Origin of the sequence: Caulobacter radicis, assembly GCF_003094615.1 — a bacterium.
Classification (GTDB): Bacteria; Pseudomonadota; Alphaproteobacteria; order Caulobacterales; family Caulobacteraceae; genus Caulobacter; species Caulobacter radicis.
In genome coordinates this window covers 1-112,235 of the sequence record NZ_QDKO01000043.1, presented here as the reverse complement: position 1 = coordinate 112,235, position 112,235 = coordinate 1, and the positions used below count along the sequence as shown (strand labels likewise).

The 112,235-nt window shown below is 69.3% G+C and carries 97 protein-coding genes and 2 pseudogenes; 49 read left to right on the top strand and 50 right to left on the bottom strand.

The window, feature by feature from the left end; all coding sequences use genetic code 11:
- Positions 1–20: 20 nt before the first annotated feature.
- The 3 genes from DDF62_RS23200 to DDF62_RS23190 all read right to left on the bottom strand — a co-directional run bounded on the left by DDF62_RS23200 (position 21) and on the right by DDF62_RS23190 (position 4,313).
- Complete coding sequence (locus DDF62_RS23200; RefSeq protein ID WP_116491310.1) at positions 21–518, bottom strand: protein activator of alkane oxidation PraB; 498 nt, start codon at positions 516–518, stop codon at positions 21–23.
- A 151-nt stretch (positions 519–669) separates the two neighbouring features.
- Entirely contained in the window at positions 670–1,143 is a 474-nt protein-coding gene (locus tag DDF62_RS23195; RefSeq protein ID WP_116491309.1) for a protein activator of alkane oxidation PraB, read from the bottom strand.
- Between the two features lie 209 nt (positions 1,144–1,352).
- Positions 1,353–4,313, bottom strand: coding sequence for a TonB-dependent receptor (locus tag DDF62_RS23190; RefSeq protein WP_116491308.1), 2,961 nt, complete (start codon positions 4,311–4,313; stop codon positions 1,353–1,355).
- Positions 4,314–4,585: 272 nt separating this feature from the next.
- On the opposite strand from DDF62_RS23190, the gene DDF62_RS23185 reads away from it, so the two are divergent.
- Positions 4,586–6,262 (top strand): FAD-binding dehydrogenase, encoded by a 1,677-nt coding sequence (locus tag DDF62_RS23185; protein ID WP_116491307.1) that lies wholly within the window; start codon positions 4,586–4,588, stop codon positions 6,260–6,262.
- A gap of 3 nt (positions 6,263–6,265) precedes the next feature.
- Positions 6,266–7,165 carry a bile acid:sodium symporter family protein gene (locus tag DDF62_RS23180; protein ID WP_244286927.1) on the top strand — a complete coding sequence of 300 codons (900 nt, stop codon included), beginning with the start codon at positions 6,266–6,268 and terminating at the stop codon, positions 7,163–7,165.
- A 49-nt stretch (positions 7,166–7,214) separates the two neighbouring features.
- Here DDF62_RS23180 and DDF62_RS26820 read toward each other — a convergent pair.
- The 8 genes and pseudogenes from DDF62_RS26820 to DDF62_RS23145 all read right to left on the bottom strand — a co-directional run.
- Positions 7,215–7,301, bottom strand: a pseudogene (locus DDF62_RS26820) (hypothetical protein); the annotation flags it as partial.
- A gap of 7 nt (positions 7,302–7,308) precedes the next feature.
- Positions 7,309–9,033 (bottom strand): AMP-binding protein, encoded by a 1,725-nt coding sequence (locus DDF62_RS23175; RefSeq protein ID WP_116491306.1) that lies wholly within the window; start codon positions 9,031–9,033, stop codon positions 7,309–7,311.
- A complete protein-coding gene (locus DDF62_RS23170; RefSeq protein ID WP_116491305.1) occupies positions 9,030–10,316 on the bottom strand; it encodes an acetyl-CoA C-acetyltransferase in 1,287 nt (428 codons plus the stop codon). The genes DDF62_RS23175 and DDF62_RS23170 overlap by 4 nt, the downstream gene beginning before the upstream one ends.
- Positions 10,310–11,170, bottom strand: a complete 861-nt coding sequence (locus DDF62_RS23165) for a MaoC/PaaZ C-terminal domain-containing protein (RefSeq protein ID WP_208866925.1) — start codon at positions 11,168–11,170, stop codon at positions 10,310–10,312. The genes DDF62_RS23170 and DDF62_RS23165 overlap by 7 nt, the downstream gene beginning before the upstream one ends.
- A 2-nt stretch (positions 11,171–11,172) precedes the next feature.
- The gene (locus DDF62_RS23160; protein ID WP_116491304.1) at positions 11,173–12,501 is read right to left on the bottom strand and encodes a 3-oxoacyl-ACP reductase; all 1,329 of its coding nucleotides are present in this window, start codon (positions 12,499–12,501) and stop codon (positions 11,173–11,175) included.
- Positions 12,498–14,984, bottom strand: a complete 2,487-nt coding sequence (locus DDF62_RS23155) for an acyl-CoA dehydrogenase (protein WP_116491303.1) — start codon at positions 14,982–14,984, stop codon at positions 12,498–12,500. The genes DDF62_RS23160 and DDF62_RS23155 overlap by 4 nt, the downstream gene beginning before the upstream one ends.
- Positions 14,985–15,110: 126 nt before the next feature.
- Positions 15,111–15,539, bottom strand: a complete 429-nt coding sequence (locus DDF62_RS23150) for a DUF2147 domain-containing protein (RefSeq protein ID WP_116491302.1) — start codon at positions 15,537–15,539, stop codon at positions 15,111–15,113.
- Positions 15,536–16,207, bottom strand: coding sequence for a Coq4 family protein (locus tag DDF62_RS23145; RefSeq protein ID WP_244286926.1), 672 nt, complete (start codon positions 16,205–16,207; stop codon positions 15,536–15,538). Before DDF62_RS23145 ends, DDF62_RS23150 begins: the two co-directional genes overlap by 4 nt.
- A 168-nt stretch (positions 16,208–16,375) precedes the next feature.
- Between DDF62_RS23145 and DDF62_RS23140 the strand changes: the two genes are divergently transcribed.
- From DDF62_RS23140 to DDF62_RS23115, 6 genes are all read left to right on the top strand, one after another.
- Positions 16,376–17,026, top strand: coding sequence for a TetR/AcrR family transcriptional regulator (locus DDF62_RS23140; RefSeq protein ID WP_425267072.1), 651 nt, complete (start codon positions 16,376–16,378; stop codon positions 17,024–17,026).
- A gap of 73 nt (positions 17,027–17,099) precedes the next feature.
- Entirely contained in the window at positions 17,100–17,528 is a 429-nt protein-coding gene (locus tag DDF62_RS23135) for a hypothetical protein (protein WP_133244980.1), read from the top strand.
- A gap of 49 nt (positions 17,529–17,577) precedes the next feature.
- Positions 17,578–18,843, top strand: coding sequence for a TolC family protein (locus tag DDF62_RS23130; protein ID WP_116491299.1), 1,266 nt, complete (start codon positions 17,578–17,580; stop codon positions 18,841–18,843).
- Complete coding sequence (locus tag DDF62_RS23125; RefSeq protein WP_116491298.1) at positions 18,840–20,090, top strand: efflux RND transporter periplasmic adaptor subunit; 1,251 nt, start codon at positions 18,840–18,842, stop codon at positions 20,088–20,090. Before DDF62_RS23130 ends, DDF62_RS23125 begins: the two co-directional genes overlap by 4 nt.
- A 14-nt stretch (positions 20,091–20,104) precedes the next feature.
- Positions 20,105–23,233 (top strand): efflux RND transporter permease subunit, encoded by a 3,129-nt coding sequence (locus tag DDF62_RS23120; RefSeq protein ID WP_133244979.1) that lies wholly within the window; start codon positions 20,105–20,107, stop codon positions 23,231–23,233.
- Between the two features lie 125 nt (positions 23,234–23,358).
- On the top strand, positions 23,359–23,595 hold the full coding sequence (locus DDF62_RS23115) for a hypothetical protein (RefSeq protein WP_116491296.1): 237 nt from the start codon (positions 23,359–23,361) through the stop codon (positions 23,593–23,595).
- 85 nt (positions 23,596–23,680) lie between these two features.
- Here the strand turns inward: DDF62_RS23115 and DDF62_RS23110 are convergent, their stop codons facing one another.
- The 3 genes from DDF62_RS23110 to DDF62_RS23100 all read right to left on the bottom strand — a co-directional run bounded on the left by DDF62_RS23110 (position 23,681) and on the right by DDF62_RS23100 (position 27,793).
- Positions 23,681–23,875, bottom strand: coding sequence for a hypothetical protein (locus tag DDF62_RS23110; RefSeq protein WP_116491295.1), 195 nt, complete (start codon positions 23,873–23,875; stop codon positions 23,681–23,683).
- Between the two features lie 74 nt (positions 23,876–23,949).
- Entirely contained in the window at positions 23,950–26,397 is a 2,448-nt protein-coding gene (locus tag DDF62_RS23105; RefSeq protein WP_116491294.1) for a TonB-dependent receptor, read from the bottom strand.
- Positions 26,398–26,620: 223 nt separating this feature from the next.
- Complete coding sequence (locus DDF62_RS23100; RefSeq protein WP_116491293.1) at positions 26,621–27,793, bottom strand: acyl-CoA dehydrogenase family protein; 1,173 nt, start codon at positions 27,791–27,793, stop codon at positions 26,621–26,623.
- Positions 27,794–27,881: 88 nt separating this feature from the next.
- On the opposite strand from DDF62_RS23100, the gene DDF62_RS23095 reads away from it, so the two are divergent.
- The 8 genes from DDF62_RS23095 to DDF62_RS23060 all read left to right on the top strand — a co-directional run bounded on the left by DDF62_RS23095 (position 27,882) and on the right by DDF62_RS23060 (position 35,857).
- Complete coding sequence (locus DDF62_RS23095; RefSeq protein WP_116491292.1) at positions 27,882–28,634, top strand: helix-turn-helix transcriptional regulator; 753 nt, start codon at positions 27,882–27,884, stop codon at positions 28,632–28,634.
- 139 nt (positions 28,635–28,773) lie between these two features.
- Positions 28,774–29,421, top strand: coding sequence for a hypothetical protein (locus DDF62_RS23090; protein WP_116491291.1), 648 nt, complete (start codon positions 28,774–28,776; stop codon positions 29,419–29,421).
- Between the two features lie 36 nt (positions 29,422–29,457).
- A complete protein-coding gene (locus tag DDF62_RS23085; RefSeq protein WP_116491290.1) occupies positions 29,458–29,769 on the top strand; it encodes a hypothetical protein in 312 nt (103 codons plus the stop codon).
- A gap of 191 nt (positions 29,770–29,960) precedes the next feature.
- Positions 29,961–30,731: a response regulator transcription factor gene (locus DDF62_RS23080; protein WP_101717305.1), complete on the top strand. Its 771-nt coding sequence runs from the start codon at positions 29,961–29,963 to the stop codon at positions 30,729–30,731.
- On the top strand, positions 30,728–32,050 hold the full coding sequence (locus DDF62_RS23075) for an ATP-binding protein (RefSeq protein ID WP_116491289.1): 1,323 nt from the start codon (positions 30,728–30,730) through the stop codon (positions 32,048–32,050). The genes DDF62_RS23080 and DDF62_RS23075 overlap by 4 nt, the downstream gene beginning before the upstream one ends.
- Positions 32,051–33,144: 1,094 nt before the next feature.
- Positions 33,145–33,840, top strand: coding sequence for a carbonic anhydrase (locus DDF62_RS23070; protein WP_116491288.1), 696 nt, complete (start codon positions 33,145–33,147; stop codon positions 33,838–33,840).
- A complete protein-coding gene (locus DDF62_RS23065) occupies positions 33,837–35,387 on the top strand; it encodes a SulP family inorganic anion transporter (protein ID WP_116491287.1) in 1,551 nt (516 codons plus the stop codon). The genes DDF62_RS23070 and DDF62_RS23065 overlap by 4 nt, the downstream gene beginning before the upstream one ends.
- A gap of 77 nt (positions 35,388–35,464) precedes the next feature.
- The gene (locus DDF62_RS23060) at positions 35,465–35,857 is read left to right on the top strand and encodes a Ros/MucR family transcriptional regulator (RefSeq protein ID WP_207780678.1); all 393 of its coding nucleotides are present in this window, start codon (positions 35,465–35,467) and stop codon (positions 35,855–35,857) included.
- A gap of 43 nt (positions 35,858–35,900) precedes the next feature.
- Here the strand turns inward: DDF62_RS23060 and DDF62_RS23055 are convergent, their stop codons facing one another.
- Genes DDF62_RS23055 through DDF62_RS23045 form a run of 3 tightly spaced genes read right to left on the bottom strand, consistent with a single transcriptional unit; the run spans position 35,901 to position 39,052 of the window.
- Positions 35,901–36,338, bottom strand: coding sequence for a VOC family protein (locus DDF62_RS23055; protein ID WP_116491286.1), 438 nt, complete (start codon positions 36,336–36,338; stop codon positions 35,901–35,903).
- Positions 36,339–36,383: 45 nt separating this feature from the next.
- Positions 36,384–38,306 carry an ABCB family ABC transporter ATP-binding protein/permease gene (locus tag DDF62_RS23050; RefSeq protein WP_116491285.1) on the bottom strand — a complete coding sequence of 641 codons (1,923 nt, stop codon included), beginning with the start codon at positions 38,304–38,306 and terminating at the stop codon, positions 36,384–36,386.
- Positions 38,231–39,052 (bottom strand): hypothetical protein, encoded by an 822-nt coding sequence (locus DDF62_RS23045; RefSeq protein WP_116491284.1) that lies wholly within the window; start codon positions 39,050–39,052, stop codon positions 38,231–38,233. Before DDF62_RS23045 ends, DDF62_RS23050 begins: the two co-directional genes overlap by 76 nt.
- Before the next feature lie 105 nt (positions 39,053–39,157).
- On the opposite strand from DDF62_RS23045, the gene DDF62_RS23040 reads away from it, so the two are divergent.
- Together DDF62_RS23040 and DDF62_RS23035 are read left to right on the top strand one after the other, a co-directional pair.
- Positions 39,158–39,763: an LOG family protein gene (locus DDF62_RS23040; RefSeq protein WP_116491283.1), complete on the top strand. Its 606-nt coding sequence runs from the start codon at positions 39,158–39,160 to the stop codon at positions 39,761–39,763.
- 68 nt (positions 39,764–39,831) lie between these two features.
- The gene (locus tag DDF62_RS23035) at positions 39,832–40,137 is read left to right on the top strand and encodes a CC_3452 family protein (RefSeq protein WP_116491282.1); all 306 of its coding nucleotides are present in this window, start codon (positions 39,832–39,834) and stop codon (positions 40,135–40,137) included.
- Between the two features lie 66 nt (positions 40,138–40,203).
- Here DDF62_RS23035 and DDF62_RS26380 read toward each other — a convergent pair whose 3' ends face one another.
- The 7 genes from DDF62_RS26380 to DDF62_RS23005 form a co-directional block, all read right to left on the bottom strand.
- A complete protein-coding gene (locus tag DDF62_RS26380; protein ID WP_244286925.1) occupies positions 40,204–40,335 on the bottom strand; it encodes a hypothetical protein in 132 nt (43 codons plus the stop codon).
- A 270-nt stretch (positions 40,336–40,605) separates the two neighbouring features.
- On the bottom strand, positions 40,606–41,004 hold the full coding sequence (locus DDF62_RS23030) for a hypothetical protein (protein WP_244286936.1): 399 nt from the start codon (positions 41,002–41,004) through the stop codon (positions 40,606–40,608).
- Between the two features lie 156 nt (positions 41,005–41,160).
- A complete protein-coding gene (locus DDF62_RS23025) occupies positions 41,161–42,306 on the bottom strand; it encodes an acyl-CoA dehydrogenase family protein (protein ID WP_116491281.1) in 1,146 nt (381 codons plus the stop codon).
- A gap of 14 nt (positions 42,307–42,320) precedes the next feature.
- Positions 42,321–42,740 (bottom strand): endonuclease domain-containing protein, encoded by a 420-nt coding sequence (locus DDF62_RS23020; protein ID WP_279629675.1) that lies wholly within the window; start codon positions 42,738–42,740, stop codon positions 42,321–42,323.
- Between the two features lie 59 nt (positions 42,741–42,799).
- A complete protein-coding gene (locus tag DDF62_RS23015) occupies positions 42,800–44,014 on the bottom strand; it encodes an acyl-CoA dehydrogenase family protein (protein ID WP_116491279.1) in 1,215 nt (404 codons plus the stop codon).
- Positions 44,015–44,136: 122 nt separating this feature from the next.
- Positions 44,137–45,033 carry a nicotinate-nucleotide--dimethylbenzimidazole phosphoribosyltransferase gene (locus DDF62_RS23010; protein ID WP_116491278.1) on the bottom strand — a complete coding sequence of 299 codons (897 nt, stop codon included), beginning with the start codon at positions 45,031–45,033 and terminating at the stop codon, positions 44,137–44,139.
- A gap of 73 nt (positions 45,034–45,106) precedes the next feature.
- Entirely contained in the window at positions 45,107–45,436 is a 330-nt protein-coding gene (locus DDF62_RS23005; RefSeq protein ID WP_116491277.1) for a hypothetical protein, read from the bottom strand.
- Between the two features lie 89 nt (positions 45,437–45,525).
- Between DDF62_RS23005 and DDF62_RS23000 the strand changes: the two genes are divergently transcribed.
- From DDF62_RS23000 to DDF62_RS22990, 3 genes are all read left to right on the top strand, one after another.
- The gene (locus DDF62_RS23000; protein ID WP_116491276.1) at positions 45,526–45,753 is read left to right on the top strand and encodes a DUF1289 domain-containing protein; all 228 of its coding nucleotides are present in this window, start codon (positions 45,526–45,528) and stop codon (positions 45,751–45,753) included.
- Positions 45,754–46,043: 290 nt separating this feature from the next.
- Positions 46,044–46,562: a TIGR02281 family clan AA aspartic protease gene (locus DDF62_RS22995; protein WP_116491275.1), complete on the top strand. Its 519-nt coding sequence runs from the start codon at positions 46,044–46,046 to the stop codon at positions 46,560–46,562.
- Between the two features lie 99 nt (positions 46,563–46,661).
- Positions 46,662–47,594 (top strand): AraC family transcriptional regulator, encoded by a 933-nt coding sequence (locus DDF62_RS22990; RefSeq protein WP_116491274.1) that lies wholly within the window; start codon positions 46,662–46,664, stop codon positions 47,592–47,594.
- On the opposite strand, the gene DDF62_RS22985 is transcribed toward DDF62_RS22990, so the two are convergent.
- Positions 47,581–48,924, bottom strand: a complete 1,344-nt coding sequence (locus DDF62_RS22985) for a dicarboxylate/amino acid:cation symporter (protein WP_116491273.1) — start codon at positions 48,922–48,924, stop codon at positions 47,581–47,583. The genes DDF62_RS22990 and DDF62_RS22985 overlap by 14 nt on opposite strands.
- A gap of 531 nt (positions 48,925–49,455) precedes the next feature.
- Here DDF62_RS22985 and DDF62_RS22980 point away from each other — a divergent pair.
- Positions 49,456–49,713 carry a GlsB/YeaQ/YmgE family stress response membrane protein gene (locus tag DDF62_RS22980; protein WP_101713103.1) on the top strand — a complete coding sequence of 86 codons (258 nt, stop codon included), beginning with the start codon at positions 49,456–49,458 and terminating at the stop codon, positions 49,711–49,713.
- 127 nt (positions 49,714–49,840) lie between these two features.
- Positions 49,841–50,827, top strand: coding sequence for a pectinesterase family protein (locus DDF62_RS22975; protein WP_116491272.1), 987 nt, complete (start codon positions 49,841–49,843; stop codon positions 50,825–50,827).
- A gap of 6 nt (positions 50,828–50,833) precedes the next feature.
- Here the strand turns inward: DDF62_RS22975 and DDF62_RS22970 are convergent, their stop codons facing one another.
- The 4 genes from DDF62_RS22970 to DDF62_RS22955 form a co-directional block, all read right to left on the bottom strand.
- Positions 50,834–52,081 (bottom strand): sugar MFS transporter, encoded by a 1,248-nt coding sequence (locus tag DDF62_RS22970; protein ID WP_244286922.1) that lies wholly within the window; start codon positions 52,079–52,081, stop codon positions 50,834–50,836.
- 1,274 nt (positions 52,082–53,355) lie between these two features.
- Positions 53,356–54,594: an FAD-dependent oxidoreductase gene (locus tag DDF62_RS22965; RefSeq protein WP_116491270.1), complete on the bottom strand. Its 1,239-nt coding sequence runs from the start codon at positions 54,592–54,594 to the stop codon at positions 53,356–53,358.
- 326 nt (positions 54,595–54,920) lie between these two features.
- Complete coding sequence (locus DDF62_RS22960) at positions 54,921–57,086, bottom strand: xanthine dehydrogenase family protein molybdopterin-binding subunit (protein WP_116491269.1); 2,166 nt, start codon at positions 57,084–57,086, stop codon at positions 54,921–54,923.
- A 5-nt stretch (positions 57,087–57,091) separates the two neighbouring features.
- Positions 57,092–57,556: a (2Fe-2S)-binding protein gene (locus DDF62_RS22955; protein WP_116491268.1), complete on the bottom strand. Its 465-nt coding sequence runs from the start codon at positions 57,554–57,556 to the stop codon at positions 57,092–57,094.
- A 222-nt stretch (positions 57,557–57,778) separates the two neighbouring features.
- On the opposite strand from DDF62_RS22955, the gene DDF62_RS22950 reads away from it, so the two are divergent.
- The 4 genes from DDF62_RS22950 (at position 57,779) to DDF62_RS22935 (ending at position 60,801) form a co-directional block, all read left to right on the top strand.
- A complete protein-coding gene (locus DDF62_RS22950; protein WP_116491267.1) occupies positions 57,779–58,423 on the top strand; it encodes a DUF47 domain-containing protein in 645 nt (214 codons plus the stop codon).
- 12 nt (positions 58,424–58,435) lie between these two features.
- Complete coding sequence (locus tag DDF62_RS22945; RefSeq protein WP_116491266.1) at positions 58,436–59,437, top strand: inorganic phosphate transporter; 1,002 nt, start codon at positions 58,436–58,438, stop codon at positions 59,435–59,437.
- Positions 59,434–60,003, top strand: a complete 570-nt coding sequence (locus DDF62_RS22940) for an NUDIX hydrolase (RefSeq protein WP_116491265.1) — start codon at positions 59,434–59,436, stop codon at positions 60,001–60,003. The genes DDF62_RS22945 and DDF62_RS22940 overlap by 4 nt, the downstream gene beginning before the upstream one ends.
- 63 nt (positions 60,004–60,066) lie before the next feature.
- Positions 60,067–60,801, top strand: a complete 735-nt coding sequence (locus tag DDF62_RS22935) for an endonuclease III domain-containing protein (RefSeq protein WP_116491264.1) — start codon at positions 60,067–60,069, stop codon at positions 60,799–60,801.
- Positions 60,802–60,808: 7 nt separating this feature from the next.
- Here DDF62_RS22935 and DDF62_RS22930 read toward each other — a convergent pair whose 3' ends face one another.
- Complete coding sequence (locus tag DDF62_RS22930; protein ID WP_133244978.1) at positions 60,809–62,335, bottom strand: hypothetical protein; 1,527 nt, start codon at positions 62,333–62,335, stop codon at positions 60,809–60,811.
- A 142-nt stretch (positions 62,336–62,477) separates the two neighbouring features.
- Between DDF62_RS22930 and DDF62_RS22925 the strand changes: the two genes are divergently transcribed.
- Both DDF62_RS22925 and DDF62_RS22920 read left to right on the top strand, forming a co-directional pair.
- Positions 62,478–62,909, top strand: a complete 432-nt coding sequence (locus DDF62_RS22925; RefSeq protein WP_116491262.1) for a hypothetical protein — start codon at positions 62,478–62,480, stop codon at positions 62,907–62,909.
- Between the two features lie 111 nt (positions 62,910–63,020).
- Positions 63,021–63,605 (top strand): SDR family NAD(P)-dependent oxidoreductase, encoded by a 585-nt coding sequence (locus tag DDF62_RS22920; protein WP_116491261.1) that lies wholly within the window; start codon positions 63,021–63,023, stop codon positions 63,603–63,605.
- A gap of 9 nt (positions 63,606–63,614) precedes the next feature.
- On the opposite strand, the gene DDF62_RS22915 is transcribed toward DDF62_RS22920, so the two are convergent.
- The 10 genes from DDF62_RS22915 to DDF62_RS22870 all read right to left on the bottom strand — a co-directional run bounded on the left by DDF62_RS22915 (position 63,615) and on the right by DDF62_RS22870 (position 77,062).
- Complete coding sequence (locus tag DDF62_RS22915; protein WP_116491260.1) at positions 63,615–64,577, bottom strand: M15 family metallopeptidase; 963 nt, start codon at positions 64,575–64,577, stop codon at positions 63,615–63,617.
- A gap of 16 nt (positions 64,578–64,593) precedes the next feature.
- On the bottom strand, positions 64,594–66,102 hold the full coding sequence (locus tag DDF62_RS22910) for a CoA-acylating methylmalonate-semialdehyde dehydrogenase (protein WP_116491259.1): 1,509 nt from the start codon (positions 66,100–66,102) through the stop codon (positions 64,594–64,596).
- A 189-nt stretch (positions 66,103–66,291) separates the two neighbouring features.
- The gene (locus DDF62_RS22905) at positions 66,292–66,816 is read right to left on the bottom strand and encodes a flavin reductase family protein (protein WP_116491258.1); all 525 of its coding nucleotides are present in this window, start codon (positions 66,814–66,816) and stop codon (positions 66,292–66,294) included.
- 89 nt (positions 66,817–66,905) lie between these two features.
- Positions 66,906–67,832, bottom strand: coding sequence for a hypothetical protein (locus DDF62_RS22900; RefSeq protein ID WP_116491257.1), 927 nt, complete (start codon positions 67,830–67,832; stop codon positions 66,906–66,908).
- 10 nt (positions 67,833–67,842) lie between these two features.
- A complete protein-coding gene (locus DDF62_RS26375) occupies positions 67,843–68,763 on the bottom strand; it encodes a glycosyltransferase family 2 protein (protein WP_116491256.1) in 921 nt (306 codons plus the stop codon).
- Positions 68,763–69,902, bottom strand: a complete 1,140-nt coding sequence (locus DDF62_RS22890) for a GNAT family N-acetyltransferase (protein WP_116491255.1) — start codon at positions 69,900–69,902, stop codon at positions 68,763–68,765. The genes DDF62_RS26375 and DDF62_RS22890 overlap by 1 nt, the downstream gene beginning before the upstream one ends.
- Before the next feature lie 69 nt (positions 69,903–69,971).
- Positions 69,972–70,469, bottom strand: a complete 498-nt coding sequence (locus tag DDF62_RS22885; protein WP_116491254.1) for a GAF domain-containing protein — start codon at positions 70,467–70,469, stop codon at positions 69,972–69,974.
- Positions 70,470–70,644: 175 nt separating this feature from the next.
- On the bottom strand, positions 70,645–72,972 hold the full coding sequence (locus DDF62_RS22880; protein WP_116491253.1) for a methyl-accepting chemotaxis protein: 2,328 nt from the start codon (positions 72,970–72,972) through the stop codon (positions 70,645–70,647).
- Positions 72,973–73,137: 165 nt separating this feature from the next.
- On the bottom strand, positions 73,138–76,602 hold the full coding sequence (mfd, locus tag DDF62_RS22875; protein ID WP_116491252.1) for a transcription-repair coupling factor: 3,465 nt from the start codon (positions 76,600–76,602) through the stop codon (positions 73,138–73,140).
- A 166-nt stretch (positions 76,603–76,768) separates the two neighbouring features.
- Positions 76,769–77,062 (bottom strand): FAD assembly factor SdhE, encoded by a 294-nt coding sequence (locus DDF62_RS22870; protein ID WP_116491251.1) that lies wholly within the window; start codon positions 77,060–77,062, stop codon positions 76,769–76,771.
- Between the two features lie 89 nt (positions 77,063–77,151).
- Here DDF62_RS22870 and DDF62_RS22865 point away from each other — a divergent pair, with 89 nt between their 5' ends.
- From DDF62_RS22865 to mazG, 5 genes are all read left to right on the top strand, one after another.
- Positions 77,152–78,612, top strand: a complete 1,461-nt coding sequence (locus DDF62_RS22865) for a cobyric acid synthase (protein ID WP_116491250.1) — start codon at positions 77,152–77,154, stop codon at positions 78,610–78,612.
- 71 nt (positions 78,613–78,683) lie between these two features.
- Positions 78,684–79,862 carry a Na+/H+ antiporter NhaA gene (nhaA, locus tag DDF62_RS22860; protein ID WP_116491249.1) on the top strand — a complete coding sequence of 393 codons (1,179 nt, stop codon included), beginning with the start codon at positions 78,684–78,686 and terminating at the stop codon, positions 79,860–79,862.
- Positions 79,863–79,891: 29 nt separating this feature from the next.
- A complete protein-coding gene (locus tag DDF62_RS22855; RefSeq protein WP_244286921.1) occupies positions 79,892–80,395 on the top strand; it encodes a hypothetical protein in 504 nt (167 codons plus the stop codon).
- Between the two features lie 271 nt (positions 80,396–80,666).
- Entirely contained in the window at positions 80,667–82,061 is a 1,395-nt protein-coding gene (locus DDF62_RS22850) for an MFS transporter (RefSeq protein ID WP_116491248.1), read from the top strand.
- Entirely contained in the window at positions 82,018–82,845 is an 828-nt protein-coding gene (gene mazG / locus DDF62_RS22845) for a nucleoside triphosphate pyrophosphohydrolase (protein ID WP_116491247.1), read from the top strand. Before DDF62_RS22850 ends, mazG begins: the two co-directional genes overlap by 44 nt.
- 15 nt (positions 82,846–82,860) lie before the next feature.
- Here mazG and DDF62_RS22840 read toward each other — a convergent pair whose 3' ends face one another.
- Complete coding sequence (locus tag DDF62_RS22840; protein ID WP_165832361.1) at positions 82,861–83,967, bottom strand: anhydro-N-acetylmuramic acid kinase; 1,107 nt, start codon at positions 83,965–83,967, stop codon at positions 82,861–82,863.
- A 195-nt stretch (positions 83,968–84,162) separates the two neighbouring features.
- Between DDF62_RS22840 and tyrS the strand changes: the two genes are divergently transcribed.
- From tyrS to DDF62_RS22820, 4 genes are all read left to right on the top strand, one after another.
- A complete protein-coding gene (gene tyrS, locus DDF62_RS22835) occupies positions 84,163–85,491 on the top strand; it encodes a tyrosine--tRNA ligase (protein WP_208866924.1) in 1,329 nt (442 codons plus the stop codon).
- 107 nt (positions 85,492–85,598) lie between these two features.
- Positions 85,599–86,063 carry a peroxiredoxin gene (locus DDF62_RS22830; protein ID WP_116491244.1) on the top strand — a complete coding sequence of 155 codons (465 nt, stop codon included), beginning with the start codon at positions 85,599–85,601 and terminating at the stop codon, positions 86,061–86,063.
- A 216-nt stretch (positions 86,064–86,279) separates the two neighbouring features.
- Complete coding sequence (locus tag DDF62_RS22825; RefSeq protein WP_116491243.1) at positions 86,280–87,431, top strand: peptidoglycan DD-metalloendopeptidase family protein; 1,152 nt, start codon at positions 86,280–86,282, stop codon at positions 87,429–87,431.
- A complete protein-coding gene (locus DDF62_RS22820; RefSeq protein ID WP_116491242.1) occupies positions 87,412–87,906 on the top strand; it encodes a bactofilin family protein in 495 nt (164 codons plus the stop codon). The genes DDF62_RS22825 and DDF62_RS22820 overlap by 20 nt, the downstream gene beginning before the upstream one ends.
- Before the next feature lie 234 nt (positions 87,907–88,140).
- Here DDF62_RS22820 and prfB read toward each other — a convergent pair.
- Positions 88,141–89,263, bottom strand: a protein-coding gene (gene prfB / locus DDF62_RS22815) for a peptide chain release factor 2 (protein WP_101717355.1) whose coding sequence is annotated in 2 segments (ribosomal slippage) — positions 88,141–89,193 and positions 89,195–89,263 — 1,122 coding nt in all. Because the reading frame shifts where the segments join, the coding sequence is not laid out codon by codon here.
- 71 nt (positions 89,264–89,334) lie between these two features.
- Here prfB and DDF62_RS26815 point away from each other — a divergent pair.
- Positions 89,335–89,455, top strand: a pseudogene (locus DDF62_RS26815) (hypothetical protein); the annotation flags it as partial.
- A 12-nt stretch (positions 89,456–89,467) separates the two neighbouring features.
- Here DDF62_RS26815 and DDF62_RS22810 read toward each other — a convergent pair.
- Together DDF62_RS22810 and DDF62_RS22805 are read right to left on the bottom strand one after the other, a co-directional pair.
- Positions 89,468–91,849 carry a penicillin-binding protein 1A gene (locus tag DDF62_RS22810; protein ID WP_116491241.1) on the bottom strand — a complete coding sequence of 794 codons (2,382 nt, stop codon included), beginning with the start codon at positions 91,847–91,849 and terminating at the stop codon, positions 89,468–89,470.
- Positions 91,850–92,085: 236 nt separating this feature from the next.
- Positions 92,086–93,282 carry an N-acetylmuramoyl-L-alanine amidase family protein gene (locus tag DDF62_RS22805; protein ID WP_116491240.1) on the bottom strand — a complete coding sequence of 399 codons (1,197 nt, stop codon included), beginning with the start codon at positions 93,280–93,282 and terminating at the stop codon, positions 92,086–92,088.
- A gap of 539 nt (positions 93,283–93,821) precedes the next feature.
- On the opposite strand from DDF62_RS22805, the gene DDF62_RS22795 reads away from it, so the two are divergent.
- The 4 genes from DDF62_RS22795 (at position 93,822) to DDF62_RS22780 (ending at position 99,404) form a co-directional block, all read left to right on the top strand.
- Positions 93,822–96,539: an Rne/Rng family ribonuclease gene (locus DDF62_RS22795; protein WP_116491239.1), complete on the top strand. Its 2,718-nt coding sequence runs from the start codon at positions 93,822–93,824 to the stop codon at positions 96,537–96,539.
- A gap of 151 nt (positions 96,540–96,690) precedes the next feature.
- Entirely contained in the window at positions 96,691–98,097 is a 1,407-nt protein-coding gene (locus DDF62_RS22790; RefSeq protein ID WP_116491238.1) for a M48 family metalloprotease, read from the top strand.
- Between the two features lie 41 nt (positions 98,098–98,138).
- Complete coding sequence (locus DDF62_RS22785) at positions 98,139–98,888, top strand: DsbA family protein (RefSeq protein ID WP_116491237.1); 750 nt, start codon at positions 98,139–98,141, stop codon at positions 98,886–98,888.
- Between the two features lie 186 nt (positions 98,889–99,074).
- Complete coding sequence (locus DDF62_RS22780) at positions 99,075–99,404, top strand: hypothetical protein (RefSeq protein ID WP_243410458.1); 330 nt, start codon at positions 99,075–99,077, stop codon at positions 99,402–99,404.
- Positions 99,405–99,554: 150 nt separating this feature from the next.
- Here DDF62_RS22780 and DDF62_RS22775 read toward each other — a convergent pair whose 3' ends face one another.
- Together DDF62_RS22775 and thiS are read right to left on the bottom strand one after the other, a co-directional pair.
- The gene (locus DDF62_RS22775) at positions 99,555–100,370 is read right to left on the bottom strand and encodes a thiazole synthase (RefSeq protein WP_116491235.1); all 816 of its coding nucleotides are present in this window, start codon (positions 100,368–100,370) and stop codon (positions 99,555–99,557) included.
- 892 nt (positions 100,371–101,262) lie between these two features.
- Positions 101,263–101,463, bottom strand: a complete 201-nt coding sequence (thiS, locus tag DDF62_RS22770; RefSeq protein WP_058346516.1) for a sulfur carrier protein ThiS — start codon at positions 101,461–101,463, stop codon at positions 101,263–101,265.
- A 78-nt stretch (positions 101,464–101,541) separates the two neighbouring features.
- On the opposite strand from thiS, the gene DDF62_RS22765 reads away from it, so the two are divergent.
- The 4 genes from DDF62_RS22765 to aat all read left to right on the top strand — a co-directional run bounded on the left by DDF62_RS22765 (position 101,542) and on the right by aat (position 104,600).
- A complete protein-coding gene (locus DDF62_RS22765; protein ID WP_058346515.1) occupies positions 101,542–101,985 on the top strand; it encodes a type II 3-dehydroquinate dehydratase in 444 nt (147 codons plus the stop codon).
- 38 nt (positions 101,986–102,023) lie between these two features.
- A complete protein-coding gene (gene accB, locus DDF62_RS22760; protein ID WP_116491234.1) occupies positions 102,024–102,530 on the top strand; it encodes an acetyl-CoA carboxylase biotin carboxyl carrier protein in 507 nt (168 codons plus the stop codon).
- A 5-nt stretch (positions 102,531–102,535) separates the two neighbouring features.
- The gene (gene accC, locus DDF62_RS22755; RefSeq protein ID WP_058346513.1) at positions 102,536–103,879 is read left to right on the top strand and encodes an acetyl-CoA carboxylase biotin carboxylase subunit; all 1,344 of its coding nucleotides are present in this window, start codon (positions 102,536–102,538) and stop codon (positions 103,877–103,879) included.
- 67 nt (positions 103,880–103,946) lie between these two features.
- On the top strand, positions 103,947–104,600 hold the full coding sequence (gene aat, locus DDF62_RS22750) for a leucyl/phenylalanyl-tRNA--protein transferase (protein ID WP_116491233.1): 654 nt from the start codon (positions 103,947–103,949) through the stop codon (positions 104,598–104,600).
- On the opposite strand, the gene DDF62_RS22745 is transcribed toward aat, so the two are convergent.
- Positions 104,537–105,196, bottom strand: coding sequence for a DUF2155 domain-containing protein (locus tag DDF62_RS22745; RefSeq protein WP_116491232.1), 660 nt, complete (start codon positions 105,194–105,196; stop codon positions 104,537–104,539). The genes aat and DDF62_RS22745 overlap by 64 nt on opposite strands.
- Before the next feature lies 1 nt (position 105,197).
- On the bottom strand, positions 105,198–105,593 hold the full coding sequence (locus DDF62_RS22740; protein ID WP_101717433.1) for an NADH:ubiquinone oxidoreductase subunit NDUFA12: 396 nt from the start codon (positions 105,591–105,593) through the stop codon (positions 105,198–105,200).
- A 223-nt stretch (positions 105,594–105,816) separates the two neighbouring features.
- Here DDF62_RS22740 and DDF62_RS22735 point away from each other — a divergent pair, with 223 nt between their 5' ends.
- Together DDF62_RS22735 and DDF62_RS22730 are read left to right on the top strand one after the other, a co-directional pair.
- The gene (locus DDF62_RS22735) at positions 105,817–108,537 is read left to right on the top strand and encodes a TSCPD domain-containing protein (protein WP_116491231.1); all 2,721 of its coding nucleotides are present in this window, start codon (positions 105,817–105,819) and stop codon (positions 108,535–108,537) included.
- Positions 108,538–108,614: 77 nt separating this feature from the next.
- Complete coding sequence (locus tag DDF62_RS22730; protein WP_116491230.1) at positions 108,615–109,112, top strand: pentapeptide repeat-containing protein; 498 nt, start codon at positions 108,615–108,617, stop codon at positions 109,110–109,112.
- Positions 109,113–109,121: 9 nt separating this feature from the next.
- On the opposite strand, the gene DDF62_RS22725 is transcribed toward DDF62_RS22730, so the two are convergent.
- Together DDF62_RS22725 and aspS are read right to left on the bottom strand one after the other, a co-directional pair.
- On the bottom strand, positions 109,122–109,670 hold the full coding sequence (locus DDF62_RS22725; protein WP_116491229.1) for a hypothetical protein: 549 nt from the start codon (positions 109,668–109,670) through the stop codon (positions 109,122–109,124).
- Positions 109,671–109,779: 109 nt separating this feature from the next.
- The gene (aspS, locus tag DDF62_RS22720) at positions 109,780–111,618 is read right to left on the bottom strand and encodes an aspartate--tRNA ligase (protein ID WP_165832360.1); all 1,839 of its coding nucleotides are present in this window, start codon (positions 111,616–111,618) and stop codon (positions 109,780–109,782) included.
- Positions 111,619–112,235 lie beyond the last annotated feature (617 nt).

Genomic DNA, 112,235 nt, shown 5'->3' with positions numbered 1-112,235 from the left:
GCGGCGGGCCCGGCCGATCGTCAGGGAGGGGTGATCGTCAGCGAGGGGCTGGTCGCGAGCGCGCCGTGCACCAGGCAGCCGCCATAGGCGCCCGAGATCATCACGGGCGTGATGGTCGCCGCGCCCGCGCCAGGCGGGCCGTTCGTCCACGACGCGCCGAAGATCGAACCCGAGCAGTGGCCCAGGAAATATCCCATGCCGATGCCAAGCAGGTTCACCGTCGAGGAGGATGCGGGCTGCAGCGTCCATGGGAAATCGTTGGGGTGGAAGATCACGCCGCATTTGCCGCTGGTCGGGCCGCTGCCGGGCGCGAAAAAGCCGCCGGTGATCGTGGCCGAGGTTCCGTCCGCCGACACCACCCCGTAGAGCGTGGTCGCGCAGTTGACGGTCTCGACGTCGCTGGCCGACAGATAGCCGCTCATCGTGAAGCTGGCGCCCGCCGGCGAGAAGGTCTGGGCGAAGGCGGGCGTGGCCATGGCCAGGGCCGCGGCGGCCGCGATGGATGCACGCTTCAACATGGAAGGCCTCCCAGGAGGCGATCGCCTTGGGACCGCCCGGGCGGCGGCCGTCGGCGCGGCCTCGAAGAGCGCTGAAAAAAGGAAAGCCGGGAGCCCCGAGGGGCCCCCGGCCAAGACGAGGGGAAAGGATATGGATCCAGCCCCGGCCCTTTTACGAGACCGTCAGCGAGGGGCTGCTGGTCAGGGTGCCGGTGATCGAGCAGGTGCTCGGCGAGCCCGGGATAGTGGCGCCGGCGAAGGTCACGCCGCCGCTCCAGTTGGTGGTGATCGAGCCCGCGCAGTTGCCCAGGATCGAGTTGGCGCCGATGCCGCTGATGGTGATCGACGAGCCGCCGTTGAGCGAGACGCTCCACGGGAAGCTGCTCGGCGTCACCAGCCAGCCGCACTGCCAGTCGCCGGCGGCGAAAGAACCGCCCGTGATCGAGGCGCTGCCACCGTCGGAAGCGGTCGTGCCGGTCAGGGTCACGGCGCATTCGACCTCGGTCGACTGGCTCATGGTCAGGTCGCCGCTGAGGGTGAAGCCCGTGCCGGCCGGGGTGATCGTGGCGGCCGAGGCGGAGCCAGCGGCGGCGAAGCCGGCGGCGGCCAGAACGGCGGCGGCGAGAACAGAAGCGCTCTTCAACATGACGTCTCCTCCTACGTTTATTTTCTTCAACCTCTCATTGGAGGTCGAGCCACATGCAACTATCAATCGTGTAAGGAGTCAAACCAAAAAATACATAAAATTCAAACACTTATATCATAGAGACAACGTCTCGCGACGCATCCCGCGGGGAGGCGCCGAAAAGGTCGCCGCCCCGGTTTCCCGAGGCGGCGAGTCACCGAGATCGCGCGCTAGAAGCGCTTGGAGACACTGACCGCGACGAGGCGCGGGTCCAGCGTGAAGACGTTGGTGGTCAGGCCCGTGTCGTCGCTGTTGGTGAAAGCGTCGGTGATCGGCGTCTTGTCGAACAGGTTCTTGACATAGGCCTGGATGACGAGGCCGTCGGCCGGACGCTCCAGCGTCGCCGAAATATTGACGTTGTCCCACGACTTCAGGCGGTCGTAGGTGGTGTTGTAGACCCGGGCGTAGCTTTCGCCCTGATAGTAGTAATCGCCGCGCAGAGTCAGGGCCCAGTCGTCGCGATGGAAGGTGTATTGGGCGCCGATATTGGCGGTCCAGTTCGGCGCGTTGGGCAGTTCGTTGCCGCTCAGGTCGGCATCGAAGCCGCGGCCGCCATTGGGCGCTTCGGTTAGCGGGTCATAGGTGAAGCCAAAGAGCGCCGGGCTCCAAAGCGGCACGCTCGAGGGAAACTGCGGATTGAACGAACCCGTGCGCAGCGAGCCGCCGCACAGGCCCTGCAGGCCCAGCGTCATCTGCTCGGGCGTCCGCCCGCTGGACAGGATCCTCTGCACATGCCGGGTCGGGGCGATGCAGTTGGACGGCACCTGCAGCCAGGGTCGCAGGACGGTCCAGTCGGCGTTGCCCTGGGTGCGGTCCATCACGTCGATGGACTTCTCGCCCTTGCCGATCTTGGTGTTCAGGTAGCCCAGATTGGCGTCGATCCGGAAATCGCGGGTGGGCTTGAACACCGCCTCGAACTCCAGGCCCCAGGTGCGGGAGTCGAAGTTCTCGTTCAGCGAGATCCGGTCGACGATCTGCGAGACCTGATAGTCCTTGTAGTCGTAATAGAAGCCCGTCGCGTTCAGGCGCAGCTTGCCGCCGGCCAGGGTGTTCTTGGCCCCGATCTCGAAGGCGTTGACGTATTCCGGCTCGAAGGTCTCGGCCAGGGGCTGGTACTGGATGACAGCCGGGTTGATGTCGACCCGCGGCGGGTTGGCGCCGCCGCCCTTGTAGCCGCGCGAGAACGAGCCATAGACCATGGTCTCGTCGGTGAAGCTGACGGTCGGCTTCCAGTCGACCACCAGGCGGCCGGTCAGGGCGTCCCACTGCTGGTCGATGTCCGGCAGGGCCGGATAGCCGCGGCTGACATAGCCGCCGGAAAGCGGGCCCGGATTGCCCCGGTCGGCGCCCAGCAGCAACTGGCTCGGATAGGGCGTGCTGACCTTGCGGTCATCGGTGTAGCGCAGGCCCGCCGTCACGCGCCAGGTAGGCGTCAGGTCGTAATAGACCTCGCCGAACACGCCCCAGGAGCGGGTGTGGATCTGGTTCTTGCTGCGGAAGTAGTTGTGGCCGTCGCCCGCCAGCTGGTTCAGCGGCGTGGGATCCACATAGATGCATTCCTTCGTCGTCTGCGGCGTACAGGCCTGCGTCGGGCGAAGGATGTTGATCGGCTGAAGGGGTACGAAGTTGTAATAGTACTCGGCCAGGAACGTGAACAGGTTGTTGAAGACGAAGTAATCGTCATTCGACTTGAAATCGATGTAGTTGGCGCCGAGACTGAAGTTGAACCGGCCTTCGTAGCTCGACTGCAGGCGCAGTTCCTGGGTCCATTGCCGGTTATCGGAACGCGACAGGTCGGCCGAAACCATGCGGTTGGAACGCCCCAGTTGTGGGTCGGTGTAATAGCCGCCCGGCGTAGGGGTGTTCGTGTTCACGTAGGGTTGGTTCAACAGGTTGAACAGGCCGTCCGAGTTACTGAAGATCGGGTTCGAGACGAAGCGATTGTAGTCCTGCGACGAGTAGTAGTCGTCCTTGGCGTAGGCCGTCTGCGAGATGAGCTTCAGATTGTCGCTAAGGTCGAATTCCATGTTGAACTGGAAGACGTCGTTCTTCACCCGGAAGATCGGATCGTAGCTGGTGGCGATCTCGCGCAGGTCGCGCGACTGGGTCAGGCCCGCATAGGGATCGGTGCCCAGCGGCACGGCGCTCACGCTTTGACCCAGAGCATTGCGCCCATAGCTGATCGAGGCGAGGAAGACGTGGGCGAAGGCCCCGCCGTTGGGCACGCCATAGGCGGCGTCGTCATAGAGCGATCCGGGCAGGCAGCCCTGGCTCAGACGATTGCGGACGATCTGCGAGGTGACGTTCACGTTGCCGACCTGGGTGGGGCCCGGGTCGTTGGTGCACAACTGCTTGCCCGTGCGCGAGCGCTGGTCGTCTTCCTCGAAGTGCTCCCAGATGAAGTTGGTGCGGAAGCGGCTGGTCGGCTCCCAGGCCGCCGACAGGCGGGTCGACCACAGATCGCGGTTGTTGACCTTGGTGTCGTTGAAGCTGTTGTAGTCGAAGCCGTCGCGCTGGGTGGCCGAGCCGGCCAGGCGCAGGGCGAAGGTCTCGCCCACGGGCACGTTGACCACGGCCTGCATGCGGCGGCTGTCGTAGTTGCCGACCTCGCCCTTGATGAAGCCTTCGAAATCCCGGCCCGGCAGGTTCGGGATCATGTTGACGACGCCGCCGGTGGCGTTGCGGCCGTAGAGGGTGCCCTGCGGCCCGCGCAGCACTTCCACGCGCTGCACGTCCAGGTACTCCTGCTCGAACAGGCGGTTGCGGATCAGCGGCGTGGAGTTGAAGCTGACGGCGACGGCGGGGTCGCTGCTGGCCGAGATCGCCTTGGTCCCGACCCCGCGGATCGAGAAGTTGTACATGCTGAAGTTGGCCTTCGAGAACGACACGTTGGGCACGGCCCGCATCAGTTCCGAACCGCCCTCGATCTTCAGCTCGTTCAGGCTCTCCGACGACAGCGCCGACACGGCGATCGGCACGTCCTGGATCGATTCCGAACGCTTCTGGGCCGTGACGATGATGTCCTCGACTTGCGTCACTTCCTGCGCGAAGGCCTGGCCCGCCCCGGCGGCGAGCGCGAAAATCGACGCAGTGACAGCCAGACGCGCGCGAGCGCGGGCTGATGAAGCCATGCCCTATCCTCCCCTACCTCGACCCAGCTCTCCGTCCAGGCCGATGAACGTTTCCCCCGCCCCAAATCAATCTCCGACGGCATTGGCGGCTCGGCCGACGGTTGGGTTGTACGATCTACCTATTCACTCGCATGTCAATACATTACTTACACCGATGTTCAGTTCCCTGACGTAAGCTCCGTACGGCTACCTAGGGACGCTCCGTGACGCCGAATTAATATTTACATCGCTGTAAAAACGGCCAATGTCCGCGCAGCACGGGAGGGCAAGGAATGGACGCTGACGTCATCGTCGTCGGGGGCGGGCTGGCCGGCCTGGTGGCCGCCAACGAACTCACTCAGGCGGGCAAGCGCGTGGCGCTGGTCGACCAGGAGAACGCCGCCAACCTGGGCGGCCAGGCGTTCTGGTCGTTCGGCGGGCTATTCCTGGTGAACTCGCCCGAACAGCGACGCCTGGGCATCCGCGACAGCCTCGACCTGGCCTGGCGCGACTGGCTCGGCAGCGCCGACTGGGACCGGCTGGACGGCGCTCTCCCCGAAGACGAATGGGCGATCCGCTGGGGGCGCGCCTATGTCGAGTTCGCCGCCGGCGGCAAGCGCGACTGGCTACGGCGGCACGGGATCACGCTGACCCCCATGGTCGGCTGGGCCGAGCGCGGCGCCGGCCAGGCCCTGGGGCACGGCAATTCGGTTCCCCGCTTCCATGTGGCCTGGGGCACCGGCACCGGGGTTTCCGAGCCGTTCGCCGATCGCGCCCGCCAGGCCGCCGGACGAGGGCTGCTGACCTTCCATCACCGTCGTCGCGTGGACGCCCTGGTCGTCGAAGGCGGCCGGGTGACCGGCGTCTCGGGCAGTGTTCTGGCGGCCGACGACGCGCCGCGCGGGGCGCCGTCCAGTCGCCAGGTCGTCGGCGACTTCACGCTGAAGGCCGGCGCGGTCGTCCTGGCCACCGGCGGCATCGGCGGCAACCACGACCTGGTCCGCCGCTACTGGCCCGAACGCCTGGGCGCGCCGCCCACGAGCATGATCACGGGCGTGCCCGCCTACGTGGACGGACGCATGCTCGACATCGCCGCCGGCGCCGGCGCGCGCCTCGTGAACCGCGACCGCATGTGGCACTACGTCGAGGGCGTCCAGAACTGGAAACCGATCTGGCCCAGGCATGCGATCCGGATCCTGCCGGGCCCTTCGTCGATGTGGTTCGACGCGCTGGGGCGGCGCCTGCCCTTCCCCGCCCTGCCCGGCTACGACACCATCGCCACCCTGCGCTATCTGCGCACGACGCCGGACCTGGTCGAGCACGATCACTCCTGGTTCATCGTCAGCCAGAAGATCCTGGAGAAGGAGTTCGCCCTCTCCGGCTCCGAGCAGAACGGCGACATCACCAATCGCCGCCGCCTGTCGCTGCTGAAGTCGCGCCTGGGCAAGGGCGCGCCGCCGGAGGTCGACGCCTTCAAGCGCAACGGCGCCGACTTCGTGGTCTCGGCCAACCTCGAGGACCTGGTCGGCAAGATGAACGCCCTGACCGCCGCGCCCCTGCTCGATCCGGCCCTGATCCGCCGCCAGATCGAGGATCGCGACGCCCAGATGAGCAACCCCTTCGCCAAGGACCTGCAGGTGATGGGCATCCATAACAGCCGCCGGTCCCTCGGCGACCGGCTGGCCCGCACGGCGACGCCGCACCGGATCCTCGATCCGGCCGCCGGACCGCTGATCGGGGTCAAGCTGCACGTGCTGACTCGCAAGTCGCTGGGCGGACTACAGACCGATCTCGCGGGCCGGGTGCTGACGCCCGACGGCCAGGTGCTGGAGGGGCTCTACGCGGCCGGCGAAGCCTCGGGCTTCGGCGGCGGCGGGCTGCACGGCTACAACGCCCTGGAGGGCACCTTCCTGGGCGGCTGCATCTTCTCTGGCCTGGCCGCCGGCCGCGCCCTGGCCGGGGCGGTCTGAGCCATGGGCGCCGACGCGCTGGCCTCGCCGCTGACCACGGTGGCCCTGCCGGCCGCCCTGGGCCTGATCATGTTCGGCCTGGGCCTGAGCCTCACCCCCGCCGACTTCGCCCGCGTAGGTCGCCGGCCGCGCGCCGCGGTCGTCGCCCTGGCCTGCCAGCTGCTGGTGCTGCCGGTGATGGGCTTTGGCCTGGCCCTGCTGTTTCGCCTGCCGCCCGAGACGGCGGTCGGGCTGATGCTGCTGGCGGCGTCGCCGGGCGGCACGGCGGCCAATCTCTACAGCCACCTTTTCCGCGGCGACGTGGCGCTGAACATAAGCCTGACGGCGATCAACTCGGTCCTGGCCGTCCTCACCCTGCCGATCGTCGTCAACCTGTCGGTCGCCTGGTTCCAGCCCGGCGAGCTCAGCGTCGGCCTGCGGTTCTCCAAGACCGTCGAGGTGTTCATGGTGGTGCTGGGGCCGGTGGCCCTGGGCATGCTGGTGCGCCATCTGCGCCCGGGCTTCGCCGACGCCATGGACCGGCCCGTGCGGGTGGTGTCGGTGGCCTTCCTCACCTTGCTGATCGGCGCGGCCGTCGCGGCGAACCTGGCGACCCTGAAGGACGAGGTGGTGGGGCTGGCCGGCGTCACCGTCGTCTTCTGCCTGCTCAGCCTGACGGTGGGCTTCGTGGTTCCACGCCTGCTGAACGTAGCCCGCGAGCAGGCGATCGCCAGCGCCTTCGAGGTGGGGCTGCACAACGCCGCCCTCGCCATTGTCGTCGCCCAGTCGGTATTGCAGCGCCCTGAAATGAGCCTGCCGGCCGCCGTCTACGGCGTGCTGATGTTCCCGCTGGCGGCGGTGTTCGGGGTGGTGCTGACGCGGACGGCCGGCATGGCGCGTGATCCTCGTCCTTCGACAAGCTAGAAATCCACGTCATCCCGGGTGGAGGACCGCGAAGCGGGCCGTAGACCCGGGACCCAGGGGCCACAGGCAATGCGTCGGCTCCTGGGTCCCGGCTCTCCGCTTCGCTGCGGCCAGGATGACGAACTGAATGGGCGATGGAACGCCTACTTCAACTCCCGCCGCAGCACCTTGCCGACCGGCGTCTTGGGCAGCGGCTCGGCACGGAACTCGACGATCCGCGGCACCTTGTAGGCCGTCAGCCGCTCACGGCAGTGGGCGACCAGGGCCTCGGAGGTCAGCTCGGCCGAGCGGCGCACCACCACGATCTTGATCCGCTCGCCCTGCACCGGATCGGGCACGCCGATGGCGGCGACCTCCTCGACCAGCGGATGGGCGGCGACCACGTCCTCGACCTCGCTGGGATAGACGTTGAAGCCCGAGACCAGGATCATCTCCTTCAGGCGATCCAGAAGCTTCACACGGCCGTCGGTCTGCATGACGCCGATGTCGCCGGTGGCCAGCCAGCCGTCGGCCGACAGCACCTTGGCCGTCTCGTCGGGATGGCCCCAATAGCCCTTCATCACCTGCGGGCCGCGCACGCACAGCTCCCCCGGCTCGTCGATCCCGCACCACGAGCCGTCGTCGCGGCGCATGCGCACCTCGGTCGACGGAACCGGCAGGCCCACCGTGCCGTCGAAGCCCATGGTCTGTGGGTTGTCGATGTCGACATAGCCGATGCAGACCACCGGCGAGCACTCGGTCAGGCCATAGCCCTCGATCACCGGCGCGCCGGTGACGTCCTGCCATTCCTCGGCGACGCTGCGCTGGGTGGCCATGCCGCCGGCGATGGTCAGGCGCAGGTCCGAGAAGTCCCGGCTCCGGAAGGCCTCGTTGTTCAGCAGGCTGGTGAACAGCGTGTTGAGGCCGGTGAGCCCCGTGAAGCGCTCGTTGCGCAGCACCCACTCCACCCGTTTGGCGTCGCGCGGGTTGGCGATCAGGATGTTGCGGCCGCCCACGCCGACGAACATCAGGAGGTTCGCGGTCAGCGAGAACACATGATAGAGCGGCAGCATCGTCACGTTGCCGACGGCCTGGTCCTGCGGGATCTGGGTCATGATCCAGGCCCGGCCCTGTAGGACGTTGGCGATGATGTTGCGGTGGGTCAGCATGGCCCCCTTGGCCACGCCGGTCGTGCCCCCGGTATATTGCAGGAAGGCCAGGTCCCCGGGCCGGATCTCCACCGGCGCCAGCTTCAATCGCCTCGCACTGCGCATCATCGCCGGCCAGCGCAGCGCGCCCGGCAGCCGCCACTTGGGGACCAGCTTCTCGACATGGCGCATCATGGCGTTGACCGCCGCGCCCTTGGCCGGCCCCATCATGTCGCCCATGGCCGTGACGACCACCTGGCGGATCGCCGTGCCCTCGACGGCCTGTTCCAGCGTGTGGGCGAACATCTCCATGGCCACGATGGCCACCGCGCCGCTGTCCTCCAGCTGGTGATGCAGCTCGCGCGGCGTATAGAGCGGGTTGACGTTGACCACCACGGCGCCGGCCATCAGCGTCCCGAACAGGGCCACCGGATACTGCAGGCAGTTGGGCATCATCAGCGCCACGCGCTCGCCCTGCCGCACGCCGACGGACTGCAGCCAGGCGGCGAAGGCCTTGGCCTCGCTCAGCGCCCGGCCGTAGCTGACGCCCGTGCCCAGGCTGACGAAGCCCGTGCGATCGGCGTAGCGGCCGGCGTCGGCCTCGAACAGCTCGCCGACCGAACGCCACAGGGCCAGCTCGTCGTCGATCGTGGCCGGCACGTCGGCGCGGTAGCTGCGCGTCCAGAAACGCTCGGCCCACAGGCGGTCGGCGTCGGCGGCGAGGATCTGGGCGTCGGTCATCTCTCGAGCACCGCCACCACGCCCTGGCCGCCGGCGGCGCAGATCGAGATCAGGCCCCGGCCGCTCCCCTTGCGGTCCAGCATGGTCGCCAGATGCGCCAGGATCCGCCCGCCGGTGGCCGCGAACGGATGCCCGGCGGCCAGCGAACTGCCGTGAATGTTGAGCTTCTCGCGATCGATGGCGCCGGGCGCGCGGTCGAGACCCAGGCGCGCGCGGGCGTAGTCGTCGTCCTCCCAGGCCTTCAGCGTGCACAGCACCTGCGCGGCGAAGGCCTCGTGGATCTCGTAGTAGTCGAAGTCCTGCAACGAGAGGCCCAGCTTGCCCAGCATCCGCGGCACGGCGTAGGCCGGGGCCATCAAGAGGCCCTCGTCGCCCTTGACGAAGTCCACCGCCGCCGTCTCGCCGGCCCGCAGGTACGCCAGCACCGGCAGCCCCCGCGCCTTGGCCCATTCCTCGCTGGCCAGCAGCACCGTCGAGGCGCCGTCGGTCAGGGGCGTGGAGTTGGCGGCCGTCAGCGTACCGTGCTCGCGGTCGAACACCGGCTTCATCGTAGCCAGCTTGGCCGGGTCGATGTCGGGCCGCAGATTGTTGTCGCGCTTCAGTCCCCGGAACGGCGTGACGAGGTCGTCGAACAGCCCGTCGGCATAGGCCTTGGCCATCCGCTGGTGGCTGCGCACGGCCAGGGCGTCCTGTTCGGCGCGGGGGATGTTCCAATGCTTGGCCATCACCTCGCAGCTCTCGCCCATCGACAGGCCCGTGCGGGGCTCGGCGTTGCGCGGCGGCTCGGGCTTGAACGGCGCGGCCAGCCCCGCGCCCAGCAACGCCTTGACCTTGCCGCCGCTGGTCTTCTCGCGATTGGCCGCCAGCAGCGCCTTGCGGAAGCCCTCGTTCAGCGCGATCGGCGCGTCCGAGGTGGTGTCGACGCCCCCCGCCACGCCCACGTCGATCTGGCCCAGCGCGATCTTGTTGGCCACCAGGATCGCCGCCTCCAGCCCCGTGCCGCAGGCCTGGACCACGTCGTAGGTCGGGGTGTCGTGGCCGATCGTCGTCGACAGCAGGGCTTCCCGCGTCAGGGCGATGTCGCGCGAGTGCTTGAGCACCGCGCCCGCCGCCACCTCGCCCAGCCTCAGGCCGTGCAGGTTGAAGCGGTCGGCCAGGCCCTGCAGGGCGGCGGTCAGCATCTCCTGGTTGGAGGCGTCGGCATAGGCGGTGTTGGAGCGCGCGAAGGGAATGCGGCTGCCGCCGAGGATGGCGACGCGCCGGGGCGCGGGCAGGGTCAGCATGAAGGATCCTGTGTCTTGAGGCCCAGGCGGCCGCGCAGATGGGTGCGCGCGCCCTGGGCGTCCTTGATCTCGAAAGCGCGCTCCGGCCCCTCGGGGCCCGCGAGCAGCTGGATTTCACCGGGCAGGAACACCGGCGCGCGGAAGGCGACCTCGACCTCGCCGGCCTGCACCGGCCGTCCCTGGGTCAGCGCCGCCACGGCCCGGGCCTTGACCCACATGCCGTGGGCGATGGCGCGCTTGAAGCCGAACAGCCTGGCCCCGAGGGCGGAGGTGTGGATCGGGTTGGCGTCGCCTGACACCCTGGCGTAGCGGCGGCCAAGGTCCGGGGGCAGCGTCCAGGTCTCGACCGGCGTGTCGGCCGTTCCGCCCTCGACAAGCGGCGCGGGCTCGCCCTGCCCCACCTTGCCCAGGCGCAGGTAGACGCTGGTTCCCTCCCAGACGACCTGACCGTCGCGACGGGCGGTCGTCTCCAGCGAGAAGGCCTGGCCCTTGTCGTGGGCCAGCAGGCGCCCCGTCCGTACGGCGATCGCCAGCCGATCGCCGGCCGCGAGCGGCGCGTGCTGCCGGATCCGGTTGGACAGGTGCACCAGCCCCATCACCGGATAGGGAAAGTCGCCCGCCAGCATCAGCCGCATCTGCAGCGGAAAGGCCAGGATGTGCGGGAAGGTCAGCGGAACCCCGGCGTCGGCGCCAAAGCCGCAGCCTTGAGCGTAGGCGTCGATCGCCTCGCGCCGCAACCACACCCCGCCCGCCTCCAGCGTCGCGTCGGGAAACGCCCCGCCCCGGCGCAGCAGCCCTCGCAGGGCCCCGCCCGCGAGGGCCAGGGTCGAGACCGGCCCGGCCATGTCGCTCATGATCAGGCCCCGAGCAGGCTCTGGCCGCAGACGCGGACCACCTGGCCGTTGACGCCGCCGCTGGCGGGATCGGCCAGCCAGGCGATGGTCTCGGCCACGTCGACCGGGCTGCCGCCCTGCCCCATGCTGTTCATCCGTCGCCCGGCCTCGCGGATGGCGAAGGGGATGGCGGCGGTCATCCGGGTCTCGATGAAGCCCGGAGCCACGGCGTTGATCGTCACGCCCTCGCCCAGGCCGTCGCGGGCCAGGCGTCGCACGGCCCCGATCCAGCCGGCCTTGGACAGGGCGTAGTTGGTCTGGCCCATGTTTCCGGCCACGCCGCTCAGCGACGAGACCGCCACGATGCGGCCGTTGCGTCGGACCGCGCCGGCCTCGACCAGCGACCGGGTCAGGGCCAGGGGCGCGCCGAGATTGACGGCCATGACGCTGTCCCACTCGCGCTGGTCCATGCGCGCCAGGGTGCGGTCGCGGGTGATGCCGGCGTTGTGCACCACGACGTCGAAGCCACCGGCCGCCCGCGCCGCGGTCACCAGGGCCTCTCCGGCCTCCGGCGCGGTGATGTCGAGGGCGAGCGGCCGCACGCCCAGCTCGCCGGCCAGCTTTTCGAGGTCCTCGCGCGCGGCGGGCACGTCCAGCGCCGTGACCTGCGCGCCCTCGGCCGCGAACAGCCGCACGATCGCCTCGCCGATGCCGCGCGAGGCGCCGGTGACCAGCACGTGCCTTCCGGCGTGACCCAGCCTGGCGTCGCCCGCCACGCCGGGCGCGGCCACCCGCACCACCTGGCCCGAGACATAGGCCGAGCGCGGCGACAGCAGGAAGTCGAGCGTGCTGGCCGCAGCGTCCTCGTCGCCCGGGGCGATATAGAGCAGTTGCACCCCGATGCCGCGCCGCGCCTCCTTGGCCAGCGAGCGGACGAAGCCCTCCAGCCCCCGCTGGATCGCCTCGGCCTCGGTGGCGCCGGTCGTCTCGGGCGGAACCCCGATCACCACGATCCGGCCGTGCTCGGCCACCGAACGCACCGCCTGGTGGAAGAAGCCGTACAGCGCCCTGGCCGAGGCCACGTCCACGCAGTCCGAAGCGTCGAACACCAGCCCGCCATAGCGCTCGTCGGCCGACCAGCATCGGCGCAGCGGCGCGCCAGAAGCGCTGGCGACCCGCTCCAGGACCGGCCCCATCCGGCCGCCGCCCGCCGACTCCAGCAGCAATGGATGCAGGGCGACGGCCCCGGCCTCGGCGCGCCGTTGCAGCGGCGCGGGCTTGGGCAGGCCGAGCGCCCCGACCATCCAGCCGCCCAGGCCGCTGTTGGCGAATTCCAGGTAGCGATCGGTCATTGGGCCACCTTCTCGCGCTTGGCGGCGCCGCGCTTGCCGCCCCGGCGCGCCAGGCCCTCGGCCAGGCCGAAGTCCTGCGGGAAGTCGTCGACCTGGATGGCCATGTCGGCCAGCACCGCGAAGCGGGCGAGAAGGTCACGCTCGGCGCTCGAGATCAGCCCCTTGGCCTCCGCCTCGCCAGCCCAGGCGTCCAGCAGGGTCAGGTTCTGCGGCGCGCGCCCGATGCGGCCGGCGGCGATCGCGGGCTTGAGGCGGCGCTCGACGGCCTCCACCTGCGGATGGAGGTCGAAGGCCACGGCCGTGGCGGCGATTGGATCGACCTCGATGCGCGGCGTCCACGAACCGGCCAGCAGGCGGTCGCGGGCCGGACCGTGGCGCTGGATCAGGCCGGCGACCTCGGCGGCGACGCGGTCGTTCGGACCCGCCCGGCCAAGACCGGCGCCGACCAGGCCCAGCACGAAGGCGACGACGCGGCTGGGATGGTTGGCCAGCAGGCTCCGCCAGGCCTCGCCGGTGCGCGCCAGGGCGTCCTGGGCGGCCCAGTGGACCAGCGGAAGGTCCTCGGCCGGACGCCCCTCGTCCTCGAAGCGCTTGAGCGCGCTCGACAGGATCAGCAGCTGCGAGAGCATGTCGCCCAGGCGCCCGGTCAGCGCTCCCTTGCGCTTCAGCGCGCCGCCGACGGTAGCCATCGACAGGTCCGAGGCCAGGGCCAGCAGGGTCGAGAAGCGGGTGGCGGCGCGGTAGTAGCGGCCCAGCTGGGGCGCCGCCCCGGCCGGCTTGCCGATCAGCGGCCCGCCGGTCGCGGCGAAGGCGGCCGCCCGGGCGAGATTTCGGAACAGGAAGCCGACATAGCCGAACAGCGCCGCGTCGAAGTCCTTCAGGTTCTGCGTCTGCGCCGTCCGCATCAGCGTCAGCACGTAGGGATGGCAGCGGATCGCGCCCTGGCCGTAGATGATCAGGGTGCGGGTCATGATGTTGGCGCCCTCGACCGTGATGGCGATCGGGATCTGCTGGTAGGCGCGGGCCAGGAAGTTGCCCGGGCCCATGCAGACGCCCTTGCCGCCGACCACGTCCATGGCGTCGTTGACGACGATGCGGGCGCGCTCGGTCACGTGATACTTCGCGATCGCCGACACGACGGACGGCTTCTCGCCCTGGTCCAGGGCCGCGGCCGCCAGGCGGCGCAAGGCATCGGAGGCGTAGAGGTGGCCGGCCATGCGGGCCAGCGGCTCCTGCACGCCCTCGAAGGCGCCGATCGGCATGTTGAACTGCCGGCGGATGGCGACGTAGGCGCCGACCATGCCGACGGCCAGCTTGGACATGCCCACGTTGGACGACGGCAGCGAGATCGCGCGGCCCGCCGCCAGGCACTCCATCAGCATCCGCCAGCCGTTGCCCACCTGGGCCTGGCCGCCGATGACCATCTCCATCGGCACGAAGACGTCGTCGCCGGTGATCGGGCCGTTCTGGAACACCGCGTTCAGGGGCCAGTGGCGGCGTCCGATGTTTACGCCCGGATGGTCGCGCGGCAGCAGCACGCAGGTGATGCCGGGCTCTGCGCCTTGGCCCAGCAGGCCGTCGGGATCGACGGCGCGGAACGCCAGGCCGATGACCGTCGCGATCGGGGCCAGGGTGATGTAGCGCTTGCGCCAGCTGACGCGGAAGCCCAGCGTCTCGCGGCCGTTCCACAGGCCCCGGCAGACCACCCCGGTGTCGGTGATCGAGGCCGCGTCCGACCCGGCATAGGGATTGGTCAAGGCGAAGCACGGGATTTCGTCGCCCCGCGCCAGGCGCGGCAGGTAGTGGTCCTTCTGGGCGTCGGTGCCGTAGTGCAGCAGCAGTTCGGCCGGACCCAGCGAGTTGGGCACCATCACCGACACGGCGGCGGCCGAGCAGCGGGTCGACAGCTTCTGCACCACCTGGCTGTGGGCGTAGGCCGAGAAGCCCAGGCCGCCGTAGCGCTTGGGAATGATCATGCCCAGGAAGCCCTTGTCGCGGGCGTATTCCCAGGCCGCCGGCGGCAGGTCCTGCCAGACCGAGGTGCTCTCCCAGTCGTTGGACAGGTCGCACAGGTGTTCGGCCTCGATGTCGAGGAAGCGCTGCTCCTCGGCCGACAGCGCCGGCGCGGGCGTGGCCAGCAGGCGCTTCCAGTCGGGCTTGCCGGCGAACAGCTCGGCGTCCCACCAGACGTTGCCGGCCTCGACGGCCGCCTGCTCGGTGGGGCTCATGCGCGGCATGATGCCGGCGAAGGCCTTCATGGCCGGTCCCGACAGCACGGCGGCGCGCAGCGGGCGGAAGGTGGTCAGCACCGCGATCGGCGCGGCTATCGCGGCCAGCACTAGCGTGGCGGTCGAGCCGACCACGCCGGCCGCGAAGCCGGCGCCTATCCATAAGGCCGTGGCGGCCGCCCACAGGGCGGCCCTGGCCTGCACGAAGGTCAGCACGAAGGCGATGAGCGCGGCGGCGCCAATCCAGATCAGCATGGTCGCAATCCCCCGACCGGCGGGGCGGCCCCCGTCGGCTCCAAGAAGTCGGCTGGTGTCAAAGTCGAATACGCGGAACGCGGGGGCGGCTCGGCGGCCACCCCAGTTACTCAAATTGAGCGGTGCTCAGCGCACGCGTTTCCAGGTCTGGGTGCGGCACAGCAGCGGGGCGATGCAGCCCTTCACCGCCAGGGTGTCGTCGTCCAGCAGGGTCAGCGTGCCGGTCGAGGCGCCCTGCCCCGTCTCCGGGTCATAGAGCGGCCCGCCGGACCAGGAACGCGGTCCGCCGGAGAAGTTGGCCAGCACCGTCAGGTCCTTGAGCTTGCGACTGCGCAGCTCGGCGTTGCGGTTGCGCACGTCCCGTTGCTCGGGATCGGCGCGCAGCGGCTTGGCGTCCTTCAGGCGGCCGCAGAAGCTGTCGCCGCAGCGCTCGATGGCGACGACGCCGTTCTCGGCCGAGGTGCGCCAGCGTCCGGCGAGGCCGGCGTCCTGGGCCAGGGCCGGCGCGGCGATCGCGCAGGCCGCCAAGGCCAGGGGGGCGAACAGGCGGCTCATCCCGGCCCTCCCAGATAGGCGTTGCGCATGTCCGGCGGCACCCGCTCGTAGAGCGTCGGGCGCTGGATGCGCAGGCGCGCGCGCGCATTTTCCAGCGGCTCGGCCATCAAGGCCACGTAGTCCTCGCCCGGCAGCCAGGCGGCCTTGCCGCCGTTGCGCCAGGCCTGAAGCACCGCGCGTCCGCACGGGTGGCCGGTGCGCGCCCGCATGAACTGCACTGCGGCCCCGGCGGCGATCAGGCCAAAACCGGTGCTGCGGGTCTGGGGCAGCGAGAACGCCACCACGCAGGCCTCGCCCAAAGCATCGGTCTGGTAGCCGGTAAGCACGTGCCAGATGTCGTGCACGTCGCGGATGCGGCGGGCGTACCAGGCGCGCGGGTGCGCCGCTTCGATCTCGGTGTCGGCGACCTTGGCGCTCTCTTCGGCCAGGCCGTAGGCCGACAGGTTGCGGCTGTCGACGAAGGCCCGGTAGGCCGCGCCCACCGTCCCGTCGGCGAAGCCGTCCAGCCATCCCCGGTCCTGCAGCCGGTCGGACAGCTCGACCTGCTCATAGGCCTGGATCCCGCCTTCGGGCGTATCCATCAGCCGCTGATAGCCCCACTCGATCGAACGGCCCGCCAGGGCGTTCATGATCTCGAACACCTGCCGGGTGTCCTCCTTGTCGGCCACCAGCCTCCCGAAAGCGCGCATGGCGCGGACGGGTTGGATGCGGCGAGGCGCCGCATGGGAAGGTTGGCGATTCTGGCCGTGAACTGGGCGCAGTACGGGCGCTATGGGCGCAGCTTGCACTTGCGGTTCCCCTTGTTGAAGCCTAAGGAAAAAGCCTTATCTACATGAATGTCATTTACATCGATGTCAATTGAGAAAAGCGCAACCCGCCGTCGACGCCGCGTGCCCGAAGAAGCACGCCGCGAAGCGATCGCCTCCGCGCGCGCCCTGCTCCTGAAGGGCGGACCCGATGCCGTGACATTGTCGGCGGTGGCCGGCGAGATCGGCGTGACCCACGCCAACCTGATTCACCACTTCGGTTCGGCCGCCGGCCTGCAGTCGGCGCTGATGGGCTCGATGGTCTCCGACCTGACCCAGGCCCTGGACGAAGCCATCGCCCGGCTGAAGACCGATGACGGCGCGCCCCTTGAGCTGGTCAACGCCGTTTTCGACGCATTTGACACCGGTGGCGCGGGCCGCCTGGCCGCCTGGATCACGCTGTCGGGCGACCTCTCGCACCTCGAGCCCGTCCGCGCGGCCGTCCAGAACCTGGTCGAGGCCATCGCCGACAAGATGGGCGCCCAGGACGCCCAGGCCCGCGAAGGGGTCGGCGCGGCGGTGCTGTTCATCGCCCTCAGCGCCTTCGGCGAGGCCCTGATCGGCCCGCCGCTGCGCGACATGCTGAACCTGCCCGACGGCGCGGGCCGCCGGGTGGTGGCCAGCCTGCTGCCCCGCTTCCTCATCCCGAAGGCCCCGCAAGGCGCCGCTTCGGCTACGTAAGGCGGCCTGGCCTCTTGCGAACGGTTCGCGCAGCGGCGACATTAGGCGGAATTTCGGGAAGCAAGGGGCGTCGGTGACCTCTGCCTTGGGCGCATGGACGGGACGATGGGTGGCGGCCGTGGCCGCCCTGCTCGTCGCCGTGTTCGTCGTCCAGGGTCCGATCACTGGCCTCGACCGCGCCCTGCATGGCCCGCCCAGCGCCCTGGCCGCCCTCGAAGAGGACCATGACCACATTTACCAGGGCCGCCTGACCTCGATCGACGTTCACTTCGACGCCTCGATCATCGCCGCCGACGGCCTGGGCGATGATCCGGTCGCGCCGCATCACCACCATCACCACCACGACACCCCCTCGGTGTTCGGCTCGATCGAAGACCTGCCGCGCCCGGCCGCCCGTCATGTCGACGACGGCCTCTGGGCGCTGGCCCAGCAGCGGCTGACCGGCATCGGCGGCCCGCAACAGGAACGTCCGCCCAAGCAAACCCTCGCACAGCTCGCCTGAAGCCGCGCGGCCGCCGCGCCGCGCTTTTTCGACTGTTCGAGGACATTTCATGCATTCCGCTATCCAAGGCCGCCGCGCGCGGTCCTGGCTGCTCGCCACGGCGCTCGCCCTGGCGACGCCTCTGGCCGCGCAGGCCAGTCCCCTGACCCTGACGCAGGCGCTCGAACGCGCCGCCGCCGCCGATCCGGCCCGCCCGGCCCTCTCCGCCCGGCTGTCTGCCGCCGAAGCCGGCGTGCGCCAGGCGGGCGTCCGGCCCAATCCCGTCGTCGGCGTCGACGTCGAGGACCTGGCCGGTTCGGGCCCCTACTCCCTGGTCGATCGCGCCCAGGCCACACTCTACTACGAGCAGACCCGCGAGCGCGGCGGCAAGCGCGCCGCCCGCGTGGCCCTGGCCAGGGGCGACATCGCCCTTTCCCGCCTGCGCGACGACGTCCGCGTGCTCGACCTGCTGCACGAGGCCGACCTGGCCTGGGTCGAGGCCGTCTACGCGCAGGCCGAGACAGCCCTGGCCGCCGACCGCCTGGCCCTGGCCGAGCGCGCCCGCGGCGAGGTCTCGCGCCGGGTGAAGGCCGCCCGCGACCCGCTGTTCGCCGGCGCCCGCGCCGACGCCCAGGTCGCCGAGGCCCGCCTCGCCCTGGCCCAGGCCCGCACCCGCGCCGCCGACGCCCGCCGCGCCCTGGCCGCCTACTGGGGCGGCGGCGAGATCGAGATCGACGCCGCCGCGCTGGAGGACCTGTCGGTCGCCGGCCGCGTCGCCGGTCCCGCCTCGCCCGTGGACCTGGCCCTGCTCGACGCCCAGCGCGATCTCGCTTCGGCCCGCGTCCGCGTCGAGGAAAGCAAGGCCGTGCAGGATCCGACCTGGCGCGCGGGCTTGCGCTACCTCAACGACGACGGGGCCGTGGCCGCCGTGGTCGGCGGGTCGATCCCGCTTGGCCGCCACGACACCAATCGCGGCGCCATCGACCAGGCCCGGGCCGAGCGCCAGGCCGCCGACCTCGACCTGGCCGGGGCGCGCAGCGTGCTGGAGCGACGCATCGCCGCCGCCCAGGCCTCCCTCGCCCAGAAGGCGGCCGAGGCCCGCCGCATCCAGGACGAGGTCGTGCCGGCCAACGCCCGCACGGTCGATCTCGTCCGCGACGGCTTCAATCGCGGCGGCTTCTCCTATCTCGACGTGCTGGAGGCCCAGAAGGCCCTGATCGAGGCCCGCAGCCGCCGCCTCGCCGTGCTGAAGGCCTTCCAGGTCGACCGCGCCCAGCTCGACCGCCTGACCGGCGCCCACGCGCGCCTGATCCCCGCTTCGGAGTCCGCCCGATGAGCCGCCGCTTCATGCGCGTTTCCGCGCCCCTGGCCCTGGCGCTCGCCGGCGCCCTGACCCTGTCGGCCTGCGGAAGCGCCCCGGCCAAGCCCGAAGGCCACGCCGCCGAGGAAGCCGAGCAGCGCGGTCCCCACGGCGGCCGGATGCTCCATGACGGCGACCTCTCCATCGAGATCACCATCTTCGAGGACGGGGTCGAGCCGGAGTTCCGCGTCTACGCCTACCGCAAGGACAAGCCGCTGGCGCCCAGCCAGTTCCAGCTCACCATCGCCCTCACCCGCCTGGACGGCGAGGTGAACCGTTTCGCCCTCAAGCCCGAGGGCGACTACCTGCGCGGCCAGGGCGTGGTGACCGAGCCCCACTCCTTCGACGTGGCCGTCACGGCCGTCGTCGGCGGCAAGACCAGCAACTGGCGTTACGCCTCCTACGAGGGCCGCACCACCATCTCGGCGCAAGCCGCCAAGGCCGGCGGCGTTCGCACCGAGGTCGCCGGCCCAGCCCCGATCGCGCAGCTGGTCGACATGGCCGGCCGGGTCGAGATCACGCCGGAGGGCAAGGGCGAGGTCCGCGCCTGGTATCCGGGCCGGATCATGAGCCTCAACGGCCAGCTGGGCCAAACCGTCCGCAAGGGCCAGGTTCTGGCGCGCGTGGAGTCCAGCGAGAGCCTGCAGACCTATTCGATCCCCGCCCCGATCGGCGGCGTGATCATCGAGAAGAACCTCAATGTCGGCGACGTGGCCATGGAGCGGCCGATCTTCGTGATCGCCGATCCCACCAAGCTCCACGCCGAGTTCTTCGTCTATCCGCGCGACGCCGAGAAGGTGCGCGTCGGCCAGCCGGTGCAGGTGCGCAGCCTGTCGGGCGACACGAAGCTCCAGGCGGAAGTCGAAGCCGTGCTGCCGACGGCCGACCTGGTCAGCCAGACCCTGCTGGCCCATGTCCACCTGCCCGGCGGCGCCGACAGCGCGTTTCGGCCCGGCATGGGCGTCGAGGGCTCGTTCCAGGTCGGCGCCCAGACCGCGCCGCTGGCCGTGCGCACCAAGGCCATCCAGCGCTTCCGCGATTTCCAGGTCGTCTTCGTCAAGGTCAAGGACGCCTACGAGGTGCGGATGCTGCAGATCGGCCGCCAGACGCCCGAATGGACCGAGGTGCTCTCGGGCCTCAAGCCCGGCGCCGAATACGTCGTCGACGGCGCCTTCCTGATCCGCGCGGACATCGAGAAGTCCGGCGCGAGCCACGATCACTGAGGGAGGCGAGGATCATGCTCGAACATATCGTCGCCGCCGCGATCCGGCTGCGCTGGGTCGTGCTGGCGCTCGTCGCCGTCGCGATCGCCGTCGGGGTCTGGAGCTTCCAGCGCCTGCCCATCGACGCCACGCCCGACATCACCAACGTCCAGGTGCAGATCAACACCGAGGCGCCCGGCTTCTCGCCGCTGGAGGCCGAACAGAGGGTCACCTTCCCGGTCGAGACGGCCATCGCCGGCCTGCCGGGCCTGCAATACACCCGCTCGATCTCGCGTTACGGCCTTTCCCAGGTCACCGTCGTCTTCAAGGACGGGACCGACATCTACTTCGCACGCCAGCTGGTCGGCGAGCGGCTGCAGAGCGCGCGCGGCCAGCTGCCGCCGGGCCTGACGCCGGAACTGGGGCCCATCTCCACGGGCCTGGGCGAGATCTTCATGTATACCGTGGAGGCCAAGCCCGGCGCCCGCCGTCCCGACGGCAAGGCTTGGGGTCCCGAGGACCTGCGCACCTTGCAGGACTGGGTGATCCGGCCTCAGCTGCGCAACACGCCCGGGGTCACCGAGGTCAACACCATCGGCGGCTTCGAGCGGCAGTACCACGTCACGCCCCTGCCCGAACGGCTGTCGGCCTACGGCCTGACCATGGCCGACGTCGTGGCGGCGCTGGAGCGCAACAACGCCAATGTCGGGGCCGGCTATCTGGAGCGCTACGGCGAGCAGGTGCTGGTGCGCGTGCCCGGCCAGGCCTCGGGGATCGCCGACCTGTCGGCGGTCATCGTCGCCAGCCGCAACGGCGCGCCGATCCGCGTGGCCGACGTCGCCGACGTGGGCCTTGGCCAGGAACTGCGCACCGGGGCTGCCACCGAGAACGGCCAGGAGGTGGTGCTGGGCACCGTCTTCATGCTGGTCGGCGAGAACAGCCGCACCGTCGCCCGCGCCGCCGCCGCCCGCCTGGAGGAGGCCGCCAAGGCGCTGCCGCCCGGCGTCACGGCCAAGCCGATCTACGACCGCACCAACCTCGTCGACCGCGCCATCGCCACCGTCGAGAAGAACCTTCTGGAAGGCGCCCTGCTGGTCATCGTCGTGCTGTTCCTGCTGCTGGGCAACATTCGCGCGGCCCTGATCACGGCGGCGGTCATCCCGCTGTCGATGCTGCTGACCATCACCGGCATGGTGCAGGCCGGCGTCTCGGGCAACCTGATGAGCCTGGGCGCCCTGGACTTCGGCCTGATCGTCGACGGTGCGGTGATCATCGTCGAGAACTGCCTGCGACGCCTGGGCGAGGCCCAGCATCGTCAGGGGCGGCTGCTGACCCGCGACGAGCGTTTCGCCCTGGTGGCCCAGGCCGCCGGCGAGGTGATCAGGCCGTCCCTCTTCGGGATCCTGATCATCACGCTCGTCTATGTGCCGATCTTCGCCCTCACCGGCGTGGAGGGGAAGATGTTCCACCCGATGGCCATCACCGTGGTCATCGCCCTGACGGCGGCCCTGGTGCTGTCCCTGACCTTCGTCCCCGCGGCCGTGGCCATGTTCGTCACCGGCAAGGTCGAGGAGAAGGAAAGCCGCATCATGGCCGGTGCCCGGCGCCTGTACGAGCCGGCCCTGGAGGCGGCCCTGCGCCTGCGGTTTCCGTTCGTGGCCGGCGCGGCGGTGCTGGTGGTCGTGGCCGCCTTCGCCGCCTCGCGCATGGGCTCGGAGTTCGCCCCCAGTCTCGACGAGGGCGACATCGCCATGCACGCCATGCGCATCCCGGGCACGAGCCTCACCCAGGCCGTGGCCATGCAGGCGGCGCTGGAGAAGCGGATCGCCCGCTTCCCCGAGGTCGAGCGGGTCGTGGCCAAGATCGGCACCGCCGAGGTCGCCACCGACCCGATGCCGCCCTCGGTGGCCGACACCTTCATCCTGCTGAAGGACCGCAAGGACTGGCCCGACCCGCGCAAGCCCCGCGCCAGGCTGGTGGCCGAACTGGAGGCGGCCGTCGCCGAGGTGCCCGGCAGCAACTACGAGTTCACCCAGCCGATCCAGATGCGGTTCAACGAGCTGCTCTCGGGCGTGCGGGCCGACGTGGCCATCAAGGTCCACGGCGACGATCTCGAGCAACTGCTGGCGGTCGGCGAGAAGATCGGCGCGTTGGTCGAGGGCGTCTCCGGCGCCCAGGACGTCGGGGTCGAGCAGGTCACCGGCCTGCCCGTGCTCCAGATCACCCCCGACCGCGCCGCCCTCGCCCGCCTTGGCCTCAATGTCGACGACGTCCAGTCGGTGGTGGCCACCGCCATCGGCGGCACGGTCACCGGCCAGGTGTTCGAGGGCGACCGGCGGTTCGACGTGGTCGTGCGCCTGCCCGAAAGCGAGCGCGGCAAGGTCGACGACATCGGCCGGCTTCGCATCCCGCTGCCGGGAAGCCTCGACCAGCCGCGCGGCTTCGTGCCCCTGCAGGACGTCGCGCGGATCGAGACGGTGATCGGTCCCAACCAGATCAGCCGCGAGGACGGCAAGCGCCGCGTCGTCGTCACCGCCAATGTGCGCGGCCGCGACCTGGGCTCGTTCGTCGACGAGGTGCGCCGGAAGGTCGGCGCCGAGGTCGAGCTGCCGGCCGGCTACTGGATCACCTATGGCGGCACGTTCGAGCAGCTGATCTCGGCGGCCAAGCGGCTGCAGCTGGTGGTTCCAGCCGCCCTGCTGCTGATCTTCGGCCTGCTCTACGCTCTGTTCCGATCGGGCAAGGACGCCGCCATCGTCTTCTCCGGCGTGCCCCTGGCGCTGACCGGCGGCGTGCTGGCCCTGCTGCTGCGCGGCCTGCCGATGTCGATCTCGGCCGGGGTGGGCTTCATCGCCCTCTCGGGCGTGGCGGTGCTGAACGGCGTGGTGATGCTGAGCTTCATCCGTTCACTTCGGCAGGACGGCATGGACCTCGACCAGGCCATCCGCGAGGGCGCCCTGGCGCGGCTGCGGCCGGTGCTGATGACGGCCCTGGTGGCCAGCCTCGGCTTCGTGCCCATGGCCTTCAACGTCGGGGCCGGGGCCGAGGTGCAGCGGCCGCTGGCCACCGTGGTCATCGGCGGCATCGTCTCGTCCACCCTGCTGACCCTTTTGGTGCTGCCGGCCCTCTACCGGCTCGCCCATCAGGTCAGACTGCGGCCTTAAGCCGCTGTTCAGGCGCGATTAATCTCGAAAAGCCGATCGTGGGATTCGTACCCGCCCCCGGATCCCGGTTCCGCCTCGAAAGGCGCGAGCCGGGGTCCGGGGCCTCAGCTTTCGGAACCCGCGCCATGCTTCGCCGCAAACCCAAGAAGACGCCCTTTCCCGTGGCGGACGGCGACACCGTCGAGCTCGTCCTCCGCTGCGGCCACCGCGCCCGCGCCTCGGTGCTCGGCTCCAGCGGCGGCCTGATCGAACTGGCCTACCGCAAGGCCGACGACCGCTGCGGCCACGCCTATGTCGACGCCGCCACCCTGCAGCCGGGCGAGAACGTCCGCTGGGCCTTCACCGCCCGTCCGCCCGCTTAAGATCCCCTCTCTCTTTGAGAGAGGGAGGGGCCCGCTGCCGCAAGGCAGTGGGAGGGTGAGAGGTAACAAACCATCCGATCGCAGGTCAGCGTCGTCCGGCCGCCGCCTTCGTCGCCCAGACGATCACCGCCGTCGACAGCAGCACCCCGCTCAGCAGCGCTCCGACCGCCAGTATGCCCGCCGGCGTGACGCGAACCTCCGCGCGATAGCGCAGAGGCCCGGCCTCGAACTCGGCGACAGCCGTCTCCGGGCCGTGATCGGCGGTCAGGTCGTAGGGCATGGCGGTCCGGCGGCTGAAGGCGGCAAGGCCTTGCGACCTTAACGCGATCGACCGCCGGCGTCGCGCCCTTCCCTTCAGAACCGCCAGCTCAGCGCCGCGCCCCAGGTCAGCGGCTTGCCGGGGAAGCGCACCACGGTGTTGGCGTTGCTGCTGACCGCCGTCCAGTAATACTCGTCGGTCAGGTTGCGTCCCCACAGCGACAGCTCCCAGCCCTGGCCGGGCGAGGAGATGCCGACGCTGGCGTTCAGCAGGCCATAGCTGTCGATGACGAACAGCGGATTGCCCTCCAGATCGGCGCTCGACTTGTCCTGCCAGCGGCCGTTCAGCGCCGCCTGAAGTTTCAGGCCATTGGCCAGGTCGTGGTCGAACAGGGCCGTCAGGCCGCCCTGGAACTTCGGGCTGTATAAAAAAGGCCGTCCGTCGAAGTCCTGGGGCTGACCGGCGCCGTTGATGCCGGTGTAGCCCTGGACCTCGGTGTGCAGCCAGGTCGCCGAGGCGAGGAAGGTGAGAGACTTGGTGGCGCGCCAGGTGATGTCGCCGTCCAGGCCGCGGGCCATGCCCTCGGGCACATTGGCCAGCCGCGACAGGGCCGTATAGATCGGGTCGGCGAACGACACGCTGAGCTGCTTGTCGGTGTAGTCGTAGTAGAAGACGCCCAGGTTGGCCTGCACGCGCCGGTCGAACAGCGCCGCCTTCACGCCCAGCTCGTAGGCCGTCAGCAGTTCCTGCCGCGCAGGGGCGTTCTGGGTCGAGATGTTGGCCGCGTTGATCGGCGTCGCCCCGGCCTTGGCCCCGCGCGAGATCGAGCCGTAGACCAGCACGTCGTCCGACGCCCGCCAGTCCAGCGCCACGCGCCAGGCGAAGTTGTCCTCGTCCAGGGTCGAGCGCACGAAGCCGAAGCTGGCCGTGGCCGGATCGAAGGTGTTGCACGAGCCCTGGGTGATCGGCGCCACCAGGCCGTAGACGCCGAAGAACAGCGCCCGGTTCACGACATTGACGTTGGGCAGCATGTTGCCGTTGAAGTCGCGCGAGCAGCCTACGTAATCCTGCTTGTCCTGGCTGTAGCGCAGGCCCACGGTGAGCTTCAGAGTTTCCGTCAACTGCCTGTCGGCATTGGCGAAAAGGCTCCAGGTGTCGGTCTCGATATTGCCCACGTCCTCATAGGTGCGGAACGCCTGGCTCATCTGCAGCGCGGTGTATCCGCCGCTGTTGAACGGCGTCGCCAGCAGGGTCGAGCCATAGAACCGGATCAGGCCGACATTGGCGTTCTGGCCCAGGATCGTGCGGTTCATGTCGAGGATCTCGTCGTGGGCGATATAGCCCCCGACCAGCCACGAGCCCTTCTCGGTGCGCCCCTCCAGCCGCAGCTCCTCGGCCGTGGACTCGATGTCGCCATGCGCCTTCTGGACCAGGATCTCGTAGGGCGCGCCGCTCCAGTCGAACACCGCGTCGCGCCGCAGCTTGTTGTAGCTGGTCAGCGAGATCAGGCTGACGTCGTCGGAGAGGTGCCAGGCCAGCCGCAGCTTGGCCGCGTCGAAGCGGTCGTCCTCCTCGGCGGGGTCGCTGATCCCCAGGCCCGTGCCGACGTCCGCGCCGCGCACCGACAGCGGCGCCCAGTCGGCCTGGGTCGCCTTGGTCGGCTTGTTGGCGGCGATGTAGCTCACCAGGCCCGCGGCGTTGAACGGGCTGGCCGCCGTGGCGGGCGTGAAGCCGATGGCCTGGGCGGCCACCGTGTCGGACCGGTTGCGCCAGCCGGCGTAGGAGAAGTCGATGTCGACCTTCTCGCTGGGCTGGGCGGCCAACGACAGCCGCCAGCCCTGCCGATCCACCTCGCCCAGCCGCTCGTCGCGGCTGTTGCTGACCTGCCAGCCCTTGCCGCTGTGCTCGGCGCGGAAGGCGACCCGGGCCTGGACCTTGTCGCCCAGCGGACCGCTGAAATAGCCCTCGAGGTTGCGGGTCTTGTAGTTGCCGAGCTCGGCCGTCAGCCCGGCCTCGAACGCTTCGGTCGGCTTGTTGGTGACGAAGTCGACGAGGCCCGCCGTGGTGTTGCGGCCGTAGAGCGTGCCCTGCGGACCTTTCAGCACCTCGACCCGCTCCAGGTCGAACATCGGGCCGGTGTTCATGAACGGATAGGCGTAGGCGACCTCGTCCACATAGGTCCCGACCGTCGAGGTGGCCGACAGGTTGATGGTGTTGAAGCCGATGCCGCGCAGCGTATAGGTTGGCACGCCCTGGTAGCTCTGGCTGACCGTGAAGCTGGGCGCGACGGTCGACAGGTCCTTGGGGTCGGTGACCCGCAGCTGCTGCAAGGCCTGGCCGCTGAAGGCCTGGATCGGCATGCCGATGTCGTTGGCCGCTTCCTCGCGGCGCTGGGCCGTGACGACGACCGTCTCGATGGCCAGGCTGTCCTTCTCGTCCGGGACGGGCTTGGCCGTCGGGGCCTGGGCCCAGACGGGCGCGGCCATCGACAGGGCCATCGCCGACACCCCCAGGGTCAGCGCCAGGCGCAGTGGTCCTTGCATGCGAAACCTCCCTCCGGCCGCGCCTTCATTGGACGCTGGCTCTATCGGAGCGTGCGGGTCGCCCGCCCCTCTAACAAGCTATCGGAACTGATAGGGTGAGCATCCTGGGCCGTGCGCCCTTCGAGGCTCGCCCTTGGCTCGCACCTCACGATGAGGGCCTCCTCGCACTGATTTCCTCATCCTGAGGCGCCCGCGTAGCGGGCCTCGAAGGACGCACCGGGCCTCACAGCCCCAGCACCAGCCTGGCGATGATGTCGCGCTGGATCTCGTTGGAGCCGCCGTAGATCGAGGCGGCGCGGTTGTTGAGATAGCGGGCCACCGTGGTGCGGCCGTGCTCGGGACCGATCAGGGCCTCGTTCGAGCCCGCCTCGCGCGCGGCCGGCTGGTGCACGGCCGCCCAGGCGCCCAGGCCGTCCACCGCCAACTCGTCCTGTCGCTGCAGCGCTTCGGAGCCCTGGGCCTTAAGGATCGACGAGGCCGGTCCGGGATTGGCGCCGCCTGCAAGCGCGCTCAGCACTCGCCGCTCGGTGACGTCGATGGCCAGGGCGGCGATCTCGGCTTCGGCCAGCCGCCGCCTCTGGTCGGGATCCTCGGCGACGCCCGCCTCGCGCAGCCTCGAAAGCCCCGCCTCCAGCCCCGCCGCATAGCCCCCGCCCCGCTCGAACTCCAGCAGATGCTTGGCCACCGTCCAGCCCTGGTTCTCCTCGCCCAGCCGGTCGGCCTTGGGCGTGCGGACCTCGTCGAAGAACACCTGGTTGACCTCGTGCTCGCCGGCCAGGGTCAGGATCGGGTCAACGCGAATCCCCGGCCGGTCCATCTCGACCAGCAGGAAGGTGATGCCGGCCTGCGGCTTGCCCTCCGTGCTCGTGCGCACCAGGCAGAACATGTGCGTCGCCCAATGGGCGTGGGTGGTCCAGATCTTCGAGCCGGTCAGCACGTAGTCGTCGCCTTCGGGCGTCGCCTTCATCTGCAACGAAGCGAGATCCGACCCCGCCCCCGGCTCCGAATAGCCCTGGCACCAGTAGTCCTCGCCCGACAGGATCCGGGGCAGGTAGCGGGCCTTCTGCTCCGGCGTCCCGAAGCGCATGATCGCCGGCGCCACCATCCGCAGGCCCATCGGCGCCAGGCCCGGCGCGCCGGCCCGCGCGCACTCGGCCTGGAAGACGTGGCGCTGGATCTCGCTCCAGCCCGGGCCGCCGTGCTCGACCGGCCAGCTCGGCGCGACCCAGCCCCTGGCGTGCAGGATCCTCTGCCACGCCAGGCTGTGGGCCTTGTCGCAGAACACGCTGGTCATCCGCCGCCCGGCCTCGCGCAGGCCCGGCGTCAGCTCGGCGTCCAGGAACGCGCGCACCTCGTCGCGAAAGGCCAGGTCTTCGGGCGAAAGCTCCAGATCCACGCGCGCGCTCCATCCAACGTCGGGGAAACTTGCGAAAGCGCAGGCCCGGTGCGCAAGCTATCGGAACCGATAGGGAAAGAGCGCCCGCATGACGGCGACGAGGGGGGAGGATCGCGAGCGCCTGGCGCGGGTCATGGACCTGGCCCTGCACGTGCGCGACCTCGGCGCCGAGATCGGCCTGCCCTACGTCGCCGCCAGCGCCGACATCTCGAGCCCCGAGCCCATGCTAGGCCCCGACGGGCTGCCGCTGGCCGAGACCACGTTCGAGTGGCTGGACGCGGGGCTGCGCTACTGGCGCGACCGGTCCTTCGCGCTGAGGGCCCCGTTCATCCTGGCCGCCCGCTACGCCGCCGAGCCGTTCTTCTACCACCAGGGCCGCTTCGCCAGCTGGCGGCCCCTGCCTCGGCTCGAGGCCATTCCGGTGGCCGAGGCGGCGCAGGACTTCGGCGTCGCCGCCGCCGTCATCGCGCCCGCCTACCTGACCGGCGGGGTGATCGGCGCGGTGGTCTGGGCCTCGGACGAGCCGCTGGCCGACCTGCCAGCGCTCTACGCCGCCCATGCCGACCGCCTGCACGGCGCGGCCCTGCGGCTGGTGTCGGCCTATCGCGACGGCCTCTCCGACGACGGCCCCCTGGCCCGCTTGACCAAGCGCGAGATCCAGTGCCTGAAATGGGCGGCGGCCGGAAAGACCGACGCCGACATCGGCCAGATCATCGGCATCTCCGGCCCCACGGTCCGGTTCCACGTCCAGAACGCCGCCCTGAAGCTGCGGGTGGCCGGACGGGCCCAGGCGATCCATCGGGCCACGGGCCTGGGCTATCTGGGCTCCGCCGCATTCTGAGGCGCCGGCGCCCCGGATGATGCGCGGCAATGCTTTGTCACGAACGAGATGCACAGCCGCAAGGCGGCCTCTCCACCTTAAGACCTGTCAGAAGCGCCCGCCGAACGAGGGATCGGCCCGCGCTTCACAGGAGAAGACCATGAGCAAGACCCGCAATCGCCTGCTGGCCCTGACCGCCCTGGGCGGCCTGGCCATCGGCGGCGCGGCCGTCGCCGAAACCGTGAAGCTGCCTGCCCGGCAGGTCGCCCTCGGCGTCGATCACTTCCAGGCCAAGACCCAGGTCATCGACGATCAGCTCGACGTCGAGACCGTGGTCAGCACGCAGGCCGGTTTCCAGACCGGCAAGGGCCTGTTCCGCAATCCGTCGAACGACAACTACCTGCGCGCCGTCGTCGACAAGCGCACCGGCGCGACGCGTTACGAAGTCCGCCAGACCCTGATGTACCAGGGCTCGATGCGCGAGTATGACACCGTGGCCTACGAGACCGCCGCCTGGCCGGTCCAGGCCCAGGCGATCAAGATCCGCGACAACGCCGGCCGCTGCTTCCTGTTCGAGGCGCCGGAGCTGTGCACGGAAGAGGTCGCCTTCTCGATCAGCGAGAACGAACTGCGCAAGGTCGCCGCCAAGCCGCAGGCCTGGGGCTTCAAGTTCAAGTCGCCCAAGGGTTACGAGCATCGCACGGCCATCACCCAGGCCGAGATCGTCGGCCTGCTGAACAGCGTCGACGCCTATCGCGCCACCCTTCCCGCCGTTCAGGCCCAGGCCGACACCGCCACCGGCGGCTGAGCCTCGCATCCCCGTATTCCGGAGTAGTTCCGTACCATGAAGTTCGTAGCTTTGATCGGCGTGGCCGCTGGCCTCGTCGCTTTCCCCGCCATGGCCGGTCCGGCCGGCCACGGCCTGACCTTCACCGAAGAAGTCGCCAAGAAGAACCTTCAGAAGCGCACCGTGAAGATCTCCGCCGCCGCCTCCTGCGCCGCCCCGGCCGCCGTCGAGCTCGCCAAGCGTGACGACGTCGCCGCCGCCAAGGCCAAGGAAGGCGTGGTCCGCGTCGTGTTCCACTCGGCCGACGCCGCCGCGGCCCAGGAAGGCGCCGTGCGCGCCGCCGTTTCCGATATCTGCCGCGCCGCCTAAGGCGTCCGGCATCCAAGACGGCCGTCTCGGCGGCCGGCCCTCGCGCGAGTCCTCTTCCCCCGAAGTGCGCGCGAGGGCATCCCTTTTTCATAAGAACGATGCAATCTGGCCTGGTATTGGCTTGAAGTCGGTGGAAAACAGCCGCTTTCTACCTTGCTCGCGGCCGCATCGTTCCTAGATAGCCCAGGCATATGGATAGCTCAGGTAACGGACTGAACGCTTTGCAGCGGGAGCTGGCCACGGCCCCCGTGGCCCCGACCGTGCTCATCGTCGAGGACGATCCGGCCCTGCGCACCCTTCTGATGCGCCTGCTGCGCGAAGAGGGCTTCCAGCCCCTCAGCGCCGCGCACGGCGGCGAGATGGCCCGCGTCCTGGAGACCAACACGGTCGACATCATCCTGCTCGACGTGATGATGCCGGGCAGCAACGGCTTCCAGCTGTGCCGCAGCCTGCGCAAGGAAAGCGACGTCCCGATCGTGATGCTCAGCGCGCGCGACGACGAGAGCGACCGCCTGATCGGCCTGGAGCTCGGCGCCGACGACTATATCGGCAAGCCCTTCAGCAAGAAGGAGCTGATCGCCCGCATCCGCGCCATCCTGCGCCGCACGCAAGGCGGGGCCCAGGCCAGCCAGCCGCGGGGCGCCCAGCAGATGGTGTTCGCCGGCTGGCAGCTCGATCCGGGCCGCCGCGAGTTGCTGTCGCCCGACGGCGCCTTCGTCGACCTGTCGGGCGCCGAGTTCGACCTGCTGCTGGCCTTCCTGTCCTCGCCCCAGCGGGTGATCGGACGCGAGCGCCTGCTGGAAATGTCGCGGGCCCGCATCTCCGACGCCTCGGACCGCAGCATCGACGTGCTGGTCAGCCGTCTGCGCCGCAAGCTGGCCGTCAGCGGCCAGGCCGAGTCTCTGCTGCGCACCGTGCGCGGCATCGGCTACATCTTCACCGCCCAGGTGGAGCGGCGATGAAGCCTTTGCGGCTATGGCCGCAGCGTCTGGTCGGCCAGGTCACCCTGGTCCTGATGCTGGCCGTCGCCCTGGAATTCATCGGCAGCTCGATCCTGTTCGAGAACAGCCGCATCTACCCCAACCGCAACAACCAGGTTCAGCGCGCCGCCGAACAGCTGGTGACCGCCGAAGCCATTCTCGAGACCCGACCCGAGCACGAGCGCATCGCCCGCGCGGCGGGTCTCTCCAGCCGCTCCAGCCAGCTGGAGTGGACGCCCCTGCCCCACCTGGTCGACCGCGAGCGCTCGGCCGAGCGCAAGCTCAGGGACCAGTTCCGCGCCGCCGAGCCCAGCCTGGCCCGGCGCGAGCTGCGGATGAACGCCGAGATCGACCGCACCCTGCCGCGCGACACCCACCTGAAGGTGGCGCTGAAGATGCGCGACGGCACCTGGCTGACCATGAAGACCAAGATCCGGGCCGCCCCCTGGGCGGTGCTGCTCAGCAGCGTCGGCTCGGCCTTCATCCTGGGCCTGGGCGTCATCACCGCCGCGGCCCTGGTGTTGCGCAACCTCAGCCGTCCCCTGCGGGCGCTGGCCGAGGCCGCCGACAAGGTCGGCCAGGGCGCGCGCGTGCGGGTGGCCGAGACCGGGGCCGGCGATCTCAAGATGGTGGCCCAGGCCTTCAACGCCATGCAGGACCGCATCGCCGGCCTGCTGCAGACCCGCACCGAGGCCCTCGCCGCCGTCGGCCACGACCTGCGCACGCCGCTGGCCCGCCTGCGCCTGCGCGCAGGCTTCGTCTCCGAGACCTCGGCCCGCGAGGCGCTGGAGGCCGATGTCGACGAGATGACCGGCATGCTCGACTCGCTGCTGGCCTATCTGGGCGGCCAGGAAGATCCCGAGCCGCCGCGCCGCACCGACATCGCCGCCATCGCCATGACCCTGGTGGACGACGCCACCGACTCCGAGCGCATCGCCACCTATGACGGGCCCGAGCACCTGCCGGTGCGGGCCCGGCCGCTGTCGCTCAAGCGCGCCATCAGCAACATCGTCGAGAACGCCCTCCACTACGGCGGCGAGGCCGCCCTGACCCTCAGCCGCGAAGGCCGGATGGTCGTGCTGGCGGTCGAGGACAAGGGCCCCGGCATTCCCGAGGCCCAACTGGCCCACGTGCTTGAGCCCTTCCACCGCCTCGACAGCGCCCGCGCCCGCAACACCGGCGGCCTGGGCCTGGGCCTCACCATCGTCCAGCAGATCCTCAAGCGCGAGGACGGCGAACTGATCCTGCGCAACCTCCCGCAAGGCGGGTTGAGGGCCGAGATCCGGCTGCCGGCGCTGTAGGGATCCTCTGCCCTTTCAAAGCCCTTCCCCCATCGAGGGGAAGGGAGAAGAGAGCCGGACGGGGATAGACCCAGCTCCATCCCCGGTGAGTTCGCCAAAGAACCGAACGAACTCAATCCCTTGCAACTTTCTCACTCAAACTTATCAGACGCGCCCAGCCCCGGGTCATAATCAAACCCGTCCCCGCCATGGGGAGGGCTCTTGGTACCGGCCCAAGCGTGGCGAGGACCGCATCGAGCGGGGCCGCTCGGAGCGTCATGGGAAAAGGCGGGTTTGCAGGAGCGCTCACAAGGCGTGATTGGGCCGCCAAGCCGTTCCAGGACGCAACGAGCGGGTCGACAGGGCCGGGATCGTTCAAACCGGCCTAACAGGATCAGCCGAGGCCGCCGCCGGATTACCGCGGGGCTATTGGTCCTGCCCGTCCGTGGGACAGCCGGGTCCAGGGTTGAAACAGCACCCGCGCCTCCGGCCCTTCGGAATAACGACGCGGCGGAGCGGTCGACGAAGCCGAAACGCTAAACAAACCCACGGTCCCCGGGCTCCGCCCGGCCGCTCCGCGCCTCCCCGACCTAACGCGTGCAAACGCGGGAGCTAGCGAAGCCGCGCCTCAAGGAACCTCCCCCCGTGGGGGAGGCGATCGCGCAGCGATCGGTGGGGGGAGTGATGACGAACTCACCCACCACCCCGAAAGCTGAAACCGTCCCCCCACCGGCCTTCGGCCGCCTCCCCCAAAGGGGGAGGTTCGCTGACCAAGATCCTCCCCCTGAAGGGGGAGGTGGCCCGGAGGGCCGGAGGGGGAAGTTCCTGATGAGCCTGAGCCGAACGCCAACGTCAGCAGTCCCTTCCCCCTCAGTCGGCGGAGTTTACCCTCGGGCCGGCCTTTGGCCGGACCCGGGGGCGACAGCTCCCCCTTGAGGGCGTCCAAGGGCCACCACGAGAAAGCCCCGTCTCGGAAACCCTTTGTCACAAAACCCGCTGCGTCGCAGCAAAGACGCCACCCCACCTTCCATGTTGCGTGGCGGTTCAGGCCGCGCGCGCCGCGGCGTCCGTTACCCCTTTCCCCGGACGCCGCGGCCATCGCATGGAGGTTCCTCTTGGAACAGTTTCTCGAACGCGCCGCCCTCTTCCGCGGCCAAGTCTTCCCGGCTCAAAGCGCGCTGTACGAGCGCCTGGCCAGCCACGGCCAGAGCCCCTCGGCCCTGATGATCTCGTGCGCCGACTCGCGCGTCGTGCCTGAGCTCATCACCCAAGCCAATCCCGGCGACCTGTTCGTCTGCCGCAACGCCGGCAACATCGTGCCGCCGTTCAGCCAAGCCAACGGCGGCGTCTCGTCGGCCGTTGAATACGCCGTCATGGCGCTCGGCGTGCGTGACATCGTCGTCTGCGGCCACTCCGACTGCGGCGCCATGAAGGCGTTCTCGAACCCGGCCGCCCTGGAAAAGATGCCCAACGTCGCCGCCTGGCTGCGCCACGCCCACGCCGCCCACAGCGTCGTCTGCAACGCCTATCACGGCCTGGACGAGCACGGCACGACCCGCGCCCTGTCGCTGGAAAACGTGGTGGTCCAGATCAATCATCTGCGGACCCACCCGTCGGTGGCCTCGGCCATCGCCCAGGGCAAGCTGACCCTGCACGGCTGGTTCTTCGAGATCGAGACCGGCCAGATCCAGGCCTACAACGGCGACACCGGCCAGTTCGAGCAGGTCCGTGAAGGCTCGCCCCTGCCCGTCGCTCAACGTCCGGCCAAGCGCATGGTCGCCGCCGACCATCTGGGCATCGCGGCCGAATGAGCAACGCCGCCGTTTCCTCCCCGAACGGCGCGAAGCAAGGGTTCGGCGCGATCTTCTCGCGTGACCTGACAGCTTCCATCGTCGTCTTCCTCGTGGCGATGCCCCTCTGCATGGGCATCGCCGTCGCCTCGGGCGTTCCGGCCGAGCGCGGCCTGATCACCGGCATCATCGGCGGCATCGTCGTCGGCGCCCTCGCCGGCTCGCCCCTGCAGGTCAGCGGCCCCGCCGCCGGCCTCGCCGTCATCGTGTTCGAGATCGTGGCCAAGCACGGCCTGTCGACCCTCGGCCCGATCCTGGTGCTGGCCGGCCTGGTCCAGCTGGCCGCCGGCGCCCTGCGCATGGGCCAGTGGTTCCGGGCCATCTCGCCGGCCGTGGTGCACGGCATGCTCGCCGGCATCGGCGTGCTGATCGTCGCGGGCCAGTTCCACGTGCTGTTCGGCGACAAGCCACGCGCCAACGGCCTGGAAAACCTGCTGGCCATCCCGGGCGCCATCACCGGCCTGTCGGTGTCGACCTTCGGCGCCGCCGAAGCCGCCCTTCTGGTCGGCGTGGTCACCATCGGTTCGATCCTGCTCTGGGAGAAGATCCGTCCGGCCAAGCTGAAGCTGGTTCCCGGCGCCCTGCTGGGCGTGCTGGCCGGCACCTTCGTGGCCATGGGCTTCGGCCTCGACGTGCAGAAGATCGCCGTGCCGGAATCGATCGCCGGCGCCATCGCGATCCCGGGCATGGCCGACTTCGCCAAGCTCGCCGATCCGATGCTGATCCTCACCGCCGTGGCGGTGGCGTTCATCGCCTCGGCCGAGACCCTGCTGTCGGCGGCCGCCGTCGACCGCATGCACGATGGTCCGCGCACGAAGTACAACAAGGAGCTGGGCGCCCAGGGCGTCGGCAACCTGCTGTGCGGCCTGGTCGGCGCCCTGCCGATGACCGGCGTGATCGTGCGCAGCTCGGCCAACGTCCAGGCCGGCGCCGTCACCCGCGCCTCGGCGATCCTGCACGGCGTCTGGATCCTGGCCTTCGTCGCCCTGCTGCCCTTCGTCCTGCGTCAGGTCCCCAGCGCCGCCCTCGCCGGCGTGCTGGTGGTCACCGGCTGGAAGCTGGTCAGCCTGGACCACGTCCGTCACCTGTTCGCCCGCTACGGCCTGCTGCCGGCGCTGATCTGGGCCGCGACCTTCGTCATGGTCGTCGCCACCGACCTGCTGACCGGCGTGCTGGTGGGCCTGGCCCTAACCGTTGTCGAACTGCTGCCGAACCTGAAGCGCATGCGCCTCAAGATCGCCCAGCAGAACGTCGGCGAGAAGGAACAGGAAATCCGCCTCGAGGGCGCGGCGACCTTCGTGCAGCTGCCGAAGATCACCAAGGCCCTGGACGCGGCTCCCGACGGCGGCGTCGTCCGCCTCGACACCCGCGCCCTGACCGTGCTCGACCACACCACCACCGAGGTGCTGAGCGAGTGGGTCAAGAGCAAGGAGCGCACCGGCTCCAAGGTCGAGCTGCCCAACGCCTGCGTGTTCGGCGAACGACTGCGGGCCGCCGGCGCCCACTGACCTCACCCAGTCGCCCCGGGACCGAGTCCGCTCGGTCCCGGGGTTCTTTTTCGTTTGAAGACCGCCAGAGACCTTCGATGAACAAGGCCCAGGAACGCGCCGCCGACATGGCGGCCCAGGTGCTTTGCGCCTATCTCCAGAACAACGTCGTCTCGGCCGACGAACTGCCGGACCTCGCGGCCCGCACCTATGCGGCGCTTGAGGCGGTGTTCTCGACCCCGGCCGCCGAGCCGGTCGAGCGCCCCAACGCCGACGAGATCGCCGCCAGCGTCACCCAGGACGCCATCGTCAGCTTCGAGAACGGCCGCCGCTATCGCTCGCTGAAGCGCCACCTCAACAGCCTTGGCCTCACCGAGGAGGAGTATCGCTCCAAGTGGGGCCTGCCCGACGACTACCCCACGGTCGCCGCCAGCTTCTCGGACCTGCGCTCCAACGTCGCCCGCGCCAACCGTTTCGGCTCGCGCCGCTAGAGCCAAGGAAAAAGGCCCGCCGATCTGGCGGGCCTTCGTCGTTCTACCAGGCGCCGGTGTTGGGCATCGAGACCCAGGGCTCGGCAGGCTCCAGGTGGCCGTCCTGCAGCAGCTCCACCGAGATGCCGTCAGGCGAGCGCACGAACGCCATGTGGCCGTCGCGCGGCGGGCGGTTGATTGTCACGCCCTGGTCCGCCAGGCGCTGGCAGGCCGCGTAGATGTCGTCGACCTGATAGGCCAGGTGGCCGAAGTTACGGCCGCCCTGATAGTCTTCCGGGTCCCAGTTGAAGGTCAGCTCGACCAGCGGGGCCTTGCGTTCCTTGGCCTTGTCGGCGTCGCCCGGCGCGGCGAGGAAGACCAGCGTGAACCGGCCCTTCTCGTTCTCCATCCGATACATCTCCTGCAGGCCCAGGCCCTCGCAGTAGAAGCGCAGCGAAGCGTCGAGATCCTTCACGCGGACCATGGTGTGCAGATAGCGCAAGGCGGCCTCCAGATGTTGCGAAGCGCCGATATAGCCGATCGCCTACTACACTGCGACCTTGCCGCGCGTCTGCCGTCGCCACAGCGCCGCGTACTCGCCGTCGGCGGCCAGCAGGGCCGCGTGCGGGCCGCGCTCGACCACCTTGCCCCGGCGCAGCACCAGGATCTCGTCGGCGTCGGCGATGGTCGACAGCCGGTGGGCCACGACCAGGGTCGTGCGCCCTTCCCTGGCCTTGCGCAGCGTCGCCTGGATCGCCGCCTCGGTGCGGCTGTCCAGGGCGCTCGTGGCCTCGTCGAGGATCAGCACCCGCGGATCGGCCAGCAGGGCCCGGGCGATGCCCACCCGCTGGCGCTCGCCGCCCGAAAGCTTCAGGCCGCGTTCTCCGACCTTGGTGGCCATGCCCTCGGGCAGGCTGCCGATGAAGTCGCCCAGCTCGGCCGCGCGGGCGGCGTCCCAGACCTCCTCGTCGGTCGCGTCCGGACGGCCGAAGGCGATGTTGGCGGCGATCGTGTCGTTGAACAGCGCCACGTCCTGCGGCACCAGCGCCACCGCCCGCCGCAGCGAGGCCTGCTTGAGGGCCTTCAGGTCATGGCCGTCCAGCGTCACCCGGCCGGCCTGCGGGTCGATCATCCGCAGGGCCAGGCGCACCAGCGTCGTCTTGCCGGCGCCCGAGGGGCCGACGATGGCCACGGTGCGGCCCGGCGCGGCGGTGAAGCTGACATCGGCCAGCCCGTCCGAGCGCGCGCCGTGGCGGAACGAAACGCTCTCGAAGGCCACGGCCCCGCCGCGCCGATCGCCCGCCGGCGGCAGGTCGACCGCGTCTTCCGCGTCGGCGACGTCGGCGCCCTGCCGACGCAGTTCCATCATCGCCTCCATGTCGATGAACGACTGGCGGATCTCGCGATAGGCGAAGCCGAGGAAGTTCAGCGGCTGATACAGGTTCACCAGGATCAGCACGACGGCGGTGATGTCGCCCGGCCCGATGCGGCCGTGGGCGGCTTCCGAGCCGGCCAGCACGGCCATCACGGCCAGGCCCACGCTCATGATCGCCGACTGCACGACATTGAGCAGCGACAGCGAGTTGGTCGCCTTGATCTGCGCCGCGCCATAGGTCGACAGCGCCCGCTCATAGGCGCCGACGGCTCGGTCCTCGGCGCCGAAGTTCTTGACCGTCTCATAGTTCAGAAGGGCGTCGACGGCCCGCCCGGCGGCTTCCGCATCGGCCTCGTTGAGCTCACGCCGGTGGGCGATACGCCAGTTGGAGATCGAGAAGGTCAGCACGCCGTAGATGACCACGGTGACGATCGCCGTCGCCGCGAACCGCCAGTCATAGGCGCGCGCCAGGACGGCGCCGGCCAGGATCAGTTCGACGATGGTCGGGGCGATGTTGAAGACGAGGCCCCGGATCAGGAAGTCCATGGCCCGCGCGCCGCGGTCGATGGTCCGCGACAGTGCTCCGGTGCGCTTGGTCTGGTGGAAATCGATCGACAGCGACAGGGCGTGGGCGAAGGTCTCGGTGGCCGCGCGGTTCTGCGCGGCCTGGGCCACCGGCGTGAACACCGCGTCGCGAGCCTGGGGCGCTGCGGCGGCGATGAAGCGCACGCCCGCCCAGCCCAGCGCCAGGGCGGCGAAGGACAGCGTGACCTGGGTCGCCGCGCCCTGCCCGGCGGTCAGCCGGTTCACGGCCGCACCCAGCAGCAAGGGAGCCGCCACGCCCAGCGCCTTGCCGGCGAAGGTCAGGGCCAGGGCCGCCGCAAGGCGCCAGGCCAAGCCCGGCGCACGCGACCGCAGGACGAGGCGCAGAAGTTCGGCCAGCGCCGCCCATCCGGAGACCGGCTTGGCGGCTTCGGGGGCGGTCCGCGCGCTGTCGCGACCGGCCGAGGCGAAACCTCTCACCGGGCCTCTCCGAGCGCGTACAGCACCGTCGTCTGGACGCCGCCGCCCGGGGTCATCCAGTCGGCGCGCCAGGCGCCGTCAAGGCGCTCGGCATGCAGGGGACCCGCGCTCAGAGGACCCGGCGCGGAGACGGCGATCCTGACCAGGTCCTCGCCGCCCTCGCCGGCCACCTGCACGCCGTGCTCGCCATGAGACAGCGGCTGGGTCAGCGAGAAGCTGAAACGCCCTTGAGCGTCGACCTTGCCCTCGGCCTGGGTGACGCGGTCCACGCGAACGCCAAAGCCCGCCCCGGGACGGCCCACGCCGGAGATCACCGCCCCGCCCTCCTGGTCGTAGTCGATGGCGAGGATCCGCAGGGAATCAGACGGGCCGGCCAGCGGTTCGGAGCCGCCGCCGGCCTTCAGCAGGGCGACGGCGCCCTCGGGCGTGATCAGCACGTAGCCTTCGGCCTGGACGGTGCGTCCCTCACGGGTCATCGACAGGCCGAACAGCCGAGGCTCGACCGCGCCGGGAAGAACCGCGCGCCACAGACCCGAGGCGTCGGCCTCTACGCTGATCGCCTCTCCGGTCGGCGCCCCCAGCCGGACCGAGGCGCCAGCCGTGGCCGACCCGGACAGCGCCACGCCGCCGCCCTGGATCGCCGCTGTGACGACCTTGGGCGGCGCCAGATAGGCCGCTTCAGGGTCACGGGCGGGCTGGGCGGCCGGCGTGGTGCGGCCCCAGTCCCGCCGCCCCCCCTCGCCGCATGCCGAAAGGGTCGCGACGAGGGCCAGGGCCAGCGGCCAAGGCTTGAATGCGGCCTTGCGAATCCCGATCATGCGTCTTCCAAATCCTGGGGCGGTCGCTAAGACCGAGGCCCGAAACGCCATGGCGCGCTCTTCCCGACGGGAGCCGCGCCTTTTCTTTTGTTGGAGTGGACGACGATGCCCGACCTGTCTAGCCGCCTGGGGTCGGTCTGCGTCTACTGCGGCTCTTCGAACACGGCCGATCCGGCCTATCTGGATGCCGCCCACCAGATCGGCGGCGACTTCGCCCGCTCCGGGCTCAAGCTGGTCTATGGCGGCGGCGGCGTCGGCCTGATGGGTGCGGCCGCGCGCGGCGCGCACGAAGCGGGCGGCGCGGTTCTGGGCATCATCCCTGAGTTCCTGCGCGGCCGCGAAAAGCCCTTCGACGACGTCGAGACGGTGATCGTGACCTCGATGCATGAGCGCAAGATGCTGATGTTCGAGCGTTCGGACGCCTTCGTGGTGCTGCCCGGCGGCATCGGCACCCTGGAGGAGATCATCGAGCTGCTGTCCTGGCGGCGCCTGGACCTGCATCGCAAGCCGATCGTGTTCCACAATCCGGACGGCTTCTGGGACCCGCTGTTCGCGCTTCTCAAGCACACGATCGACAAGGGCCTGACGCCCCCGGCCCTGTCGACGGCCTGGGTGTCGGTCGAGGCGGCCGAGGATGTCACTCCGGCCTTGCTGGCGTGGGGTTTGGACGTTGATCGCGATCGCGAGATCGATGTTCGGCGATTGACTTAGTTTTTAATAACAACGAACAATGTGATCAGCGTCCACTTATAAATAGGACGCGGGGATAGGAGATGTCCATGCGTATGCTTCTGCTCGGCGGTCTCGCCGCAGCTTCCCTCGTCGGCGTGGCTCATGCCGCGTCGTCTGAAGGCGCCATGCTCGTTCTGAAGGCGCCGCCGGCCAAGGCCGAACTGATCCTTGAAGGGGCCATGTGGCGCTGCACCGGCACGGTCTGCAAGGCTCCGGCCGTGAAGGCCCTACCCGCCGTGCGCAGCTGCCGCAAGGTAGTCGCCGAACTGGGCGCCGTGTCGGCCTTCACCTGGCGAGGCGAGGCGCTCGACGCCGCCGGCGTCGATGAGTGCAACACGGCCGCCAAGCCGTAAGCCTCCTCGAAATCATGGAATTCGTCGCCATCCCGGTCCGTCCGGGATGGCGTTTTCTTTTGAGCGCTACTTCCGGTCCGAGGTCTTGGGCGGCTGCGACTGTTGCGGCGGCTTGGCGGCGCCGGGGCGAGGCCCGACCAGCAGTCCGCCCATCAGGGCGAAGGACAGCATGGCGTGGCTCATCTTGGTTACATTCATGGCGGCGTCTCCTTGACCAGCCCGGAGCGACCGCTTGGCGACGCTCCACTTGTTACGGGACCGGGCTCCGCGACCGATCCAGCCAGAAAGAGACGCGCGCGGCTTACAGGGACTCGCACCCTCCTAGTCGTCAGCGCGTCCAGGCAAGGATGCGCCGCACCTGCCGCATGACAAGCAAAATATTCCGAACACGGATGAAGTCCGTGCTCTGACGATCGACTTGTAGAGCACCTGGAACGACCTTGCGGATACTATCCGCTCACGCACCAGTCAGTGCAGCGTCGCACCGTCGCGCTCCGGTAGATCGGCGGTCGGAACGACATCCCCTTGGCCCGGCTTTCCGGCCGAAGCGATAATGTTGGCCGCGGCGCGCAGCATGACCGGCTCGACACGCTCGGCCTCGCAGCCGACCAGTTCGGCCGCCAGCTCCGGCAGGTCGGCGCACAGGCGCAGCTGGCCTGCGATCCGTTGCAGGGCAAAGCTTTCCTCCAGGCCGGGATCGTTGGCCACGACGCCCACCAGCAGAGAAAGCGCGGTCTCCAGCTTGTCGGCCCGGGCCTTGGCCTCGCGCGCCTGGTCCAGCAGCAAGCGCGCGCTGGAGTCCATGGCCTCCAGCGTGTCGGCCAGCTTTTCCGGAGAGAGGCCCATCAGCATTTCGGGGCGGAGCATCGTGTTCACCGTGCAGTCCATCGAGTGTTCTGCTGCGTTGAACGGTCGCACCCCGGCCCGCTGGGCGGTCAAAGTGGCGCCTGGACGAAAAAGGCCGCCCGCGTCGGCGTGACGCAGGCGGCCCTGGCTCGAAACCTCGGGCGCTCAGTGGACGGCTTACGCCGCCGCGCCGAACGACAGGCCCTCGTAGCGGCGCAGGTGGTGATCGACCGAGCCGAACAGGCCCTCGATGATCGTCCCGCGCTTGAAGTAGTGGCCGATGGCCAGCTCGTCGGTCATGCCCATGCCGCCGTGGATCTGGATGGCGTTCTGGCCGACGAACTTCAGGGCGCGGCCGATGCGCACCTTGGCCGCCGAGACGGCCTTGGCGCGCTCGGCGTCGCTTTCGTCGAGCTTGATGGTGGCCATGTAGGTCATCGACACCGACTGCTCGAGCTCGATGAACATGTCGACCATGCGGTGCTGCAGCACCTGGAAGTCGGCGATGGCGCGGCCGAACTGCTTGCGCTGCTTGGCGTAGTCCAGCGTGCCCTCGTGCAGCTTGCGCAGCACGCCCACGCCTTCGGCCAGGCTGGCGGCGGCGGCTTCGTCGAGCACCTTCTCGACGAGGGGCAGGCCGTTTCCTTCATGGCCGATCAGGGCGTCGGCCGGGATCGAGACGTTCTCGAAATAGACTTCCGAGGCCCGCCCACCGTCGACGGTGGGATAGTCGCGGGTGACCACGCCCGGCAGGTTCTTGTCGATCAGGAACACCGACACGCCCGCCGCCTCGCGCTGGCCGCCGCCGGTGCGGGCGGTGACGACGAGATGGCTGGCGAACGGCGCGCCGACCACCACGGCCTTGTGACCGTTGAGGATCCAGCCCGAGCCGTCCTTCCTGGCTGTCGTCTTCAGGTCGCTCCAGGTGTAGCGGCCCTGCGGCTCGGCATAGGCGAAGGCGATGGTGGTGGTCCCCGCGACGATGCCCTCGATGACCGAAGCAGCGCCGGCATAGCCCGAGTGCTTCATGAAGCCGCCGCCGATGACGACCGTGCCCAGATATGGCTCGATGACCAGCGCTTTGCCGAACTCTTCCATGATGATCATGTTGTCGATCGCGCCGCCGCCCAGGCCGCCCAGGTCCTCGCTGAACGAAGCGCCCAGGATGCCCAGCTCCTCGGCGAAGGCCTGCCAGTAGTCGGCTCGCCAGCCGCTCTCGGAGGCGACGATCTTGCGGCGGGTCTCGAAGTCGTACTTGTCCTGCAGGAAGCTCGCGACCGTGTCGCGGACCATCGACTGCTCTTCGGTGAAGTTGAAGTCCATGAGGGCGGTTCCTCTTATGGTTCCCCTCCCCCTTGCGGGGAGGGGTTAGGGGTGGGGGTGTCAGCGTCGATTGTCGAAAGCACGCGCTGAACAGCCGAATGCGGGTCGTAAATCGCTAACTCGTTGGGGATCCTGATCACGGCGTAACCCCTCGCTTCCAGCCAGGCTTGGCGTTCGGCGTCGCGGGCGGCTACCGCTTCCAGAGCGTGGATCCCGCCGTCCACCTCGACGATCAGCCGATGCTGGTGGCAGACGAAATCCACGACGTAGGGGCCGAATGGCGCTTGTCGGCGAAAGTGAGATCCGGGGATCTCGGTCTTCCTGAGCGCCTTCCAGAAGAGCTTTTCCGCCAAGGTGGGCTCACGGCGCATCCTGCGGGCTGATCGGTCGGCCCTCTCGGATGTGTGCAGAGCTCCTGGCGTTCGTGCTGACACCCCCACCCCCTGCCCCCTCCCCGCAAGGGGGAGGGGAACTGTAATTGTTCAGGATCAGATCAGAGGCCCAGCACCATCTTGGCGATGATGTTGCGCTGGATCTCGTTGGAGCCGCCGTAGATCGACGTCTTGCGGACGTTGAAATAGGTCGGCGCGGCGCGGTGGGCGAAGTCGGGGCCGATCGGATGGGCGTTGTCGCCGTCCTTCGGGAAGCCGCGGAAGTACGGCGCGCCGTAGTGGCCCGCCGCCTCCAGGGCCAGTTCGGTGATCCGCTGCTGGATCTCGGTGCCCTTGATCTTCAGGACGCTGGATTCCGGGCCCGGACCCTTGCCGGCCGCCTCACCGGCCAGGGTGCGCAGCTCGGTGTATTCCAGCGCCGTCAGGTCGATCTCCAGGTCGGCGATCTTGCGCTTGAAGTCCGGATCGGTCAGCAGCGGCTGGCCGTTGTCGCCAAGTTCGGTCGAGGCGATCTGGCGGATGCGCTCGATCCCGCGCTTGGAACGGGCGACGCCAGCGATGCCGGAGCGCTCGTGGGCCAGCAGGAACTTGGCGCAGGTCCAGCCCTTGTTCTCTTCGTAGATGCGGTTCTCGACCGGCACCTTGACGTTCTCGAGCCAGACCTCGTTGACCTCGTGCTCGCCGCCCAGGGTGATGATCGGACGCACGGTCACGCCCGGCGACTTCATGTCGACCAGCAGGAACGAGATGCCTTCCTGGATCTTGGCGTTGGGGTCGGTGCGCACCAGGCAGAAGATCCAGTCGCCGTGCTGGGCCAGCGTGGTCCAGGTCTTCTGGCCGTTGACCAGGTAGTATTCCTTGCCATCGTCGCCGGTGAAGCGTTCGGCCTTGGTCTTCAGGCTGGCCAGGTCCGAGCCGGCGCCCGGTTCGCTATAGCCCTGCGACCACCAGATCTCGCCCGACAGGGTCGGCGGCAGGAAGCGTTCCTTCTGCTCGGGCGTGCCGAAGGTGTAGATCACCGGGCCGACCATGTTGATGCCGAACGGCAGGATCGGCACGCAGTCGGCGCGGGCGGTCTCTTCCGACCAGATGTAGCGCTGCACCGAGGTCCAGCCCGGGCCGCCGTACTTCTCCGGCCAGGCGGGCGCGACCCAGCCCTTCTGGGCCAGGGTGCGGTGCCAGGAGAGGAAGTCCTCCTTGGACATCTCCTCGCCCTCTTCCTGGCGCTCGCGCAGGCCTTCCGGATAGTTCTGCGCGATGAAGGCGCGAACCTCGTCGCGGAAGGCCAGGTCTTCGGGCGAAAAATCGAGGTTCATTGCGCGCTCCCGAACAGGCCGGCTGAGCCGGCGTCTTGTTGTTTCGGGAGGATGATAGGGGTCGAACGAGCGTTTGGAAAGATGACGCGAAGGTCAACGTAAACGTCGTTCACCCATCGCGGTCAGCGAACCTCGCAGGCCAGGCGCACCAAGGCCAGGGCCGACACACCGCCGACGCCCTCTTCGTCGTCGATCTCCAGCGAGACCAGCGGCGTCTTGCCCAGCGCCGCCAGGAGGCGGGCATGGCCGGGGCCGCCGACGTGGGCGGCGACGGCGTGGGCGATCAGGTCGGGGTCGATCGCATGCAGCACGGCCGCGGCGGCGGTCGCCGCGTAGCCGTCCAGCAGGACGGGGATCTTCTGGACGCGGGCGGCGATGATCGCGCCGGCCACGGCGGCGGTTTCACGCCCGCCCAGCTGGCGCAGCGCTTCCAGCGGATCGGAGAGATCGCTCTCGCCACGGGCGCGCTCCACGGCCGCGGCGACGTCGGCGGCGACTTCGCCGGCCGCCCAGTCGGAGGCCTCGCCGCCGAACAGCGCCAGGGCGATGGCGGCGGCGTCACGATGGGCTTCGGCGGCGATGACGCCGGGAATCAGCAGGTCGGGCTGCTTGGCCAGGGCCTCCATGCCGAAGGCCATGGTGGCGGCGCATTCCTTCTCGCTCATCGAGGCCTTCTGGCGCGCATCGGGCGTCGGGCGGTCGATGGCCAGGTCGAAGGCTTCAAGGCCGGCGCCCTGCGAGCCGGCCATGCGGCTGACCGTGGCGCCGCCGGCGGCGATGGTTTCGAGGCGGTCGCGAGCGTAACCGCGCGGGCCGATCCCCTGGCGAGCGCCGGCGTACAGCGCCACGACCGGCCGGTTGACCGAAGGCGGGGTGCGGCCGGTCCAGGCGGTGAGCCAGGCCGAGATCTCGACGAGGCGGCCGCCGTCGGCCGGCGGTACGAAAACGCCAGGCGCCGGAAGATCGGCGGCCAGGCGGCGGATGTCGGCGAAGGGCGAGGCGGCGGCGGAAGCGTTCATGGCCGCCGACTTAAGCCAGTCCGCGCCCGATGCAAGCGCATAGGGCGCGGAACATGGTTCGGAAGGCGCGCGATCAGCTGGCGGCTAGGTCCTTGCAGGTCCCGTCGCGCTCCTGGATCAGGCTCGCCTTGGCGGCTTCGTCGGCCCTGGCGGCGGCGCGCTTGGCGTCGGAGCGGGCGTTGTCGGCGCGGTCCGAGGTGAAGACGTGGCGGCCCGGACGCTGGTCCTTGATGAACTGCTTCAGGGCGGCCGGATCGGCCTCGCCGAGGGCCTTGGCCTCGGTCAGGCCCAGGCAGCGGTTGGCCTGGATGAACTGGGCGTCGGTGACGCGCTCTGCGGCCAGGGCCGGGGCGGCGACGGCGGCGATCGAAGCGGCGGCGAGCAGGATGGTGGCGATACGCATGGTTGGTCCCTCTTGATTGAAAATCTGGGCGCAGAGCCGCATCGCGTCTGGCGACTTGCGCCCGACGCCGCGGATGGCGACATTCGGTCATGACTTCAGAAAACCGCCCGCCCCGCCCCATCGTCACGCCCTGCGTCAAGGTGTGCGCCGTGGATGGTGCGTCCGGCTTCTGTCTGGGTTGCCGGCGGACCCTGCAGGAGATCGCCGGCTGGTCGCGCTACAGCGACGAGGAGCGGGCTGAGATCATGGCCGCCCTGCCCCATCGCCCCGATCCGATGGAAAGCCTTATGGCCGCCCAGCCGGGTGCGCGTAACTGATTGGTCTTCAGGTTCCCGAGAGCATTTTCTGGTTCTTCATCTAAGTTCTCCCCGAAGCGTCCGTCTGACGAAGATCAAGATGACGCCCTGAACTCGAGCTTTGAAGTTAAATCCAGTCCATGAACTTTATTACATGTTGCCCAACCAACGTTACGACGAGTTAATTGGCGCAAAGCGCAGCACTTTGTTAACCAAGTAAATTCGCCCCGCCATTCACCGCTTGCAAACGTCTTTCCGGCTAATGTCCCGGACAAGGGTCGTAGAAACGACCGAAAAGCCTGCAAGGCGGGGTGTCTTCGATGTTCAAGTTCACGGCGATCGCGATTGTCGGTGCGCTGTCGGCGGTGGGCGCGGCAAAGGCCGTGACCTCGCTGGACAGCACACTTCGCCAATCGCCCCAGACCATGCCCGCCACGGCGGCCGCCGCGACACTGGGCGACGCCGGCGCCGCCCAGCTGACCAAGGGCGCAGACGGCCATTTCTGGGCAGAGGCCAAGGTCGACGGCCGCGCCGTCCGCTTCCTCGTCGACACCGGCGCCACCGCCGTCTCGCTCAGCAAGGCCGACGCCCAGCGCCTGGGCATCGACGTGACCAAGCTGAACTACGAGTACGACGTCGTCACCGCTGACGGCCGCACCCGCGCCGCCTCGGTGAAACTGGGCAGCGTGGCGATCGCCGGCGCCAAGGTCGCCAATGTCGACGCCCTGGTCATCGAGAGCGGCCTGGAGACCTCGCTGCTGGGCATGAGCTATCTGGGCCGGCTGTCGCGCTTCGAGGCCACGCCCCGGTCGCTGATCCTGCACCCCTGAGACCGACCGGGCGCATGATCGCCCGGAATTCTTGCACGATCCTGCAAGAGCAGATCCGCCCACATGGGCGCCGGCGCGAGTTTGCGCTAACCTAAGGTCATGCTCATCACTTCAGCGCCAGATCAGGCTGGCTGCCCTCGCCATCCGGCTCTGGCCGAGGCGATTGAACGATCCGTCTCGACCGACGGGGTTCACCCGACCGCGATCGGCGGCATGTGGCTGGCCCGCATGTCGGAGCCGAGCCCGCCGGTCCATGGCGTGCACGAGGCCGCCGTCTGCATCATCGCCCAGGGCCGCAAGCAGGTGATGCTGGGCGAAGAGGTCTATGTCTACGACCACGCCCGGTTCCTCGTGGTGTCGGTGGACGTGCCCGTCGTCGGCCAGGTGATCGAAGCCAGCGCCGACGCGCCTTACCTGTGCGTGCGGCTCGACATCGATCCGCGCCGACTGAACGAACTGATCCTCGAGATCGACCCAGGCCCGGTGCGCAACGCGCCGGCGCCTAGCCTGGCCCTCAGCGCGACCACGCCCGAACTGTTCGACGCCGTCGTGCGTCTGGTGCGGCTTCTGGAGACGCCAAGCGACATCCCGGTCCTGGCGCCGCTGATCCAGCGCGAGATCCTCTATCGGCTGCTGCGTACCGACCAGGGCCCGCGCCTGCGCGAGATCGCCGCCTGCGAAAGCCGCCTGGGACAGGTCTCGCGCGCGATTCACTGGCTGAAGATCAACTACCAGCGCCCGTTCCGCATGGAGACCCTGGCGGCCGAGGCGCGGATGAGCCCGTCGGCGCTGCACCAGCACTTCAAGGCGATCACGGCGATGAGCCCGCTGCAGTATCAGAAGCAGCTGCGCCTGCAGGAGGCGCGCCGACTGATCCTGGCCCAGGGCCTGGACGCCGCGACGGCCGGCCACAATGTCGGCTACGACAGCCCCTCGCAATTCAGCCGCGAATACAGCCGGCTATTCGGGGCGCCGCCGCTGCGCGACGCCACGCGACTGCGCACCCGGCCCGAGCTGGTCAGGACTGCGTGACCGCGCCTTCCGGCGCGACGCCAGCGGCGGCGTCGTAGGCCGCTTGATCGAGGATGCCTTCCTGCTTGGCCACCAGCGTCGGCACCAGGGCCTGGCCGGCGACGTTCACGGCCGTGCGGCCCATGTCGAGGATCGGGTCGATGGCCAGCAGCAAACCAGCACCCTCGAGCGGCAGGCCCAGGGTCGACAGGGTCAAGGTCAGCATCACCGTGGCGCCGGTCAGCCCGGCCGTGGCGGCCGAGCCCAGCACCGAGACGGCGACGATCAGCGCGTAGTCCGTTAGGCCCAGCGGCAGGTGGTAGAACTGGGCGATGAAGATCGCCGACAGGGCCGGATAGATGGCCGCGCAGCCGTCCATCTTGGTGGTCGCCCCCAGCGGCACGGCGAAGGCGGCATAGGCGCGCGGAACGCCCAGGCCGGCCTCTGTCACGGTCTCTGTCACCGGCAGGGTGCCGATCGACGAGCGCGACACGAAGGCCAGCTGGATGGCCGGCCAGGCGCTGGCGAAGAACTTCAGCGGGTTCAGGCCATGGGCCGTCAGCAGGATCGGGTAGACGACGAACAGCACCAGCGCCAGGCCCAGATAGATCGCGCCGGTGAAGGCGCCCAGCTGGCCCAGCGTGGTCCAGCCGTACTGCGCCACGGCGTTGCCCAGCAGGCCCACGGTGCCGATCGGCGTCAGGCGGATCACCCAGCTCAGCACCTTGCGCACTACGGCCAGGGCCGAGGCGTTGAAGGCCAGGAAGCCCTCGCCGGCCGGACCGACGCGCAGGGCGGCGATGCCGGCCGCAAGGGCGATGACCAGGATCTGCAGCACGTTGAACGACAGCGAGGTGCTGGCGCCGGCCTCGCCGACCTTGGTCGAGGCGTTCAGGCCCAGGATGTTGGACGGCACCAGGCCCGTCAGGAAGTCGAGCCACGAGCCGTTGGTGCGCGGCGCGGCGGCGGTCGCCGCGTCGAGGGCGGCATGGGCGCCCGGCTGCAAGGTGACGCCCAGGGTGATACCGATAGCCACGGCGATCAGGGCGGTGATCGCGAACCACAGCAGGGTCTTCCAGACCAGGCGGGCGGCGTTCTGCAGTTCGCGCAGATTGGCGATGCTGGCGACGATGGCGGTGAAGACCAGCGGCGGCACCAGCACGCGCAGGAGCTGGATGAAGATCGAGCCGACCTGATGCAGCGCTTCGGCCAGGGCATGGCCGGCCTGCCCCTCGTCGACGCCCAGGCGGCGGGCCAGCAGGCCAAGCGCCATGCCGACGACCATGCCGACGAGGACCTGGACGCCGAAGCCGCTGATGAAGCGGCTGGAAGGGGCTGTCGCCTGGGCCATGGGTTGTTCCTGCTCACATTCGGCGGTGATCAGCCGCCGTTCAACTCAAGAAGCACGCAAAGCCCGGCGACGGCGCGCGCCACCAAGCTTCGAAACTGGAATTTCCTGCTCGCGCATAAGAGGGCGGCGGTCGAACCAGTTTTTGTGCGATCGGGCGCCAGCCAAACTGAAAGCTCCACTACTCCGGTCGGAATTAGGGGCGGCGGCGTGTCACATGGTAAACGCGCCGGGCGCTCCCTAGGGTGGCCTCACCCCCTGCCCCATCTCGATCTTCCGGAGCCGCCATGAGTCTCTCCTTCCTGTTCGGCGCGATCATCGGGTCCGGCCTGTTCATCCTGCTCGGTCGCGGCCCGGTGGAAAAGCTGCTGGCGGTGATCCAGGAGCGCGTCGGCAAGCGCTGAGAAGTTCCAAGCGACGCCGGCTGCTATTCGCCGCCGATACACGCGATCGTGTCGGAACGAAGTCTTGGGAAGCGCCTTTCTTCTGCATCGGACGCGCTGAGGCGCGCCAGGAAATGTTCAGGAGGCGCTCATGTCCATTCTCGCCTGGATCGTTCTGGGTCTCGTGGCCGGTTTCATCGCCAGCAAGCTCGTCAGCCGCAGCGGCGGCAGCCTGCTCGTCGATCTGGTGCTCGGCATCGTCGGCGCCCTGGTCGGCGGTTTCGTGTTCAACCAGTTCGGCGCCTCGGGCGTATCGGGCTTCAACCTCTACAGCCTGCTGGTGGCCACGGTCGGCGCGGTGATCGTGCTGGCCATCTATCACCTGCTGGCCGGCCGTCGCGCATTGTAGCGACGCGCTGATCGCAAACAGGAACGACGCCTTCGGCCCCAGGGCCGGAGGCGTTTTCTTTTGCGGCGACTAGCGAAATGTCCACCGGTGTCATACTCCTGGCGAAAACAGGTCGGGAGGATTACACATGGCTCACTACAGTCTGGTCGGGCGACTGGCCCTGGCCGCCACGGCCCTGACCGCCCTGATCGGCGCCGCGCCGCTGCGCTTGACGGTGGCCTTGGACGGCAAGGCCGATCACCGCACCCTTCAAGCCGCCATCGACGCCCTGCCCGCTGCCGGCGGCGAGATCGCCATCGCGCCGGGAATCTACCGCGAGAAACTGTCCATTCCCCGCAACGGCGTGCGGCTGATCGGCAAGGGCAAGCGGCCGCAGGACGTGGTGCTGGTCTATGGCGACGCCTCGGCCACGGTCGGCGGCACGCTCAAATCCTCCTCGGTGACGGTGTCGGGCGACGATTTCCTGGCCCGCAACCTGACCATCCAGAACGACTATCACCTCAACAACAGCCAGCCTTCGCAGGCCGTGGCCCTGGCGCTGATGGGCGACCGGGCCCAGCTCTACAAGGTGCGCCTGCTGGGCGCGCAGGACACGCTCTACGCCGCCAGCCGCAAGGGCAAGCCGCCGAGCCGGCAATACTTCCGCGACTGCTACATCGAGGGCCACGTCGACTTCATCTTCGGCGACAGCAAGGCCGTCTTCGACCGCTGCACCATCCACGGCGTCGCCAACGCCACGGTGATGATCACCGCCCAGAGCAAGAACGCGCCCGAGCAGGACAGCGGCTACGTCTTCGACCGCTGCACGATCACCGCCGACCCGAAGGTGGGCGAGCTGTGGCTGGGCCGCGCCTGGCGCCCCTACGCCACGGTGGTCTTCCTCAGGACCAGGATCGACGCCGACCTCCAGCCCAAGGGCTGGCGGGAATGGACGCCGGGCAAGACCGACACCTTCAAGACCGCCTACTACGCCGAGTACGCCTCGACCGGGCGCGGGGCCGATCCGGCCGCGCGCGAGCCCAGCGCCCACGCCCTGGACGCGAAAACGGCGGAGCGCTGGGCGCCCCGCCGCTTCCTGTCCGGGCCGGACGGCTGGACGCCCGGCCGGTTCTAGAGCCGCTTACTCCGCCGGAGCCGTCGCCAGCTCGTCCTGGACGAACAGCGCCGGCGCCGGCTTGCGGGCCGACCAGCCGAAGACGGCGATGACCAGGTAGCAGACCGCCGGCAGCAGGAAGGCCAGGCCCAGGCCGTAGTGGTCGCCCAGCCAGCCGGTGGCCGGCGGGATCAGCGCGCCGCCGACGATGGCCATGCACAGCAGGCCCGAAGCCTGCGGCGTGCGGTGGCCCATCCCCTCGATGCCGAGGGTGAAGATGGTCGGGAACATGATCGAGTTGAAGAAGCCGATGGCGATCAGCGCGAAGCCGGCCTGCGGGCCGACGCTGAAGGCCGAGACCAGGATCAGCACGATGGCGGCCAGCGAGGCGACGCTCAGCACCTTGCCCGGAGAGACCTTGGCCAGGACGAACGTGCCGAAGAAGCGGCCGATGGTGGCCCCGCCCCAATACCAGGCGACCATGCTGCCGGCCTTGGCCAGGGTCAGGCCCATGGTGTTCGGCTGGGTCAGGTAGCTGGTCATGTAGGTGCCGATCGCCACCTCGGCGCCGACATAGACGAAGATGCAGAGCACGGCGAAGGCCAGGCGCGGATACTTCAGCATGCCCAGCATCTCGCCCAAGCCGACGGCCTTTTCGGCGCGCGGGGCGGCGGCGTTCTTGCGCAGCAGCCAGAACAGCACGGCCAAGGCCAGCAGCACACCGGCGATGATCAGGTAGGGCGTCTGCACGGCCTGGGCCTGGGTATGGCGCACGGCCGCCAGTTGGGCGGCGGTCAGGGTGGCCGGATCCGGCGCCTTCTCGATGTGACTGAGGATCAGGGCCGAGCCGACGAACGGCGCCAGGAAGGTGCCGACCGAATTGAGGAACTGGGCGAAGGTCAGGCGGGCCGAGGCGGTCTCGCTCTTGCCCAGGATGGCGACCAGCGGGTTGGCGGCGACCTGCAGGATGGTGATGCCCGAGGCCAGCACGAACAGCGCGGCCAGGAAGCCCTCGTAGACGCCGGCGTTGGCGGCCGGGGCGAACATCAGGCAGCCGACCATCATGATCAGCAGGCCAACGACGACGGTGCGCAGATAGCCGACCTTGGCCAGCAGGAAGCTCGCCGGCAGCGAAACCACGGCATAGCCGATGAAGAAGGCGAACTGCGTCAGGCCCGCCTCGAAGTTGCTCAGCGAGAACAGCGACTTGAGCGCCGGCGCCACGAGGTCGACCAGGCAGGTCGAGAAGCCCCAGGCGAAGAAAAGAAGAATCACGAAGGGCAGCAGCGCCTGCCCTTTTCCGCTCGCGCCGCCGCTTACCGGCGCCGAGCCGCCCATGCCTGCCATCTCTGTTTCACTCCCCTGTCCGTCTTTCGCGGGACGGCGTAGTCACCCCGAACGTGACAACGTTGTCAACCTTCAAGCCGGTTCGCTCCCCATTGAGACCGGTATCAGCGGGAACCTCTCCCTGCGGGGCGAGGCGATCGCGCAGCGATCGGTGGGTGGCGTTGGGGGGCGCGGCAGCTGAGACCCGGCCCGTCCTCCCAGATGCTCCCCCTGAAGGGGGAGCTGTCGCCCCCGGGTCCGGCCAAAGGCCGGCCCGAGGATAAACTCCGCCGACTGAGGGGGAAGGGACTGCTGGGTTTGGGGATGCGTCGAAGTCATCAGGGACTTCCCCCTCCGGCCCTCCGGGCCACCTCCCCCTTCAGGGGGAGGATCTTGGTCGGCGAACCTCCCCCTCTGGGGGAGGCGGCCGAAGGCCGGTGGGGGGCGGTTTCAGCTTTCGAGGGGGTGGCCGGTTTCGTCATCACTCCCCCCACCGATCGCTGCGCGATCGCCTCCCCCACGGGGGGAGGTTCCTTGAGGCGCGGCTTCGCGGTCTCCCGCGTTTGCACGCGTTAGGTCGGGGAGGCGCGGAGCGGCCGGGCGGAGCCCGGGGACCGTGGGTTTGTTTAGCGTTTCGGCTTCGTCGACCGCTCCGCCGCGTCGTTATTCCGAAGGGCCGGAGGCGCGGGTGCTGTTTCAACCCTGGACCCGGCTGTCCCACGGACGGGCAGGACCAATAGCCCCGCGGTAATCCGGCGGCGGCCTCGGCTGATCCTGTTAGGCCGGTTTGAACGATCCCGACCCTGTCGACCCGCTCGTCGCGCCATGGACGGCTTGGCGGCCCAATCGCGCCTCGTGAGCGCTCCTGCAAACCCGCCTTTTCCCATGACGCTCCGAGCGGCCCCGCTCGATGCGGTCCTCGCCACGCTTGGGCCGGTACCAAGAGCCCTCCCCATGGCGGGGACGGGTTTGATTATGCGAGCGCCCTGAGTCCCGTCGGATCAACAACGACTATTTTTGTGCAGACTGTTGATTTCGTGTGGGTTTGCTTTGGATTTCGCGGGGATGGACTGTGCGCGAGGGACCCTCCCCCAGAGGGGGAGGCGATCGCGCAGCGATCGGTGGGGGGGGCGTTGGGGGGAACCGGCCGGCGCACCGGAAGCTGAAAACTTCCCCCCACCGGCCTTCGGCCGCCTCCCCCAGAGGGGGAGGATCTTGGGAACTCAAGCCGCGATCCGGCTCGGGGCGACAACGCGGCTCAGGACGGAGGCGGCGGCCGAGAGGCCGGTGCGGATGGACTGGTCCTCGGCGCTGTCGCCGTGGGCGCCGGCGCGGCCGGCCAGGTGCAGGCCGGCGAAGTGCAGGCGCAGGTCCAGGCCGATCATCTTCAGGTGCTCGTCGCAGGCCTCGTCGTGGATCGGGTGGACCTTGCGCTGGCGCACCACCTGGGCGTCGCGGGCCGAGCCGGCGGCGATGAGGCCCAGGCGCCGGGCCTCGGCCGAGGCCAGGGCGATCAGGGTCTCGTCGTCCGCGGTCCAGAGGGCGTCGCCCTCGAAGCAGTAGTAGTCGAGCGCCAGGGCCTCGCCCTCCAGCGCCCGGGCGCGGGCGGCCTTGATCGCGGCGCCGTGGATCTCGGCCAGGGCGGGCGCGCGACGACGGCCGGGCGCGGCGGTGAAGGCGACCGTCACCTGGTCGCGGTACATCAGCTCGCAAGCGTGGAAGAGGCTGATCGGCGTGGGGGTCAGGGCGCCCATCAGCTCGCGCAGGGGCATGGTCGAGATCACCTGGTCGGCGGTGAAGATCTCCTCGCCGCCGTCGGGGGCCTTGGTGGACACCGTCCAGACCCCGGTGCTCCAGTCGCGCCGCAGGCTCTCGACCTGGCGCTCCAGGCGGATCTCGCCGCCGGCCTGGGCGATGGCCTCGGCGCAGGCCTTCCAGAGCTGGCCCGTGCCCTGGCGAGGCCGCATCCCGGCCTCGGACCGGAAGCTGGGGCAGGCCGGCTGGGCCGGGGTTTCCTCAGGACGCAGGGCCCAGAGCTTCTCGGCATAGGCGCTGAGGCGCCGGGCGACGCGGCGGCCGAAGCGCCGGGTCAGCCATTCGCCCAGGGTCTTGGAAGTGGTGATAGGGCGCAGCTTGGCGCTGATCAGGGCGCCCAGCGCCGCGCCGGGCTGACCGCGACGCGCGCGCCCCTCGCCTTCCAGGCGCATGGCGCCGGGGGCGATTTCCAGCTCGTCGGGCAGCAGCGCCGTCCAGAAGGCGCGGATGGCCGGATCGGCTGACGACAGGCGACGCCCGGAGACGTCGAGGCGGAAGCCTTCGAACGAAAGCGTGCGGGCCGCGCCGCCGACGTAAGCCTGGGCCTCGAGCACCGTCACGGTCCGGCCGGCGCACGCCAGCGCGTGAGCCGCCGACAGCCCGGCGGGCCCGGCCCCGATCACCAGCGTCTCGACGTGTTCGCCCATGTTCCCGCTCCCCGAATTCAGGCTTCGAGGATCGGCCGACAAGGTTAAGAACGTGGTTCAGAAAAGGCGCTCCCAAGGCCAAAGCGGGGCCTTGGGACGCTATGTCGCGGGCTGGTTTCGGCTAGGGTCTGGACTCAATTGCCCGGGAGAGAAAGGCCTTCAAGATCAATACCCCACCGATCGTCATCCCGGAAAGCGCGAAGCGCTTATCCGGGACCAGGGGCCGGCGCACTGCCGGTGGCCCCTGGGTCCCGGCTCTGCGGCCCGCTACGCGGACCTCCGGCCGGGATGACGACCTTTATAGCCAAGACAATTGAGTACGGACCCTAGGCCAGCTGGTCGCCGACCGGCAGGCTGCGGATGCGCTTGCCCGTGGCAGCGAAGATGGCGTTGCACAAGGCCGCCGGGGCGGGTGGCAAAACTGGCTCGCCAAGGCCCGTGGGGCGGTTGTCGCTGAGCAGGTAGTGCACCTCGATCGGCGGGGTCTCGCTCATCCGCAGCAGCGGGAAGTCGCCGAAATTGCTCTCTACCGCCGCGCCGTTCTCGAAGGTGATCTTCTGGCGCAGCGTGCTGCCGATGGCGTCGAGGATCGAGCCCTGCACCTGGTGGTCGGCGCCGGTGGGGTTGATGATCTGGCGGCCGACATCGGCGGCGACCCACACCTTGTGGACCTTGGCCTCGCCCTTGGCGACCGAGACCTCCATGACCACGGCCACATAGCCCAAATGGCTGAAGTGGCAGGCAACGCCCAGCCCCCTGCCCTTGGCCAGCTTGCGGCCCCAGCCGGACTTCTCGGCCACAAGGTCGAGCACGCCACGCATGCGACCGGTGTGGAAGCTGTCGTTCTGGCCTTCCGGCCCGATCAGGCGCGGCTCGCCCAGCAGCTTGCGGCGGAACTCGACCGGATCGGTCTTGGCGGCCAAGGCCACTTCGTCGGTGAAAGACTGGATGACGAAGCCGAAGGCGTTGTTGCCCGGCGCCCGCAGCGGTCCGGTGGGAATGCCCAGCGGCATCACCGAGACCTCGTGCTGGTAGTTGGCCACGGCCCCGGCCGGGAATTGGGTGGAGTTCATGCCGCCCGAGCGCACGAAGGTCTCGCCCTCGCCGAAGCTGACGAAGTGGTCGCGCCAGGCGACGAGATCGCCCTTGGCGTCGAGGCCGGCGGTGAAGTTGTGCCAGCCGCCGGGACGGTAGAAGTCGTGCTGGATGTCGTCCTCGCGGGTCCAGATCAGCTGAACCGGGGCGTCGACCTTGCTGGCGATGAAGGCGGCCTCGACCATGTAGTCGTTGATCAGCCGCCGGCCGAACCCGCCGCCGCAGCGGATCAGGTGGATGGTGACGTTCTCGGGCGGCACGTTCAGGGTCTTGGCGACCAGGGCGCGGCCGGGCTCGGGGTTCTGGGTCGGGGCCCAGATCTCGACCTTGCCGTCCTTGACCCGCGCCGTGCAGTTCTGCGGCTCCAGCGGAGCGTGGGCGATGAAGGGATAGTCGTAGGACGCGCTGACGACCTTGGCCGCGCCCTTCAGGGCGGCGGCGACGTCGCCGTCGGCGCGAGCCACGCGCTGGGCCCCGGCCTTGGCGAACTCGGCGGCCCTGGCGGCCAGGGAGGCGGTGCTCTGGGCGCTGGTCGGATGCTCGGCCCAGGTCGCGTCGAGGGCGTTGCGGCCCCGGCGGGCGGCCCACCAGCTGTCGGCGACCACGGCGACGCCCGGCAACAGGCCGTCCAGCGCCGTCCCGCCCTCGACCACGAAGGCGTCGCGTACGCCCTTGACCGCCTTGGCGGCGGCCAAGTCGGCCGAAGCGACCTTGGCGGCGAAGGTCGGGGCCTTCAGGAAGGTGGCGTAGACCATGCCCGGCAGGCGCACGTCGATGCCGAACAGCGGCTTGCCGGTGAGAATAGCGTCGGTGTCGGTCTGGACATGGCTCTTGCCGATGATGCGGAAGGCCTTGGGATCCTTCAGAACCAGGGTCTTGGGATCAGGCGGGGCGATCGCGGCGGCGGCCTGCGCGAGGTCGCCGTAGGACAGCCTGCGGCCGCTGGCGGCATGGACGACGCGGCCCGGCTCCGTGGTCAGTTCGGCGGCAGGAACGTTGAGCTTCGCTGCGGCGGCCTGGATCAGCATCCAGCGGCCGGCGGCGCCGACCCGGCGCATGCCGTCCCACTCCAGCGTGGTGGCCATCGAGCCGCCGGCGACCTGGCGGCCATAGACCTTGGTGTCGGCCAGGGCCTGCTCGACGATGACGTCTTCCCAGGCGACGTCGAGTTCCTCGGCGATGATCATCGGCAGGGCCGTGCGCATCCCCTGTCCCACTTCCGGGATCTTCGAGGCGATGGTCGCCTTGCCGTCGGGCGAGACCTTCAGATAGGCGCTCAGCGCGGCCGGACCGGCGGCGCGGGCCTCGCCCTCGAGGTTGAAGGCCAGCATCAGGCCGCCGCCGGCGGCGGTGGAGGCGGCCAGGAACAGGCGGCGCGAGAGGACGGGGGCATTCATGATGCTCAGGCCTCCGCCTGGCCGGAGGCCGACTTGATGGCCTTGCGGATCCGCGGATAGGTCGCGCAGCGGCAGAGGTTGCCGTCCATTGCTTCGTCGATCTGGGCGTCCGTCGGCTTGGGCGTGGCGGCCAGCAGGGCCGTGGCCGACATGATCTGGCCGGCCTGGCAGTAGCCGCACTGGGGCACGTCGAGGCTTTTCCAGGCTTCCTGCACGCGTGCGCCGACCGGATTGGCGGCGATCCCCTCGATGGTGGTCACGGCCTTGGCCCCGACCCGCGAGACGGGCGTCACGCAGGCCCGCACCGGAACGCCGTCGAGATGCACCGTGCAGGCGCCGCATTGGGCGACGCCGCAGCCGTACTTGGTTCCGACCAGATCGAGCAGGTCGCGCAGCACCCACAGCAGGGGCGTGCCGGGCTCGGTGTCGACCGTGTGGGGCGATCCGTTGACCGTCAGGGTGTAGGCCATGCGCGCGACTCCGAAGGTGAAGCGTCATCTTGCCGCAACCTTCGCAACCTGCCGAGCGCCATACGCCGCGGCCGGGGCCCGAGCAGCGATTTGTCACAAAAGTTTCACGCAGGGCTTGAACGCCCGCCGCTTCCGTGGTTCCGGTCCGCCCAATGCGCGGATGCTCCCGGTACGGACGTCCGCGTTTTTCGTTCCGCCGCTTCGAACAGAGGATGAAGCGACATGCTGGGTTTGTTCCGGGCGATCATGCCCAAGGAAGACCGGTTCTTCGATCTTTTCGCCCAGCACGCCGCGACGCTGGTGGCCGGCTCCAAGGCGCTCAGCGACCTGATGAGCGGCGCCGACAGCATCGAGGCGGCCACCGCCCGGGTGAACCAGCACGAGGAAGAGGCCGACGAGGTCACCCGCCAGGTGATGCAGGCCGTGCGCCGCAGCTTCATCACGCCCTTCGACCGTAGCGACATCCAGGACCTGACGACGTCGCTGGACGACGCCATCGACCAGATGCGCAAGACCGCCAAGGTGGTCAGCCTGTTCGAGGTCACCACCTTCGAGCCGCAGATGAAGGCGATGGCGCAGATCATCGTCCAGGCCGCCGACCTGACGGCCGAGGCTGTCTCGCTGCTGCCGAAGATGCGCCACAACGCCCAGCGCCTGAGCGACCTGGCCGTCAAGATCACCCAGATCGAGGAACAGGCCGACCAGATGTACGACGTCGGTCGCAAGGAGCTGTTCCTGGCCCACCGGGAGAAGGACCCGATGGCCTTCATCGTCGGCATCGACATCTACAGCCACCTGGAAAAGGTCGTCGACCGCTTCGAGGACGTGGCCAACCGCATCAGCGGCATCGTCGTCGAGCAGGTCTAAAGAGCCCGCGCCGTGGATCCCACGTTCCTCATCCTGGTGTTCCTGGTGGTCGTCGCCCTGGCGTTCGACTTCCTGAACGGGCTGCACGACGCGGCCAACTCGATCGCCACCATCGTCTCCACCCGCGTGCTGTCGGCGCGCTGGGCGGTGATCTGGGCGGCCTTCTTCAACTTCATCGCCTTCCTGTTCTTCGGCCTGCACGTGGCCAAGATGGTCGGCTCGGGCATCGTCGACCCGCACATCATCAGCGATCGGCTGATCTTCGCGGCCCTGATGGGCGCGATCAGCTGGAACCTGCTGACCTGGTGGCTAGGCATCCCCTCCTCCAGCTCGCACGCCCTGATCGGCGGCCTCGTCGGCGCGGCCATCGCCAAGGTCGGCGGCCTCGGCGCCATCCAGTGGGCGGGCCTTGGCAAGACCGCGGCCGGCATCGTGGTGTCGCCGACGGTGGGCTTCGTGCTGGCGCTCGTCCTGGTGCTGATCGTCTCATGGACGTTCCTGAAGAGCTCGCCGTTCTTCGCCGACCGGGTGTTCCGCAAGCTGCAGTTCGTCTCGGCAGCGCTCTACAGCCTGGGCCACGGCGGCAACGACGCCCAGAAGACCATGGGCATCATCGCCGCCCTGCTGTTCGCCCACGGCGCCACCGACCAGCCGGGGCACATCCCGTTCTGGGTGGTGATCGCCTGCCAGGCGGCCATGGGCTTTGGCACGCTGTTCGGCGGCTGGCGGATCGTCCACACCATGGGCAGCAAGATCACCCGCCTGACCCCGATGCAGGGCTTCTGCGCCGAAACCGGCGGCGCGATCACCTTGTTCCTGGCGACGCATATCGGCGTTCCGGTATCGACGACTCACACGATCACTGGCGCTATTGTGGGCGTCGGCGCTTCGCGTCGGGTCTCGGCGGTGCGCTGGGGCGTGGCCAAGAACATCGTCGTCGCCTGGGTGATCACCCTCCCGGCGGCGGCGCTGACCGCGGCGGTGTTCTACTATCTCGGGTTCTGGATGCAGTGACGGACGGGACGGTCAAGCAGACCGGCGGGGCCAAGGGCGGCGGCAAGCGCCGCCAGGTCGCCGCCCTGCCCTGGCGCGGCGAAGGGGCCGCGCTGGAGATCCTGCTCGTCTCGTCGCGCGAGACGCGCCGCTGGGTGATCCCCAAGGGCTGGCCGATGAAGGACCGGCTCGACCACCAGGCCGCCGCCCAGGAAGCCTACGAGGAGGCTGGCCTCGACGGCGTGATCGCCGAGACCGCCTTCGGCGAGTACGAGTACCTCAAGCGCCTGAAGAGCGGCGCGGGCCGCCTGGTCAAGGTCGACGTCTTTCCGATGAAGGTCACCGGCGAGCACGCGATCTGGCCCGAGAAGGGCCAGCGGACCCTCAAGTGGATGACGCCGGTCGAGGCCGCGCTCGCCGTGCAGGAGCCGCAACTGCGCGACCTGATCGCCCGCTTCGCCGGCGTCGGCCTGCCGCAAGAGGAACGCCCCGAGCCCACGCCCGCCCCGACGCCCGTGCGGGTCGCGCTGCAACGCCTGCGCCGCCGCGTGACGGTGCTGTGGGGCCGCGCCGGCCGCCGAGGCTGAACCCTCTCGACAACCGTTCGCCCCGAACGTAATGTTCTCATTATGTTCACGCGAGGCGAGCCTATGCAGCTGTCCCTCTGTCTGGCCCGGTCGCCGCTGGAAGACGCGCGCGACGTGTTGCTCGCCGCTTTCGGGCCGCAGCGCCCCAAGGCGCGGATGGACCCCGTCTCGCAGCTGGTGAAGTCGTCGATCAGCCATCGCACGCTGGACGCGGTGTCGTGGGCGGCGTTCCTGCGATTGCAGGCGGAGTTCCGAACCTGGGAGGATCTGGCCGCGGCCAGCGCCGAACGGGTGCTGCCACTGATCTCCGACGTCACCCACGCGCAGGACAAGGCGCGGCGCCTGCCGATCGCCCTGCGCATGGTCCAGAACCGCATCGGCTGGCTGTCGCTGAGCCACCTGCGCAACCTCACCGTCGAACAGGCCCGCCACGAGCTGCGCGCCCTGCCCGGCGTCGGCCAGAAGGTCGCCGCCAGCGTCCTCAACTTCAGCACCCTGGCCATGCGCGATCTGGTCGTCGACAGCCACGTGCACCGCACGGCCCAGCGGCTTGGCCTGGTCGGACCGGGCGATCCGACCCACAGCTACAACGCCCTCATGGCGCTGGCGCCCGACGCCTGGACGGCGGACGACCTCTTCGAGCTGCACTGCCTGATGAAGCACGGCCTGGGCCAGCTGGTCTGCACGCACGACACGCCCCAATGCGGGGCCTGTCCGCTGAAGACGCAGTGCCGCCGCGTCGGCGTGGAAGGCGCGACCGTGCTGGCCTGGCGGCCGCGCGGCACAAGCGAGCGCTAAGCCTAGTTCAACTCGGCTTGGAGGCGGGCCTGGCTTGGGCGGCCTCCTTGGCGTCTATCTGGTCCAGCAGCTTCTGGGCGGCCGCGGCCAGGCCGCCGCCGTGCGGATTGTTGGCGGCTGGTTCCAGGAAGAAGCGAGCCTCGTCGAAACTGCCGGCCGCCATGAAGGTGGTTGCGGCCAGCATGCGGATGTTGGGCTGCTGGGGCGCCAACTCGACGGCGCGCGCCAGGACGTTCAGCGTGTTCTCGGTCGGCTTGCCCTCGCCGCGCTGGGTGCGGGCGTAACCATAGAGCGTGAGGTAGTTGTCCGGATCCAGCTTGTTGGCCCGGCCGAGATAACCCGCGGCCTCGGTCATCAGGGCGGGAGCGTCGGCCGGCCTCCTGTCGGCGCTGTTGATGCGGCTGAAGGCGGCCAGTTGCAGCGCCTCGAGGTCGTCGGGCTTTTCGGCCAGCAGCTTCTCCAGAAGCGCCTCGCCGGCGGCGCGATCGCCCAGCTGGGTCTCGGCGCGGGCCAGGGCCAGCCGGCTGTAGCGTTCCGCGGGCCGCCTGGCGGCCACCGTCCGCACGCGAGCCAGCTGCTTTTCCTTGTCGTTGATCAGCTGGCGCTTGAGCAATAGGACGTCGAGCAGCAGATCGTCGGCCCCGACAGGCATGGCCGCGACCGTGACCGGCGGTGACGGCGGGCCGTCCCGGGTCATCTCCACGCCCATCAGCCGGGTGTTCATGTAGCTCTTGAGCTTGACCTCCAGCCCCTTGGCGTCGTCGCCATAGACCGCTGTCCAGGCCGTCATCGCGTTCTCGCCGTCGCGATAGCGATCGAGATAGGCGCCTAGCTTCTGGCGACGTTCGGCGTTGCTCCAGACATAGTGGGTGAGCAGCCAGGCCTGGCCGTAGAACACGCTCATGCTCTGCTCGTCGATCTGGGTGCGGCGACTGCCCAGCACCTTGTCCATCGACAGCCAGGCGCGCTGGCGCAGCGAAAAGGCCCTCAGGTTGTTGGGTCCGCCGACGAAGACCCGCTTGGGCTTCAGGTCGATGGTCGAATAATACTCGGGCAGCCCCTCGGCGAGCCAGCTCGGGTGGCCATCGGGGAAATACTGCATGATGAAGTGGTGCACGTACTCGTGCAGCACGACGTTGTCGCCGACGGTCAGGTCCAGGACGCTATGGTCGCCGATCCCCTTGATCGCGACGATGAAGATCTCCTGCAGCGAAGCGCTGTAGAGACCGGCTATGCGGCCTGAACCCGGCGCGACCTTCTGCAGCTGGTCGTTGTCGCGCACCAGATAGACCGGCAGCTTGCGGGCGGCGGGAGCATCCTGCTTGCCGTGGAAACGGCGCAGCACGCCGTCGAAATCCTCCAGCATCAGGGCGTATTCTCGCGCCTCGCGCTCGCCATCGGCCGAATAGACGACGAAGTGGGGACTTTCGGCGCGCATCCATCGGCGGGTGGCGTCCTGGGACCTCGCACCGGTCGCCGCGACCCAGGCCGAAGCCGCCCCGGCCGCGATGACGGCCCGTCTGTCGATACCCACTCAAGCCCCCAAATGAACGCAACCTTACATTGACTGATGGCGTGATCTGAAGGCGCGCGCAAGCTGGCGGCGAATGTTTTGTCTGAGTTAAGCTGCGAAAGAAGCGCGGCGGGCGAGGCTCGGCCGGAGGAGGACGAGATCGATGAGCGACGCCTTGAGGATCGCGGGGCCGGACGCCGCCATGATGGCCGCTCCCGCGGCCCTGGCCCGCTTTCTCGAAACCATCGACGAGCGCCGCCTGGACGGCGTGTTCTCGGTCGGAGACGTGACCATCCTGGAGAACTTTCCACCCCACGTGTTCCTGGGGCGAGCGGGCCTCGACCAGTGGCGGGCGATCATGTCCGATCACGCGGGCGGGATCGGCGAGCTGAAGCACGTGTTCGGCGCGGCGCAGGACTTCGTGCAGGGGGATGAGACCGTGCACTTCACCCTGCCAACACAGTGGAGCGGCGACCGGGACGGCCGGCGGTTCGTCGAGCACGGCGGCTGGAGCTTCGTGCAGGTACGCGAGGCCGGCCACTGGCGGATCCGCTCCTACGGCTGGGCGGTCGTCAGCTTCGAGTGGCTGGACTGACGCCTCCGAGCCGCCGCTTGGCGCGCTCCGCCAGTCGATTGGCGTCGAGCGCCAATGCGGGCCTAGCCCGCGCCTCGTAGTCCTCTCCGCACAGTCACGGAAGGATCGACGATGTTGGAACGGCGCAAGAAGGTCGCACTGGTCACCGGTGCCTCCTCGGGCATGGGCAAGGCGTTCGCCGAGCGCCTGCTGAAGGACGGCTATCGCGTCTATGTCGCGGCGCGCGGCGTCGATCGGATGGCCGACCTGGCGGCGCTGGGCGCCACGCCGATCGCCATGGACATCTCGAAGGAAGCCGACATTGTCGCCGCCGCCCGCAGGATCACGGCCGAGGCCGGCGGCGTCGACGTGCTGGTCAACAACGCCGGTTTCGGCCTCTACGGCGCAATCGAGGACATCGGCCTGGACGAGGCCCGCTATCAGTTCGAGGTCAATCTGTTCGGCGTCGCGCGGCTGACCCAGCTGTTGCTGCCGGAGATGCGTAAGCGGCGCGAAGGCCGGATCGTCAACATCAGCTCCATGGGCGGCAAGGTCTATACGCCGCTGGGCGCGTGGTACCACGCCACCAAGATCGCCTATCTCCTAGGCTACCAGGACATCGCCTCGTTCTACCGGGCTTTCCGCGAGTGGGAGGGCGTCAGCCCCGGACGCTGGCGAGAGCAGAATCCGCAGCCGCCCGACCAGTCGGCGCATTGAGCCTGCCCCCTACCCCGCCAGCTGCGTGAAGGTCTTGGCGCCGATCGGATAGCGTCGCCAGGCGCCGTAGTCGAAGTGCCACCACTCTTCGGGATAGACCTCGAAGCCCTGGCCGACCATGGCCTCGCGCAGGATCCCCCGCAGGGCGCGCTGCCTGGCCGCGCCGCCGGCGAAGTCGGCATAGGAACGGGTCGACATCTCGTCGTAGCGGCTGGGCATGTCGACGATCGCGCCGGTCGCAAGGTCGTGCAGCGTCAGGTCGACGGCGCAGCCCCGGTTGTGGCGCGAGCCCTTGGCCGGGTCGGCGACGAAGACGCGGCTGGCCGGCGGCGTGGCCTCCCAGAACATCCAGGTGACGAACCAGGGGCGATAGGCGTCGTGGATCGTCAGCCCATAACCTCGCGCCGCCAGCGTCTTGGCCGCCCTGCCGACAGCTTGCGCGGCCGGACGCTGCAACCAGGCGGCCGGGCGCTCATAGAGCTTCAGCCCCATGAAGTTGTCGCGGCCGGCATAGCGGATGTCGAACCGGATGGTCGGATCGATCGTGGCCAGGTCGACGAGATCAGGCCGCAGGAAGTCGCCCTTCTCGGTCGGCGGCGTCGCCGCCAGGGCGCGGGCACGCAAGGCTTTCGGGTCGGCGCGGACGGCGCGGCGGATGCCGGCCTGGACCTCGGCCCCGAAATCGCGGCGCGGCAGGAATGCGCCGTCCAGCCGCACGCCCCGCGCCGTGACCAGGAGCTCCCCGCCGCCCTCGACGGCGTAGCGTTCGTTGGCGAGCCGCGAGAGCCGACGGATCGGTCCGCCATGGGCGAAGACCGCCAGGGCGCCGTCGTCGGTCTCGAAGACCGTGACCGGGGCCTCAGGCGCGCCATACTGGGCGACCAGCGACAGGTCAGCGCCCGCCAGGGCCGCGCCGGGCGCCAGGCCCGAGGCCAGCATGCCGGCGGCGACGGTTCGACGGGTCTGCCGCATCGTCGCCGCCCCGCCCCTACTTCATGGTCGGGATGACGAAGGCGCTGTCCTCGACGTCGCCTCCAATTCTGTCATCTGGCCAACGGGCCGTGACCGTCTTGACCTTGGTGTAGAACTTCACGCCCTCGACGCCGTGCTGGTTGGTGTCGCCGAAGGCGCTGCGCTTCCAGCCGCCGAAGGTGTGATAGGCCACCGGCACCGGGATCGGCACGTTGATCCCGACCATGCCGACATTGACGCGGGCGGCGAACTCGCGGGCGGCGCGGCCGTTGCGGGTGAAGATGGCGACGCCGTTGCCGTACTGGTGCTCGGACGGCAGGGCGATCGCTTCCTCGAAGCTCTCGGCGCGGACCATCTGGAGGACCGGGCCGAAGATCTCTTCCTGATAGGTCTTCATGCCCTTCTTGACGCCGTCGAACAGCGACGGACCGATGAAGAAGCCCTTCTCGAAGCCTTGCAGGTGGAAGTCGCGGCCGTCGACCACCAGTTCGGCGCCCTCGTCGACGCCGATCTGGATGTAGTCGGCGATCTTGGCGCGGTGCTGGGCGCTGACCACGGGGCCATAGTGGGCGGCCGTGTCGGTGGAGATGCCGACCTTCAGGGTGTCGATCTCGGCCACCAGGCGCTCGCGCAGCTCGTCGGCGGTCTTCTTGCCGACCGGGACGACGACCGGCAGGGCCATGCAGCGCTCGCCGGCCGAGCCGAAGGCCGCGCCCGACAGGTCCTTGACCACCTGGTCGAGGTCGGCGTCGGGCAGGACGAGGCCGTGGTTCTTGGCGCCGCCCATGGCCTGGACGCGCTTACCGTGGGCGGTGCCAGTCTGGTAGACGTAATGGGCGATGTCGGAGCTGCCGACGAAGCTGACGGCGCGGATCAGCGGATGGGTCAGGATGGCGTCGACGGCGCTCTTGTCGCCGTGGACGACGTTGAGCACGCCTTCGGGCGCGCCGGCTTCCATCATCAGCTCGGCCAGCTTGACCGGAACCGTCGGATCCTTCTCCGACGGCTTGAGGATGAACGTGTTGCCGACCGCGATGGCGATGCCGAACATCCACATCGGGATCATGGCTGGGAAGTTGAACGGGGTGATGCCCGCGCAGACGCCCAGGGGCTGACGCATCGAATAGACGTCGATGCCGGGGCCGGCGCCTTCAGTGTATTCCCCCTTCAGGATGTGAGGGATTCCGCAGGCGAATTCAATGACTTCCAAGCCACGTTGAATGTCGCCCTTGCTGTCGGCGATGACCTTGCCGTGCTCGGACGACAGGATCTCGGCCAGGCTCGCCATGTCGCGCTCGATCAGGCGCTTGAACTCGAACATCACCCGGGCGCGACGCTGCGGGTTGGTCGCCGCCCAGCCGATCTGGGCCCTGGCCGCGGCCTGGACGGCGGCGTCGATCTCGCCGTCGGTGGCGAACTGGACGCGGGCCTGCACCTCGCCGGTGTTGGGATTGAAGACGTCGCCGAAGCGCCCCGAGGCGCCATTGAAGGCTTGGCCGTTCACGAAATGGGCGATGTCTCGCATGATGCGCTCCCTAACGCTGCTTTTCGGCGTCATTAGCATCCGAGAAACGGCGCGTATCGTGGAAAATTATCCTTCAGCCCTGCGTCCTTCGAGGCCCGCTGCGCGGGCGCCTCAGGATGAGGAATTCAGCACGACCGGACCCTCATCCTGAGGTGCGAGCCATGGGCGAGCCTCGAAGGACGCACAGCCTTACTCGGCGTCCACATGCACCCGGCGGAACCGGCCCTGCAGGTAGACCAGCGGCTCGTGGTCGGGGTCGTAGCGCAGCTTGACCACCCGCCCGACATAGACCCGGTGGTCGCCGGCGTCGAAGACGTGGTGGGTCTCGCATTCGAAATTGGCCATGCAGCCGGGCAGGATCGGCACGCCGGTACGCCAGGTCTCGGTGTCGACGCCGGCGAAGCGGTCGGTGTCCTTCTGTACGAACTGGCGGGCCAGGGCCTGGTGGTCGGCGTGCAGCACGTTGACGGCGAAGCGTCCGGCGGCGTCCAGCGCCGGCAGGCTGGACGACTTCAGGTCGACGCAGACCAAGGCCAGGGGCGGATCCAGCGACACTGACGTGAAGGAGTTGGCGGTCAGGCCGACGCGGCGGCCGTCCTGCCCCAGCGTCGTGACGACGGTGACCCCCGTGGTGAAGCACCCGAAAGCGTTGCGCAGGGCGCGGGCGTCGTGCGCGCCGCCTTCCCCCAGTTCGATCGTGACCGCCTGACTCATCGGCGTAAGGAGTGAGGCAATCCGGCCGCGCGGGCAAGCGTCGCGGCGAAGCTTGGCCTCACACCGACGCCAATGAAGTTTCTGCTTACTTAGGCCGCAGGCGGCGCCTCGACCAGAACCCCGGGCTTGGCCGCATCCAGCCCGAAGGTCACCGGCAGGTGGCGCACATGAGGCGTCTGAAGGTTCAGCGCCTTGGCGCCGCGGGCGACGGCCAGCTTGCCCAGGGCCGTGGGGCCAAAACCGGCCTGGACCTTGGGACTGGCGCCCAGGCGGCGGCGCAGCACGCCGTTGGCGTAGATGACGTTGGCGCGCATCAGGGCCGGCGGGGTCATGAACTCGATCGAGATCGAGACATTGAGCATCGGGCCGTTCTCGATCCGGTGCGGGGCGTTCTGCTTCCAGGTGACCATCGAGCCGGGGGTCAGCTCGACGGCCTGGGCGCCGGCGTCCCAGGCCGGGTCGAAGGCGAACTGCTCGGCGGTCTCGCGCAGCACGATCTTCTCCAGCGCCAGGTCGCCGACATAGGGGTCGGCCACCGGATAGACCCAGACCTTCTTGACGCCGCGGATCTGCCACAGCGACACCAGCGGCACGTCGAGATGGTAGAACACCTGGGCGTTGGCGCTGCTGATCAGCATGCCGAGGTCACGCTTGAAGGTCTTGAGGCCCGGAACCCGCGCCTCCTTCTCGGCGAAGATCTCGTCGCACAGGGCGGCGTACTCGGGGACGTGGTCGTTGGTGTGGCGCAGGTTCAGCCAGATGCGGCCGGCCTTGGCGGCCTCCAGCAGCTGCTCGCCCGACAGGTTTCCCGCCGAGCCCTTGCGCCAGGTGGTCCAGGCCTTGGGGTCCTCGCCCATGGTGAAGACGCCCAGGAGCTCGCGCGGATAGCGGTCGAGCAGGCGCGCCAGGCCCTCGTCGTCGAACATCGGCCGCTCGTGCAGGCCGTGCTGGAAGATCAGGTTTTCCTTGCCGAAGGCCTTGGCCTTCTCGGGGGTCCAGTCGTGGATGATGGTCATGACGCCAGCCTCACGCCGAGTGTCCGTAGAAATGGATCTTGAAGGGACCCCACCACAGGGTCTTGCCCAGGCCCCGCGCGGCGCGGTCCAGCCATTCGGCCCGGTCGCCGGCGCGGGTCAGCCACTTGAAGCCGGCCACGGCCCCGAACAGCGCGGCCTGGACGAGCCCGACGGCCATCCAGCGGGCGACGCCCACCCGGTCGGGCGGCACGGCGGCGGCGCAATGGGCCGAGGGACCCTGGCCGTAGGCGAAGGCGCGGCGGATCGTGTAGTCGAGGGTCAGGCGGTCGGGCACGGGGTCTTCCCACACCCAGGCGGCCGGCTCCCAGGCGAAGACCGCGCCGGCGGCCCGCATGTGGCCGAACAGCATGTCGTCCTCGCCGCCGATATGATTGCGCTCGGCTGCGAAGGGCGCGACCGGATCGGGCAGGCTCGAGCGCTTCAGCAGGCTGTCGCCGCAGCCGTAATAGTGGTCGATGACGCCGGCCTGCTCGGGGCCGATGCGCGAGAAGAACCGCTCCAGGTAGTCGCGGTGCTGGGTGACGGCCTGAGGCGCGCGGGCGCGGACCGGGCCGAACACGACGTCGGCGGCGTAAGCCTGCTGGGCGGCCAGCAAGGCCGCCAGCCAGCCGGCGGGGGCCTCCTCGTCGTCGTCGAGGAAGGCGACGAACTGCCCCGAGGCCTTGGCCATGCCGGCGTTGCGGGCGTTGGCGACGCCGGCGCGGGGCTCGTGAACGTAGTGGACAGGGAACGGCGCCTCGGCGGCCAGGGTCTGGGCCACGTCCCTGGCGGACGGGACCTGGTCGTTGTCGACGATCACGAGTTCCAGCTCGGAATGATCCACCCCGGCCTGGGCCAGCACCGAGCGGGCCGCGACAGCCAGGCCGCCGAGCCGACGCTGGGTCGGGATCATGATCGTCACGCGGGCCATCAGACCTCCATCGTCGCGTTGCGGCGCTTGCCCTGGGCGGCCACGGCGTCGACCAGCCCCTTCACCCGGCCGCCCATGGTCAGCTCGGTGCTGGCGATGATGTCCATGCGGCGACGCAGGCGCGCGACCGGACCCACGCCGTTGGCGCCGGCCAGGGCCCAGACGCCCTCGACCGAGCCGGCCACGCGGCCGGCCATGCTGGCGGCGGTGGCCGCGCCGTCGGCGATCAGGGTCTGGGAAAGGCCATAGGAGTGCTTGTAGTGGTCGGCGCCCGGCCCCAGGTCGTAGCGGGTCAGGCCCAGCTCCGGCATGGCGGCGATCGCACGCATGAAGAAGATCTGTCCCGGCGACCAGGCGGCGAAGGCCAGATTGGTCGAGGCGATCCACGGGTGATAGACCGCGCCCTGGCGCACCCCGAAGTGGCCCGCCACCAGCTGGTCGCCGGCATAGAGGTTGATCATCAGGCCGCGGAAATCGCCGTCGCGCCGCTCGAACAGCATCTGGAACAGGTCGCGCGTCCATTGCGGGCGCAGGAAGTCATGGACGCCGGTGCGCTCGATCTGCTCGCGCTTCCAGGCGATCAACTGGTCGAAGGCCTCCTGGCTGTCGTCGCCGGCCTTCAGCGTCACCTGGCCCATCTCGCGGTCGAGCTTGTTGTCCAGGCGGCGGTAGTTCTTGATCTTCTTGGGGCTGCCGGCGCGGACGGCCTCAAGATAGGCCGTCGCGTCACCCTGCGTGTCGATGACATAGGCGGGGATCGCCGGCTCGACCTGGAAGGCGCCGGCCGGATCCACCAGGCCGGTATAGCGGAACACGGCCAGGTCGGCGGCGCGCAGCACCTGGGCCGCGTCGATCTCGACGCCAGGCTTGGCGACCAGGCCGTGATAGTCCGACAGAGGGGCGCCGATGGCGCGGGCGACGCCGCCCGGACGGCGATGATGGGCCAGGAAGCCGATCGTCTCGCCGGCGCGTCGAATCACCGCGACCCGCGCGTCCTCGCGCACCTTGCCGACCGCCAGCGCGAAGTCCGGGCCCAGCAGCGGGCCGGCCAAGGCGGGCTGTGCCTGCGCGAAGGCGCGCCAGAGGGCGACGTCCGCGGGGGCGAGTTCGGAGGGGTGAAGGGTCTCGACGTCCAACATGTCCACCTCTGTCCTAAACCGGCTCGGTTAGGGAATGATGGAAATGTCACTGCAATCGAGAGGCCAAGCTCAGGCGCGGAATGTCGCACCCAGGATGCGCTCCAGCCACACCTGGTCGATCTCGTCGAAAGCCGCCGGACGGTCGGAATCGACGTCGAAAACGGCCAGCAGGCGGCCTTCACCGTCGAACACCGGCACCACGACCTCGCTGGCCGAGCGGCTGTCGCAGGCGATGTGGCCCGGGAAGGCGTGCACATCCGGCACAAGCTGGGTCTGGCCGGTGGCGGCGGCCGCGCCGCAGACGCCGCGGCCGAACGGAATGCGCAGGCAGCCCAGCGTGCCCTGGTACGGGCCGACGACCAGCTCGCGCTCCTTGGCCGGATCGACGACGTAGAAGCCGGTCCAGAAATAGTGGTCGAAGCTGTTGGCCAGCATCGAGGCCACGGTCGCCATGCGGGCGGTCACATTGGCCTCGCCGTCGAGGACGGAGGCGATCTCCTCGGCGACCTCGGCATAGCGGGCGGCCTTGTCGGCGGAAAGGGTCTTGTCGTTGAAAGCTTCGGCCATGGGCGCGGATATAGCGCGGCGGCGCGCATAAGCGAGCCCCTTCGGCCGTTTTATCTCGGCGGCCTAAACCGTAGCGGTCCTCGTCCTTCGACAAGCTCAGGATGAGGACCGTGGCAGCCGTTCGGGGTCGAAGGAAAACCTCACCCTGAGCTCGTCGAAGGGCGAGGTTTTCGCCTCAGAACTCTTCCCAATCGCCCGGACGCGACTGCGGGGCGATCTTCAGGGCGTTGGCGCCCTGCACGTAGCGCTCGCGGAAGGCTTCGCGACGGGGCGCGGCCGGCTGGCGCGGGGCCTGGCGGGGATGCAGGTCGCGGATCTCGGCCCCGACCTGGAAGCGACCGATCAGGCGTTCCAGCTCGCCCGCCTCGTTGGACAAGGCATGGGCGGCGGCGGTCGACTGCTCGACCATGGCCGCGTTCTGCTGGGTCACCTGGTCCATCTGGTTGACGGCGGTGTTGACCTCGGCGAGGCCCACCGACTGCTCCTTGGCCGAGGACGCAATCTCGCCGACCAGGGCGTTGATCTCGGAGACCTGCTCCATGATCTGCTGCAGGGTCTCGCCGGTTTCGCCTACCAGGCGCACGCCCTTGCCGACCTCGTCGGTCGAGGCGCGGATCAGGCCCTTGATCTCCTTGGCGGCGTCGGCGCTGCGCTGGGCCAGGGCCCGGACTTCCTGGGCGACGACCGCGAAGCCCCTGCCCGCATCACCGGCCCGCGCGGCCTCGACGCCGGCGTTCAGGGCCAGGAGGTTGGTCTGGAAGGCGATCTCGTCGATGACGCCGATGATCTGGGTGATCGACTGCGAAGACTTCTCGATGCCGCCCATGGCCTGGACGGCCTCGGTGACGACCTTGCCGCTCTTCTCGGCGTTGGCCTTGGCGCTTTCGGTCAGCTGGCGGGCGCGCTCGGCGCCTTCCGAGCTCTTCTTCACCGTGGCGGTGATCTGGTCGAGGGCGGCGGCGGTCTGCTCAAGGCCCGCGGCCTGGCGTTCGGTGCGCTGGGCCAGGTCGTCGGAAGCGTGGCTGATCTCGGCGCAGCCGGCGCGGATGCTCTGGGCGGCCGACAGGATGCCGGCCATGGTCTGCTGCAGGCTGTCGACGGCGGCGTTGAAGTCGCGCGGCATCTTGCGCGCCTCGCCCGAGAAGCCGTCCTCGCGCATGCGCCAGATGAGATCACCCTCGGCCAGCTTCTCCATGCCCTGGCCGAGGGTGGCGACAGCAGCGGCCTGGGCCTTGGCGAAGGCCTCGGCCTCTTCGGCGTGGCGCTGGCGCTCGATCTCGGCGGCGGCGCGTTCGGCCTCCTGCTCGGCGCGGCGGCGCTGGCCGTCGGCCAGGTCGTGGCGGAAGCCGTCCAGGGCGCGGGCGATGGCGCCGATCTCGTCGCCGCCGGTCACGCCGGGCACCGGCTGGTCGTAGCGGCCGGCGCTCAGGGCGTCGACCGACTGGGTCAGGCCCGACAAGGGCTTGCGCACCAGGCTGGCGCTGGCCAGGAACAGGGCCAAGAGCACCGCGCCGGTGATCACCATGCCGCCGATGAACAGGATCATGGCCAGGCGGTCGGCCGGACCGGTGATGGCCGAGCGCGGCACGTCCATGACCAGCGCCCAGGTGGTGTTGAGCTCGGGCATGGCGATGGGACGGACCATCCGCTCCATCTCCTCGTCCCCGACCTTGACGCCTTCGAAGATCGCCGGCTCGCCGCCGCTCAGCACGGCCTTGACCCTGTCGGCGCCGGCGTCGGCATAGGCCGTGGTGCGCAGATCGGCGTTGGGGTGGGCCACCCACTTGCCGCTCGAGGACAGCAGCATCACGCGGCCGCCGCCCAGGGGCTGCATCTTCTCCAGGCGCTGCGAGACGCCGTCGAGCGACAGGTCGACACCCTCGGCGCCGAGGAACTGGCCGTTCACGAGCACCGGATAGACGACCGAGGTCATCAGCTGGGTCTTGCCGGCGACGGTGTAGGGATAGGGCTCGAGGATCGCCGCCTTACGGGTGTCGCGCGGGACCGTGTAGTAGGGCTGGCTGTATTCGTTGCCTTCGCTCAGCGGCTCGAAGATCACCTTGCCGTCGTTGTGCACCCAGTACGGGGTGAAGTTGCCCTGGGCGGTCGAGCCCATGGCGGTCTGGCCGGCGAACTCGGCGTCCTTGCCGTCCAGCGCGTCGGGCGCGGCCATGAACCAGGCGCCCATGACGATCGGGGTGGCGTCGGCCTGCGGGCGCAGCATCTCGATATAGGCGCGGCGGTCGCGCACGCCGGCGATGTGGGCCGCGGCGATGGAGCCGGCGGTGGACCGCGAGGTCGCCTCGACCTTGCCGATCTCGGTGCGGATCTGCTCGATGGCGTCGTCGGCCACGGCGTCGGCATAGCGATGCGTCAGGCCCGCGACGATGCTGGAGGTGTGCATCGACACCGCCACGGCGGCGGCGATCAGCAGAAGACCGATGGCCAGACCCGCCACCGTCACCAGCTTCCACGCGATGGTCAGCCGACCGAACGCCTTCATAAGAGAATCTCCGCAGCCCGAGCCGTTAACCTCGTTGTGGCTGGCGATTCCTAATCAGCCGTTAACCGTAGTTAAGCTGCGACAATCTGGCGCCTGCTAGAGCAGACGGCGGGCCAGCGCGCTCAAGTTCCCTCTCTCTTTGAGAGAGGGTATTGGAGAGCCGCCCTACCCCTTCGCCAGCTTGACCAGCTGGACCAGGATCTTCTCGGCCGCGTCCAGCCGCTGAGCGGGCGTGTCCCATTCGCCCTTCACGACGACCTTCTGGTCGGGGCGGGCCTTCCAGATCAGGCTGTTCTTGCCGATGAACTGCATCAGCGGCAGCGGGTTGGCGAACTCGTCGTTGCGGAAGCTGAGCACCGCGCCCTTGGGGCCGACGTCTATCTTGGCGACATTGGCCTCGCGGCACATGCCCTTGATGCCGACGACCTTGAGCAAGGAGTCGGTCTCGGGCGGCAGCGGGCCGAAGCGGTCGATCATCTCGGCGGCCAGGGCCTCGCGGTCGGCGGCCTTCTCGGCTTCCGACAGGCGGCGGTAGAGCGACAGGCGCACATTGAGGTCGGGCACGTAGTCGTCGGGGATCATCACGGCCGCGCCGGTGTTGATCTGCGGCGACCAGGCGCGGTCCTCCAGCAGGGCCTCGGCGCCCTGGCGCTCGCGCAGGGCCGCCACGGCGTCTTCCAGCATCTGCTGATAGAGCTCGACGCCGATCTCCTTGATGTGGCCGCTCTGCTCGTCGCCGAGCAGGTTGCCGCCGCCCCGGATATCGAGGTCGTGGCTGGCCAGCTGGAAGCCTGCGCCCAGGCTGTCGAGCGATTGCAGCACCTTCAGGCGCTTCTCGGCCGACAGGGTGATCTGCTTTTCGGCGGGCGTCGTCAGATAGGCGTAGGCGCGGGCCTTGGAGCGGCCGACCCGGCCGCGGATCTGATAGAGCTGGGCCAGGCCGAACATGTCGGCGCGGTGCACGACCAGGGTGTTGGCGGAGGGGATATCCAGCCCGCTCTCGACGATCGTCGTAGCCAGAAGCACGTCGTACTGCCCCTCGTAGAAGGCGGTCATCACCTCTTCCAGCTGGGTGGCGCTCATCTGGCCGTGGCCGACGACGTACTTGATCTCCGGCACCTGGGTGCGGAGGAACTTCTCGATGTCCTCCAGGTCCTTCAGGCGCGGCACGACGTAGTAGGCCTGGCCGCCGCGATACTTCTCGCGCAGCAGGGCCTCGCGCACGGTGACGGCGTCGAAGGGCGTGATGTAGGTGCGCACCGCCAGGCGATCCACCGGCGGGGTGGCGATGATCGACATCTCCCGGATGCCCGACAGCGCCATCTGGAGCGTACGAGGAATGGGGGTGGCGGTCAGGGTCAGCATGTGCACGTCGGCGCGAAGCTCTTTCAGCTTCTCCTTGTGCTTGACCCCGAAGTGCTGCTCCTCGTCGACGATCACGAGGCCCAGGTCCTTGAAGGCGACCTGCTTGGACAGCACCGCGTGGGTGCCGACCACGATCTCCAGCTGGCCGTTGGCCAGGCCCTCGCGGGTGTCGGCGGCTTCCTTGCCGGTGACCAAGCGCGACAGGCGGGTGACCTTGATCGGCCAGCCCTGGAAGCGTTCCTTGAAGGTCTTGTAGTGCTGGCGGGCCAGAAGCGTGGTCGGGCAGACGATGGCCACCTGCTTGCCGCTCATGGCCACCACGAAGGCCGCGCGCAGGGCCACTTCCGTCTTGCCGAAGCCGACGTCGCCGCAGATCAGGCGGTCCATCGGCTTGCCCGACGACAGGTCTTCCAGCACGTCGTGGATGGCGTTGAGCTGGTCGTCCGTCTCCTCGTAGGGGAAGCGGGCGCAGAACTCGTCGAACACGCCCGACGGCGGATCGGTCTCTTCCACCGACTTCAGCGAGCGGGCGGCGGCGATCTGGATCAGGCCTTCGGCCATGACCCGCAGGCGCTCTTTCGCTTTCGCCTTGCGGCCCTGCCAGGCCGCGCCGCCCAGCTTGTCGAGCTGGACGTTCTCGCCGTCGGCGCCGTAGCGGGTGAGCAGGTCGATGTTCTCGACCGGCAGGTAGAGCTTGCTCTCGCCGGCATACATCAGGTCGAGGCAGTCGTGCGGCGCGCCTTGCACGTCCAGGGTCTTGAGGCCCTCGTAGCGGCCGATGCCGTGGTCGATGTGAACGACGAGGTCGCCCGGGGTCAGCGCGGACGCTTCGGCCAGGAAGTTGGCGGCGCGGCGCTTCTTGCGCGGACGGGCCAGGCGGTCGCCGAGGATGTCGGTCTCGGAGATGACAGCGAGGCTGTCGGTCTCGAAGCCGGCGTCCAGCGGCAGGACGACGCGCTGCGGGACCTTCGGATCATTGGCCTTGGCCGCCTGCCAGTAGCCGGCGAACGGCACCTTCTTCAGGCCGTGGTCGGCCAGCATGGTTCCGAGACGCTCGGACGAGCCCTCCGACCACGAGGCGAAGAGGACGCGCTTGCCCTCCCCGGCCAGCTTCTTGGCGTGATCGGCGGTGGCCTCGAACAGGTTGACGCTGTCCTGGGCGCGCTCGGCGGCGAAGGTGCGGCCCAGCTTCGCGCCGAGATCGACGACGTCCAGGCCTTGCGGCTGGAACGGCGTGAACTGGCGGTGCGGACGATCACTCACCGCCTCGTCCCATTCCTTGGCGGTCAGGTAGAGGGCGTGCGGCTCCAGCGGGCGATAGGCCGACTTGCGGTCGGCGGCGGCGCGGGCGTCGTAGGCGTCGGCAATCATCGCCAGGCGTTCGTCGCGGGCCTCGGCGGCCTGATGGTCGACGCCGACCAGGCTTCCGGGCGGCAGGTAGTCGAAGATCGTCGCCATCCGCTCATAGAACAGCGGCAGCCAGTGCTCCATGCCGGCGCGGCGGCCGCCGTCGCTGACCGCGGCGTAGAGCGCGTCGTCCCCCGGCGCGCCGAACAGGCGCACGTACGAGCCCCGGAAGCGCGACACGGCGTCGGCGTCCAGCAAGGCCTCGCTGACCGGCAAGAGCTCGATCGAGGGCAACTGCTTGGTCGAGCGCTGGGTCTCGGGATCGAAGGCGCGGATGCTCTCCAGCGTGTCGCCGAAGAGGTCGAGGCGCACGGGCTCTTCCGAGGCCGGCGGATAGACGTCGATGACGCCGCCGCGAATGGCGAACTCGCCGCGTTCGGAGACGGTGGAGGCGCGGACATAGCCGTTGACGGCGAAATAGCGCTCCAGGTCCTTGATATCGACGCTCTGGCCGACCTTGGCGCCGTAGCTGGCGCGCAGCAGCACCTCTTTGGTCGGCACGCGCTGAAGCAGGGCCGGGGCCGCGACGACCAGCATGGCGGGCTTGGCCTGGCCAAGACCGTTCGCCAGCCGGTGCAGGGTGCACATGCGGGTGGCCGCGACGCCCGCCGAGGGGCCGATGCGGTCGTAGGGCAGGCAGTCCCACGAGGGCAGCAGCACCGCCTCGATCTCGGGCGCGAAGAACTTCAGGGCGTCGATGAAGGCGCTGGCCCGGGCGGTGTCGCGGGCGACGAAGGCCGTCAGCCCACCCCGGGCACGGGCGATATCGGCCATCACCAGGGCGTCGAAGCCTTCCGGCGCGCCGGCCAGGGTCAGGCCGCCGGCGGCCTTGGCGATCTGTTTGGCGTCGTAGGCCATGCTGCTCTTCGGATGCTTGGCGACCGATAAGCCGCCGGGACGCTATTGGTTCAGACTCTCGGACCGAAACCTCGCCCTTCGACAGGCTCAGGGTGAGGTTTCTACTGACGGGGCCCTGCTTTGGTCCTCATGCTGAGCTTGTCGAAGCACGAGGACCACGCACGACCTACGCCCCGTCGCCAGGCGGTCGAGAAAGATGCGCTTCGAAGCGGAACTTGCGGATCATCGCCATGATCTCGGTCTCGAACGCCTCGGGCGTCGGCTCCTGGCCGACGATCCAGGCGTAGATCTCGCGATCGGACTGTTCGAGCAGAGTTTCCAGCACGTCGAGCTGGTCGGGGGTCAGGCTCGGGCCATGCGTTTCCGCGAACGGCCCCAGAATGAGGTCCGCTTCACGAAAGCCGCGGTGCCAGGCCCGAAACTTCAGCCGCCGGAGGCGGGCGTCGTGATCGATGGTCATGCGGCCGCCGATATAGAGCGCGCCGAGCCCGCGCGCCAGCGTCGCGGCGTCGATTGACCGAACCTGCTGACGCCTTTAGGCGCGAGGGCATGGCTTCCTTGATGATCCAGGGCTGCGGCTCCGACGTCGGCAAATCGACCCTGGTGGCGGGGCTGTGCCGCCTGTTCGCCAACCGTGGCCTGGCAGTGCGGCCGTTCAAGCCGCAGAACATGTCCAACAACGCCGCCGTGACCGCCGACGGCGGCGAGATCGGCCGGGCCCAGGCGCTTCAGGCCGTGGCCTGCCGCACCCCGGCCAGCGTCCATATGAACCCCGTGCTGCTGAAACCCCAGAGCGATGTCGGCGCGCAGGTCGTGGTCCAGGGCCGCGTGGTGGGGAACTACAAGGCCCGCGCCTTTCAGGGGCTCAAGCCCGACCTGCTGGCCACGACGCTGGACAGCTATCGCCGCCTGGCCGCCGAGGCCGACCTCGTTCTGGTCGAGGGCGCGGGCAGTCCGGCGGAGACCAACCTTCGGGCCGGCGACATCGCCAACATGGGCTTCGCCCACGCCGCCGACGTGCCGGTGGCCCTGGTCGGCGACATCGACCGCGGACACGTGATCGCCGCCCTGGCCGGGGCCCACCTGGTGCTCGACGAGGCCGACCGGGCGCGGATCAAGGGCTTCATCATCAACAAGTTCCGGGGCGATCCGGCGCTGTTCGACGACGGCCGCGCCGAAGTCGTGCGCCGGACCGGCTGGCCGGACCTCGGCATGGTCCCGTGGCTGCCGCCCGTGAGGCTCCTGCCCGCCGAGGACGCCGTGGTGCTGGAACGGCCCGCGCCCACCTCCGAAGGCCGCCGCGCCAAGGTGGTCGTGCCGATGCTGTCGCGGATCGCCAATTTCGACGACTTCGACCCGCTTCGGAACGATCCGGCGATCGACCTTGCCTTCCTGTCGCCGGGCGCGGTGCTGCCGGCCGACGCGGACCTCGTCATCCTGCCCGGGACCAAGGCGACGCTGGCGGACCTGGCCTTCCTGCGCGCGAACGGCTGGGACGTCGACATTCTCGCCCACGCCCGGCGCGGCGGGCGGGTGCTGGGGGTCTGCGGCGGCTACCAGATGCTGGGCCGGACGGTGAGCGATCCGGAGGGCGTCGAGGGCGCGCCGGGATCGGCGCCCGGGCTTGGCCTGCTCGACGTCGAGACGGTGCTGGCCGGCGACAAGACGGTGCGGCCGGTCACCGGGAGGCTGGCCGACGGCGCGGCCTTCGAGGGCTACGAGATCCATGTAGGGCGCACCGACGGTCCGGGAACCGCCCGGCCGCTGCTGGCGATCGACGGCCATGGCCCCGACGGCGCGGTGTCGGCCGACGGCCGGATCGCCGGCGCCTACGTCCACGGCCTGTTCGACAAGGCCAGCGCCCGCGCCGCCCTCCTCGCCCCGCTCGGCGTCGCGACCGACGGTCAGGACCAGCCGGCGCGGGTCGACGCGGCGCTGGACGAGATCGCCGAAATCCTGGAGCGCTCGCTGGACATCGCCGCCATCGCCCGCATCGCCGGCCTGCCCTAGTCCGGTTTTCCTGGCTCCGGGCGTTTCCGGCGGCCAAAGTCGCCCCCGACGAATCCGAGTTGGGAGCCCTCATGCCGGCGCGCGCCGTATCCGCCCTGCGCGATTTCCTGCGCAGCGAGTCCGCCGGCGGCGTGCTGCTGATGATCTCGGCCGCGGCCGCGCTGTTGGTGGCCAATTCGCCGCTGGGCGCAGGCTATTTCCACGCCCTGCACGCCTATCTGGGCCCGCTGTCGGTCGAGCACTGGGTCAATGACGGCCTGATGGCGGTGTTTTTTCTGCTCGTGGGCCTGGAGATCAAGCGCGAGGTCGTCGGCGGCGAACTATCGACCTGGCCGCGCCGCGCCCTGCCCGGCTTCGCGGCCCTGGGCGGCATGATCGCGCCGGCGCTGGTCTACCTCTTCATCGCCCGCGACGCGCCGGACGTGCGCGCCGGCTGGGCCATTCCGGCGGCGACCGACATCGCCTTCGCCCTGGGCGTCCTTTCGCTGCTGGGGCCGCGCGTGCCAGGCGCGCTGAAGATCTTCCTGGCCGCCCTGGCGATCATCGACGACCTGGGCGCGATCCTGATCATCGCCTTCTTCTACACCGACCAGCTGACGCTCTGGGCGCTGGGCGGAGCCGCCATCGTGCTGGCCGCGCTGATCGCGCTGAACCGCCTGAAGGTCGTCGCCCTCTGGCCCTACCTGCTGCTGGGCGCACTGCTGTGGTTCCTGTTCCTGAAGTCGGGCGTGCACGCCACCCTGGCCGGCGTGCTGCTGGCCATGACCATCCCGCTGACCTCGACGCGGGGCGAGCACTCGCCGCTGCACCGGCTGGAGCACGGGCTCAACCCGTGGGTCGCCTACCTGATCGTGCCGGTGTTCGGCTTCGCCAACGCCGGGGTGGCCCTGGGCGGGCTCGACGCCTCGGCCCTGACGGCGCCCGCCACCCTGGGCGCGGCGCTGGGCCTCTTCCTGGGCAAGCAGGCCGGCGTCATGGCGTTCAGCGCCGCCGCGATCGCCCTTGGCCTGGCGCGCCGCCCCACCGGCGTGACCTGGACCCAGCTCTATGGCGTGGCCGTGCTGTGCGGCGTCGGCTTCACCATGAGCCTGTTCATCAACAACCTGGCCTTCCGAGACGCCCTGCTGCGCGAGGAGACCAAGATCGGCGTGCTGGCCGGGTCGGTGGCCTCGGCCCTGCTGGCCTGGCTGATCTTCGCCCTGCCGCGTCGTCGCAAGACTGGCGCGATGGCCGGCGCGGGTCCAAACTAGAGCAAACAGTCCAACGAGGAGCGTGGGCCATGCTGCGTTTCGTCCTCTTCGCCGCCGCCGCGGCGTCCCTCCTGCCGGCGAGCGCCGCGTTCGCCGACACCCCCGCCGTCTCGCAGGTCGAGGTGATCATCGGCCCCGACCTCGCCGCCAAGGCCGACAAGCTGGGCGAGCGCGAGTTCGACTACCTGGCGCGCGACCTCAAGCGGGCCGTCGAGCGTCGCCTGGAACGCGCCGGCGGCCTGACGGCATCGGGCGGCCGCCTGCGCCTGGTGATCGACGACGCCGTGCCCAATCGCCCCACGCCCCTGCAGCTGACCAGCAAGCCGGGCCTGTCCATGGAAAGCTTCGGCAACGGCGGGGCCCGAGTGTCGGGCGAGTACGTCTCGGCCGACGGCGTCAGCACGCCGATCCGCTATCGCTGGTACGAGACCGACATCTGGCAGGCCCAGTACGCGGCCACCTGGAGCGACGCCAGCCTGGCCTTCGATCGCCTGGCCCGCCGCATCGAGGACGGGCAGTTCGTGAAGGACTAGGCCGGAGCTACATCAAGCAGCAGTGACCGTTTCTCACCGAGCATCCCCGCGAAGGCGGGGATCCAAGCTGAGTTTCATGAGACGGCGCGGCCGTGAGCGACCCGCAGACTCCGCTTGGGTCCCCGCCTTCGCGGGGAAGAACGGATCTTGGATACGGCCGTCGCGTGAATGTCGATCCTGTCGTGTCGGCGGTCGCTTGCCAGAACCCTCGACGCAGAGTCTGATCGCCGTTCAGTAAGAAGGGGCGTCAGAGGCTCCCCGGGGAGGAAGCATGACCGCTGCGCCGCGACGATCGACCGCCGCCCTGGCCGCCTACGCCTCGCCGACCCTGCCGCTGGCGGGTCTTGGCCTGCCGCTCGTGGTCTATCTGCCCGAATACTATGTCAGCGAGCTTGGCCTTTCGCTGTCGGTGGTCGGCACGGCCTTCCTGCTGGTGCGGCTGGCCGACATCATCCTGGACCCGATCCTGGGCGGCATGATGGACCGCACGCGCACCCGCTGGGGCCGCTTCCGCCCCTGGCTGGTGGCCAGCGTGCCGCTGCTGATGGCCGCCTCCTACGCGCTGTTCATGGCCAAGCCCGGGATCGGGCCGATCTTCCTCTGGTCATGGCTGATCGTCGTCTACATCGGCTTCTCGATGGCGGTCCTGGCCCAGACGGCCTGGGGCGCAGTGCTGTCGTCCGACTACCAGCAGCGATCACGGATCTACGGCTTCTGGAGCGCCGGCAACGTGGTGGGCATGATCCTGGTGCTGCTGCTGCCGCCCTTGGTGGCCTTCACCCTCAAGGGCGACCACGCCGCCGGCGTCCAGGCCATGGGCTGGTTCATCATCGTGCTGATGCCGCTGACGGCGCTGCTCGCCGGCGCGGTCGTCGGCGAGCCGGCGGCTCCGCCCCAGCGACACGAGGCGGGCCTGAAGCAGTATTTCGCCCTGCTCAAGCGCCCCACTGTGCAGAAGCTGCTGATCGCCGACCTGCTGATGGGCCTGGCGCCCGGCATCGGCGGCGCGCTGTTCTTCTTCTTCTTCGAGCGCATCAAGGGCATCCCGAAGGACCAGGCGGGGATCCTGCTGCTGGTCTATTTCGTGGCCGCCCTGGCCGGCGCGCCGCTGTGGCCTTGGATCGCCAAGGTCACGGGCAAGCACACCTCCCTGGCGATCGCCGGGATCATGTACGCCGTCTTCCAGGTCGCCGCGGTGATCACGCCCAACGGCGTCAACGCCTTCGCGATCACGGTGCTGGTGTTGGCCGGCCTGCCCTACTCGGCAGCGCCGCTGCTGGTGCGCTCAATGATGGCCGACATCGGCGACGAGGAGCGGCTGAACAGCGGTGTCGACCGCACGGGCCTGCTGTACGCCATCGTCAACGGCACGGTGAAGCTGGGCTTCGCCCTGGCCATCGGCGTCTTCCTGGTGCTCGAGAAGCTGGGCTTCGACCCCAAGATCCCCAGCGCCGAGGGCGACACCGCCCTGATCGTGCTCTACACGGCCGTGCCGGCGGCGCTGGGCGTGCTGGTCTCGGTCATCATCGTGCGCTATCCGCTGGACGCCAGACGCCACGCCGAGATCCTCGCCCAACTGGAGGCGCGCGACGCGGCGCAAGCCAACGCCCAAGCGAGCTCGCATGACCTCTCCGACCCCAGCCCCGCGCCCTCTGCAACCCAGTGAGGAGCATCCGCTCTTCACCCTGGTGGAGATCATGGCCCGCCTGCGCGACCCGCGGGGCGGCTGCCCGTGGGACATCGAGCAGACCTTCGCGACCATCGCGCCCTACACGATCGAGGAGGCCTACGAGGTCGCCGACGCCATCGAGCGCAATGATCTTTCCGACCTGAAGGAAGAGCTTGGCGACCTGCTGCTTCAGGTGGTGTTCCATTCCCGGATGGCCGAGGAGCAAGGCGCCTTCAGCCTCCAGGACGTCGCCCGGTCGATCTCCGACAAGATGATCCGCCGCCATCCCCACGTGTTCGGCGACCACGCCTATGACGACCTGGCCGACCAGAAGGCGGGCTGGGAGGAGCTGAAAGCCCAGGAGCGCAAGGCCAAGAAGAAGGGCGGCGTGCTCGACGACGTGCCCGCCGGCCTGCCCGCCCTGACCCGGGCCGTGAAGCTGACCAAGCGCGCCGCGCGCGTCGGCTTCGACTGGCCCTCGACCGACAAGGTGCTGGAAAAGCTGGCCGAGGAAGTCGCCGAACTACAGGTCGAGATCGACGCCGGCGACCAGGCCAAGGCCCGCGAGGAACTGGGCGACATCCTGTTCGTCTGCGCCAACCTTGCGCGCAAGCTCGACGTCGAGCCCGAGGACGCCCTGCGCGCCACCAACGCCAAGTTCGCCCGCCGCTTCGCTTTCATCGAGGCCGAGCTGGCCAAGGACGGCCGCACGCCCGACCAGTCCGACCTGGCCGAGATGGACGCCCTGTGGGACGCGGCCAAGGCGGCGGAACGCAAGTAGCGCCTGTCCCAAGGGTCAGGGCCGCGCGATCCGTCCGCCGGTCATCGGCGACGCCACCCCCGTCGTGCCCGGAAAGCTGATCGGCAGCCCGCGCGCCGTCCGCGCCGCCAGATAGGCGAAGGCCTCGGCCTCGATGGCGTCGCCGCGCCAGCCGTAGTCTTCGGCCGCCTTCACCGGCACGGGAACCCGCTCGGCCAGCGCCGCCATGATCCGTGGGTTATGGCGGCCGCCGCCGCAGACGATCAGGGCGCTGGGCGGGGCGTCGTTCTTGTCGAAGGCCTTGAGCACGGCCGCGGCAGTGAAGGCCACCAGGGTCGCGGCCGCGTCCTGCGCCGACAGGTGCGCCACCGCGTCCAGCGAGAAGTCGTAGCGGTCCAGAGACTTGGGCGCGGGCGCGGCGAAATAGGCGCTGGCCAGGAGCGCGTTCAGCGCCGCCTCGTCCACCGCGCCTGCCGCCGCCAGCCGGCCGCCCTCGTCGAAACGGCCAAGGCCACGTTCCTGAAGCATCAGGTCGATCATGCCGTTGCCCGGGCCGGTGTCGAAGGCCAGCAGGGTTCCGTCCGCGCCGATCAGGGTGATGTTGGCCACCCCGCCGATGTTCAGCGCCGCCACCGGCGCGGCCAGGCCCGAGGCGCGGGCGCGGGCCTCGTGATAGATCGGCGCCAGCGGCGCGCCCTCCCCGCCGGCCGCCACGTCGGCGGTGCGGAAATCGAACGCCACCGGCCGCCCGGTCAGGACCGCTAGCCGCTCGGCGTCGAGCAGTTGCACCGTCCGGCCCACGCGCTCGGCGTTCGGGCGTTCGTGCAGCACGGTCTGGCCATGCACGCCCAAGAGGTCGAAGTCGCTCCATGCAAGCCCATGCTCGGCCAGGAAGCTCTCGGCCGCGTGGAAATGCTCCTCGGCCACCGCCAGCCGGGCCTCGTCGAAGATGGCCGGCTCGGCTTGTCCGCGCTTCCAGGCCAGGGCCTGGCGCGTGGTTTCCAGCAGCAGCGTGCGGGTTTCCTCGCGCAGCTTGCGTTCGCCGCTGGGGCCAAAGCCCTGGATCGCCTCGCCATCGGTGTCGAGCACCGCCATGTCGACCGCGTCGAGCGAGGTGCCGGTCATGAATCCAAGAATGCGCATGGTTGCGTTGACTGCCACGCCCCGTGTCGGGTAGCTAGGCCCCATGACCGCCAAGGCCCTCCGTTCCTGCGCCTATTACCGCCCGCTGATCTAGCGGGCGAACGACCGGTCATGTCGACGCACCGCCACCTGGCCGGCGATGCGTCCCTCCCCCTACCGACGACGTCTCCGGCGCATCTTGCAAGGAGACTATCGATGAAACCCTCGCCACAGACAGCCCCGCCCGTGCTAGACGCGCGAACCAGCGATACAGAGAGTCGAGCCATGTCCGCGCCGCAGAGCTTCAAGTCCGAATTCCTGCAGACCATGCAGAGCCGCGGCTACATCCATCAGATCACCCACCCGGACGAATTGGACGCGGCCGCCGCCGGCGGCGCGATCACCGCCTACATCGGCTTCGACGCCACCGCCCCCAGCCTGCACGTCGGCCACCTGATCCAGATCATGATGCTGCGCCGCCTGCAGCAGGCCGGCCACAAGCCGATCGTCCTGATGGGCGGCGGCACCACCCGCGTGGGCGACCCGACCTTCAAGGACACTCAGCGCCCGCTGCTCACCGACGAGCAGATCCAGTCGAACATCGACGGCATCAAGAAGGTGTTCGCCAACTTCCTGACCTTCGGCGACGGCCCGACCGACGCGGTGATGGTCGACAACGACGAATGGCTGTCGAAGCTCGGCTACGTGCAGTTCCTGCGCGACTACGGCGTGCACTTCACGATCAACCGCATGCTGACCTTCGACTCGGTGAAGCTGCGGCTCGAGCGTGAGCAGCCGATGACCTTCCTCGAGTTCAACTACATGCTGATGCAGGCCACCGACTTCCTGGAGCTGAACCGCAAGTACGGCTGCGTGCTGCAGATGGGCGGCTCGGACCAGTGGGGCAACATCCTCAACGGCGTCGAGCTGACCCGCCGGGTCGACCAGAAGGCCGCCTTCGGCCTGACCACGCCGCTGCTGACCACGGCCTCGGGCGCCAAGATGGGCAAGACCGCCGCCGGCGCCGTCTGGCTCAACGCCGACGCCCTGTCGCCGTACGACTACTGGCAGTTCTGGCGCAACACCGAGGACGCCGACGTGGGCCGCTTCCTGAAGCTGTTCACCGACCTGCCGCTGGACAGGATCGCCGAGCTGGAAGCCCTGGAAGGCGCCCAGATCAACGACGCCAAGAAGGTGCTGGCCGACGAAGCCACCCGCCTGGTGCACGGCGACGAGGCCGCCAGGACCGCCCGCGCGACGGCCGAAACGGCTTTCGAGCAGGGCGCGCTGTCGGCCGACCTGCCGACGGTCGAGGTCGCTGCCTCGGTCCTGGCCGAAGGCGTGGCCCTGGCCGTGCTGGCGACCGACATCGGCCTGACCGCCTCGCGCGGCGAGGCCCGACGCCTGGCCCAGGGCGGCGGCCTGCGCCTGAATGACGCCCAGGAGAAGGACGGCGATCGCCTGGTGACCAACGCCGACCTGATCGACGGCGTGGTCAAGCTGAGCCAAGGCAAGAAGAAGATCGTGCTCGTCAAACCGGTTTAACCGGACGGCGAAGCTATTAAGTATCGTCATCCCGGAGCGGTCGCGGCCGCTTCGGGATGACGCGTTCTACGCCCTGACGCTGGGCCCGTGATGTTGGAGAAAGTTCGATGCTGAACCCCGGCGACAAGGCCCCCGACTTCGACCTGCCCACCGACACCGGCCGCGTCAGCCTGGCCGGCCTGAAGGGCAAGAACGTCGTGCTCTACTTCTACCCGAAGGACGACACGACCGGCTGCACCTCGCAGGCCCTGCAGTTCTCGGCCGAGGTCGAGGAATTCGCCAAGGCCGGCGCTGTGGTGATCGGCGTCTCCAAGGACAGCGCCGCCAGCCACGGCAAGTTCCGCAAGAAGCACGACCTGACCGTCGAGCTCGGCTCCGACACCCTGGGCGAAACCGTCGAGGCCTACGGCTCGTGGGTCGAGAAGAGCATGTACGGCCGCAAGTACATGGGCATCGACCGCTCGACCTTCCTGATCGACGGCGAAGGCGTCGTCCGCGAGATCTGGCGCAAGGTGAAGGTCCCCAATCACGTCAAGGCGGTGCTCAAGGCGGCCCAGGGTCTGAAGGGCTAAGACCAAGCCTCACTGTGGCGCCGGCGCCGCAAAGTCTCGCTTTTCGGCCACTTCTCCCGTGTCGCGTGTAGCCAGCCCGTTCATGTCGGGTTAATCGACGAAGGTTCATGGTCGAAACTTGGCCATCCGCGCCTTCGCAGGTGCGAAGAGTCTTGCGCATTTCCGCTTTCTCGTTGCATATCCCCCAGACCTTGAAAACTGGGGGGTTTCCTGGGTATGGCGATCGCGCATTTTCACCGCCTACGTAAGACCCTCGAAGGTCTGTTTCCGGAACGCCATCTGTATGTCCGCTCGGGCGGCGAGATGCGTGGCTACGTGCTTTCCACGGGCAAGCAGATGGCCTGCGCCGCCGGTGTCGGCGCCGCGGCGCTGTGGATGGGCGTCTGCACAGCGGCCATGCTGGTCAACACCGTGGCCGTCAGCAACACCGACCAGGTCGTCCTCAAGCAGAAGGCCTATTACGAGCGCCTCAACGCCGACCGCCAGGCGCGCCTGAACAGCGCGGTGGCCCAGTTGTCGGCCACCAGCGGCTCGCTCGACGACCTGGCCATGTCGGTCGAGAAGCGCCACGCGGCCCTGGCCCTGCTGGTCAGCGACTTCAAGGGCGCGCCCGGCGCCGCCCAGGCCCTGGCCGTCAACAAACCCGCCATCGGCGACGCCTCGCCCGTCGAGCGCATCCAGGCCACCCGCATGGACCAGGAGCGCCTGATCGACGCCGCCGAGGGCTTCGCCAAGAGCCGGGCCGAGCGCCTCCGCCTGGCCATGCGCATGGCCGGCCTCGACGCCGGCAGCTTCACCGGCCGCGGCGCCTCGCTGGGCGGCCCGCTGATCGAGGCCAAGGACCCTCGCGCCCTGGCCGCCGTGCTGGACGTCGACGAGGAGTTCGCCGCCCGCATCCATCGCGCCGCCAGCGACATGTCGGACATGCGCAGCCTCGGCGCGGCGGCCCAGCGCCTGCCGTTCAACCGCCCGACCGCCAACCCGGCCCTGTCGAGCAGCTACGGCGTGCGCTTCGACCCGTTCACGCACCGCCCGGCCTTCCATTCGGGCCTGGACTTCCCCGGCGCCTTCTACACGCCGATCATGGCCACCGCGCCCGGCGTCATCTCGTTCACCGGCGTCCGCTCGGGCTACGGCAACACCGTCGAGATCGACCATGGCGGCGGCTTCAAGACCCGCTACGCGCACCTGCAGGGCATCGCCGTCCGCGTCGGCCAGCGCGTCGTCATCGGCCAGCGCGTCGGCGCCATGGGCTCCACCGGCCGCTCCACCGGTCCGCACCTCCACTACGAGGTCTGGGTCAATGGCCGCGCCCAGAACCCCAACCGCTTCCTCAAGGCAGGCGAGTATGTTCAGCAAGCCGGCTAAGGGGTCCAAGACCCCGGTCCAGATCGAGCCCCTGCCCCTTCCGGCCGCGGCGCCCGCCGACCAGGTCCGCAAGGCCCCGCCGCGCGTGGCCTCGCTGATCTCGGCCGACATCACCATCGAGGGCGGCGTCAGCGGCGACGGCGAACTGCAGATCGACGGCGTGGTGCGCGGCGACGTCCGCGTCGGCCGCCTGACCGTCGGCGAGACCGGCCACGTCGAGGGCGGCGTCTACGCCGAGGTCGTCGAGATCCGCGGCCGCGTCGTCGGCGCGATCACCGCCAAGCAGGTCCGCCTCTACGGCACGGCCTATGTCGACGGCGACATCACCCATGAGCAACTGGCCATGGAAACCGGCGCCTTCTTCCAGGGCCGCAGCCTGAAGTTCCAACGCCAGGCCCCGCCGCAGGCGGCTCCGGTGGCCGTCGCGCCGGCTCCGGTCGCGGACCTGACGCTTACGGCCAAGCCGGTCGGGTAAAGAGCCCCGATCCTCCCGTCATTCCCGCCCTTGTGGCGGGAACCCCTCTTTCAGCCGCAAGGGCAGATGGGGCGGCATGCCAAGCATGCCGCTTGCGCCTCACGTGCGAGCGGAACCAGAGGTTCCCGCCACAAGGGCGGGAATGACAGGATCAAGGGGATAGAGGCATCCCCAAACGAAAAACGCCCCGGATCGCTCCGGGGCGTTCGTCTTTTCAGGCGTCACCGAAAGGCCTTAGCCCTCGGAAGCGTCCCGCGTCGCGCCGACCCGCTGGGCCAGCGAGGCGCCCATGAAGGCGTCCAGGTCGCCGTCGAGCACGCCGTCCGTGTCGGAGGTCTCGACGTTGGTCCGCAGGTCCTTGACCATCTGGTACGGCTGCAGGACGTACGATCGGATCTGGTGACCCCAGCCGATATCGGTCTTCTGGTCGTGCAGCGCCTGCTGGGCGGCTTCCCGCTTCTGCAGTTCGGCCTCGTAGAGGCGGGCGCGCAGCATCTTCCAGGCCTCGTCGCGGTTCTGGTGCTGCGAGCGGCCCGACTGGCAGGCCACCACGATCCCGGTCGGGGCGTGCGTCAGGCGCACGGCCGAGTCGGTCTTGTTGATGTGCTGACCGCCGGCCCCGGAGGCCCGGTAGGTGTCGGTGCGCACGTCGGCCGGATTGATCTCGATCTCGATCGTGTCGTCGATCACGGGATAGACCCAGGCCGAGGCGAACGAGGTGTGGCGGCGAGCGCTGCTGTCATACGGGCTGATGCGCACCAGACGGTGCACGCCGGCCTCGGTCTTCAGCCAGCCATAGGCGTTGGGACCCTTGACCAGCAGCGTGGCCGACTTGATGCCGGCCTGGTCGCCGTCGGTCTCTTCGATCAGCTCGGTGGTCATGCCGTGGGCGTTGGCCCAGCGGGTGTACATCCGCAGCAGGATGCCCGCCCAGTCGCACGACTCGGTGCCGCCGGCGCCCGAGTTGATTTCGACATAGGCGTCGTTGCCGTCGGCCTCGCCCGACAGCAGGGCTTCGAGTTCGGCGCGGGCGGCGCGTTCCTTGATGGCCTTGAGCTGGGCGCGGGCGTCGTTCAGCGAGTCCTCGTCAGACTCCATGTCGGCCAGCTCGGCGTATTCGAGCGCGTCCTTGACGTCGCGCTCGATGCTCTGCACGGCCTCGACCTTGGCGGCCAGGTTGGCGCGCTCGCGCGACACGGCCTGGGCCTCGGTCGGACGGTCCCACAGCGTCGGGTCTTCGACCCGCGCGTTCAGTTCATCGAGTTTTCTAAGGGCGACATCCCAGTCAAAGACGCCTCCTGAGCAGTCCAACGGACTGCTCGATGTCGGCCGCGGCGGCCTCGACATCCGGTCTCATCACGTAGCTCCGTGACACAAAGTAAGGGCGCGGGAGATAGCCCGCCACCAGATTCAGCGCAACCGCGCCGGTTGCTCGAAAGTGGAAACGGCGACTCTTCAGCCGAAAACCTAGTCCTTCGACAGGCTCAGGATGAGGTTTTTCCACGGCCCGAAACAGGGTCCTCATCCTGAGCTTGTCGAAGGACGAGGACCCCGCACAGTTCTAGTAAAGCCCGCTGATGTCCGGCGTCTTGGGCTGTTGCTTGGGCTGCGTATCGGACGGCGAAGGCTGGCCGGTCGGCACGCCGTTGGGCCAGGCGTCGCCGTAGGAGATCGGCCCGCCGGTCGGCGTCGGCGCGGCCACCTTGGGCTCGGTGCCCGGGCGGAAGGCCTCGCGGATGCCGCGCACCATGGCGAACTTGGCCGTCTTCGGCGGCTTGAAGTCGGTCTTGGGCTTGTCCTTCAGCGCCACCTTCATGAAGTCGATGAATACCGGCACGGCATCCTGCGAGCCGGTTTCGCCGGCCCCCAGCGAGCGGTTGTCGTCGAAGCCGACGAACACGCCGACGATCAGGTCGGGCGAATAGCCGATGAACCAGGCGCTGCGGTACTCGTTGGTGGTGCCGGTCTTGCCGGCCAGCGGATAGCCCAGCTGACTGACCGAGGCGGCCGTGCCGCGCTGGACCACGCCCTGCAGCATCGAGGTGATCTGGTAGGCCGTGACCGGATCCATCACCTGCTCGCCCGGCGCGGTGACGCGCGGGCTTTCGTCGCCGTTGAAGCCGGCGGTGCAGCGCGGGCAGTCGCGCTTGTCGGCGCGGAAGATCACCTTGCCCTCGCGGTCCTGCACCAGCTCGATCAGGTGCGGCTCGATGCGGCGGCCGCCGTTGGCGAACGGCGCATAGGCGGCGGTGATCTTGAACGGCGTCGTCTCGCCGGCTCCGAGCGCCATGGCCAGCACGGGCGCCATGTCGCGCGTCACGCCGGTCTTCTTGGACATCTCGATGATCTTCTTCATGCCCACGCCCTGGGCCAGGCGCACGGTCATGGCGTTGACCGACCGCTCCAGGCCCTTGCGCAGCGGCAGGGCGCCGTAGAACTTCTTCTCGTAGTTCTCCGGGCTCCAGTCCTGGCCGTTGGCGCCCTTGAAGGTGATGGCGCTGTCCAGGATCACGCTGGCCGGCGTGTAGCCGTTCTCCAGCGCGGTGGCGTAGACGAACGGCTTGAACGACGAGCCGGGCTGGCGCATCGCCTGGGTCGCCCGGTTGAAGTTCGACAGCGAGAACGAATAGCCGCCCACCAGGGCCACCACGCGGCCGGTATAGGGCTCGATGGCCACCAGCGCGCCGTTGACGGCCGGCACCTGCTTGAGGCGATAGGACGAGGTTCCGGCCACCTGCTCGACGAACACCAGGTCGCCGACCTTCAGCCCCTTGCCGGCCTTGGCCCAGGCGATGTCTTCACCGGTGAGGCTGCCCTCCCCTTCGTCCTTGACCAGCCGCACGCCGCCGCCGGCCGAGGTGACGACGGCCGCGCGCCAGCCGCGGCGCTCCGACGGCGGACGCTTGGCCTGGGCGGCCTTCTCCCAGCCCTCGTCCAGGCTCTCGACATGGCCCCAGGCCCCGCGCCAGCCGTGGCGGCGGTCGTATTTCTCCAGGCCGTCCATCAGCGAGGCCCGCGCCGCCGTCTGCAGCGTCGGGTCCAGCGTGGTGCGCATGTAATAGCCGCCCTCGCTGATCCGGTCGCCCAGCGTGGCCATGCCGCGCTGACGCACTTCCTCGACAAAGTAGTCGGCGTCGGCATAGGCCGCGCGCTTGGGCGCCGGCTGCACCACCAGGTCCTCGGCCTTGGCCTTCTCGGCCTCGGCGCGGCTGACCCAGCCCAGGTCGGCCATCTGGTCGAGGATCCAGTTGCGGCGGGCGATGGCTTTGCCCTTGTTGCGGATCGGATGGTAGTTGTCCGGCCCCTTGGGCAGGGCCGCCAGATAGGCGGCTTCCGACAGCGAAAGCTCGGGCAGCGACTTGCCGAAATAGTTGTAGGCGGCCGAACCGACGCCGAACGAGCGATAGCCCAGCCAGATTTCGTTGAGGTACAGCTCGAGGATCTGCTGCTTGTCGAGCGACTGCTCCAGGCGCCGGGCCAGGATCGCTTCCTTGAACTTGCGGCCCACCGTGGCGTCGCTGGTCAGGAGGACGTTCTTGGCCACCTGCTGGGTGATCGTCGAGCCGCCTTCCAGGCGCCGGCCGCGCATGGCGTTGCCGACGTTCTTGAGCATGGCGCGCGAGAAGCCGCCCACGTCGACGCCGCCGTGCTTGAAGAAGTTGCGGTCCTCGGCGGCCATGAAGGCCTGGGCCAGCTGCGGCGGGATCTGGTCGTAGGGCACGAAGATCCGGCGTTCCTTGGAGTATTCGCCGATCAGGGTGCCGTCCCAGGCGTAGACGCGCGTCGCCGTGGGCGGACGATAGTCCTGCAGTTCGCCAGCGTCGGGCATGTCGTGGAACAGCCACGCGGCATAGATGGCGATGGCGAACCCCGCCACCGCGATCGTCGACAGCACCGCGACGCCGGCTATGGCGATCCATCTTTCGGCGGGCTTCAAGTCCACACGGCCTCCGTCGAGCGGCGCAACGCGCGCACGCTCAAATCATCCAGAGGATGGCTGTAACCCGCATCGGGCGAGGCGCCAACTTGGTGCGGTTGGAGTTTCTGCCGACGCCCTGCGTGGTCCTCGCCCTTCGACGGGCTCAGGATGAGGACCAGATACACGCACAGACAGATGAGAAACCTCACCCTGAGCTTGTCGAAGGGCGGGGTTTCCGCCCTCGAAACTCAAGAGCCCCCTCAGCGAGCGCTGATCCGGGTCTGGGTCGCGAAGTAGGTTTCGATGGAGCTGGCCACCGCGTTCATCAACCGCTCGCGGCCTTGCGAGCTCTTCAGCAGCTTCTCGTCCTCGGCATTGGTCATGAAGCCCATTTCGAGCAGAACGGCCGGCACGTCCGGCGCCAGAAGCACGATGAAGCCGGCGTCGCGGTGGCTGCGGCGCAGCAGGACGGTCTCGTCGCCGACCTTTTCCAGCAGGGTCTCGGCGAAGGCGGCCGAGCGGTTCTTGGTGGCGCGCTGCGACAGGTCCAGCAGGATCTGGCCGACGGCGCGGTCGCGCCCCGGCAGGCTGGCCTTCATCAGCCAGTCGTCCTTCTCCAGCACCCGGGCGGCGCGCTCGGCGCCCTTTTCCGACAGGGTGTAGACGCTGGCGCCGCGGGTGCCGACGTCGGGGCCTGAGTCGGCATGCAGCGAGATGAACAGGTCCGCGTCGGCGCGGCGGGCGATCTGCACGCGCGATTCCAGCGGGATGAAGGTGTCGGTGTCGCGGGTCAGCACGACGATGAAGCGGCCGGACTTCTCCAGCTTGGCCTTCAGCGCCTTGGCCGCGGCCAGGGTGACGTCCTTCTCGTTGGTGTTGGCGCCGGCCGAGCCGGGATCCTTGCCGCCGTGGCCGGCGTCGATGACGATCGTCTTCTTCAGCTTCAGCGTCGCGGGCTTGGCTGGGGTCGAGACGGTGGTCGGACGCATCACAGACGCGCCGGCCGAGGCCGGATCGGCGGCGGCCAGATCGATCACATAGCGGAAGGCGGTCGCGCCATCGGCCGGCGGCAGCAGGAAGCGGCGCTTGACCACGGCCTTGGAGGACAGATCCAGCGACAGCCGGGCGCCGCCGGCGGCCTCGTCGATGACCCAGCGGTCGACCAGGCCATGGCCCGCGCCCTGCAGGTCGCCGGAAACGGTGACGTTGGGCAGGCCCACCACGACCCGGCTGGCCGCGGCGCCGTCGCCGATCAGCTTGCCCACGGCCGCGCGGTCCAGGTCGATGACGACTCGGGTCTCGGCGCGGTCGCCGCCGAAGCGGACCTTCTGCACGCCGGCGGCCGGCGCGGGGCCCTGAACGGTCGCGACCGCCACACCGGCGAGCGCCAGGGCGCCGACGATCAGAGCCGCCTTCGCCCAACCCGTTCTCGCTGCTCCGATGACGACCTTACGCATTACCGCCCAGCCAATGGCGTTACCTGAAAAACCAATGACGGATATCGCCCGGGGCCGGTAGAGAAACCGTTAAGGAAACCGTCGACTTCATCAATTTCGTCGGTTGCTCCACGGCGCTTTTCATTTGTCTTCCGATGTTGCTAAAGTGGCGCCGTGCGCGGAGCGACGTCGTCAGACATGGCGCTTTGCGTGAGTGGTTCCCAAATGACGGACGCGTCCATAGCGCCCTCATGCCGGAGCCGCCGGACTTTGGAGTTTGCGGGCGATGGTCGGCGCGGGGCGGATGTCTCGACGGCCAAAGCCCGAAAGGGCCCGCGTCGGGCCCTGGCCGTTCCCGGCGACGACGCGTCATCCGATCCGCGCCACCCGGCGCGTCAAAGGAAACAAACGAAACCCCATGGGCTGCGCCGCACCCGATCGCCTCTGGCAACCGCCCTTCGAACTTCGCTTCGGCGAAGTCGCGGTCTGCGATGCGCGCGCCCTCCTTTCATATCGGCGCCCGGGCCTCGCGCCCGCCGCGCGCCGTGGAGATTCCCTGTATGTCGAAGAAGATGTTGATCGACGCCGCCCACGCCGAAGAGACGCGTGTGGTGGTCGTGGACGGTTCGCGGGTTGAAGAATTCGATTTCGAGAGCCAGACCCGCAAACAACTTCGTGGAAATATCTATCTCGCCAAGGTGACCCGCGTTGAACCCAGCCTCCAGGCTGCGTTCATCGAATACGGCGGCAACCGCCACGGTTTCCTCGCCTTCAACGAGATCCACCCGGACTACTACCAGATCCCGGTCGCCGACCGCGAAGCGCTGATGCGCGATGATTCGCACGACGACGAGGACGACACCCCCGTTTCGCGCCGCGCCACCGGCGGCGAGGACGAGGACGACGCCAACGATCACGCCATCGACGACGACGAAGACGACGTCGAAGAGGAACTGGCGCGCCGCAAGCGCCGCCTGATGCGCAAGTACAAGATCCAGGAAGTGATCCGCCGCCGGCAGATCATGCTGGTCCAGGTCGTCAAGGAAGAGCGCGGCAACAAGGGCGCGGCCCTGACCACCTACCTGTCGCTGGCCGGTCGCTACGGCGTCCTGATGCCCAACACCGCCCGCGGCGGCGGCATCAGCCGCAAGATCACGGCCGTGACCGACCGCAAGCGCCTCAAGAGCGTGGTGCAGAGCCTGGACGTGCCGCAGGGCATGGGCCTGATCGTCCGCACGGCCGGCGCCAAGCGCACCAAGGCCGAGGTCAAGCGCGACTACGAATACCTGCTGCGTCTGTGGGAGAACATCCGCGACAACACGCTGCACTCGGTTGCGCCGGCGCTGATCTACGAGGAGGAAGACCTCGTCAAGCGCGCCATCCGCGACATGTACGACAAGGACCTCGACGGCATCTGGGTCGAGGGTGAAGCCGGCTACCGCGAAGCGCGCGACTTCATGCGCATGCTGATGCCCAGCCAGGCCAAGAAGGTCTTCCCGTACCGCGAGGCCACGCCGCTGTTCGTCAAGAACCGCATCGAGGACCACCTGGCGCAGATCTACTCGCCGGTCGTACCGCTGCGTTCGGGCGGCTATCTGGTCATCAACCAGACCGAGGCCCTCGTCGCCATCGACGTCAACTCGGGCAAGGCCACGCGCGAGCGCAACATCGAGGCCACGGCCCTCAAGACCAACATCGAAGCGGCTGAAGAAGCCGCCCGCCAGCTGCGCCTGCGCGACCTGGCTGGCCTGATCGTCATCGACTTCATCGACATGGATGAAGCCAAGAACAACCGCACGGTCGAGAAGGTCCTCAAGGACGCTCTCAAGGACGACCGCGCCCGCATCCAGATGGGCAAGATCTCGGGCTTTGGCCTGATGGAGATCAGCCGCCAGCGCCGCCGCACCGGCGTCCTGGAAGGCACCACCCACGTCTGCGAGCACTGCGAGGGCACCGGCCGCGTCCGCTCGGTCGAATCCAGCGCCCTGGCCGCCCTGCGCGGCGTCGAGGTCGAGGCCCTGAAGGGCAGCGGCGCCGTGACCCTGAAGGTCAGCCGCGCCGTCGGCATCTACATCCTCAACGAAAAGCGCGGCTACCTGCAGCGCCTGCAGCTGAACCACGGCGTGTTCGTCACCGTGCTGGTCGACGACGGCCTGCGCCAGGCCGAGCACGAGATCGAGCGCACCGAGCTGGGCGACCGCATCGCCCCGCCGGCGATCGCCTACGAGCCCGATCCGGTGTTCGACGAGGTCTTCGACGACGAGGACGAAGACGAGGAAGAAGAAATCGTCGCCGATGACGGCGACGAGGACGAAGACGAGGACGAAGCGCCCCGCAAGTCGGCCCGCTCGGACGAGGATCGCGGCGGTCGCCGCAACAAGCGCCGTCGTCGCGGCCGTCGTGACGAGGAGCCCTCGGACGAGGTTTCGGAAGAGGGCGAAGGCGCCGAGTTCGACGCCGAGGCCGACGCTGACGGCGACGACGAGGATTCGCGCCGCCGCCGCCGCCGCCGTGGCCGTCGCGGCGGTCGCCGCGGGGGTCGCGAGGATGGCGATCGCGCCGCCGACGTCTATGTCTGGAACCGTCCGCGCGTTCCGTTCGGCGACAACCCCTATGTCTGGCACGATCCGGAAGCGCTGGAAGCCCGTGGCGGCGAAGGCCGTCGCGATCGCGGCGAGCGTCCGGACCGCGCCGAGCGCCAAGACCGCGCCGAGCGTCCGGAACGCCAGGAGCGCGCCGAGACCGCCGAGCGTCCGGAACGCGCCGAGCGTTCGGAGCGTCGCGAGCGCCGCCGCGGCGGTCGTGACCGCCAGCCCGCCGCCGAGGCCCCGATCGCTCCGGTCGAGGTCGAGGACGTCGCGCCGCTGGTGCTCGAGCCGCCGGTGATCGAAGGCCCGCCCGCCGACGTGTGGGTCGAGCTGCCGACGCCGGAGGAAACCACCCAAGCCAAGAAGCCGCGCCGCTCGCGCAGCCGTGGCCGCAAGGCCGCCGCCGAGACCGAGGTCGAAACGACCGAGGCCGTCGAAGCTGTCGCGGAACAGGCCGCCGAGCCGATCGCCGAGACCGTCGCCGACGCCACCCCGATCGTCGCCGCCGACGTCGAGATCGCTCCGGAACCGGCCCCCGAGCCGGTGGCCGAAACCGCCCCGGCGCCCGTCGAAGCGGTCGTCGAGACCCCGGCCGAGCCCGCGCCCGCGCCTGTCGCGGCCGAGCCCGATCCGAACGAGATCAGCGCCCCGCCCGCCCAGCCCAAGCGCGGCTGGTGGCGTCGGAGCTGATCCGACAGCAAAGGACCGCGGCGGCGCCATGGCGTCGCCGCGGTTCGCGCCTATATCCCCTCCTAGACAAGCCTCGCCCTTGCGATTTCCAGCCGCGCCAGCTGCGCGCTAGACTGCCGGACGGCGCGGGGGCGCGACCAGGAGACCATCGATGACGTCCCGCAAGAGGACCGTCGGCAAGACGTTCGGCGCCGGCCTTTCCGCCCTCGCCCTGCTGGCCTCCGTGGCGGCCCCGATCGCGGCCCAGGCCCAAGGCCTGTCGCTGATCCGCGACACCGAGATCGAAGAGATCCTGCACCGCGATTCCGACCCGATCTACGCGGCGGCGGGCCTGGATCCCAAGACGGTCCGCATCCTGCTGGTCGGCGACAAGGAACTGAACGCCTTCGCGACCCAGGGCCTGATGATGGGCCTCAACACCGGCCTGATCCTTCAGACCGAGACCCCCAACCAGCTCAAGGGCGTCATCGCCCACGAAACCGGCCACCTCGCCGGCGCCCACCCGCTGCGCTCCGACGAGATGATGAAGGCCGGCCTTCGGCCGATGATCCTGACCATGGGCCTGGGCGTCCTGGCGGCTCTCGCCGGCGCGCCCGACGCCGGCGCGGTGCTGCTGGGCAACGCCAGCTATTTCGGAACCCTGGGCGCGCTGGGCTACAGCCGCGAGCAGGAATCCCGCGCCGACCAGGCCGGCGCCAACTTCCTGGAAGCCACCGGCCAGTCGGGCCGCGGCCTCGTCGAGTTCTTCGACAACTTCCGCTACCAGGAGATCTTCGACCAGTCGCGGCGCTTTGCCTATTTCCGCAGCCACCCGCTGTCGTCCGACCGCATCGAGGCCCTGCGGGCCAAGGTCGAGCGCCTGCCCCACTACGACGCCGTCGACACTCCCGACGAGCTGGCCGAGCACGAGATCATGAAGGCCAAGCTGGAGGGGTTCATCAATCCCCAGACGGCCCTGATCAAGTACCGCGAGACCGACCGCAGCTTCCCGGCCCGCTACGCCCGCTCGATCGCCTACTACCAGATGAAGGAGCCCGACCGGGCCCTGAAGATCCTCGACGACCTGATCGCCGAGAACGACAAGAATCCCTACCTCTGGGAGCTCAAGGGCCAGATCCTGTTCGAGTTCAACCGCGTCGCCCTGGCCGAGGAGCCCCAGCGCCGCTCGGTGGCGCTCAAGCCCGACGCGGCCCTGCTGCGCATCAATCTGGGCCAGACCCTGATCGGCCTCGACGACCCCAAGAAGATCGAGGAAGGCGTCGGCGAGCTGAAGCGCGCCCTGATCAACGAGGGCGACAACGCCGTCGCCTGGCGCCTGCTGGCCCAGGCCTACGACAAGCAGGGCAAGGACGGCGAGGCGCGCCTGGCCACCGCCGAGCAGTATTTCAACCTGGGCGCCGTCCAGGAAGCCCGGGTGTTCGCCATGCGCGCCCGCGAGCTCCTGAAGAAGGACACGCCCGACTGGCGGCGCGCCACCGACATCGTGCTGGCCTCCCGTCCCAGCGACCAGGACCTCAAGGCCCTGGCCAAGGAAGGCCTGACGGCGTCCAATCCCTGATCGCCGATTCTCCCAAAGACCGAGCTGAGACCGAGATCCGAATGCCCCTTCGCCGCCCCCTCGCCCTGGCCGCCGCCGCCCTTGTCCTGACGACCGGCATGGCCGCCTGCAGCCAGCCCCAGGGGCCTTCCAAGAGCGACCAGGAATTCGGCAAGAAGGTCCGGGCCTACCTGCTGGAGAACCCGGAGGTCCTGCTGGAGGTCAGCGCCAGGCTGCAAGAGAAGCAGCTGGCCCAGGCCGCCTCCAAGTCGCAGGGGGCGATCGCCAAGCACCGCCAGGCCATCGAGCGTGATCCCCGCGACTTCGTGGCCAATCCTAACGGGACGATCACCGTCACCGAGTTCTTCGACTACAAGTGCGGCTACTGCAAGATCGCCGCCCCGCAGGTCGTCGAGATCATCGAGAAGAACCCCGACATCCGCTTTGTCTTCAAGGAGTTCGTGATCTTCGGCCGCGAGTCCGAGCTGGCCGCTCGCATGGCCATCGGCGCCCAGGCCCAGGGCAAGACCCTGCCCGTCTACAAGGGCATGATGGCCGAGAAGAGCCTCGACGAAGCCGCCATCGCCCGCATCGCCAAGGCCGCCGGCGTCGACGTCGAGAAGGCCCGCGCGGACGGCGCCAACGCCGCCGTCACCCAGCAGCTCCAGGACGTCCAGGGCCTGGCCCAGGCGCTGCACATCGAGGGCACGCCGGCCTTCATCGTCGGCGACAAGATGATCCCCGGCGCCGACATGAAGGCTCTGAACCTGGCTATCGAGGAAGCCCGCATCGCCGCCAAGAAGAAGGGCTGACGCTTTGGCCGAACGGGCGGCAAGGATCGCCCGGCGGTTGAAACGGCGCGGCAAGCTTTGCCGGGAACGCCGGGAGCCTGCGCGACACGCTGTCGCAACCTTTTGAAATCTTTGGAAACGCCGTGCGAGCCCAGCTTGCACGGCGTTTGCTTTGCACCTCCCGCCAGATCAGCGGCGGGAGTTCTCATGCTTGTCTCCGGTTCCAATCCCTGGGCGACGATGTCGACCTCGGCGATCGATCGCGTCAACGGCGCGGCCTCGACCTTCGCCCCGGCCTCATCCGGCGTCGGCGGCGCCTCGGCCCGCCAGGAGCTCTACGACTACGCCGCCAAGTCGCCGGCCGAGAAGATGCGGGCGGCCATCCTCGGCAAGCTGGGGCTCACCGAGGAAGACGTCGCGGCGATGGATTCCAAGGAACGCGAAAAGCTCGAAGCCAAGATCAAGCAGATGATCAAGGACGAGGTCACCCAGCAGGCCGAGGAGAAGAAGGGCGTGCTGGTCGACTTCAAGGCCTGACGCCAAAGATCCTCCCCCTCTGGGGGAGGTGGCGCGAAGCGCCGGAGGGGGGCCGGTCTCAACTAGTGTTGACGGCGGCCGATTTCCCAGCCACTCCCCTCTCCGTCGCCTGCGGCGACACCTCTCCCAAAGGGAGAGGGTCTTTGGACGCTAGATCAGCCCCGCCAGCGGCGAGCTGGGATCCGCATACAGGCGCTTTTGCATCCGCCCGGCCAGATACGCTTCGCGACCGGCGATGACCGCGTGCTTCATGGCCTTGGCCATGCGGATCGGGTCCTTGGCCTCGGCGATGGCGGTGTTCATCAGGATGGCGTCGCAGCCCAGCTCCATGCCGATGGCCGCGTCCGACGCCGTGCCGACGCCGGCGTCGACCAGCACAGGCACACCTGCGTTCTCGACGATGATCCGCAGGTTGACGCGGTTCTGGATGCCAAGGCCCGAGCCGATCGGCGCGCCCAGCGGCATGATCGCCACCGCGCCGGCCTCTTCCAGCTTCTTGGCGTAGACCGGGTCGTCAGAGCAGTAGACCATCACCTGGAAACCGTCGGCGACCAGCAGCTTCAGCGAGCGCAGGGTCTCTTCCATGTCCGGGAACAGGGTCTTGGGGTCCGACAGCACTTCCAGCTTCACCAGGTCCCAGCCGCCGGCCTCGCGGGCCAGGCGCAGGGTGCGCACGGCGTCCTCACCCGTAAAGCAACCCGCCGTATTAGGCAGATACGTGAACTCGGTCGGCTTGATGTAGTCGACCAGCAGCGGCTGGCTCGGATCGGTCAGGTTCACGCGGCGCACGGCCACGGTGACGATCTCGGCCCCGGCCGCGCGGGCGGCGGCGGCGTTGGTCGCGTAGTCCTTGTACTTGCCCGTGCCCACGATCAGGCGCGAGCTGAAGGTGCGACCGGCGACGGTCCAGGTTTCGTCGGCGGGGGCGGCCGGCGCGGCGGATTCGGGGGAAACGTGCGCGTTCATGCGGCCGGTTTACGCCTGGGCAGCCTGGGTTTCAAATCCGTAGAGGCGCGGATTGGGAACCTCCCCCTCTGGGGGAGGCGGCCGAAGGCCGGCGGGGGGACGCTTTCAGCTTCCGAAGCGCTAGCCTCTCATGCCCCCCCACCACTCCCCCCCACCGATCGCTGCGCGATCGCCTCCCCCACAGGGGGAGGTTCCTGGTTATGGGGATAGAGCAGCGTCGATCCCCGGCGCTCAGCGAAAAGACCCAAACCAATCCAAACACTTGCAACTTTCTCACCGTGCTGGATCAGACGCGCTCAAACCCGCCGTACACTCAAACAGTCCCGTCGCAGGGAGAGGGCGCAAGGATCCGGCCCGAAGCGTGCGACGCGGATGCGATCGAGCGGGACCGCCGGAGCTGCGTGAGCAGGACCGGGCCAGGTTTGAATGAGGATGGGGGACGTAAACCCATCCATCGGGAGCTTGCCCAATAGGCTCCCGCCCGTCCGAGGGTCCGCTCCGGCGCCTTCTGTCTGCACGCGATGGCTAGCGAAGCTCACAGCCCGGTCACGGGGAAGGCGGATGCCGAAGGGGGTGAAGGGCGGAAAAGGCCCGCGCGCCCCGGCCTGAGGTCAAACGATCGCGCGGGGCGTTCCAGCTTCGTCGAAACGGTATTCAAATCACAACATCCGGGCGAGGCCCGGACGCCCCGCGCCCTCTCCACAAACTCTGCGCATTCGCGCGAGAGGCTGCGAGGCCGTGCTCCCAGATCCTCCCCCTGAAGGGGGAGGTGGCCCGGAGGGCCGGAGGGGGAAGTTCCAGATGAAGTCAGTGCGCCAGCAAAGCCAGAAATCCCCTCCCCCTCAGTCGGCTTCGCCGACAGCTCCCCCTTCAGGGGGAGCGTCTTGGCTTCTCACCCGCCGCCGATGAACGTCACGATCTCGATGCGATCCCCATCGGCCAGCGCCGTATCGGCGTACAGCGAGCGCGGGGCGATCTCGAGGTTGCGTTCGACGGCCACCTTGCGCGCGTCAAGGCCCAGGGCGGCCACCAGGTCCGCGATGCTGGCGACGCCGTCGAATTGGCGGTCTTCGCCGTTCAGTAGAAGTCTCATCTCACCTCCGAAGCGAGCCCTGCTTGTGACGCGGCGGAACCGGCTATACAAGACCTCCGGAATCGACGGCGGAGCCGAATGGTCAAACCGATCCATGTGCTGAGCGGGCCCAATCTCAACCTGTTGGGAACGCGGGAGCCCGAGATCTACGGCAAGGACACCCTGGATGACGTGCGCGTGCGCTGCGAGGCGCGGGCCGCGGCCAGGGGGCTTTCCGTCGTGTTCCGGCAGAGCAATCACGAAGGCGTGCTGATCGACTGGGTGCAGGAAGCCCGCACCGAGGCCAGCGCGCTCGTGATCAATCCGGCGGGTTATGGACATACCTCCATCGCCCTCCTCGACGCCCTGAAGACCTTGAATATCCCGGTCATCGAGTGTCACCTGTCGAACCCTGCGGCGCGGGAGGAGTTCCGCCGCCACACCTTCGTTTCGCTCGCGGCGACCGGCCTGGTCTCCGGCTTCGGCGCTGCGAGTTATGAACTGGCCATCGAGGCCGCCGCCGGACTGATCAGCGTCGACTGACGTCCGCGCCCCGGCCCCAACTGATAAGGTAAGCTTCAATGTCTAATCCGAAGGCCCCCGCCGAGACGGCCGAAACCCCGTCGATCGACGCCCGCCTGGTCCGCAAGCTGGCCGACATCCTGAAGGACACCGGCCTGACCGAGATCGAGGTCGAGCACGGCGGCCTGAAGATCCGCGTCGCCCGTGAACTGACCGTCGCTCCGACCACCTACGTCGCCGCTCCGGCCCCGGTGGCCGCGCCGGTCGCCGCCCCGGCTCCGGCCGCCGCCCCGGTCGCCGAAGCCGCCGCTCCGGCCCCGGCCGCCGTTCGCGGCGACGCCGTGAAGTCGCCGATGGTGGGCACCGCCTACCTCTCGCCGCAGCCCGGCGCCGACGCCTTCATCAAGGTGGGCGACACCGTCTCGGCCGGCCAGACCCTGCTGATCGTCGAAGCCATGAAGACCATGAACCCGATCTCCGCCCCGAAGGCCGGCAAGATCGTCGAGATCCTGGTCGCCGACGCCCAGCCCGTCGAGTTCGGCGAGCCGCTCGTCGTCATCGAGTAATCGCCATGTTCGACAAGATCCTCATCGCGAACCGGGGCGAGATCGCGCTCCGGGTTCACCGCGCCTGCAAGGAAATGGGCATCGCCACCGTGGCGGTCCATTCCGAGGCCGACCGCAACTCGATGTGGGTGCGCCTGGCCGACGAGAGCGTGTGCATCGGCCCCGCCCCGGCGGCCAAGAGCTACCTCAACATCCCGTCGATCATCGCCGCCGCCGAGATCACCGGCGCCCAGGGCATCCACCCGGGCTACGGCTTCCTGTCGGAGAACGCCCGCTTCGCCGAGATCGTCGGCGCGCACGGCTTCACCTTCATCGGCCCCAAGCCGGAACACATCCGGATGATGGGCGACAAGATCACCGCCAAGCAGGCCGTGAAGGACGCCGGCATCCCGGTCGTCCCGGGCTCGGACGGCGGCGTCTCGACCGAGGAAGAGGCCTTCGCGGCCGCTGACAAGATCGGCTTCCCGGTGCTGATCAAGGCCGCCGCCGGCGGCGGCGGTCGCGGCATGAAGGTCGCCCAGACCCGTGAAGACCTCGCCGAGGCGGTCGCGACCGCCCGCGCCGAGGCCCGCGCCGCCTTCGGCGACGACACGGTCTACATGGAGCGCTACCTCCAGAAGCCGCGCCACATCGAGCTTCAGGTCATCGCCGACAGCCACGGCAACGTGGTGCACCTGGGCGAACGCGACTGCTCGCTGCAGCGCCGCCACCAGAAGGTGCTGGAAGAAGCCCCCTCGCCCGCCCTGTCGGCCGAGGGTCGCGCCAAGATCGGCAAGGTCGTGGTCGACGCGGTCAAGGCCATCGGCTATCTCGGCGTCGGCACCATCGAGTTCCTGTGGGAGAACGACGAGTTCTTCTTCATCGAGATGAACACCCGCCTGCAGGTGGAGCACCCGGTCACCGAAGCCATCACCGGCATCGACCTGGTGCGCGAACAGATCCGCATCGCCGCGGGCCTGCCGCTGTCATTCACCCAGGAAGACGTCGTGTTCGAGGGCCACGCCATCGAATGCCGCATCAACGCCGAGAACGCCCGCACCTTCACGCCCTCGCCGGGCACGGTGACGGACTTCCACGCGCCGGGCGGCCTGGGCGTGCGCCTGGATTCGGCGATCTACACCGGTTACGCGATCCCGCCGTACTACGACAGCCTGATCGGCAAGCTGATCGTCCACGGCCGCGACCGCGCCGAGTGCATCGCGCGCCTCAAGCGCTGCCTGGGCGAAATGGTCGTCGGCGGCGTCGAGACCACGATCCCGCTGTTCCAGGACCTCCTGGTTCAGCCCGACATCCTGGCCGGCGACTACGACATCCACTGGCTGGAACGCTGGATCAAGTCGCAGGGCTAAGGCCTTATCTTGGTCGGCCCCGGAGCGATCCGGGGCCGATCGGGACGATCGGAACCCACTGACGCGCATGGACGACGCCTTCGGCCTCGACGATCTCGTCGCCTGCTACGAACGCGGCGTCTTCCCCATGGCCGACGCGCGCCATGACGAACGCCTCTTCCTCATCGATCCGCAATGGCGCGGCGTGTTGCCGCTCGACGCCATGCACATCCCCCGCCGTCTGGCGCGCACCGTGCGCAGCGAACCCTTCGAGGTCCGCGTCGACACCGCCTTCGACGCCGTGGTCGAAGCCTGCGCCTCGTCCCGTCCGGGACGCCTGGAGACCTGGATCAACGCCCCGATCCAGAAGATGTACGGCATGCTCTACGCCGCCGGCCGCGCTCACAGCGTCGAGTGCTGGCAAGGCGGCGACCTGGTCGGCGGGCTCTACGGCGTCTCGCTGGGCGCAGCCTTCTTTGGCGAAAGCATGTTCTCGACCGCCCGCGACGCCAGCAAGGTGGCGCTGGTGCACTTGGTCGGGCGCCTGAACGTCGGCGGCTACAAGCTGCTCGACACCCAGTTCATCACCGATCACCTGGCGCAGTTCGGCACGGTCGAGATCTCGCGCGCCGACTACAAGCGCCGGCTGGCCAAGGCCCTGCTGGCCGAGTCGGATTTCTACTTGCTGGGGCCTGCGGCGACCGGGGCCGACGTCTTGCAGGCGATCAGCCAGGCGTCATAGACCGGGTGCTCGAGCGGGTTGAGGCCCGGCGAGCTGGCGTACATCCATCCCTTGAACACCTGTCGACCGGCAGGAGCGGCGCGACCCGGCAAGGCCTTGGGCTGGGTATCGATGGTCAGGTAGGCGATCTGGTCGGGCGCCAGCTCGTCCGCGGCCGTGACCTCGCAGGCGCGCGCCGTGAAGACCAGGGTCTTGTAGCGGATAGGCTGGCCCACCGGGACCTCGAACCGCATGGTCTCGGTCGTGACCTTGTCCAGCGCCTGAATTATGGCCACGCCGTAGCGCCCGCGCTTGGCGGGCTCGGCCGGCTTGACCGGAGCGGTGGCGACCGGCTTGGCGGGAACGGGATCGGCCGCGGGCGGCGGGGCCGGCTCGGGTGGCGGCGCGCCGTTGGAGAGCGCCGGCTGCTGGACAGGCTTGGGCGTCGGGGCGACCGGCGCGGGCTGGCCCGTGGGCGGCGGCGCGGCGGCCGGAGCCTGCTGCGCTGGCCGCGCCTGCTGCGGAGCGGCCTGCAGCGCCCAGGCGGCGCCGACGGCGAACGGAACCGCGGCGACCAGGATCGCCGCGCCCTGCAGGCTGCGCCGCTTGAAGCTCATCTTATTCCGGCGACCAGGACTGATAGTCGCTGGTGGCGACGGCGCGCTCGCCGCCACGGCCGATGGCGCCCTTCGGACGCCAGGCGTGGACGGTGCCCGTCAGGTTCGGCAGGTGGTCCTTTTCCCACGCGCGACGCGGCAGCGGCGCCTGGGTCGGCGGCTCGTCGAAGGTGTAGTGCAGCCAGCCGCTCCAGTCCGGCGGAACCTTGGAGGCCTCGGCGTAGCCGTCATAGATCACCCAACGACGCTTGCGGTCGTCGTAGCTGTCCTTGTTGTCGCGCGCTTCGAAGTAGCGGTTGCCGAACTCGTCTTGACCAACGAACACGCCCCGGCGGGAAATGTGGAAACGCTGACCGATGGTCACCCCGTTCCACCACGTGAAGATCGCTTTCAGCACTGCGCGGCACCCAATCTAGCAAAGGCCTTCGCGACCGAAAAAGCGCGGCGCGAAGCGGGCGGACTATAGGTCGGCGAGCCCTCAGCGTCCAGCAGAGCCGTCACCGAAGCGCGCTTCAAGATGTTGTGGACAGCATGGGCCACAGACCCAACATCTATTGATGGTTACCGACCTCCGGTTTAGGGTTGACACCATGACGAAGCACCCGCCGCGGAATCGGCCCATGCGCTTTGAACGACTCTTCGCCGGACACGCGCCGGAATCCGACCTGCGCGAGGTCGAACGGCCCGACCGCTTCATCGAAACCCTTGCGCCTCTGGGCTGGCCCGACGCCCGCGTCGAGGCCTGGCTGGATTGGGCGCCTCCGGGCCCATCCGATCCTGAGAGCCACCTCGACGGCGCGCTGGAGCACTACGCTGCTCGCCTGAGCAAGGCCGGCCGCGAAGCGGGGCTCTTCGCGTCGGAAGCCGACGCTCGCGCCTTCGCCGGCGACCTCGTCGACAGCATGCTCGCCGGCTATGGCGCGCCCGCCGGTCCGGCGGCCGCCCTGCCCGCGCCGCTGCACGTTTCCGCCATCGAGTTTCGCGCCGCCGCCGCCGAGCACGTTGGCCTCGCCCGCGCGGATCGTCTGGCTCGGGAGGCCGCGTCCCGACTGGACGCCGCCCTGACCGCCGTCGCCGACTCGGTCTTGCGCTGCGAGGGCGACGCGCGAGCCTGCGCGGACCCCGCCCGCAACGTCGCCCTGGCCCGGGCCGCCCAGAAGGCCCGCGCGGCCGGCGCCAGCGACGCCAGCATCGCCGACGCCGTGGCCAGCGCCGGCGCGCCCGGCTTCTCCGCCTTCGCCGTCCGGCCCGCCAAGATTCCGTCCCTGCTCGCCCTGGCCGAACCGACCGACGTGGCCGCGGGTGACGAGTTCGCCGCCCTGGCCGCCCGGGCCAGCTGGGAGACCGGCGGCGTCACCCTGGCCCTGTCGCCCGCCGACGCCGATCAGCTGGCGGCCGGCGCCGCGGCCCGCGCGGCCGTCAACGCCGCGGCTTTCCTCGGCGATGACGGCTTCGACCTCGCCGGCTTCCGTCATGCCGTTCGGCTCTGGGCCGTGGCCCTCGAGCTGGACCGCCCGCAGGACGGCGCCGTGGCGTTGACCCTGGCCGGCGTCGGCGACTGGCTGCTGGCCCAGAACCTTTCGCCCGCTACCGAGGCTGGTCGTGACGCTGCGGCCGCCCTCTGGGCCGTCGCCGCTGGCGAAGCGCTGGCCGCCTCCGCCTCCGTAGCGGAGGCCCTCGGCGCCGCCGAGGCCTTCACCGTCGAGTCCGAACGCATCCTGGCCGGCCTCGCCCGACGCGCCGAAGCCGCCTCTGCATTGACGACCCCGCTGGCTGCGGAGGCGACGGCGGGGCTGCAAGCCGCCCTGGCCGCGGCCAAGGCCCACGGTCTGCGTGGCGCTGGCCTCGTCGCGGCCTTCGAGGACTCAGAGACCGCCCTGCGCCTGGGCGCGCCCCCCGGCCTGGATAGCGGCTGGAACCTGATCCTGCCCTCGGAGACCAGCGACGGCGTCGCCTTGCCCCAGCTTTCCGCCAGCGCCCAGGCCGCCCTGCGCGCCGCCGGGGCCGACCTCGACGCGGTGCGGGTGCATGCCCTGGGCGCCGGATCGCTCGAAGACGCCCCCGGCGTCGACCATCGCGCGCTGACCGCCGTCGGCTTCACCAGCCACGAGATCGGCCTGGCCGAGGCCGCATTGCGCGCCCGCGGCGACCTGCGAGCGGCCTTCGCCCCCGCCATCGTCGGCGCCGACTTCATCGGCGACGTGCTGGGCGCCTCGCGCGAGGCCCTGGCCGATCCGGCGTTCGACACCCTGGCCTTCGCCGGCTTCGCGCCGGGCGCCGTCCTCGAGGCCCAGCGCCACGCCGTCGGAACCGGCCGCCTGTTCGATAGCCTAGCGCTCGCGAGCGAGACCCAGGACCTGCTGCGCGCCTTCGAGGCGCCGGCCCAGGCCGATCGCATCGCCATCACCGCCGCCGTCGAGACCTTCGTCTGCGGCCCCTGGCCGCTGGCGCTGGTCGCGCCGTTCGACGCCCGTCCGGCCGATCTGCTGCGACTTCAGGCCTCGGCCGCCCGCGCCGGCGTCCGCGCTCTGAATCTGTCGCGCGCTCCGGCGCCGGCCGACTTCGCGCTCGACCTGCCCGAAGCCCCGGCCGAGACGCCGCGCGCCAGGCCGCCCGAGCCGATCGTCACCGAGCGCGTGGTCGAGAAGGTGGTCGAGCGCCAGCGCGAGCGCCGCAAGCTGCCCGACCGCCGCAAGGGCTATATCCAGAAGGCGGCCGTCGGCGGCCACAAGGTCTATCTGCACACCGGCGAGTACGAGGACGGCGAGGTCGGCGAGATCTTCATCGACATGCACAAGGAAGGCGCCGCCTTCCGGTCGTTGATGAACAACTTCGCCATCGCGATCTCGATCGGCCTGCAATACGGCGTGCCGCTGGACGAGTTCGTCGACGCCTACGTATTCACCAAGTTCGAGCCGGCAGGTCCCGTCACGGGCAACGACTCGATCAAGTCGGCGACCTCGATCCTCGACTACATCTTCCGCGAACTGGGCGTTTCGTACCTGGGCCGTGACGACCTGGCCAACGGCGACCCGCAGGAGTTCAACGCCGACGGCCTGGGGCGCGGCAAGAACGCCGACGTCGAGGACGAGGCCGAGGAGCCCGCGCCGCTGCCGGCGTCGAAGTTCATCTCCAAGGGCTTCTCGCGCGGCGCGACACCCGACAACCTGGTGTTCGCCGCCTTCGGGCGCCGCAAGGACGACGCGGCCAAGGCCGGCGCGCCCGCCGACCAGGCCGACATCTGCCCGGCCTGCGGCGACGTGGCCCTGAGCCGCAAGGGCGGCCTGGTGGTCTGCGAAAGCTGCAACGGCCAGGCCGAACGGCCCTCGCCGCGCGGCTGAGTTTCCGGCGCGGGACTTGCTGTGATCGCGGTGAGTCCCGTATCCCGCCCTTTCCATCGCCAAGGACGCGTGCCGAAATGAAACCGCTGGCCCTCCTCGCCGCCGCCGCGCTGTCGACCCTGGCCCTGGCTGGTCCCGCCCTGGCGCAGAACGCCGGCCAGATCGCCGGCGTCCGCCGCGGCGCCGACTGCCCGCGCTGCAACCTGTTCCAGGCCGACCTTTCGGGCCTGACCCTTCGGGCCAAGAACCTGTCCGGCGCCCGCCTGCGCCAGGCCGACCTGTCGCTGGCGGTGATGGGCCGCACGCGGTTCACCGGCGGCGACCTGCGCGACATCAACGCCTATGGCGGCGTCTTCGGCGGAGCCAGCTTCGCCAAGGCCGACCTGACCAACGCGACCTTCGTCGGCGCCTATCTGGAGGGCGCGAGCTTCGCCGGCGCCAACCTTTCCGGCGTCAACTTCTCGGGGGCCGAGCTGGACCGCGCGAGCGGCCTCACCCAGGCCCAGCTGAACCGGGCCTGCGGCGATCCCTCGACGACCCTGCCGCGCGGCCTGTCGATCCCCCGCTGCCGCTGATCCGAAGCCTCAGCGCACCGGCAGCATCAGGTGCGCGTAGGGCGTGTCCGGGAACATGACGTAAGGCTTCGAGGTGTCCGGCCGCGCGCCGCCCGGATAGCCGGCCAGCATGCCCGGCGCGCCGACGACCATCACGTGCGGCCCCGTCTTGACCCAGTCGTGGCCGTCCATCGGCTTGGTGGCGTACGGATCCAGGTTGCTGGGGTCCGAGCCGCCCATCAGCATGTAGATGAAGCCCGGCTTGCCTTCCGGCGGCGGCTTGCGGCCGAACATGGCCATGGCCCATTCCATGGCGTTGGCGTCGGCGCACATCGGATCGACGCCCGGCGTGGTCGGGATGTCGGGCATGCAGGTGTAGCCGTTGGTCCCGTCGCGCAGGTGGCGCATCGAGCCGTCGGCGGCGAAGGTCATGATCGCCGCGCCCTTGGCCAGCGCGGGCGGCGCGGCCGACATGGCGCTGTCGATGGCTTTCTGGTCCGCCATGGTCGGCGGGGAAGCGGCGTATGCGCCCGTCGCGGCCGACAGGCAGAGGCACATTGCGAACGCGGTCCTGAACATCGGGAACCCTCCCTGGGCGCACCCCCGACAGCGTCACCATAGCACGAAAAAGCCCTCCGAGCCGAACGGCCGGAGGGCTTTGTCTTTTCAGGCGCTTGTCGCCGGATCCTTAGACCTTGATCGGGGGAGCCGTGCGGATGTGCAGCTCCTTGAGCTGCTTGTCGAGCACGTTGGCCGGCGCGTTCATCAAGAGGTCCTGGCCCTGCTGGTTCAGCGGGAAGGCGATGACCTCGCGGATGGCGACCTGCTCGGCCAGCAGCATGACGATGCGGTCGATGCCGGGGGCCAGACCGCCGTGCGGCGGGGCGCCGAAGCGGAAGGCGTTCAGCATGCCGCCGAACTGCTCCTCGACCACTTCGGGGCCGTAGCCGGCGATTTCGAAGGCTTTCAGCATGATCTCGGGCTTGTGGTTCCGGATCGCGCCCGAGCACAGCTCGTAGCCGTTGCAGACGATGTCGTACTGGTAGGCGCGGATGGTCAGCGGGTCCTGGCCTTCCAGGGCCTCCAGACCGCCCTGCGGCATCGAGAACGGGTTGTGCGAGAAGTCGACGCGCTTTTCGTCCTCGTTCCACTCGAACATCGGGAAGTCGACGATCCAGCAGAACTTGAACTGCTCTTCGGCGACCAGCTTCAGCTCCGTGCCGACGCGGGTGCGGGCCAGGCCCGCGAACTTGGCGAACACGGCCGGATCGCCGGCCACGAAGAAGGCGGCGTCGCCGGCGCCCAGGCCCAGGCTTTCCATCAGGGCTTGCGTCGGCTCGCCCAGGTTCTTGGCGATCGGGCCGCCCCAGCCGCCCTGGTCTTCCGACCAGAACACGTAGCCGAGGCCCGGCTGGCCTTCGCCCTGGGCCCAGCTGTTCATGCGGTCGCAGAAGGCGCGCGAACCGCCGGTCGGGGCCGGGATGGCCCAGATGGCGTTCTTGGCGTCGGCGCCGAGGATCTTGGCAAAGAGGCCAAAACCGCCGTCACGGAAGTGCTCGGAGACGTCGGCCATCTTGATCGGGTTGCGCAGGTCGGGCTTGTCGCTGCCGTACCAGGCCATCGACTGGGCGTAGGTCAGGCGCTCGAAGCCCTTATGCTCGAAGGCCTGGCCAAAGTCGTTGGTGAAGGTGTGGGTCTCGCTGATCGGCGAGACCGGCTTGCCGTTCGAGAACTCCTCGAAGACGCCATGCATGACCGGCTCGATGGCCGCGAACACGTCTTCTTGCGTCACGAAGCTCATCTCGACGTCGAGCTGGTAGAACTCGAGCGAGCGGTCGGCGCGCAGGTCTTCGTCGCGGAAGCACGGGGCGATCTGGAAGTAGCGGTCGAAGCCCGAGACCATCAGCAGCTGCTTGAACTGCTGGGGCGCCTGCGGCAGCGCGTAGAACTTCTCCGGGTGCAGGCGCGAGGGCACCAGGAAGTCGCGCGCGCCTTCCGGCGACGACGCCGTCAGGATCGGCGTCTGGAACTCGTTGAAGCCCTGCGCGAACATGCGGTTGCGGATCGACTGGATCACGCGCGAGCGCAGCACGATGTTCTTGTGCAGGGTCTCGCGGCGCAGGTCGAGATAGCGGTGCTTGAGGCGGATCTCTTCCGGATAGTCCGGCTCGCCGAAGACCGGCAGCGGCAGCTCGTCGGCGGTCGACAGCACTTCCACGTCGGTGACGCGGATCTCGATCTCGCCGGTCGGCAGGTTGGCGTTCACCACGGCGGCGTCACGGGCGATGACCACGCCGTCGACGCGGATCACGCTCTCGGCGCGCAGACGCTCGACGATGGCGAAGCCGGGGGTTTCGGGGTGCAGGACCAGCTGGGTCAGGCCGTAGTGGTCGCGCAGGTCGATGAAGACCAGGCCGCCGTGGTCGCGCTTGCGGTGGATCCAGCCCGACAGACGCACATTGGCGTTGGTGTCGCTGGCCCGAAGAGCGCCGCAGTTATGGGTGCGATAGGCGTGCATCGTGGTCATGAAAGGCTTCGAAACGCGTTGATTTGCAAGGCGCGGAAAGGCGCATGCGGGGGCGTTTATGTCAAGGATTCTGAGGGGCGCGGCAGGATTGGACCGGTTGAGGTTCGGGGACCCTCCCCTTGTGGGGCGCGGCGATCGCGCAGCGATCGGTGGGGGGCGTTGGGCGTTGCGGCAGATGAGACCGCCCCCCTCCCAGATGCTCCCCCTGAAGGGGGAGCTGTCGCGAAGCGACTGAGGGGGAAGGGATTGCTGACGTTGGGGATGTGCTGACCTCATCAGGAACTTCCCCCTCCGGCCCTTCGGGCCACCTCCCCCTTCAGGGGGAGGATCTTGGTCGGCGAACCTCCCCCTTTGGGGGAGGCGGCCGAAGGCCGGTGGGGGGACGGTTTCAGCTTTCGGTGGGGTGGGTGAGTTCGTCATCACTCCCCCCACCGATCGCTGCGCGATCGCCTCCCCCGCAGGGGGAGGTTCCTTGAGGCACGGCTTCGCGGTCTCCCGCGTTTGCGCGCGTTAGGTCGGGGAGGCGCGGAGCGGCCGGGCGGAGCCCGGGGACCGTGGGTTTGTTTAGCGTTTCGGCTTCGTCGACCGCTCCGCCGCGTCGTTATTCCGAAGGGCCG

What these genes read in the sequence shown, in the direction of transcription:
- DDF62_RS22975 (WP_116491272.1), top strand. Translation starts at nt 49,841, where the DNA reads ATGGCTCACTACAGTCTGGTCGGGCGACTGGCCCTGGCCGCCACGGCC.
- DDF62_RS26375 (WP_116491256.1), bottom strand. Translation starts at nt 68,763, where the DNA reads ATGGCCCGCGTGACGATCATGATCCCGACCCAGCGTCGGCTCGGCGGC.
- DDF62_RS22775 (WP_116491235.1), bottom strand. Translation starts at nt 100,370, where the DNA reads ATGAACGCGCACGTTTCCCCCGAATCCGCCGCGCCGGCCGCCCCCGCC.
- mazG (WP_116491247.1), top strand. Translation starts at nt 82,018, where the DNA reads ATGACCTCTCCGACCCCAGCCCCGCGCCCTCTGCAACCCAGTGAGGAG.
- DDF62_RS23150 (WP_116491302.1), bottom strand. Translation starts at nt 15,539, where the DNA reads ATGAGCCGCCTGTTCGCCCCCCTGGCCTTGGCGGCCTGCGCGATCGCC.
- DDF62_RS22865 (WP_116491250.1), top strand. Translation starts at nt 77,152, where the DNA reads ATGGCTTCCTTGATGATCCAGGGCTGCGGCTCCGACGTCGGCAAATCG.
- accC (WP_058346513.1), top strand. Translation starts at nt 102,536, where the DNA reads ATGTTCGACAAGATCCTCATCGCGAACCGGGGCGAGATCGCGCTCCGG.
- DDF62_RS23195 (WP_116491309.1), bottom strand. Translation starts at nt 1,143, where the DNA reads ATGTTGAAGAGCGCTTCTGTTCTCGCCGCCGCCGTTCTGGCCGCCGCC.
- DDF62_RS23035 (WP_116491282.1), top strand. Translation starts at nt 39,832, where the DNA reads ATGCGTATGCTTCTGCTCGGCGGTCTCGCCGCAGCTTCCCTCGTCGGC.
- DDF62_RS22825 (WP_116491243.1), top strand. Translation starts at nt 86,280, where the DNA reads ATGGCGATCGCGCATTTTCACCGCCTACGTAAGACCCTCGAAGGTCTG.
- DDF62_RS23120 (WP_133244979.1), top strand. Translation starts at nt 20,105, where the DNA reads ATGCTCGAACATATCGTCGCCGCCGCGATCCGGCTGCGCTGGGTCGTG.
- DDF62_RS23095 (WP_116491292.1), top strand. Translation starts at nt 27,882, where the DNA reads ATGACGGCGACGAGGGGGGAGGATCGCGAGCGCCTGGCGCGGGTCATG.
- DDF62_RS23090 (WP_116491291.1), top strand. Translation starts at nt 28,774, where the DNA reads ATGAGCAAGACCCGCAATCGCCTGCTGGCCCTGACCGCCCTGGGCGGC.
- DDF62_RS23015 (WP_116491279.1), bottom strand. Translation starts at nt 44,014, where the DNA reads ATGAACCTCGATTTTTCGCCCGAAGACCTGGCCTTCCGCGACGAGGTT.
- DDF62_RS23065 (WP_116491287.1), top strand. Translation starts at nt 33,837, where the DNA reads ATGAGCAACGCCGCCGTTTCCTCCCCGAACGGCGCGAAGCAAGGGTTC.
- DDF62_RS22955 (WP_116491268.1), bottom strand. Translation starts at nt 57,556, where the DNA reads ATGGCCTACACCCTGACGGTCAACGGATCGCCCCACACGGTCGACACC.
- DDF62_RS22925 (WP_116491262.1), top strand. Translation starts at nt 62,478, where the DNA reads ATGAGCGACGCCTTGAGGATCGCGGGGCCGGACGCCGCCATGATGGCC.
- DDF62_RS23075 (WP_116491289.1), top strand. Translation starts at nt 30,728, where the DNA reads ATGAAGCCTTTGCGGCTATGGCCGCAGCGTCTGGTCGGCCAGGTCACC.
- DDF62_RS22980 (WP_101713103.1), top strand. Translation starts at nt 49,456, where the DNA reads ATGTCCATTCTCGCCTGGATCGTTCTGGGTCTCGTGGCCGGTTTCATC.
- DDF62_RS22725 (WP_116491229.1), bottom strand. Translation starts at nt 109,670, where the DNA reads ATGTTCAGGACCGCGTTCGCAATGTGCCTCTGCCTGTCGGCCGCGACG.
- DDF62_RS23000 (WP_116491276.1), top strand. Translation starts at nt 45,526, where the DNA reads ATGACTTCAGAAAACCGCCCGCCCCGCCCCATCGTCACGCCCTGCGTC.
- DDF62_RS23200 (WP_116491310.1), bottom strand. Translation starts at nt 518, where the DNA reads ATGTTGAAGCGTGCATCCATCGCGGCCGCCGCGGCCCTGGCCATGGCC.
- DDF62_RS26380 (WP_244286925.1), bottom strand. Translation starts at nt 40,335, where the DNA reads ATGAATGTAACCAAGATGAGCCACGCCATGCTGTCCTTCGCCCTGATG.
- DDF62_RS23025 (WP_116491281.1), bottom strand. Translation starts at nt 42,306, where the DNA reads ATGGACTTCAACTTCACCGAAGAGCAGTCGATGGTCCGCGACACGGTC.
- DDF62_RS23030 (WP_244286936.1), bottom strand. Translation starts at nt 41,004, where the DNA reads ATGCTCCGCCCCGAAATGCTGATGGGCCTCTCTCCGGAAAAGCTGGCC.
- DDF62_RS22910 (WP_116491259.1), bottom strand. Translation starts at nt 66,102, where the DNA reads ATGCGAGACATCGCCCATTTCGTGAACGGCCAAGCCTTCAATGGCGCC.
- DDF62_RS22990 (WP_116491274.1), top strand. Translation starts at nt 46,662, where the DNA reads ATGCTCATCACTTCAGCGCCAGATCAGGCTGGCTGCCCTCGCCATCCG.
- DDF62_RS22745 (WP_116491232.1), bottom strand. Translation starts at nt 105,196, where the DNA reads ATGAGCTTCAAGCGGCGCAGCCTGCAGGGCGCGGCGATCCTGGTCGCC.
- DDF62_RS22830 (WP_116491244.1), top strand. Translation starts at nt 85,599, where the DNA reads ATGCTGAACCCCGGCGACAAGGCCCCCGACTTCGACCTGCCCACCGAC.
- DDF62_RS22785 (WP_116491237.1), top strand. Translation starts at nt 98,139, where the DNA reads ATGCCCCTTCGCCGCCCCCTCGCCCTGGCCGCCGCCGCCCTTGTCCTG.
- nhaA (WP_116491249.1), top strand. Translation starts at nt 78,684, where the DNA reads ATGCCGGCGCGCGCCGTATCCGCCCTGCGCGATTTCCTGCGCAGCGAG.
- thiS (WP_058346516.1), bottom strand. Translation starts at nt 101,463, where the DNA reads ATGAGACTTCTACTGAACGGCGAAGACCGCCAATTCGACGGCGTCGCC.
- DDF62_RS23175 (WP_116491306.1), bottom strand. Translation starts at nt 9,033, where the DNA reads ATGACCGACGCCCAGATCCTCGCCGCCGACGCCGACCGCCTGTGGGCC.
- DDF62_RS23080 (WP_101717305.1), top strand. Translation starts at nt 29,961, where the DNA reads ATGGATAGCTCAGGTAACGGACTGAACGCTTTGCAGCGGGAGCTGGCC.
- DDF62_RS23165 (WP_208866925.1), bottom strand. Translation starts at nt 11,170, where the DNA reads ATGAGCGACATGGCCGGGCCGGTCTCGACCCTGGCCCTCGCGGGCGGG.
- DDF62_RS22870 (WP_116491251.1), bottom strand. Translation starts at nt 77,062, where the DNA reads ATGACCATCGATCACGACGCCCGCCTCCGGCGGCTGAAGTTTCGGGCC.
- DDF62_RS23110 (WP_116491295.1), bottom strand. Translation starts at nt 23,875, where the DNA reads ATGCCCTACGACCTGACCGCCGATCACGGCCCGGAGACGGCTGTCGCC.
- DDF62_RS22900 (WP_116491257.1), bottom strand. Translation starts at nt 67,832, where the DNA reads ATGACCATCATCCACGACTGGACCCCCGAGAAGGCCAAGGCCTTCGGC.
- DDF62_RS23185 (WP_116491307.1), top strand. Translation starts at nt 4,586, where the DNA reads ATGGACGCTGACGTCATCGTCGTCGGGGGCGGGCTGGCCGGCCTGGTG.
- DDF62_RS22880 (WP_116491253.1), bottom strand. Translation starts at nt 72,972, where the DNA reads ATGAAGGCGTTCGGTCGGCTGACCATCGCGTGGAAGCTGGTGACGGTG.
- DDF62_RS22850 (WP_116491248.1), top strand. Translation starts at nt 80,667, where the DNA reads ATGACCGCTGCGCCGCGACGATCGACCGCCGCCCTGGCCGCCTACGCC.
- DDF62_RS22805 (WP_116491240.1), bottom strand. Translation starts at nt 93,282, where the DNA reads ATGCGTAAGGTCGTCATCGGAGCAGCGAGAACGGGTTGGGCGAAGGCG.
- DDF62_RS22790 (WP_116491238.1), top strand. Translation starts at nt 96,691, where the DNA reads ATGACGTCCCGCAAGAGGACCGTCGGCAAGACGTTCGGCGCCGGCCTT.
- DDF62_RS22920 (WP_116491261.1), top strand. Translation starts at nt 63,021, where the DNA reads ATGTTGGAACGGCGCAAGAAGGTCGCACTGGTCACCGGTGCCTCCTCG.
- DDF62_RS23170 (WP_116491305.1), bottom strand. Translation starts at nt 10,316, where the DNA reads ATGCTGACCCTGCCCGCGCCCCGGCGCGTCGCCATCCTCGGCGGCAGC.
- DDF62_RS22905 (WP_116491258.1), bottom strand. Translation starts at nt 66,816, where the DNA reads ATGAGTCAGGCGGTCACGATCGAACTGGGGGAAGGCGGCGCGCACGAC.
- aat (WP_116491233.1), top strand. Translation starts at nt 103,947, where the DNA reads ATGGACGACGCCTTCGGCCTCGACGATCTCGTCGCCTGCTACGAACGC.
- tyrS (WP_208866924.1), top strand. Translation starts at nt 84,163, where the DNA reads ATGAAACCCTCGCCACAGACAGCCCCGCCCGTGCTAGACGCGCGAACC.
- DDF62_RS22885 (WP_116491254.1), bottom strand. Translation starts at nt 70,469, where the DNA reads ATGGCCGAAGCTTTCAACGACAAGACCCTTTCCGCCGACAAGGCCGCC.
- DDF62_RS23045 (WP_116491284.1), bottom strand. Translation starts at nt 39,052, where the DNA reads ATGATCGGGATTCGCAAGGCCGCATTCAAGCCTTGGCCGCTGGCCCTG.
- DDF62_RS23160 (WP_116491304.1), bottom strand. Translation starts at nt 12,501, where the DNA reads ATGACCGATCGCTACCTGGAATTCGCCAACAGCGGCCTGGGCGGCTGG.
- DDF62_RS22965 (WP_116491270.1), bottom strand. Translation starts at nt 54,594, where the DNA reads ATGGGCGAACACGTCGAGACGCTGGTGATCGGGGCCGGGCCCGCCGGG.
- DDF62_RS23005 (WP_116491277.1), bottom strand. Translation starts at nt 45,436, where the DNA reads ATGCGTATCGCCACCATCCTGCTCGCCGCCGCTTCGATCGCCGCCGTC.
- DDF62_RS22985 (WP_116491273.1), bottom strand. Translation starts at nt 48,924, where the DNA reads ATGGCCCAGGCGACAGCCCCTTCCAGCCGCTTCATCAGCGGCTTCGGC.
- DDF62_RS23180 (WP_244286927.1), top strand. Translation starts at nt 6,266, where the DNA reads ATGGGCGCCGACGCGCTGGCCTCGCCGCTGACCACGGTGGCCCTGCCG.
- DDF62_RS22855 (WP_244286921.1), top strand. Translation starts at nt 79,892, where the DNA reads ATGCTGCGTTTCGTCCTCTTCGCCGCCGCCGCGGCGTCCCTCCTGCCG.
- DDF62_RS22765 (WP_058346515.1), top strand. Translation starts at nt 101,542, where the DNA reads ATGGTCAAACCGATCCATGTGCTGAGCGGGCCCAATCTCAACCTGTTG.
- DDF62_RS23010 (WP_116491278.1), bottom strand. Translation starts at nt 45,033, where the DNA reads ATGAACGCTTCCGCCGCCGCCTCGCCCTTCGCCGACATCCGCCGCCTG.
- DDF62_RS23125 (WP_116491298.1), top strand. Translation starts at nt 18,840, where the DNA reads ATGAGCCGCCGCTTCATGCGCGTTTCCGCGCCCCTGGCCCTGGCGCTC.
- DDF62_RS23060 (WP_207780678.1), top strand. Translation starts at nt 35,465, where the DNA reads ATGAACAAGGCCCAGGAACGCGCCGCCGACATGGCGGCCCAGGTGCTT.
- DDF62_RS22960 (WP_116491269.1), bottom strand. Translation starts at nt 57,086, where the DNA reads ATGAATGCCCCCGTCCTCTCGCGCCGCCTGTTCCTGGCCGCCTCCACC.
- DDF62_RS22935 (WP_116491264.1), top strand. Translation starts at nt 60,067, where the DNA reads ATGCAGCTGTCCCTCTGTCTGGCCCGGTCGCCGCTGGAAGACGCGCGC.
- DDF62_RS23105 (WP_116491294.1), bottom strand. Translation starts at nt 26,397, where the DNA reads ATGCAAGGACCACTGCGCCTGGCGCTGACCCTGGGGGTGTCGGCGATG.
- DDF62_RS22820 (WP_116491242.1), top strand. Translation starts at nt 87,412, where the DNA reads ATGTTCAGCAAGCCGGCTAAGGGGTCCAAGACCCCGGTCCAGATCGAG.
- DDF62_RS22780 (WP_243410458.1), top strand. Translation starts at nt 99,075, where the DNA reads ATGCTTGTCTCCGGTTCCAATCCCTGGGCGACGATGTCGACCTCGGCG.
- accB (WP_116491234.1), top strand. Translation starts at nt 102,024, where the DNA reads ATGTCTAATCCGAAGGCCCCCGCCGAGACGGCCGAAACCCCGTCGATC.
- DDF62_RS23155 (WP_116491303.1), bottom strand. Translation starts at nt 14,984, where the DNA reads ATGCTGATCTGGATTGGCGCCGCCGCGCTCATCGCCTTCGTGCTGACC.
- DDF62_RS22840 (WP_165832361.1), bottom strand. Translation starts at nt 83,967, where the DNA reads ATGCGCATTCTTGGATTCATGACCGGCACCTCGCTCGACGCGGTCGAC.
- DDF62_RS22915 (WP_116491260.1), bottom strand. Translation starts at nt 64,577, where the DNA reads ATGCGGCAGACCCGTCGAACCGTCGCCGCCGGCATGCTGGCCTCGGGC.
- DDF62_RS22950 (WP_116491267.1), top strand. Translation starts at nt 57,779, where the DNA reads ATGCTGGGTTTGTTCCGGGCGATCATGCCCAAGGAAGACCGGTTCTTC.
- DDF62_RS23190 (WP_116491308.1), bottom strand. Translation starts at nt 4,313, where the DNA reads ATGGCTTCATCAGCCCGCGCTCGCGCGCGTCTGGCTGTCACTGCGTCG.
- DDF62_RS22890 (WP_116491255.1), bottom strand. Translation starts at nt 69,902, where the DNA reads ATGTTGGACGTCGAGACCCTTCACCCCTCCGAACTCGCCCCCGCGGAC.
- mfd (WP_116491252.1), bottom strand. Translation starts at nt 76,602, where the DNA reads ATGGCCTACGACGCCAAACAGATCGCCAAGGCCGCCGGCGGCCTGACC.
- DDF62_RS22735 (WP_116491231.1), top strand. Translation starts at nt 105,817, where the DNA reads ATGCGCTTTGAACGACTCTTCGCCGGACACGCGCCGGAATCCGACCTG.
- DDF62_RS23040 (WP_116491283.1), top strand. Translation starts at nt 39,158, where the DNA reads ATGCCCGACCTGTCTAGCCGCCTGGGGTCGGTCTGCGTCTACTGCGGC.
- DDF62_RS23140 (WP_425267072.1), top strand. Translation starts at nt 16,376, where the DNA reads ATGTCATTTACATCGATGTCAATTGAGAAAAGCGCAACCCGCCGTCGA.
- DDF62_RS23130 (WP_116491299.1), top strand. Translation starts at nt 17,578, where the DNA reads ATGCATTCCGCTATCCAAGGCCGCCGCGCGCGGTCCTGGCTGCTCGCC.
- aspS (WP_165832360.1), bottom strand. Translation starts at nt 111,618, where the DNA reads ATGACCACGATGCACGCCTATCGCACCCATAACTGCGGCGCTCTTCGG.
- DDF62_RS23115 (WP_116491296.1), top strand. Translation starts at nt 23,359, where the DNA reads ATGCTTCGCCGCAAACCCAAGAAGACGCCCTTTCCCGTGGCGGACGGC.
- DDF62_RS22795 (WP_116491239.1), top strand. Translation starts at nt 93,822, where the DNA reads ATGTCGAAGAAGATGTTGATCGACGCCGCCCACGCCGAAGAGACGCGT.
- DDF62_RS23085 (WP_116491290.1), top strand. Translation starts at nt 29,458, where the DNA reads ATGAAGTTCGTAGCTTTGATCGGCGTGGCCGCTGGCCTCGTCGCTTTC.
- DDF62_RS22730 (WP_116491230.1), top strand. Translation starts at nt 108,615, where the DNA reads ATGAAACCGCTGGCCCTCCTCGCCGCCGCCGCGCTGTCGACCCTGGCC.